This is a genomic window from Candidatus Tisiphia endosymbiont of Ptychoptera albimana (genome assembly GCF_964026605.1).
In the GTDB taxonomy this organism is placed as follows: domain Bacteria; phylum Pseudomonadota; class Alphaproteobacteria; order Rickettsiales; family Rickettsiaceae; genus Tisiphia.
In genome coordinates, this window is the sequence record NZ_OZ032164.1 from 375,858 (window position 1) to 491,200 (window position 115,343).

General features: G+C 33.4%; 106 protein-coding genes, 1 tRNA gene and 6 pseudogenes (2 of these 113 cut by a window edge). 77 read left to right on the plus strand and 36 right to left on the minus strand.

The window, feature by feature from the left end; all coding sequences use genetic code 11:
• Together AAGD36_RS01760 and AAGD36_RS06940 are read left to right on the plus strand one after the other, a co-directional pair.
• On the plus strand, positions 1-1,500 hold the 3' portion of the coding sequence (locus tag AAGD36_RS01760) for an AAA family ATPase (protein WP_341755682.1). Its footprint begins 351 nt before the window's first position; the window shows 1,500 of its 1,851 coding nt (coding positions 352-1,851); its start codon lies off the left edge, out of view; its stop codon occupies positions 1,498-1,500.
• A gap of 782 nt (positions 1,501-2,282) precedes the next feature.
• A pseudogene (locus AAGD36_RS06940) lies at positions 2,283-2,964 on the plus strand (MFS transporter).
• Positions 2,965-3,164: 200 nt separating this feature from the next.
• Here AAGD36_RS06940 and AAGD36_RS01775 read toward each other — a convergent pair.
• Positions 3,165-5,396: a tetratricopeptide repeat protein gene (locus AAGD36_RS01775; protein ID WP_341755685.1), complete on the minus strand. Its 2,232-nt coding sequence runs from the start codon at positions 5,394-5,396 to the stop codon at positions 3,165-3,167.
• A 525-nt stretch (positions 5,397-5,921) separates the two neighbouring features.
• On the opposite strand from AAGD36_RS01775, the gene AAGD36_RS01780 reads away from it, so the two are divergent.
• On the plus strand, positions 5,922-6,044 hold the full coding sequence (locus AAGD36_RS01780; protein ID WP_341755686.1) for a hypothetical protein: 123 nt from the start codon (positions 5,922-5,924) through the stop codon (positions 6,042-6,044).
• Here AAGD36_RS01780 and AAGD36_RS01785 read toward each other — a convergent pair.
• Entirely contained in the window at positions 6,025-6,201 is a 177-nt protein-coding gene (locus AAGD36_RS01785; RefSeq protein ID WP_341755687.1) for a hypothetical protein, read from the minus strand. The two genes, AAGD36_RS01780 and AAGD36_RS01785, sit on opposite strands and share 20 nt — an antisense overlap.
• A gap of 26 nt (positions 6,202-6,227) precedes the next feature.
• Here AAGD36_RS01785 and AAGD36_RS01790 point away from each other — a divergent pair, with 26 nt between their 5' ends.
• Positions 6,228-7,175: an Rpn family recombination-promoting nuclease/putative transposase gene (locus AAGD36_RS01790; RefSeq protein WP_341755688.1), complete on the plus strand. Its 948-nt coding sequence runs from the start codon at positions 6,228-6,230 to the stop codon at positions 7,173-7,175.
• Between the two features lie 954 nt (positions 7,176-8,129).
• Positions 8,130-12,911, plus strand: a complete 4,782-nt coding sequence (locus AAGD36_RS01800) for a PEP/pyruvate-binding domain-containing protein (RefSeq protein ID WP_341755689.1) — start codon at positions 8,130-8,132, stop codon at positions 12,909-12,911.
• A 307-nt stretch (positions 12,912-13,218) separates the two neighbouring features.
• On the opposite strand, the pseudogene AAGD36_RS01805 reads toward AAGD36_RS01800, so the two are convergent.
• Positions 13,219-13,428: pseudogene (locus AAGD36_RS01805) on the minus strand (transposase family protein); the annotation flags it as partial.
• A 25-nt stretch (positions 13,429-13,453) separates the two neighbouring features.
• On the opposite strand from AAGD36_RS01805, the pseudogene AAGD36_RS01810 reads away from it, so the two are divergent.
• Positions 13,454-13,638: pseudogene (locus AAGD36_RS01810) on the plus strand (DDE-type integrase/transposase/recombinase); the annotation flags it as partial.
• Between the two features lie 40 nt (positions 13,639-13,678).
• Here the strand turns inward: AAGD36_RS01810 and AAGD36_RS01815 are convergent.
• On the minus strand, positions 13,679-14,032 hold the full coding sequence (locus AAGD36_RS01815) for a hypothetical protein (protein WP_341755690.1): 354 nt from the start codon (positions 14,030-14,032) through the stop codon (positions 13,679-13,681).
• Positions 14,033-14,314: 282 nt separating this feature from the next.
• Between AAGD36_RS01815 and AAGD36_RS01820 the strand changes: the two genes are divergently transcribed.
• From AAGD36_RS01820 to AAGD36_RS01845, 6 genes are all read left to right on the plus strand, one after another.
• Positions 14,315-14,614, plus strand: coding sequence for a hypothetical protein (locus tag AAGD36_RS01820; RefSeq protein WP_341755691.1), 300 nt, complete (start codon positions 14,315-14,317; stop codon positions 14,612-14,614).
• 217 nt (positions 14,615-14,831) lie between these two features.
• Positions 14,832-15,077, plus strand: a complete 246-nt coding sequence (locus tag AAGD36_RS01825; protein ID WP_341755692.1) for a hypothetical protein — start codon at positions 14,832-14,834, stop codon at positions 15,075-15,077.
• Positions 15,078-15,120: 43 nt separating this feature from the next.
• Positions 15,121-15,876, plus strand: coding sequence for a LuxR C-terminal-related transcriptional regulator (locus AAGD36_RS01830; RefSeq protein ID WP_341755693.1), 756 nt, complete (start codon positions 15,121-15,123; stop codon positions 15,874-15,876).
• Positions 15,877-15,882: 6 nt separating this feature from the next.
• On the plus strand, positions 15,883-17,124 hold the full coding sequence (locus tag AAGD36_RS01835; protein WP_341755694.1) for an MFS transporter: 1,242 nt from the start codon (positions 15,883-15,885) through the stop codon (positions 17,122-17,124).
• A gap of 305 nt (positions 17,125-17,429) precedes the next feature.
• Complete coding sequence (locus AAGD36_RS01840) at positions 17,430-17,687, plus strand: IS4 family transposase (RefSeq protein ID WP_341755695.1); 258 nt, start codon at positions 17,430-17,432, stop codon at positions 17,685-17,687.
• 484 nt (positions 17,688-18,171) lie between these two features.
• The gene (locus tag AAGD36_RS01845; RefSeq protein WP_341755696.1) at positions 18,172-18,756 is read left to right on the plus strand and encodes a hypothetical protein; all 585 of its coding nucleotides are present in this window, start codon (positions 18,172-18,174) and stop codon (positions 18,754-18,756) included.
• Positions 18,757-19,076: 320 nt separating this feature from the next.
• On the opposite strand, the gene AAGD36_RS01855 is transcribed toward AAGD36_RS01845, so the two are convergent.
• The 4 genes from AAGD36_RS01855 to AAGD36_RS01870 form a co-directional block, all read right to left on the minus strand.
• Complete coding sequence (locus AAGD36_RS01855; RefSeq protein WP_341747759.1) at positions 19,077-19,223, minus strand: hypothetical protein; 147 nt, start codon at positions 19,221-19,223, stop codon at positions 19,077-19,079.
• Positions 19,224-19,404: 181 nt separating this feature from the next.
• Complete coding sequence (locus AAGD36_RS01860) at positions 19,405-19,611, minus strand: helix-turn-helix domain-containing protein (RefSeq protein WP_341755697.1); 207 nt, start codon at positions 19,609-19,611, stop codon at positions 19,405-19,407.
• Positions 19,583-19,735 (minus strand): recombinase family protein, encoded by a 153-nt coding sequence (locus AAGD36_RS01865; protein WP_341755698.1) that lies wholly within the window; start codon positions 19,733-19,735, stop codon positions 19,583-19,585. Before AAGD36_RS01865 ends, AAGD36_RS01860 begins: the two co-directional genes overlap by 29 nt.
• A gap of 5 nt (positions 19,736-19,740) precedes the next feature.
• Complete coding sequence (locus tag AAGD36_RS01870) at positions 19,741-20,115, minus strand: type II toxin-antitoxin system VapC family toxin (RefSeq protein ID WP_341755699.1); 375 nt, start codon at positions 20,113-20,115, stop codon at positions 19,741-19,743.
• 302 nt (positions 20,116-20,417) lie between these two features.
• Here AAGD36_RS01870 and AAGD36_RS01875 point away from each other — a divergent pair, with 302 nt between their 5' ends.
• The 4 genes from AAGD36_RS01875 (at position 20,418) to AAGD36_RS01890 (ending at position 24,555) form a co-directional block, all read left to right on the plus strand.
• Entirely contained in the window at positions 20,418-22,706 is a 2,289-nt protein-coding gene (locus AAGD36_RS01875) for an ankyrin repeat domain-containing protein (RefSeq protein WP_341755700.1), read from the plus strand.
• A gap of 310 nt (positions 22,707-23,016) precedes the next feature.
• Entirely contained in the window at positions 23,017-23,148 is a 132-nt protein-coding gene (locus AAGD36_RS01880) for a hypothetical protein (protein WP_341747766.1), read from the plus strand.
• Positions 23,149-23,294: 146 nt separating this feature from the next.
• Complete coding sequence (locus tag AAGD36_RS01885; RefSeq protein ID WP_341755701.1) at positions 23,295-23,645, plus strand: helix-turn-helix domain-containing protein; 351 nt, start codon at positions 23,295-23,297, stop codon at positions 23,643-23,645.
• A 310-nt stretch (positions 23,646-23,955) separates the two neighbouring features.
• Positions 23,956-24,555 carry a RelA/SpoT domain-containing protein gene (locus AAGD36_RS01890; protein WP_341755702.1) on the plus strand — a complete coding sequence of 200 codons (600 nt, stop codon included), beginning with the start codon at positions 23,956-23,958 and terminating at the stop codon, positions 24,553-24,555.
• A gap of 112 nt (positions 24,556-24,667) precedes the next feature.
• On the opposite strand, the gene AAGD36_RS01895 is transcribed toward AAGD36_RS01890, so the two are convergent.
• A complete protein-coding gene (locus tag AAGD36_RS01895; protein WP_341755703.1) occupies positions 24,668-26,080 on the minus strand; it encodes a phosphomannomutase/phosphoglucomutase in 1,413 nt (470 codons plus the stop codon).
• 57 nt (positions 26,081-26,137) lie between these two features.
• Here AAGD36_RS01895 and tsaB point away from each other — a divergent pair, with 57 nt between their 5' ends.
• Positions 26,138-26,962 (plus strand): tRNA (adenosine(37)-N6)-threonylcarbamoyltransferase complex dimerization subunit type 1 TsaB, encoded by an 825-nt coding sequence (gene tsaB / locus AAGD36_RS01900; protein WP_341755704.1) that lies wholly within the window; start codon positions 26,138-26,140, stop codon positions 26,960-26,962.
• Between the two features lie 216 nt (positions 26,963-27,178).
• On the opposite strand, the gene AAGD36_RS01905 is transcribed toward tsaB, so the two are convergent.
• From AAGD36_RS01905 to AAGD36_RS01915, 3 genes are read right to left on the minus strand one after another with little or no spacing between them, the layout of a single operon-like run.
• On the minus strand, positions 27,179-27,331 hold the full coding sequence (locus AAGD36_RS01905) for a hypothetical protein (RefSeq protein ID WP_341755705.1): 153 nt from the start codon (positions 27,329-27,331) through the stop codon (positions 27,179-27,181).
• Positions 27,300-28,619 carry a hypothetical protein gene (locus tag AAGD36_RS01910; RefSeq protein ID WP_341755706.1) on the minus strand — a complete coding sequence of 440 codons (1,320 nt, stop codon included), beginning with the start codon at positions 28,617-28,619 and terminating at the stop codon, positions 27,300-27,302. The genes AAGD36_RS01905 and AAGD36_RS01910 overlap by 32 nt, the downstream gene beginning before the upstream one ends.
• A 57-nt stretch (positions 28,620-28,676) precedes the next feature.
• Positions 28,677-30,350, minus strand: coding sequence for a ribonuclease J (locus AAGD36_RS01915; protein ID WP_341755707.1), 1,674 nt, complete (start codon positions 30,348-30,350; stop codon positions 28,677-28,679).
• 63 nt (positions 30,351-30,413) lie between these two features.
• Between AAGD36_RS01915 and AAGD36_RS01920 the strand changes: the two genes are divergently transcribed.
• From AAGD36_RS01920 to AAGD36_RS01945, 6 genes and pseudogenes are all read left to right on the plus strand, one after another.
• A complete protein-coding gene (locus AAGD36_RS01920) occupies positions 30,414-31,082 on the plus strand; it encodes a phosphatase PAP2 family protein (RefSeq protein WP_341755708.1) in 669 nt (222 codons plus the stop codon).
• Entirely contained in the window at positions 31,073-31,840 is a 768-nt protein-coding gene (locus AAGD36_RS01925; protein ID WP_341752280.1) for an NAD kinase, read from the plus strand. The genes AAGD36_RS01920 and AAGD36_RS01925 overlap by 10 nt, the downstream gene beginning before the upstream one ends.
• A gap of 593 nt (positions 31,841-32,433) precedes the next feature.
• On the plus strand, positions 32,434-32,604 hold the full coding sequence (locus tag AAGD36_RS01930; protein ID WP_341747583.1) for a hypothetical protein: 171 nt from the start codon (positions 32,434-32,436) through the stop codon (positions 32,602-32,604).
• Positions 32,594-32,887: pseudogene (locus AAGD36_RS01935) on the plus strand (DUF2335 domain-containing protein); the annotation flags it as partial. The gene AAGD36_RS01930 and the pseudogene AAGD36_RS01935, both read left to right, overlap by 11 nt.
• 187 nt (positions 32,888-33,074) lie before the next feature.
• On the plus strand, positions 33,075-34,934 hold the full coding sequence (locus AAGD36_RS01940) for a patatin-like phospholipase family protein (protein WP_341755709.1): 1,860 nt from the start codon (positions 33,075-33,077) through the stop codon (positions 34,932-34,934).
• Positions 34,935-35,085: 151 nt separating this feature from the next.
• A complete protein-coding gene (locus AAGD36_RS01945; protein ID WP_341755710.1) occupies positions 35,086-35,646 on the plus strand; it encodes a MepB family protein in 561 nt (186 codons plus the stop codon).
• A 271-nt stretch (positions 35,647-35,917) separates the two neighbouring features.
• Here the strand turns inward: AAGD36_RS01945 and AAGD36_RS01950 are convergent, their stop codons facing one another.
• Positions 35,918-37,060 carry a glycosyltransferase family 4 protein gene (locus AAGD36_RS01950; protein ID WP_341755711.1) on the minus strand — a complete coding sequence of 381 codons (1,143 nt, stop codon included), beginning with the start codon at positions 37,058-37,060 and terminating at the stop codon, positions 35,918-35,920.
• 89 nt (positions 37,061-37,149) lie between these two features.
• Here AAGD36_RS01950 and AAGD36_RS01955 point away from each other — a divergent pair, with 89 nt between their 5' ends.
• From AAGD36_RS01955 to AAGD36_RS01985, 7 genes are all read left to right on the plus strand, one after another.
• Entirely contained in the window at positions 37,150-38,064 is a 915-nt protein-coding gene (locus AAGD36_RS01955) for an NAD-dependent epimerase/dehydratase family protein (protein ID WP_341755712.1), read from the plus strand.
• The gene (locus AAGD36_RS01960; RefSeq protein ID WP_341755713.1) at positions 38,061-40,430 is read left to right on the plus strand and encodes a glycosyltransferase; all 2,370 of its coding nucleotides are present in this window, start codon (positions 38,061-38,063) and stop codon (positions 40,428-40,430) included. Before AAGD36_RS01955 ends, AAGD36_RS01960 begins: the two co-directional genes overlap by 4 nt.
• A gap of 100 nt (positions 40,431-40,530) precedes the next feature.
• Entirely contained in the window at positions 40,531-41,427 is an 897-nt protein-coding gene (locus AAGD36_RS01965; protein WP_341751905.1) for an Rpn family recombination-promoting nuclease/putative transposase, read from the plus strand.
• A 111-nt stretch (positions 41,428-41,538) separates the two neighbouring features.
• A complete protein-coding gene (locus tag AAGD36_RS01970; RefSeq protein WP_341755714.1) occupies positions 41,539-41,715 on the plus strand; it encodes a hypothetical protein in 177 nt (58 codons plus the stop codon).
• 9 nt (positions 41,716-41,724) lie between these two features.
• Entirely contained in the window at positions 41,725-43,698 is a 1,974-nt protein-coding gene (locus tag AAGD36_RS01975; protein ID WP_341755715.1) for a UvrD-helicase domain-containing protein, read from the plus strand.
• A gap of 155 nt (positions 43,699-43,853) precedes the next feature.
• Positions 43,854-45,668, plus strand: coding sequence for an aspartate--tRNA ligase (gene aspS / locus AAGD36_RS01980; RefSeq protein ID WP_341755716.1), 1,815 nt, complete (start codon positions 43,854-43,856; stop codon positions 45,666-45,668).
• A gap of 22 nt (positions 45,669-45,690) precedes the next feature.
• The gene (locus AAGD36_RS01985) at positions 45,691-46,965 is read left to right on the plus strand and encodes an MFS transporter (RefSeq protein WP_341755979.1); all 1,275 of its coding nucleotides are present in this window, start codon (positions 45,691-45,693) and stop codon (positions 46,963-46,965) included.
• A gap of 265 nt (positions 46,966-47,230) precedes the next feature.
• On the opposite strand, the gene AAGD36_RS01990 is transcribed toward AAGD36_RS01985, so the two are convergent.
• Positions 47,231-48,808: a lysine--tRNA ligase gene (locus AAGD36_RS01990; protein ID WP_341755717.1), complete on the minus strand. Its 1,578-nt coding sequence runs from the start codon at positions 48,806-48,808 to the stop codon at positions 47,231-47,233.
• Between the two features lie 288 nt (positions 48,809-49,096).
• Between AAGD36_RS01990 and AAGD36_RS01995 the strand changes: the two genes are divergently transcribed.
• Complete coding sequence (locus tag AAGD36_RS01995) at positions 49,097-49,621, plus strand: disulfide bond formation protein B (protein ID WP_341755718.1); 525 nt, start codon at positions 49,097-49,099, stop codon at positions 49,619-49,621.
• Between the two features lie 70 nt (positions 49,622-49,691).
• Here the strand turns inward: AAGD36_RS01995 and AAGD36_RS02000 are convergent, their stop codons facing one another.
• The 4 genes from AAGD36_RS02000 to AAGD36_RS02015 form a co-directional block, all read right to left on the minus strand.
• Positions 49,692-50,615, minus strand: a complete 924-nt coding sequence (locus AAGD36_RS02000; RefSeq protein WP_341755719.1) for a cell envelope integrity protein TolA — start codon at positions 50,613-50,615, stop codon at positions 49,692-49,694.
• On the minus strand, positions 50,605-51,039 hold the full coding sequence (tolR, locus tag AAGD36_RS02005; protein WP_341755720.1) for a protein TolR: 435 nt from the start codon (positions 51,037-51,039) through the stop codon (positions 50,605-50,607). Before tolR ends, AAGD36_RS02000 begins: the two co-directional genes overlap by 11 nt.
• A complete protein-coding gene (gene tolQ / locus AAGD36_RS02010) occupies positions 51,039-51,764 on the minus strand; it encodes a protein TolQ (RefSeq protein WP_341755721.1) in 726 nt (241 codons plus the stop codon). The genes tolR and tolQ overlap by 1 nt, the downstream gene beginning before the upstream one ends.
• A 150-nt stretch (positions 51,765-51,914) precedes the next feature.
• Positions 51,915-51,999, minus strand: a tRNA-Leu gene (locus AAGD36_RS02015).
• An 89-nt stretch (positions 52,000-52,088) separates the two neighbouring features.
• On the opposite strand from AAGD36_RS02015, the gene AAGD36_RS02020 reads away from it, so the two are divergent.
• The 3 genes from AAGD36_RS02020 (at position 52,089) to AAGD36_RS02030 (ending at position 54,973) form a co-directional block, all read left to right on the plus strand.
• Positions 52,089-52,283, plus strand: a complete 195-nt coding sequence (locus AAGD36_RS02020; RefSeq protein ID WP_341755722.1) for a hypothetical protein — start codon at positions 52,089-52,091, stop codon at positions 52,281-52,283.
• Between the two features lie 256 nt (positions 52,284-52,539).
• Positions 52,540-53,916 carry a hypothetical protein gene (locus tag AAGD36_RS02025; RefSeq protein WP_341755723.1) on the plus strand — a complete coding sequence of 459 codons (1,377 nt, stop codon included), beginning with the start codon at positions 52,540-52,542 and terminating at the stop codon, positions 53,914-53,916.
• A 322-nt stretch (positions 53,917-54,238) separates the two neighbouring features.
• Positions 54,239-54,973: a Bax inhibitor-1/YccA family protein gene (locus tag AAGD36_RS02030; protein WP_341755724.1), complete on the plus strand. Its 735-nt coding sequence runs from the start codon at positions 54,239-54,241 to the stop codon at positions 54,971-54,973.
• Positions 54,974-55,317: 344 nt separating this feature from the next.
• Here AAGD36_RS02030 and AAGD36_RS02035 read toward each other — a convergent pair whose 3' ends face one another.
• The 3 genes from AAGD36_RS02035 to ubiG are packed head-to-tail and all read right to left on the minus strand — an operon-like array spanning position 55,318 to position 58,077.
• Complete coding sequence (locus AAGD36_RS02035) at positions 55,318-55,914, minus strand: DUF6314 family protein (protein WP_341755725.1); 597 nt, start codon at positions 55,912-55,914, stop codon at positions 55,318-55,320.
• Positions 55,896-57,305, minus strand: a complete 1,410-nt coding sequence (gene gltX, locus AAGD36_RS02040; protein ID WP_341755980.1) for a glutamate--tRNA ligase — start codon at positions 57,303-57,305, stop codon at positions 55,896-55,898. The genes AAGD36_RS02035 and gltX overlap by 19 nt, the downstream gene beginning before the upstream one ends.
• A gap of 13 nt (positions 57,306-57,318) precedes the next feature.
• Positions 57,319-58,077 carry a bifunctional 2-polyprenyl-6-hydroxyphenol methylase/3-demethylubiquinol 3-O-methyltransferase UbiG gene (ubiG, locus tag AAGD36_RS02045; RefSeq protein WP_341755726.1) on the minus strand — a complete coding sequence of 253 codons (759 nt, stop codon included), beginning with the start codon at positions 58,075-58,077 and terminating at the stop codon, positions 57,319-57,321.
• 96 nt (positions 58,078-58,173) lie between these two features.
• On the opposite strand from ubiG, the gene AAGD36_RS02050 reads away from it, so the two are divergent.
• The gene (locus tag AAGD36_RS02050) at positions 58,174-58,959 is read left to right on the plus strand and encodes a metal ABC transporter permease (protein ID WP_341747497.1); all 786 of its coding nucleotides are present in this window, start codon (positions 58,174-58,176) and stop codon (positions 58,957-58,959) included.
• 256 nt (positions 58,960-59,215) lie between these two features.
• On the opposite strand, the gene mutM is transcribed toward AAGD36_RS02050, so the two are convergent.
• Complete coding sequence (mutM, locus tag AAGD36_RS02055; RefSeq protein WP_341755727.1) at positions 59,216-60,034, minus strand: bifunctional DNA-formamidopyrimidine glycosylase/DNA-(apurinic or apyrimidinic site) lyase; 819 nt, start codon at positions 60,032-60,034, stop codon at positions 59,216-59,218.
• 77 nt (positions 60,035-60,111) lie between these two features.
• On the opposite strand from mutM, the gene ubiE reads away from it, so the two are divergent.
• The 5 genes from ubiE to AAGD36_RS02080 all read left to right on the plus strand — a co-directional run bounded on the left by ubiE (position 60,112) and on the right by AAGD36_RS02080 (position 63,868).
• Positions 60,112-60,876, plus strand: coding sequence for a bifunctional demethylmenaquinone methyltransferase/2-methoxy-6-polyprenyl-1,4-benzoquinol methylase UbiE (gene ubiE, locus AAGD36_RS02060; protein ID WP_341755728.1), 765 nt, complete (start codon positions 60,112-60,114; stop codon positions 60,874-60,876).
• Between the two features lie 5 nt (positions 60,877-60,881).
• Positions 60,882-61,067 carry a hypothetical protein gene (locus tag AAGD36_RS02065; RefSeq protein ID WP_341755729.1) on the plus strand — a complete coding sequence of 62 codons (186 nt, stop codon included), beginning with the start codon at positions 60,882-60,884 and terminating at the stop codon, positions 61,065-61,067.
• A gap of 177 nt (positions 61,068-61,244) precedes the next feature.
• The gene (locus AAGD36_RS02070) at positions 61,245-62,351 is read left to right on the plus strand and encodes a hypothetical protein (RefSeq protein ID WP_341755730.1); all 1,107 of its coding nucleotides are present in this window, start codon (positions 61,245-61,247) and stop codon (positions 62,349-62,351) included.
• A gap of 39 nt (positions 62,352-62,390) precedes the next feature.
• Complete coding sequence (locus AAGD36_RS02075; RefSeq protein ID WP_341755731.1) at positions 62,391-63,050, plus strand: hypothetical protein; 660 nt, start codon at positions 62,391-62,393, stop codon at positions 63,048-63,050.
• An 86-nt stretch (positions 63,051-63,136) separates the two neighbouring features.
• Positions 63,137-63,868, plus strand: a complete 732-nt coding sequence (locus AAGD36_RS02080) for an HD domain-containing protein (protein WP_341755732.1) — start codon at positions 63,137-63,139, stop codon at positions 63,866-63,868.
• Here the strand turns inward: AAGD36_RS02080 and AAGD36_RS02085 are convergent.
• From AAGD36_RS02085 to AAGD36_RS02130, 10 genes and pseudogenes are all read right to left on the minus strand, one after another.
• Positions 63,789-65,114, minus strand: coding sequence for an MFS transporter (locus AAGD36_RS02085; RefSeq protein WP_341755733.1), 1,326 nt, complete (start codon positions 65,112-65,114; stop codon positions 63,789-63,791). The genes AAGD36_RS02080 and AAGD36_RS02085 overlap by 80 nt on opposite strands.
• 397 nt (positions 65,115-65,511) lie before the next feature.
• Positions 65,512-65,772, minus strand: coding sequence for a hypothetical protein (locus AAGD36_RS02090; RefSeq protein ID WP_341755734.1), 261 nt, complete (start codon positions 65,770-65,772; stop codon positions 65,512-65,514).
• Between the two features lie 306 nt (positions 65,773-66,078).
• Positions 66,079-66,357, minus strand: a pseudogene (locus AAGD36_RS02095) (transposase); the annotation flags it as partial.
• A 351-nt stretch (positions 66,358-66,708) separates the two neighbouring features.
• Complete coding sequence (locus AAGD36_RS02100) at positions 66,709-67,773, minus strand: beta-N-acetylglucosaminidase domain-containing protein (protein ID WP_341755735.1); 1,065 nt, start codon at positions 67,771-67,773, stop codon at positions 66,709-66,711.
• 255 nt (positions 67,774-68,028) lie between these two features.
• Positions 68,029-68,526, minus strand: coding sequence for an NADH-quinone oxidoreductase subunit NuoE (nuoE, locus tag AAGD36_RS02105; protein WP_341755736.1), 498 nt, complete (start codon positions 68,524-68,526; stop codon positions 68,029-68,031).
• Positions 68,523-69,698, minus strand: a complete 1,176-nt coding sequence (gene nuoD, locus AAGD36_RS02110) for an NADH dehydrogenase (quinone) subunit D (protein ID WP_341755737.1) — start codon at positions 69,696-69,698, stop codon at positions 68,523-68,525. Before nuoD ends, nuoE begins: the two co-directional genes overlap by 4 nt.
• Before the next feature lie 97 nt (positions 69,699-69,795).
• On the minus strand, positions 69,796-70,179 hold the full coding sequence (locus tag AAGD36_RS02115) for a hypothetical protein (protein WP_375331771.1): 384 nt from the start codon (positions 70,177-70,179) through the stop codon (positions 69,796-69,798).
• 11 nt (positions 70,180-70,190) lie between these two features.
• Entirely contained in the window at positions 70,191-70,787 is a 597-nt protein-coding gene (gene lspA, locus AAGD36_RS02120; protein ID WP_410521240.1) for a signal peptidase II, read from the minus strand.
• Positions 70,788-71,027: 240 nt separating this feature from the next.
• A complete protein-coding gene (locus AAGD36_RS02125; RefSeq protein WP_341755738.1) occupies positions 71,028-71,942 on the minus strand; it encodes a HEPN domain-containing protein in 915 nt (304 codons plus the stop codon).
• A 238-nt stretch (positions 71,943-72,180) separates the two neighbouring features.
• The gene (locus AAGD36_RS02130) at positions 72,181-74,523 is read right to left on the minus strand and encodes a WH2 domain-containing protein (RefSeq protein ID WP_341755739.1); all 2,343 of its coding nucleotides are present in this window, start codon (positions 74,521-74,523) and stop codon (positions 72,181-72,183) included.
• Positions 74,524-74,744: 221 nt separating this feature from the next.
• Here AAGD36_RS02130 and AAGD36_RS02135 point away from each other — a divergent pair, with 221 nt between their 5' ends.
• The 6 genes from AAGD36_RS02135 (at position 74,745) to AAGD36_RS02160 (ending at position 79,224) form a co-directional block, all read left to right on the plus strand.
• Positions 74,745-75,359 (plus strand): 50S ribosomal protein L25/general stress protein Ctc, encoded by a 615-nt coding sequence (locus tag AAGD36_RS02135; protein WP_341755740.1) that lies wholly within the window; start codon positions 74,745-74,747, stop codon positions 75,357-75,359.
• Between the two features lie 375 nt (positions 75,360-75,734).
• Entirely contained in the window at positions 75,735-76,316 is a 582-nt protein-coding gene (gene pth / locus AAGD36_RS02140) for an aminoacyl-tRNA hydrolase (RefSeq protein ID WP_341755741.1), read from the plus strand.
• 2 nt (positions 76,317-76,318) lie between these two features.
• Entirely contained in the window at positions 76,319-76,744 is a 426-nt protein-coding gene (locus AAGD36_RS02145; RefSeq protein ID WP_341755742.1) for a GNAT family N-acetyltransferase, read from the plus strand.
• Positions 76,741-77,838: a redox-regulated ATPase YchF gene (ychF, locus tag AAGD36_RS02150; RefSeq protein WP_341755743.1), complete on the plus strand. Its 1,098-nt coding sequence runs from the start codon at positions 76,741-76,743 to the stop codon at positions 77,836-77,838. The genes AAGD36_RS02145 and ychF overlap by 4 nt, the downstream gene beginning before the upstream one ends.
• 9 nt (positions 77,839-77,847) lie before the next feature.
• Positions 77,848-78,516 (plus strand): glutathione S-transferase family protein, encoded by a 669-nt coding sequence (locus tag AAGD36_RS02155; protein WP_341755744.1) that lies wholly within the window; start codon positions 77,848-77,850, stop codon positions 78,514-78,516.
• Positions 78,517-78,582: 66 nt separating this feature from the next.
• A complete protein-coding gene (locus AAGD36_RS02160) occupies positions 78,583-79,224 on the plus strand; it encodes a hypothetical protein (protein ID WP_341755745.1) in 642 nt (213 codons plus the stop codon).
• Between the two features lie 221 nt (positions 79,225-79,445).
• On the opposite strand, the gene AAGD36_RS02165 is transcribed toward AAGD36_RS02160, so the two are convergent.
• The gene (locus AAGD36_RS02165; RefSeq protein ID WP_341755746.1) at positions 79,446-80,276 is read right to left on the minus strand and encodes a uracil-DNA glycosylase family protein; all 831 of its coding nucleotides are present in this window, start codon (positions 80,274-80,276) and stop codon (positions 79,446-79,448) included.
• A gap of 30 nt (positions 80,277-80,306) precedes the next feature.
• On the opposite strand from AAGD36_RS02165, the gene AAGD36_RS02170 reads away from it, so the two are divergent.
• The 15 genes from AAGD36_RS02170 (at position 80,307) to fdxA (ending at position 94,461) form a co-directional block, all read left to right on the plus strand.
• The gene (locus tag AAGD36_RS02170; RefSeq protein ID WP_341755747.1) at positions 80,307-81,245 is read left to right on the plus strand and encodes an RluA family pseudouridine synthase; all 939 of its coding nucleotides are present in this window, start codon (positions 80,307-80,309) and stop codon (positions 81,243-81,245) included.
• Entirely contained in the window at positions 81,242-82,123 is an 882-nt protein-coding gene (gene prmC, locus AAGD36_RS02175; protein WP_341755748.1) for a peptide chain release factor N(5)-glutamine methyltransferase, read from the plus strand. Before AAGD36_RS02170 ends, prmC begins: the two co-directional genes overlap by 4 nt.
• 386 nt (positions 82,124-82,509) lie before the next feature.
• Positions 82,510-82,971, plus strand: coding sequence for a DNA polymerase III subunit chi (locus tag AAGD36_RS02185; RefSeq protein WP_341755749.1), 462 nt, complete (start codon positions 82,510-82,512; stop codon positions 82,969-82,971).
• 250 nt (positions 82,972-83,221) lie between these two features.
• Complete coding sequence (locus AAGD36_RS02190; protein WP_341755750.1) at positions 83,222-84,103, plus strand: glycine--tRNA ligase subunit alpha; 882 nt, start codon at positions 83,222-83,224, stop codon at positions 84,101-84,103.
• Positions 84,104-84,152: 49 nt separating this feature from the next.
• Complete coding sequence (gene glyS / locus AAGD36_RS02195; RefSeq protein WP_341755751.1) at positions 84,153-86,192, plus strand: glycine--tRNA ligase subunit beta; 2,040 nt, start codon at positions 84,153-84,155, stop codon at positions 86,190-86,192.
• Positions 86,189-87,139, plus strand: coding sequence for an L-threonylcarbamoyladenylate synthase (locus AAGD36_RS02200; protein WP_341755752.1), 951 nt, complete (start codon positions 86,189-86,191; stop codon positions 87,137-87,139). Before glyS ends, AAGD36_RS02200 begins: the two co-directional genes overlap by 4 nt.
• A gap of 361 nt (positions 87,140-87,500) precedes the next feature.
• A complete protein-coding gene (locus AAGD36_RS02205) occupies positions 87,501-88,427 on the plus strand; it encodes an Rpn family recombination-promoting nuclease/putative transposase (RefSeq protein WP_341755753.1) in 927 nt (308 codons plus the stop codon).
• A 147-nt stretch (positions 88,428-88,574) separates the two neighbouring features.
• Positions 88,575-89,486 (plus strand): signal recognition particle-docking protein FtsY, encoded by a 912-nt coding sequence (gene ftsY, locus AAGD36_RS02210; RefSeq protein ID WP_341755754.1) that lies wholly within the window; start codon positions 88,575-88,577, stop codon positions 89,484-89,486.
• A 64-nt stretch (positions 89,487-89,550) separates the two neighbouring features.
• The gene (locus AAGD36_RS02215) at positions 89,551-90,543 is read left to right on the plus strand and encodes a Fic family protein (RefSeq protein ID WP_341755755.1); all 993 of its coding nucleotides are present in this window, start codon (positions 89,551-89,553) and stop codon (positions 90,541-90,543) included.
• Positions 90,544-90,561: 18 nt separating this feature from the next.
• Positions 90,562-91,767, plus strand: a complete 1,206-nt coding sequence (locus AAGD36_RS02220; protein ID WP_341755756.1) for a CCA tRNA nucleotidyltransferase — start codon at positions 90,562-90,564, stop codon at positions 91,765-91,767.
• A gap of 215 nt (positions 91,768-91,982) precedes the next feature.
• The gene (locus AAGD36_RS02225; RefSeq protein WP_341755757.1) at positions 91,983-92,246 is read left to right on the plus strand and encodes a hypothetical protein; all 264 of its coding nucleotides are present in this window, start codon (positions 91,983-91,985) and stop codon (positions 92,244-92,246) included.
• Entirely contained in the window at positions 92,239-92,538 is a 300-nt protein-coding gene (locus AAGD36_RS02230) for a hypothetical protein (protein WP_341755758.1), read from the plus strand. The genes AAGD36_RS02225 and AAGD36_RS02230 overlap by 8 nt, the downstream gene beginning before the upstream one ends.
• 71 nt (positions 92,539-92,609) lie before the next feature.
• On the plus strand, positions 92,610-93,458 hold the full coding sequence (locus AAGD36_RS02235; RefSeq protein ID WP_341755759.1) for a metal ABC transporter solute-binding protein, Zn/Mn family: 849 nt from the start codon (positions 92,610-92,612) through the stop codon (positions 93,456-93,458).
• Positions 93,443-94,144: a heme ABC transporter permease gene (locus AAGD36_RS02240; protein WP_341755760.1), complete on the plus strand. Its 702-nt coding sequence runs from the start codon at positions 93,443-93,445 to the stop codon at positions 94,142-94,144. Before AAGD36_RS02235 ends, AAGD36_RS02240 begins: the two co-directional genes overlap by 16 nt.
• Positions 94,141-94,461: a ferredoxin FdxA gene (gene fdxA / locus AAGD36_RS02245; protein WP_341751859.1), complete on the plus strand. Its 321-nt coding sequence runs from the start codon at positions 94,141-94,143 to the stop codon at positions 94,459-94,461. Before AAGD36_RS02240 ends, fdxA begins: the two co-directional genes overlap by 4 nt.
• Position 94,462: 1 nt before the next feature.
• Here the strand turns inward: fdxA and obgE are convergent, their stop codons facing one another.
• From obgE to AAGD36_RS02260, 3 genes and pseudogenes are all read right to left on the minus strand, one after another.
• Positions 94,463-95,470 (minus strand): GTPase ObgE, encoded by a 1,008-nt coding sequence (obgE, locus tag AAGD36_RS02250; RefSeq protein ID WP_341755761.1) that lies wholly within the window; start codon positions 95,468-95,470, stop codon positions 94,463-94,465.
• A gap of 643 nt (positions 95,471-96,113) precedes the next feature.
• Positions 96,114-96,299, minus strand: a pseudogene (locus AAGD36_RS06945) (transposase); the annotation flags it as partial.
• A 399-nt stretch (positions 96,300-96,698) separates the two neighbouring features.
• Positions 96,699-96,833, minus strand: a complete 135-nt coding sequence (locus AAGD36_RS02260; RefSeq protein ID WP_341755762.1) for a DUF1828 domain-containing protein — start codon at positions 96,831-96,833, stop codon at positions 96,699-96,701.
• Between the two features lie 273 nt (positions 96,834-97,106).
• On the opposite strand from AAGD36_RS02260, the gene AAGD36_RS02265 reads away from it, so the two are divergent.
• The 16 genes from AAGD36_RS02265 to AAGD36_RS02340 all read left to right on the plus strand — a co-directional run.
• Positions 97,107-97,637, plus strand: coding sequence for a hypothetical protein (locus AAGD36_RS02265; RefSeq protein ID WP_341755763.1), 531 nt, complete (start codon positions 97,107-97,109; stop codon positions 97,635-97,637).
• Positions 97,624-99,165 carry a hypothetical protein gene (locus tag AAGD36_RS02270; protein ID WP_341755764.1) on the plus strand — a complete coding sequence of 514 codons (1,542 nt, stop codon included), beginning with the start codon at positions 97,624-97,626 and terminating at the stop codon, positions 99,163-99,165. Before AAGD36_RS02265 ends, AAGD36_RS02270 begins: the two co-directional genes overlap by 14 nt.
• A gap of 77 nt (positions 99,166-99,242) precedes the next feature.
• The gene (locus AAGD36_RS02275) at positions 99,243-100,769 is read left to right on the plus strand and encodes a hypothetical protein (RefSeq protein WP_341755765.1); all 1,527 of its coding nucleotides are present in this window, start codon (positions 99,243-99,245) and stop codon (positions 100,767-100,769) included.
• Complete coding sequence (locus tag AAGD36_RS02280; protein ID WP_341755766.1) at positions 100,762-102,342, plus strand: portal protein; 1,581 nt, start codon at positions 100,762-100,764, stop codon at positions 102,340-102,342. Before AAGD36_RS02275 ends, AAGD36_RS02280 begins: the two co-directional genes overlap by 8 nt.
• A gap of 1 nt (position 102,343) precedes the next feature.
• On the plus strand, positions 102,344-102,607 hold the full coding sequence (locus tag AAGD36_RS02285; protein WP_341755767.1) for a hypothetical protein: 264 nt from the start codon (positions 102,344-102,346) through the stop codon (positions 102,605-102,607).
• A gap of 67 nt (positions 102,608-102,674) precedes the next feature.
• Positions 102,675-103,610: an Rpn family recombination-promoting nuclease/putative transposase gene (locus tag AAGD36_RS02290; protein WP_341755768.1), complete on the plus strand. Its 936-nt coding sequence runs from the start codon at positions 102,675-102,677 to the stop codon at positions 103,608-103,610.
• Between the two features lie 4 nt (positions 103,611-103,614).
• Positions 103,615-104,406, plus strand: a complete 792-nt coding sequence (locus AAGD36_RS02295) for a hypothetical protein (RefSeq protein ID WP_341755769.1) — start codon at positions 103,615-103,617, stop codon at positions 104,404-104,406.
• 200 nt (positions 104,407-104,606) lie between these two features.
• Positions 104,607-106,013, plus strand: coding sequence for a phage capsid protein (locus AAGD36_RS02300; RefSeq protein ID WP_341755770.1), 1,407 nt, complete (start codon positions 104,607-104,609; stop codon positions 106,011-106,013).
• 30 nt (positions 106,014-106,043) lie between these two features.
• Entirely contained in the window at positions 106,044-106,604 is a 561-nt protein-coding gene (locus AAGD36_RS02305; RefSeq protein WP_341755771.1) for a hypothetical protein, read from the plus strand.
• 105 nt (positions 106,605-106,709) lie between these two features.
• Positions 106,710-110,312, plus strand: a complete 3,603-nt coding sequence (locus tag AAGD36_RS02310) for a hypothetical protein (protein ID WP_341755772.1) — start codon at positions 106,710-106,712, stop codon at positions 110,310-110,312.
• 85 nt (positions 110,313-110,397) lie between these two features.
• Positions 110,398-110,967 (plus strand): hypothetical protein, encoded by a 570-nt coding sequence (locus tag AAGD36_RS02315; protein ID WP_341755773.1) that lies wholly within the window; start codon positions 110,398-110,400, stop codon positions 110,965-110,967.
• A 16-nt stretch (positions 110,968-110,983) separates the two neighbouring features.
• Positions 110,984-113,107, plus strand: coding sequence for a hypothetical protein (locus AAGD36_RS02320; RefSeq protein ID WP_341755775.1), 2,124 nt, complete (start codon positions 110,984-110,986; stop codon positions 113,105-113,107).
• Positions 113,108-113,204: 97 nt separating this feature from the next.
• Entirely contained in the window at positions 113,205-113,483 is a 279-nt protein-coding gene (locus tag AAGD36_RS02325) for an antitoxin (protein WP_341755777.1), read from the plus strand.
• Positions 113,474-113,887 (plus strand): PIN domain-containing protein, encoded by a 414-nt coding sequence (locus tag AAGD36_RS02330; protein WP_341755778.1) that lies wholly within the window; start codon positions 113,474-113,476, stop codon positions 113,885-113,887. The genes AAGD36_RS02325 and AAGD36_RS02330 overlap by 10 nt, the downstream gene beginning before the upstream one ends.
• Positions 113,888-113,933: 46 nt before the next feature.
• On the plus strand, positions 113,934-114,773 hold the full coding sequence (locus tag AAGD36_RS02335; protein ID WP_341755779.1) for a hypothetical protein: 840 nt from the start codon (positions 113,934-113,936) through the stop codon (positions 114,771-114,773).
• 93 nt (positions 114,774-114,866) lie between these two features.
• Positions 114,867-115,343: the 5' portion of a hypothetical protein gene (locus tag AAGD36_RS02340; RefSeq protein WP_341755780.1), read on the plus strand. Its footprint extends 2,097 nt past the window's final position; the window shows 477 of its 2,574 coding nt (coding positions 1-477); its start codon is at positions 114,867-114,869; the stop codon falls past the right edge of the window.

A 115,343-nucleotide genomic window follows, 5' to 3' on the forward strand; every position in this document is an offset into this window, starting at 1 on the left:
AGAGAGTTAAAGTCCTTAAAAATTGCAGACATAGCAAGTAGCATGAAACGCCAAGGGCAATATCCGGTTATTTCTATAAGTTTTAAGGATGTTAAGGGTAGTAATTACCAAGACATTGAGAACGGGATAAAAGAACAGGTTATAAGATTGTTCTCTAACCATCGCTATTTAAAGCATTATATAGCAGAAGATGCAAATTTGTTAGATGATGTACAAAAGGAGAAGCTAAACCGATATTTCACAGGGAATCTTGATCAAGAAGACATAAAGACTAGTTTACGTTTTTTAAGCGAACTACTGTTTAAACATTTTAACCAAAAAGTCTACATATTGATCGATGAATATGATACTTCTATCAATAGTTCCTATATTAAATTTGGCAAAAAATCAGAAGAATTTGAACAAGTACTTGAACTATTTCGCGGGATGTTTGGCAGCAGCCTAAAAGGTAATAGTTGTGTAGAAAAAGGAGTAATAACTGGCATATTACGGGTTGCTAAAGCTAACTTGTTCTCAGACTTGAATAATGTTACTGAATATACTTTACTTGATGATGATTTCTCTAAGTTCTATGGCTTCACTCAAGCAGAGGTAGATGATTTGCTTACAAAAGTACCGCTCGACACTAATACTGAACAAATTAAGGATTGGTATAATGGTTATACATTTGGTGGAGAGGTAATTTACAATCCGTGGTCACTAATGCAATGTTTAGCACACAAAGGTAAGCTTGATCATTATTGGCTAGATAGTGGAGGAACGGGGCTAGTTGATAAGGCATTATTGTCAGATGAGATGCAGGAAGATTTACAGAACTTAGCTGCTGGAAAAAGTATTATATCACCTATTACTAAACAAATTAGTTTTGCTGACATCAATAAGCCAATAGGACTATTTAGTTTGTTATTATTTAGTGGATATTTAAACCCTACAGTTCAAAATTCAGAAGAAAATATATATGAATTGTCAGCACCAAATCGGGAAGTAAGGCACATATATAAGGCACGGATGCTCCAATGGGTTGCTAGCCAGTTAAAAATTGATAGCTCTAGATATTATTCGTTTATTAGTTTATTGCCAACAGGTAAAGTAGAGGAATTTAAAGAGCGTTTACAAGAATTGTTGCTAAATTCTACTAGTTTTCATCAAACAGGAGAGAAAAAGGCAGAATTATTTTATAGCGGCTTTATGCTTGGTTTAATTAATATGTTAGCACCTAGTTACATAATAGCAAGTGAACAGGAGTCAGGAAGTGGCAGAGCTGATGTGATCATGATCCCCAAAGCTGGTAAAGGAGATAAAGCAATTATTATTGAGTATAAGATCGCTAAAACTACAGAAGATTTAGTCTCAGTAGCTAAAATAGGATTGAACCAGATTATAGATAAACAATATGATGTAAAAATAAGGCAGTATCAATATGTTAAGCAAATACTCAAAATTTCTATAGCTTTTTGCGGTAAGAATGTGGAATTACAATACCAAGTTACAGAGCTTTAGTAATAGACTGTAAGTGTTTGAATAACTAATAATTTTACGTCTATCGTGGTTCTGAAATTGTCCACTACGCCCCGCCAATCCCTATCAGGGGTTCAGGATTTTCTTACTTTACTAAAAATTTCATATGTAATTCATATGTAACTTCTCAGACAAATTTCCTGAAATTTGACCTACAAAAAAATCTATTCGTAGAAAATACCAGTGTAATATAGTTCAGCTCTTTAAAGACTTTTTCCCATAACCCTTTTATATAGGATTAGCTATATTGCCATTGCTATTACCGCTATAAGCTGTAAGTTTTTGGGTAATAGCAATCACCAATAAAAAAACTGAATCTTTGAGTGCAGGCAAACTAGGTTTACCTAGTTTGCCCAAGTGCGGGTAGAGGGATTCTAAAAGCAAATGCTAAAACCTAACTTGTAACTACATAGTTTATTTTATTGGCAAGCTTTATATAGGCAGCAGAATGCTCCTTAAGTGGGTTGTTTAGGTAGGGTAGGTGGGTGAAGAAAAGAGAGGTAAAAAAAGAAAATGGTTTATCTAAAAAATAGCTATAGGTGGAAAATATTAATTGATTGTAAAATAAACGGACTGTATAAATTTAAGAAAAAGTAGCTATAATTTTATTGAACTGGTAGTAAGTTAAACGTATTACAAATTACTTTATTAAAAGTAATTTTTTTGTAATAATAACTGCAAGCGTGAAAATTGGTACTCCTAATTAACAAGTTGTTTCTGAATTTTACAAAGATTATTTTTATGCATTTATTACTATTTTAATTATGGAAATTTTAGTGGGGGCTGAGATAGATTTATTTGTTCCTAGTTTTCCAGAAATACAAACTATCTTTAATATTTCTACTTTTGAAGTAGAGTTATTACTTGGAGTAAACTTTATAGGACATTGTATTACTTCCTTGATTGTTGGAAATTTAGGAGATAGATTTGGTAGAAAAGCAATTATTATTATAGGTTTAATAATATTTGCGAGACCTAGGAGTACCTATTCAACAATTTGGTTTTTATCAAGGAGTTATGGCGGCAGTATGTTGCATTGGCAATTTTTCTAGTAGTTATTTTTTGAAAAGATTTGGACAAAAAAAATGTTTATTTTTTGGTGTTTTAATGCTTAGTGCATTTATTATTTCTGCTATAATTTTAGTGACGTACAAGATTAATGATCCATTAATAATAACTATAGTGATCCAATTAATTGCTATTGGAATAATATTCCCTTGTAATATTTTATGGCCTTTAATGTTAGAAACTATACCAAATGCTAAGGGTAGGATTACTGCTGTAGCAATGTCAGGAAGATTTATTGTTACTGCAATATGTGTACAATTGATTAGTTATTTTTATCATGGCACTTTTCTACCATTAGCAATTGTCATGGGTATTACTATAATTATTACGTTAATTACTTGTTATAAATTATTACAAGAATATAAAATACTTAATTAACCTGAATTGATAAAAAAACGACATAATAATTTATGACAAAAAATAATTTTATTCTGAGAGTAGCGATTCGATATTTTCAAGGTAAGAAAAATAAACATGTTATAAGAGGGTACTTAATTTTGTCTTAGACTCTTTCACCTATCAAGTTACCCTCTTATAACTACTTATAACATGTTTTTAAGATGTAAGAACCTTAATGTTTAATTGTTCTTGCTCCACAAATCCATGTTATATTGTTTGCAATATTCAAACATATCAACTGTGTTAGGATGGTGTATGCCAAATTCCTTAATTTGTGGCTTGCCAAAAAATTTATAATTATATAAATCTTTGCTTTTACAAGCGGCCTTTGATCCATGATTATACAAATCACTTACTTGGGCAATATTCTTGCTTTTGTCTTTATATAAGTAATGATATATGGTAAAAGCTTGCTTGTAAGATTCTATTGCTTGTTTAATATTATTTTGAGCAAACAAAATATCTCCTTGTACTACATAACTTTTTGCTAAATTTAAATCTTGCAAATAATGTGCTGTCTGAGTTTTTTTATATTCATTTGTTGAAAATATTGCCATAGCTTTATTAATGTGTTTAAATGCTTTATCTACTTTACCTAAGCCTAGCTCACTTTTTGCCATTTGTGTATAAATACGGCTAAACACATAGCTCCCTTTTTGTATAGATTTTTGAATGTCATATAATTGTCTAATTTGATCATAAGCTTCTTGATACCTACCAAGACAATTTAGTATTACTGCTTTACTTAAATAACTACTAGTAAAATATGCACTATTAGGAGATGTGCCATTTTTTATGCCAAGTTTAATAATTTTATTATAATAATCTAAAGCTTCATCGTATTTGCCGTGCAAAAAAGATAAATAGCCTTTTAAATTATACATAACCGATATATTCGATTCATTCACTCCTAGTTGATCCATTTGCTTTATATATTGTCCAGTAATTTCAGTATTGCCTAAAGATGCATGAGATCCTGCTATATTTGAAATAAGACTAAGTTTTGTGAAACTGTTGTCATCATTAATTTGATCTAAAACTTTTAATGCTCTAGTACTATATGAAATAGTTTCTTCATAATTTGTCAGTAAAGCATTATATACTGATATGATATGCAAGTACCTAGCATAACGCTCTTTTTGGTATTCAGACATTTTATGTAGCTTAAATTCTTTCTTTTGATCTTTATGCTCAAACCAATCGACCATTTGTTTTGCTTTATAGAAATTATGAGAATTTACATATATAGAAGATAATTTACTTCTCAAATCAAGCATTGAATATAAATCTATATGGTATTTTCTAGAATTATTTAAAAGAATAGTTAAATTCTCGACTATAGTATTTGCCGTCATCCAAGAATATTGGAAATGTATATTGTTTGATTTGGGAAGTTTAATAATAATATTTTCTAAATATATTTTATTACGTTTATCACCATTTAACTCCATTATTTTATTACTAATTATATCATGCATCTCAAAAACAGGGTTATCTTCGTTAGAGTCAATATTGCTAATTAACATGAATTTGGATAATTGATATATATCATCATTGAGAGTATCAGGATTATCAGTGATAGCAGTAAGTAATTGTTTTGAGAAACTTTGATTGTTCAGTAAGGCTATTTTGTTAAGTAACTGGACTGTACTAGGTTTTAGTTCCTTAATGACCATGTTAATATTGGTTGTTATTTTGTCAGTTGATTGGTAAATTTTCTTTTTATACTCCTCTTTATCTAATCCTTTGATTTTATTAAGTAATTGTACTCCTTGCACAATAAGTATTGGATACCCTTCAAAAGATTTGATTAAAAATTCCATGGTATAGTCATCTTTATTATCCAATAAATTACTAGCTAAAGCTATAATAGTCCTCTTATCAAATAAAGTCATCTCTATCGCATAAGGTAAAAGTTCTATATCTTGAGAGCAGAATATCACATTTCCATTATGTTCCCAATCAACAAAATCTTGCACTTTTGCATTTTCATTCACTTTTAGATTATCAAATATTAACAACCAATTATTAATAGAAGTTAAATATGATAATACCTCCTTCTTAGCTGAATCAGCATTCTCGGATATATGAGTCTGCCTAGTACTATTTAGCTGCTTAGCTAACTTAACAAATTGTTCGTTAAGATCAAGGTTGCAATCAAAAAACCAAATAAGGTCGTAATTATTTTTATTTTCATAACTATACATCCTAACTAGCTGAGTTTTACCTATTCCACTGATACCTACTATACTTGTTTGCTTATATTTACTTAAATTTTCCTTAAGAGTCTTAAGTTGTTGCACATGATTTACGAAATAACTAACAGGAGTAATCAAATTACTCACTTGTTCTTGAGCAAAAATATTACTATAAATAATTAGTAATATGAATAATGTTAAAAATTTTTTCATCCACTAAGCCTCTGTGTAATCTATTTTATTAATTTCCTTGTAGTATACTCTATTTTATAGAGCCACTAATAGATATAGTATAATTTTATAGCAAAAATTTTACTATTTTCTGCATAAATTAAGATATTTTTTATTCACATGGTTAAAGCAACAGGAGATAGAGGGTGTCTTAATACATCTATATTCAGGGAATGAAAGTAGGTGGTTTTTAGAAATATATCTAAAATTATCAATATCCGACGCTCATAAAGAATATGAAAATGTAATGAAGAAATTCCCAATTTAAAGTAAAGTAGGTGGCTGGTTGTTCATTTTCTGACACTCTGGCTAGTCCCAAGGGTATCTATTAATTTATAATATGATTGATACTATAAAAGATTCAATTTGCTGTATACTCCTTTCTAACAAAAGAGCAATTAAAATCAATTTATTGCAAGCTTTTTAGTGGAGAAGATGGTAAAATAATATTAGAGGATTTAGCTCAAATGAGTGGTATATATCGCAGCAATTTTGTTCGGCAAGAAAGTGAGTACACTGCCTTTCTATAAGGACATCGGGCGTTGTTCCTATATATGCTCGCAGGCTTCAGAAGATGAGGGAGTTAATAATATCGATGGTGCTAAAAATACTAATGAATCAGATAAATAATGGTGATATTTAGTAATAGACTTACTGCATAAGTCAATCTAGTTGGTGATTTTGTCGTCGAAACTCGCCTCCGCTCCTCACGTACGTCTGTGTACGCTGCGGTGCTCGGCTTCGTTTCTCCTAAAAATCCCTCAACTATCTTTGATTTATGCAGCAAGTCTAACAATTAAGAGGTTATGTTATATGTTTTTATCAAAGTTTCTTGATCCTAAAAATGATTTTTGTTTTCGTAAAATCTTTGGTACGGAAAAGAACAAGGATATACTTGTGCATTTTTTAAACGATGTTCTTAAGTGTGAAGGAAATGAGCAAATAATTGAGGTGACGTTTTTACCAACTATCCAAGACCCTGATATTGCAATTTACAGAAAGTCTATTGTTGATGTGTTATGTAAAGATCAACATGGTAATCAATTTATAGTAGAGATGCAGGTAAGCAAGCATCCAGGATTTGAAAAAAGAGCTCAGTTTTATGCTGCTAAAGCATATTCTCAGCAGAGAATTGAGGAAGATGAGAAGCACAAGAAATTGGCAGTATACGCCAAATTAAAAGGAGTAATATTTTTAGCTATAGCTGATTTTGTGATGTTTGAAGATAAAAAACATTGGAAATCAGAACATCGTCTTTTAGATACAGAGAGCTATGCCCATGATTTAAAAGATTTTTACTTTGTTTTTTTAGAGCTTGAAAAATTTAAGAAAACTATAGATGAGCTAAAGACTATTGAAGAGAAGTGGATGTATTTTTTTAAGCATGCAGGAGATAGTAAATTAACATTAACAGAAATAGAACATTTAATAGGTAAAGATGAAATTATTAGAAGAGCCTTTGAGGCAGTAGACCAAGCTAGCTGGTCAGAGGCAGAACTTAACACCTATGAGCAAATGACCAAAGCTCGTCTTGATAATCTAGCGGTAGAGCTGCAGAAAATTGAAGATGCTGAGGCTAAAGGTGAAGCTAAAGGTAAAGCTGAAGGCAAAGCTGAGGGTAAAATTGAAGAAAAAATAGATACAGCAAAAGAAATGTTAATTGATAATGAGCCAATAGAAAAAATAGTTAAATATACAAAACTAACCATTGAAAAAATAAAACAGTTAAAAAAAGAAATAGAAAAGTCAAAAGAAGAGTAAGTCGATAAGCAAAGAAGTAACTGCTAATAATTATGAAACTAGCCCTACTACCTCTAGTAATGACTGGCTAGCTAAATAACCTTGAGGAAATATAGTTGAGCCCATAGGATTGGGTGATAAAGAACATAACGATTGTAAGTTGTCATTATTCCTAGCCGCAGCGGGAATCCAGATACCTGCTTTCGCAGGTATGACACAAAGTTTGTATCACCTAATTCAATAGACCTCCTTCGAAACTCTACTTCTGCTGGTGATTTGGACAATGATGCGGTACTCGAATCCGTAACGAAATTAGAGTACGCTGCGGTTCGAGGTGAAGCGTCTCCTTCAAATCCCTCAGCACAAGCGAGTTTCGAAAGAGGTCTATTATTGTTATAGTTCGGGGCTAAATAGCTAAGTAAAACTTAATTAACTTTTCTATAACAAAATTTAATAGTTTTTTCCTTATGATGAATGTGATTTAGTTCTTGTTCAAGATGTAGTTTTTCTGCTTGTTGTTTTGCCTTGTTGCAATAATTCAAGGCTGTTAAAAAGCGTGCAATAATGACCCGTTAAATGGATTAATGACGTACTACTTTCCCCACTTCTTAGGTGGGTCATTTTTCAACGCTTATTGACACACCGCAACCCTTATATCTTTATATAATCCTTCTACACTTATAGTGAACTCAGGTTAAGTAATTGATTTTAGCACCTCTGATAATTGCCATTTCTTCTAACTAGTTATAGGATTTTGTCAAAACTTCAGATTTTAGAATGTTATTGGCATCGTAGAAAATAATACTTGCAATCCAAATTTAAGTTAGTATAATCCCGACTAGAAGCAAAATAACCGTTACAAACGGTTATTTATTTTGTAAATAAAATCTATAAGGTTGTCTATGGCAAATAATTAGTTAATTAATAAGATTTTTATAAGAACAACGTAATAAATTTATGAAACAGGCGTGATTTATGACTAAAACAACATTGAAAGATATCCAAAATAGTGAAGTTTCTTTAAGTAAAACAATCCCTCAATATCCTAATGAAGTGAAGAAAGCAGCTATTATCTATGGAAACAAAGCTGCTAACTTAATGTATTTAAAAGAGAAATTACTTCCAGAATTCTTAATACAAGCTAATAATAATGACAGTTTTGGTATAAAAATTCAAATACCAGAATTTCTGAAATTTTCACATGATACAATATTTAATTATTTGAAATCTCATAACGTAGATATTGAACAAAACTGGTCAAAGTTTGTTGAATTTTTTAACAAACAGTCTAACAAGGAGACTATAGACGATAACGCTAAACAAACTCTACAGGATATTAAGGACAGTATTAAACAATGTTTCTCTGAAAACACTATAAATTTGGATGGATTAAATAGTTTTATATCAGATTTAGGACCAAACTCTTATGTAATGTTCAGAAGTACAGGGCGCGAAGATTCAGAGGAATTTGCAAACCCAGGTGGAAACATAAGCTCTATATCTAGCTCTGTTTTTAGTGAAATAAATCAACCTATTGCTGATGTAATAGCAGGTTATTTTGATGAAAAATCTCTATCACAGCGGTTAAAAGCTGGTGATGATATTACAAAATTGCCATTTGTACCTTTATTAGCCCAATTGATGATTCATGAAGAAGATGAATCTATTGTTGTTTCGGGAGTAGCGTATAGTGGTCGTAGTACTACTACAATTAATGCAGCTTTTGGTCATGGAGAATATGTTGTAAATAGCAAAGGTCCTTCACACAGTTTTTATATTACTGAAAACAATATGGTCTATCCAACAAAGAGTCCTCAAGATTATCGATTACAAGCCAAAATTAACAATGGAAAACTGTCTTTAGACACAATAATTAATACTAATAATACAAAATATGCTGATAGTTTACCTGCGCCAGTTTCATTATATTTGTACAAATTTGTACAGTTTGTCAAAGAAGAATATAGTGGTATGGAAGTGGATGTAGAATTTGTTTATGATCCTAAAGATAACAAAATATCTATAGTGCAAGTACGATCAAAACCTGATGGAGATCGCACCCTACAACAGCCCTCAGCATTAAGTCCAGAATTTCTAATAGAAATTGCTGAAGATGGTGGTAAAATACTAAAGGGTAGCACAATCACACAGGATATCAATAATTGTCAATTAATTAAAGAAGCTAAAGAAATTTTAGTTTTCAACAATATAAATGAGGCTTTAGATGCATATCTTTCTTCAGCTAATGAGGTTAAGGCTGTTATTATACGAAATGACGCTTCACCTAATTCTCATGAAGCAGGAGAATTTGCTTTCAAGGGAATACCAGTAATTAGAATTAAGGATCTCGCTAAGGTTAAGGAGCTAGTACAAGAGTTGAATGTAGGGAAGCAACTAGTTATAGATCCACAGCATAACTCTATTGTTCAATTACCAAGAGCATATGAAACACTTACATACAAGCATCTACAAGAGGACAAGATTATAGTACCTGGTATCTTTTCTTCTACTTTATCACCTCATGTAAGCCCATATTCGCATAAGTTTAAGCATGTTGACACTACTAATGATGATGTTATTAACACTGATAATAATAAACTAGGTGATCTAGTGGTAATGTCAAACAGCTCCGATGAGAGCCTTGCACAACAAGCTTCAACTAACTTATTTCAATTATTGAAGACATTAATTTTTAAAAATAACACTACAAAAAGTGCTGGTACATACGCAGAAATTCTTGAAAAGCTAGACTGTTTAAGTAACCCAACATCAGCAAATATTAACGAGGTTCAAGAAATATTTAATAGTGCTTATAAATTGAAGAACAAAGGATTGATCTCTCAAGAATTGTTTATACAGATATCACTATCCAGTGCTGAATTAATTATGTCTATTAATACATATAATAGCACCAAGAATGCAGAAACATCAAATATAGAACAACAAGAACTTATAACAAACTATTTAAACATTCATCAAAAATTCCAAGGGCTAATTATCACAACATTAGGTGATAATGATGTATTATCTAGTTCTTTGCTACAAGACTTAACCACAACTCACCATCAACGAGAAACTGCAAAAATTCTAGAAAGTGCAGGATTAAATTTATCTACTAATCAAAAAGCTTATTTTAACGAAGTAACTAAATTAGCAGAATTTTTTATAACCGATAATGATAAGAAGAATTGGCTAAAATTTTGTATAGATTTGGCTAAAGATAAAGAAGTTTTTTTACAAGCTCTTGGAACACTGGTAAAAGAAATAACAATCCTAGATATTCCTGGAGCATGGTGTAATACTGAATTTGTTGATAGTTATAAGGTAGAGACAAATTCTAGAAAGCTTTTAAAAAATCTAGGGTCAAAGTTAGCTCATATTGTTGAAAACAATACTAACAGTATAGAAAAAATTAATAGTTTGATCCAAGAAATGAAAGAAAAAGTCGTTGATTTCCGCGATCCAAGTAAATTTGAAGCTACATATAAACACTTTGAGTCTACAAGCGGAGAGATTGAAGAGCTATTGCCAGGATATGAGGATTCTAAGGATTCTATAATGAATCTTATACTTGCAAAACAAATGAATGATTTTGTGAATGTTTTAGACCTGAGCATAAAATCTATGTCAACATCCTCAATATATCAGGACAAGAAGCAACAAGCATCTAATTTTAAGCAAATGCTACATGACATGTTTGAGGTGGCAAAAACTTACAAATTGATCGTCAATACTAATTCAGATGATTTGAAATTGATTATGATGCATATAAGAAAAATGTTGCAAGGTTCAAAAGAATTCAACTCATCAGATCTCTCTCCCTCAAAGGAATTTAATGTTAATATAGCTATGATTAGTAGTGGGCCAGAGCTACAAAATGTATTAAAGTTATGCACAACCTTAGTAGATGTTTTTACCTTAGTTCATCAAGTATTAATAGACTTAAGCAGTAAAGCAACAAAATGGCATGATAATATAGATTCTCCAAATCTACTGAAACATATACATGAAGAACTATTGTCTATAAGTGACTTTGGCTATACTACTAAATTATATTATTCTAATATAGTTGGAAAAGAATATATAAATAATTACAATATTGTCTTAGATAATCATTCTGCCTCAGTATCAGTGGTATACAATATCGATACTAAAGCTACTACATTAAAATTTACTATAACAGGGATGAATGCTTTCAAGCAACGTTGGGATGAAATAGCATTGTTTAGTGCATTCAGTCTAGATGTACTTTCAAAAATAAAAATACTACAGTACCCAGAATCAGACAATGAATCATCTAAGTTTGAAGTATCATTACAAGATCAGAATGAAGTACAGTATGTTACTAAAATAATCACTGGTATATTAGAACGTTCTTTTGAAGGACGTAATGGAGTCTCTACAGAACATAATGAAAAAAGTATATTAATACATTATTTAAAGGAGCACACCCCACTACAAGATTTAGAAAAAATTAAAGCTCAAGAATATAGTAAGATAGAAAAATTCCAAAAGGAATATATAAAAAACCTATGGTGTAATATTTACAAATCAGAATTAGCCTATTGGCTTGAAGAACAAGGGTTAGGTCTAATAAATTACTTAACTTACAATTCTAAACTACTAGACGACAATCTCACAAGCCGGTTAGGATATCTTATAAAATACAGTCCAAGAAAATTTACACCAATAATACAACAAGCAATTAAAGAAATTTTAATCAACAATAATATTGTTAAAGATTGGAGTGAAGAATATATATATAATATGTCTGAAGTTCCGCCTGAACAATTAGTAGAATATATTAAAGAACGTCCAAATTCAATATACAGTGCTACTGTTAAAAAAGATTTAAAAGACTATATAACAAATAATCTTGAAAAAACAAATAATCTTGTAGTTTTGTTATCATTATGCCAAATACCTCAAATAAATAACGATAAGCAACTTGCGGATCATCTTCAAACTCTACTATTTAAAACCCAAGAACACAATATAGATGATTTGGTAAAGTATGCTATTGATCATCCATATTCCATACAGAGTCGTTATTTTTGTAATACTTTAATTAAACATTTAAAGAATAACCGAGAAGATATTCCTAAATGTGCAGCAGTATTTAAGTGTAATAAAGGTTCATCATGCGAGCTTGATGAGTTCAATAAAATATATATAAGTTATTTATCGCAAAAAGAAAATGGTTTGTTGGATTATATCAAACTATATCCGAAAGATTTAGAAAGCTATAACTTACGCTACTTGATTTTGCAAGAACTAGACAATAATTCGGTAGAATTAAGTACAGTAAAAAGACACTTGGATAATAATGAAAATATAAATCATCTTTTCAAGGAAGAGGTAAATAGCAAGTATAATAAAAACCAATTTCAAGAATTAAAAAACAGCGGGTTAGGACCTGAAGAGATTTTAATTAAATACCCAAAATTGTTAGCAGAACCGTACATTAATCCAATAGATTTTTGCAAGTTGCGATCATTATTAGAACGATCGTCTCTTGATACTCAAAAACAGTTTACTAGTCAAATATCAGTATTAACAATATCAGTATTAACAAAATTATTTGTTAGAAAAGCAGAACTAGATTTTTTTACATGGCTTACCTCTACTTTTATACTAGAACTAGAGGAAAAAGCTATTATAGAGCAGCGTTCTGATATTAATCATGAGGACTCTTACAATAACCTGGTGTTACCTTTATCAGGCGAAGAAAGTTTTCCCCTCACAGAACCATGGTAATTTAAAAGTCACAATTAATAACTGAGAAACTATACAAGATTAAATGAAACCAATATTATTTTTGTATAGAATAAAGAGCTTAAATGCTACAATCAAAAGTTGTCAGGTTACGATTGCTAAAAAGTGTGCAATAATGACCCGGTAAATGGATTAATGTGCGTTGAAAAATGACCCATCTAGCGGGTAATTTCTAAATGAAGATTAATCCATTATTATCAATCTATACTCCTATTATTAATAATAGGAGTATACTGCAAGTAAACCCAAAATAAATGGAGAATATATAATAGACCTCTTTTAAAACTGGTTAACGTAGTTCAAAATTATAAATGTCAGAGATCAAATTAAATCTAAGACCGAATCTTTTACGTCTATTTCGATATTTGTCAGCAATAATTTTGAACCGTTTTAGCATACCAATAACGTTTTCATTCACAACTCTTTCTCCTGCTAACCTACGATTATTCTTTTTATCATTTTTAGTTAAAGGATTTTTCTTGCTTTTTTTCTTTGGTAATTCAGTTCGTAGAAGCAGAAGAGTATATCTGAATAATATAGCTGAACAAGAACACCGCTTTATCAAGAAACGAGCTAAGCCAATGCTTGGTTTAAAATTTTTCGTTCTGCTGTGGTTACTATCACTGATATAGAAAATATTCGTATGATTCAAAAAAGACAAATTACTGGAGCTAATAATAACCTCAGCATCCGTAATGGAAGTCAATAAAAAAATAATAACTTAACATAAATTTTCATTCCAAGAAGAATTATTTTTGTTCCCTGGTCTGTGGCGTAGTATTGCTAGAACTAGCAAATGCTTTACACTCGTCAAGTAGTGTTTTAAGATTGACATTTATGTCTTCTAACTGAAAGGTAGCATGTAATATATGATGTTCTTTCTTAACTGTACTATTAGCTAGCTCTGTGCTCTTTTGATATAGAGCTACTATTTCATCTTGTGCTTTGATGTAGACGTTAGAAAAATTATTGCAAATAACCTTGATGTCACTATAGGTTGATCTGATTTGATTAAGCCATTTGACCGAGAGTAGTATTAATAATATCTGTCCAATGATTAGGCTAAATACTCCAATGACCAAGGCTAATATTTGGTAATTCATGTTCTACTTCCTTTATTTGCTAATGTTATGTTTGTCTGCATAGCCTGTTGTAAGCCTAGATAAGCTCGGCTGATTGATTGCTGCTATAAATATTTATTTTAATCCTTTAGTAAATCCTATTTATTACTTTACTTAATATTCGAAAAAATATTATTATAACTTACTAACGTGTTAATTACCACAGTATTTTTTACGGTATTGATATAAGTTGATTTTTTACATATTATTTATGTATAAAGTTATTTATCCGATAATAAAAAAAATGGTTTTGAGATATAAATTATGGAATTTCAAGTACAGGATTTATTAGGAAAATGCTCTATGTCACATGCAACTGTTAGGAGTGTAATTAAAAAGTCATTCTTCTTTTTTGTTATAGTTTGGTTTGTATTTGCTTATAGTAGTGGGACATTAGCAGCAGGAAAGAATAATAATATAAAAGAATACGGGATTGTTATATTACTAGAAGAAAAATGTGTAAGAATAGCTGAAAAACTAAATCAGGATATTGCAAAAATATTAAGTCATTTAACTAATGTTAAAAATTATTGGCATGTTACCTTAATATCACGGAGCATATGAAACAAAAGATATACAACAAATATATAACAAAATTAAAGGACTAAAACTCCAACCTTTTACCTTAAATTTTAGTAAAATTTACTCTACTGCAGATAGGTGGATAGACTTAGGGGCAGAAAAAACTAAATATCTTCAGGAATTACACGCATCAATCGTTCATTTAGCTAGCCCTTTCCACAAGCATCCGTTAGCTTGCTCTAAAGATGTTTATAAAGATATGTCAAATGTTCAACGTGAACAAGTCGATAATTATGGCGTTAGTGGAGTTTTGGAGTTATATAATCCTCATATGACGTTGTTTTACCAATACCCACCAAGGCTTGAATTACAGGATACTGCAAAGAGAGTAGCAGTTTCTTTCAAAGAAAATATGGTATGTAAAGCCTCCAAGATTATTATAGGAGAACTAGGATATAATGGTAATATTGAAAAAATAGTTTATAGTGTAGAGGTGTCCAACTAAGTATCCAGCTAATTATAACAACAAAATATTCGTGTAACAAATTATGTTGAAGCCTGTCCAAGATAAAAGCTCAGTACAAAATACATCAATCATTTGTACTAAACAAAACGATTTAAAATCTGAATTTGCTTCTATAGTAAATGTACCTGGCTTTGTTATCGCTAAAGACATCAATTCTAAGTATTCCGTTATTAGTAAAGATTATGCTCTACTACTGGGTTGGAAGAGTCCAGACCACTGCGTTGATTTAACAGATTTTGACATACCTTGTGAAGCCGTAAAAGCAGCTGAGCAATTTATAACCCTTGATCAGAAAGTTATCGATACTACTAAAGCGATATTAAGCTTATATATTTGCAATTATTCATCTGGCTGGAAAACCTTAATGAGTCATAAGATCCCCATACAACAAGAAGATGGGAAAATCACTGGAATATTTGGTCAAGTTATGGACATATCTAACACTAATATGTTTAATTGGTATCTAGCATTAAATCAATTTGATAAAAAATTTATAAATTCGCAGGATAAACCTATAATTTATATTTTAAATCAGGAGCATTCTCCTCTTCCTTTAAGCAAAAAACAACAAGAATGTGTATTCTTATTGTTACGTGGTAAATCCATGAAAGAAATCGCCACTATATTAAACCTGTCAGTACGTACTGTGGAATCATACTTTGCGATAATCAAATTAAAGTTAGGGTGCAGTAATAAATCTCAACTTATAGAAAAAGCAATTAATAGTGGTTTCTTACATTACATTCCAAATAGTATTATTCCTGTGTCTACAAAATAGGTTTTTATGAAAAAAATTGTTTTGACCTGTATGATTGGCAATGCATTGGAATGGTATGATTTTATTTTATATGCTCAGTTTGCTTATATACTCAAACAAAAATTTTTGCCAGATAGCTCTATTAGTGAAATACTGACTTTTGCAATATTTGCAGCTGGGTTTGTGGTAAGACCTCTTGGAGGAATTATTTTTGGTAATATTGGTGACAAATTTGGGAGACGTATTTCCTTGGTTATAGGTATTTTGACAATGGTAGTTCCTACTACCATAATAGGATTACTACCCAGTTATAATTCAATTGGTTTAGTTGCTCCAATAATTTTAACTCTAGTACGATTAGTTCAGGGATTTTCATTAGGTGGGGAATTTAGTGGTTGCGTTATTTACCTTACAGAACATGCACCAGCAAATAACAGGGGTATAATTGGAAGTATTGTATATATTAGTCAATGCTTAGGGATGTTGTTAGGGATAATAATTGCTTATTTACTCAGTTCCTTGTTATCAAAAGAAGATTTATGGTCTTTTGGGTGGCGATTACCTTTTATTAGTAGTTTTTTTGTTGGTATGATAGGAATGTACATAAGAAATAGCATATCAGAAACCCCAATATATGCCAAGGTAAGAGATTGTGGACTAGTCTTACAATACCCTTTGCGAGAACTACTATTAAACTATAAGAAAAAACTTTGGTTAGCAATAGGTCTTTATATTAATGTTACAGCACCTTTCTATGCTGCAACTATTTTCATTCCAAACTACATGTTAACCCTTGGATATAGCCAAGCTGAATGCTCAACATTAGGAAGCTTAACTTTAGTTACCATGATCATTACTTTTCCTATTACTGCCTACATCTCAGATAAGATAGGACGCAAACCTGTAATTCTTTTCAGTTGCCTAGCACTTATAATACTCACCTACCCAATTTTTCTCATGATAAATACTAAATCTTATTATCTTGCAACTACAGCACAAATTTTATTTGCTGTAATAGTAGCATTTCATATGGGTGCAATACCAACGATTCTAGTAGAACTATTTCCAACTAGTGTTCGTTTTACAGGAGTAGCACTATCATGCAACATAAGTGCAGCAATATTTGGAGGGACAGTCCCTATGATTGGTGCTTGGATATATCAGGTTACAGGAGATAGATTAGCGATGTCTTATTATTTAACCTTCCTAGCTATTTTAGCTATTTTTATAATATTTTTTTACAAAGAAACATATAAAAATATAATATAAGTTTTAACGACACCGTCAAATTAACTGAAAAACGCCTAATTTTAACAAAATTTTCGGTCTGTAAGCAGCATAGTATCGTTTACAAAATACTCATTTTTTGTTAAACTCAAGTTAACTTGACGGTGGGTTCTGATACTGTATTAAGAGTCAAGGATTAAAATAGGATTAAAGATAGAATTATTTTTAATTACTCCAAAGACAATATGTAATAATTTACACATAATAGCAACAATAATAACCTTAGTAGGTTTACCCTTACTAGATAGCTTTTGGGTAAATTGTTTAAATATAGGGTTGTAATTTTTATGGGTCGGAGTGATGACAATAACAGAGCAAGTAAATGTTTTAGAGAACATGAGTGGCAAGCTATATATATGTATCACAAATTAGAAATACCAAAAATTGAACCTAGTATAAAAGAGGTAGTTTTATTAATTGCTAGACTTAGTGGATACAAATATACAAAACACTCTTCTCTTCCAGGTATAAAAACTATGTGGACAGCTTTGAAAATTTTTTATCCAATCACACAAATGTTTTATTTGATGTCAACTAAAACTTAGGGCTAATTGTTAGTGTTGGATGGTGCACCATCTGGCTACTAGGCAGTTGTAGCTGAGGATTTGTGAGTAATTTTGTAAAAAATTATCCATAAATTCTTAGCCAAACAAATATTTTATGTTAAACAACTATTAGTCATAATATATGATTATAAATCATATTATTGATAACAAGTTTTTAGCATACCCAAAGATAAAATATGAAATTACATAAAATTTGTTGTTTTATTGTTTTAACTCTTGTTACTGCACAAATTAATTCTGCAAATGTTTTAATTTGTGCTGGATGCCAATCCAAAAATATGTATAATATTTCATATAGTGGGAGTATTCATTATCTCTCCGGTTATTTTTTCTCAGTGGATATTAATGATTCTCAGTCACTTATTCAACATGATTTCTTCAATCTTTTCCACAAAATTGTGGAATACTATGAAGTTATTTATAATCAATAAACAAAAATCATTGTAATACAGGAACAGTTATTATGTTAAATAATATTAATTATCAATCTTCTAACCATGAACAAGCAATAAAAAAAAGTATATTAATCCATGGAGGGTTTAAAAAACTTACAGAAGCGGATTTTTATCCAGAACATGAAAAACGTACAGCAACACATGAATATATTAAAGTACGTGATAAAATAATAATAGAAGAAAATGCTCATTGTGTTATTTGTGGTACTAATAATGAAGTTTTATCTAATCTTGATACAAAACAAGATTCAAAACTAAATCCCTTTCAAGCTAGACAAATGGAATTGCATCATTTTCATATTGAATGGGCTTTGGCTAATGCAATAGATGTAAATAAATTTAATAATTTTTTTAGGTCTCATCTTGCTCGCTTACATCCAGAATCTCAACTGTATAAGGCATTTATGGATAGTGAAGCTATTTTAGCTTGGATAGATCATCATCAGGATAATATGATGCCATTATGTGATGTGCATCATCGTCATTTATATTATGGAATTCATGCTGTTTCGTATCCTGATTGGAATGCATCTAATTTATATACAGATGATTTTATCAATAGTATACATGAAGAAACAAATATGAAAAAGTAAGTTTTTATACAACCTACGATTGGCATCGTCATAGTTAACTAAATAAATCTTTAAAAAGCCTCTATCCTCAAATTTTAGGCGGCAAGAAGCCTGTGAGTAGGCTATCGGTGACGGTTGTATAGATTTTGTGGGAACTCATTCCCTTTTCATTAGACTTCTTTCGAAACTCTACTTCTGCTGGTGATTTGTACGCCGATGCGGTACTCGAATCCGTAACAGAATTAGAGTACGCTGCGGTTCGAGGTGAAGCGTCTCCTTCAAATCCCTCAGCACAAGCGAGTTTCGAAAGAGGTCTATTTTTGTAGTTGTCACTTTATCGTTTAAAGGAGTACCAATGCCGAATTGGTATAACTTGCCACATGAGATTTAGCTGATTCAATATGAGCTATAATATTATCAAGGAGTTTCTTTGACAACTTGCTTTCTAGTATAGTATTGTTTTTTATAATTTGATTTGTATCTATCATTGTGCGTCCTAGTATTTAGTTCTCATAATGATTGGAGGCGGAACTTTTGTTGTCAAAAAATAGTAAAAGTTAGAACTTTATAGGAAATATAATAGCATCAAAACGATAAAGTGACAACTACAATACAAGAATGAAAAGAGAACGAGTTTCTACAAAATCTATCCAACCATTACCGATAGCCCTATTGAGTATATTTTAATTCACGATATATTGTAAACCGCCCCATTTGTAATTGTTTTGCAGCGTTAGTAGGGGATATTCCGGTTTTAATTAATCTTAATGCTGCATCAAGTTTTTCTTTATCTAAGTTAGGACGCCCGGGAGTTTTACCTTTTAAACGTGCAGCATTGATTCCTTCCTTAGTGCGTTCTGAAATTAGTCGTCTCAAAATGGGCAATAGCACCGAATACATGGAATACAAGTTCTCCAGCAGCAGAAGAGGTATCAATCTTTTCTTCAAGAGACATCAAACCAATCTTATTTTTCTTAAGATACTCTACTGTTTCAAGCAATTCTTTTAAACTGCCATTATGAATTCAATATCAAGGTCAACTTTTTGCCATATCTTATCACAAGTAAGTATAGGGTAATTTTTAAACATTGCTAAAGCAATACACCCCCTATCTCCTAAGGATAGACCATACTGTTTTGTCTTTTTGATTATTTTTGCGGTTATTAATGCTTGTTCTTCGCAAAAATCTATAATTTTGATACCGGAAAGCTTTATCAGGTCTCTACAGTCGTCTTCTGTTAAATTTTGTACTTCAATACAGTACTTGTATACTTCCGCAATATTTACACTTGAGATTATTGCATATTTCATATGCTGCCTTATGGATTCATATCCAAGTTCTTTTGCAAATAGCATTATAAGAGCAGAAGAATCAAACACTATTTTTAACGACCATTTTTTAGGAGACCATTCAAAATCAGGGGCAAAGCTAAATTTTGCTAAAAATATGCCTAGCTTTTTATAAAAATATATTATAAAATGAACCTATAACACCTGAAACATATTTTATCGTATTTGATGTAACTGATAAATTGCTTTTATATGTCTGACAATACTAAGATTTACCAATTTAAAGTACATCTTAAAGATATAACGCCAATGATTTGGCGTAGTTTTCTAATTCAAATTTAGTTTTGCCCCTGATTTTGAATGGTCTCTAAGGAATGAGGATATAGAAAGATATGTATAAAAAATTGAAGCGTCTTATTAGTGGAGAAAAAAAACCATCTCTAAGAGAACAGTTGTTAAATGCAATTCAGGCAGAAGATAAAACACAATGTATAGAAATTGTTAGTAACAACGAACAAAATCTAGAAAATTTAGATTTGTCAAAATGTCAACTAGCTTTACTTAAGAATCTAACTGACAACCAAAATCAAGAGAGTCACATATTTTCTGATTTCAAACAATCATTTGTAGATAGATTATCTGTAGAGCATATACCATCAACATTTTCAAGACAGATAAGCACCCCTTCTAGAGGATCTGTTGTACCAAAGAAATTTGTTACCCAAAAAAGTGTACCTTCTAGTATTCCTATTGTAGATACATCACTGTCAGAGCTGGTAAGTATAAGCTCTAGAGCATCTTCTGTGCAAGAACCATCTTTAAATCATGACTTTATAGATTCTATAATATTGTATAAACTTATACAAAAGAATGATACTCATGCACTAAATGTATGTTTAGGACGTAATATTGATCATAATATTGTAAGGAGTATATTAGATACAACAATAAAGCAAGGTAATGTAGAAATAGTAGAATTATTATTAGGGTACTACATTGATGTTAATGCTAAAAATTCTTCAGGTAACACTCTATTACATGTAGCAACACAGAATAACCAAAAGTCAATAGTAAAGTTATTATTAAATATTGGTGCTGATGTTAACGCTAAAAGAACTTCTGGGGAGACTTCATTACATATAGCAGTAAAATCAAATAGTAATGAAATAGTAGAGTTATTATTAAATGGTGGTGCTGATGTTAATATTGCGTTCTTACACAATTCTCTCTTGTATACAGCAATATCTAATAATTTTACTGAGATAGTAAAATTATTATTAACAAAATTGCAAACAGTAACTAAAAAAGAATTATTTAAAGCAGTAAAAAATGATAATACTCAAATAGTACAATTGTTATTACCCAAGATTACTAATCTTGATGTTGATGCTATAGATTATAGTGGACGAACTGAATTACACATAGCATCATCTGATGGTAATGTTAACCTGGTTAAGTTTCTGTTACAACACCAAGCTAACCCTAATACTAAAGATCACAGGCAAAAAACACCGTTGGAATCAGCAATATATCATGGTCATTTAAATATAGTGAAGTTGTTGTTTGATTACAAAGCTCATGATGACCTCACACATTTATTAGTTACAGCAGTAGTGAATGATCACAATGAGATTGTAAAATTTTTGTTAGAAGAAAAAAATGCTAACCCAAGAAATGCAGAGTGCAACGCAACGCCCTTATTACATGTTATGATAACAAAGGGTAAGATTGATATTGTAAAGATGCTAATAAAACATGGTGATAATGTTAATGTTGCATATCATAATGAATATCCAATAGATGTTGCAATAAGAGAAGAACAATATCAAATACTGGAGTACTTGTTAGAACATAAGGATAAGATGGATGGATATTTTTATGCGGTTGACTTTTCTGCTCTCTTATTATCTAAGGCAATACATAATGACTGTCCTAAATTATTAGATATTTTATTGGAGAAACAGCACCAAGAGGTTAATTCTTTATGCAAATATGAAGGTGGTCCATTTAATTATTCCTCTTCTCTGATACATATAGCTGTGTACTATGGAAATTTAGTACAACATCTATTAAACAAAGGAGCTAATATTGATTTAGTAGACAAAAATGGCAATACTGCGTCACACATTGCAGTAATGAGAGATAATATTGAGATATTTAAGATTTTGCTAAACAAAGGAGCTAATATTGATATAAAAAACAATAATAATATATCTGTTCTAGATTTAGTTAATAGTAGTAACAATCAAAATTTTGTTGATTATAGACAAGCACTTGACGAACTATCTGCATGTGTTATTCCTATTATAGTTGATGAAACACTGTCATTAAATACTTCACATAGAAATATTTTGCAACAATATCAAGAGGTGAGAGAAAATTTATTATTTATACATTATATAAAACAAGGACTAAAAGCTAGTGAAATTGATAATACAAGTGATATTAATAATTTATTGGTAAAACTAAATAATCGTATTAGTGATTCTTATTTTCAGATTACTAAAGTAGTACAGACAAAATGTGTTTTTGAAGAAGGATTCGAGATGCCTACGGATGTACTAGTTAAGGTTTGTAGATATTTAAAATTAACTGATATAATTAAGGATACAAAGGCTGTTTGTACAAGTGATGTAAGTAACTTAGGAGCATGCTCAGACTTGATATTATTTGATTCGTGAAAATTGAAGTTATAAGCACCAAACAAACTGCTGTGCATTTGTAATAACATAAACTTTAAAAATTGGCAAAACCAAACTTCTATCTGTAGAAAATCTGGCATTAGAGGTTCTACTTTGTATGATACTTTAAATCGCTTAGATTTTTTAAATAGTAAATCCTAATAGTCTAGTTGTTTTATGGACATTTTAAGTCAAAAACCTTTGCTCATGCTTGCAAAGAAATTAACGCTAACTATGACATAGTTTAAGATTTGAAGAAATTAAAAAAGGGCGTAAAGTTGTTGCTATTAGGTTTTCTTTTAAACCAGTAGTGACTAATAAGATCACTAACCGGAAAACTGGTATTACTAGGAATATTTACAAAAAACCAACAAAACTTCAATCGGAAAAAAAGGAAAGAGAAATGGGATTATCAAAACTTTCTGATATTTTTGAAAGTTAGTTTTCTTTTGATAATATGAAATGTGTGATTTATAGACCTTGTTACAACAAAGATGTAAGATAAAATAGTATCTAATTATTAAAAAACTTGATTACTACAGCTTGTTATAATAGGAGTTAAGTTAGGGACTTACAAGGTCATTTGTAATGGATGCTAAGATTAAGTTGCGTTTGAGTTGGATTAAGTTATATAAACAGTTAGAGCATGCAGGAAAGGTATGCGAACATTATGGTATTTCACGCTTTACATTACGCAAGTGGTACAAACGCTATGAAGTATTAGGTAAAAATGGTTTGTGTGATATTAGTAGTAAGCCCAAAAACTTTCCTTTTCAAAAAAGAAGTGAAGTTGATGAAAATCTTATACTAGACCTCTTTCGAAACTCGCTTGTGCGCAAGGGTGTGAAGGAGACGCTTCACCTCGAACCACAGCGTATACTGCTCGTAAATGAAGAGTTGGTAGACGATAGTATAACTTCAAGAAGAGCTAGGCAGTAGCAAAGTCGAGCTGCTAGGCGTACATTAGTACGTGAGCAGCGGATATCTTTAGACACGACGACGCCAATTCTTGAAGTTCACCGAGTATACTCTAATTCCGTTACGGGTTCGAGTACCGCATCATTGTCCAAATCACCAGCAGAAGTAGAGTTTCGAAAGAAGTCTATTCTTAGTAGGTATAATTGCCTATATACTTATTCAATAAATAACTTTCTATCAATTGACAAGCTTATTTTTATTTGTTAGCATCAAAGACTCCATAACATTATTTTAGAAATAAATTCACGACAACTTAACTAGAATATCAAATATGCAATTTCAAGATACTAACGATTTACATAAAATAGCCGATATTATTAGTACTAAGCTAAGTGAACATGATATAGCAGCAACAACATATTATAGATTAAAAGACCCTTGTTCTGCCTTAAATAAGATGATACTAAAGACTAACGAATTAACGGATCTAGTTGCTTTTAGATTTATAGTTGATAAGCTAGAATATTGTTATAAAGTGTTAGATATTATCTGTGGCATCTATTCTGTTAAAACAACAGAGAAAAAGAATTATATTGATTATCCTAAAGATAATGGTTATCGTTCCTTGCATATTGTTACGAGTGTCGGCAACCCTAGACGTGATGTGGAAATGCAGGTACGAACCAATGAGATGCATGATATAGCAGAATTTGGTACAGCAAATCACAATGAATATAAAAAGATACAGGCAGCAAAGATAAGAGAGTTACTGCCTAGTGGCATGTTGAATGTGGCTGCTATTAATACTGGGCTAAATAAAGCGTACGACATCTTTACCAATTTTAATTGGACTATACAAGAACTTATTGATTATGAGCAAACAATTATAAACCTTTATCGTATTTATCAAGACAACTTGCGTAAAGTATGAAGTGCATAGTGTTATTGAGTAGCTAAAATATGTGGTTAACGCGAATTTTGGATAAGAGTTTGTCAATTCTTATCCAAAATTGGGGTATATAGCTAAAATATTTTCGGGTTAGCTATAGCTTCAAACCATGTTTGGCTAGTAAAGATGAAAGCTCTAGTTTTAGACTATTTAGTTTTTCCAAACTATCTGATTCATATTTAGCAATAATTTTAGCTTCAGTATTTGAAGCTCTTAGTAACCACCATGCATATCCTTGAGATTCATTGGGCATATTATGTGAGTCAACCCTTATACCATCAATATCGTTAAAAGTGATATTTCTACTGTTTAAATCCTCTTTTATTTGCTGAATAATATCAAATTTAAGGTTATCTGATACAGAAATCTTAATTTCAGGGGTACTATAACATTTAGGTAACTCATCTATCATATCGTCCAAAGTTTTTTTTGACCTTGATAGTAAATCAACAAACCGTAGGGCAGCATAAATTGCATCATCATATCCATAATATTTATCAGCAAAAAATATATGACCACTAGTTTCACCGCCAAGTAACGCCTTAGTTTTTTGCATCTTATCTTTGATAAAGGAATGACCTGTTTTCCACATTATCACATTTCCACCATAGGACTTAATTTGATTAAATATACTGCTACTTGATTTGATATCCATTATAATAGTTGCATTTGGATTTTGCTCAATTACATCTTTTGCCAATATACCAAGGATTTGGTCGCCTAAAATTATTCGTCCTTTCTTACTTACAATGCCTATACGATCTCCATCCCCATCGAATGCAATACCAATATCGCAATCCTCAGTCTTAACTATCTCTATTAGTTGTTCTAGATTCTTGGGAATAGTTGGATCTGGGTGGTGATTAGGAAAATTACCATCAATTTCTGAATTTATAACGATATTTTTGTTGGGTAATCTTAATGCTAATAAGTCAATAATATTTCCAGCCGCACCATTGGCAGAATCCCATGCGACTTTTATTTGAGGATATATAGTTATTCCTTGCAAAATCCTATCTAGATATTTATCGGTAACATTTAAATTGCGTATATTACTTAGTGCTAGAAAATTTTTTGGTATAATAAGATTGGTGGACCAATCTTGACTTAGAATATTATTCAGTAAATCTTGTATTTGTTGGTCAAAAAAAGACTTTCCTTGTGATAACAACTTAAAGCCATTATCATCTTTGTGGTTATGGGATCCTGTTATCATTATGCTAGCTTGTGGCTTAAATATTTTATCAGCAAAATATAAAACAGGGGAGGGTACAATACCTATTGAGGTAACCTTCCCCTTAGCTGAAATAATGCCATTAACCAACGCATGGTAAAGGGCAGGGGAGCTTAATCTACCATCACGTCCTATAAATATTTCATTTCCTTGCTTTGATATATGCATTTTGGTAAAACAAAAGCCAATTTTATAAGCAATAGTTGGATTAATATCTATTAGACTGCTGCCACGAATGTCGTACAATCTAAAAATTGTTCTATTTATTTCCATTGTCATTATAATTGAGTATACTTACAAAACTTGAAATCATAGCAGTATATATTATAAATGAAAATTTTAGCATTTGATACGGCAAATAATAGTGCATCTGTTGCAATCTCTGAAGATCAGGTTATTCTAGCCTATATTGAGGAATTAAGGTCTTCTATGCAAGCTGAAACTATCGTGCCAATGATTGAAGAAGCGCTGAAAATAGCAAAGCTTTCTTATCATGACCTAGATTATTTAGCCGTTACAAACGGTCCAGGTAGTTTTACAGGCATTAGAATAGGCTTATCAGTGGCAAAAGGCATTTTGCTAAGTACAGATATAATAGGCACTACTATATCTAATTTTGAGTTTTCCTGGTGGAGAGCCAGCAGGCAAGTAAAAAATTATAATAAAATTTTTATTTTTCTCAATGCATATAGAGGGCAATTATATAGCCAAGTTTTTGACCAAAATGAACAAGCTTCTATTCCTTCACTGATAAATTATGACCAAGCTGTGGAATTATTAAATACAGAAAATGCTGCTATTAATGTCTGTGCAGGTAGTGGGGTAGAGATGATATACGACAAGATTAGGGATATAAAAAATTTAACAATCTTACCTCGTTTTACTAGAGTTAAGGCACTGCATATATGTAAATATATAGCCGATAAAATAGACCTCTTGCGTAACTCTACTTCTGCTGGTAATTTGTGCGTCGATCCGGCACTCGAATCCTCACGTACATTTGAGTACGCTGCGGTTCAAGGTGAAGGGTCTCCTACAAATTCCCTAGCAGAAGCGAATTTCGCAAGAGGTCTAATAAGGAAGCACAATTTCTCTAACTCCATAGAGCCGTTATATATTAGACCAGCTGATGCGAAGATTAGACTTCTTACATAATAGACTTGCTGCATAAGTCAATCTAGTTGGTGATTTTGTCGTCGAAACTCGCCTCCGCTCCTCCTCACGTACGTCTGTGTATACTCAGGTAGAACTTCAAGAATTGGCGTTCCCGCGACCAAAGATCGAAGCTGCTCACGTACTAATGTACGCTACGCTGCTCGACTTTGCTACTGCCTAGCTCTTCTTGAAGTTATACTATCGTCTACCAACTCTTCATTTACGAGCAGTGTACGCGAAGGTAGCCGGCTTCGTTTCTCCTAAAAATCCCTCAACTATCTTTGATTTATGCAGCAAGTCTAATTTTACTGCTGCAAGAAGTCTATTAAAAATTTTCCTAACCTCTTCCTTTACCTTCTGTTTTTTCATTATGTGGTGGTAACGTTGGTGCTTTAGATGACATATAAGATTTTGCTTTTTGCCCGACAAATTTTGCTTCATTCTTCAATTGTTCAGCTAATGGTAGTTTGCTCTTGTCATCAGAATATCCATGCCATTTGTCTTTTAAATATTCACAAATTCTTTTAATAAAATTCTTCCTTGGCATTGTCGTATTCGATGATGCAGCTTGATCATTTACTAATTGCTTAGTAAATTTCTTTACTGTATATTTATTTGGATTATCGATAAACTTATTTAACTGTTCCGCAACTTCTTTAGCAATGTCATTAATAGATTGTGAGCTTAATTTTCCTGTTTTTTTATCTTTTTGAGTTGCGATTGCTTGATCAATTTGCTCTATCAACACCTCAGCTAAAGCCTCTGTAGCACCATTTGCTTTTTTAAATGTGCTTATTGTTTCCGGCTTCACTCTTTCATCTGATATGATTTCTGAAACTCTTTTTTTCATATCTGTTTTATATTGCTCTTCATTAAGAGGAACAGTTAATAATTCTTTCGATAAAGCCTTATTACTATCAATAATTGCTTGAGGGGATTTTTGCTCACAATTTGTTTGGATTGTTTGTATATCGCTAATAAATCGATCAGCAATCTTACCAGTGCCAGCTACATCAATTACTACTTGCGTTTTTGGTTCAAGATCTCCTACTTTTCCTAACGTAGCAGTAATATTTACAACCATATAATCTTGGCTATTAAATTCCGTACCCATCATCTTTCTAAGGTCACTCTGTGGCAAGAAAGCATCCATACTACAATCAAACATGATATTTTGTCCGCCGGTATATGATAGGTTATGATCTTTATCTATAGTGATCTTGGACATACTACCATTTCTTAGCCATTCATGCATAGGATCGTATCCATAGTTATTAAATGCTTTTAGTTGCAACTTAGATAATCCAACTATACCGCCAGCTATACCCCCTTGGTGATTTGCATATAAAATATATTTTGTTTGTGCTTGTGATAAATGATAATCTTTTGTTAATATATCATACATATCTTGATAAGTTACCTCATAGTCCTGACCTTTACCTAACTTACACTGATTTATTAAGTTTACTACTTTACCATCTTGGGTTTCAAGATAAAAGACACCACGCTCTATATCCTTGCTAACCTGCTTTTCACGAGATTGAGGATTTTCTTGACAATCTTTATCATATTTAGGATCAAAGGCCTCTGCTACATATTGTAAGTCTTTATCTATATTTTGTGCAGCATCATCAGATGTAAAACTATATGTTGTCATAATATAATATCTCCTTAGTTAACTTGCATTCAATAAACTAGATTAATAAACTAGTTTTCAATGAGCTTTTTCCACATTGACTATGATAATGGGTGATTTATTTATCTCATGTTTCAATGTCTTACGAATAGCCGACCTTACAGCATTCTCAATCTGTTCATTGAGAATGCTACCTTTTGATTTCCTCTGAATTTCTATCGTTTCAGTAATATCATCTTTAATCATATTAATTAGCTGTGCATCATCGTCAGAGTCAAGAAGACCCGGCATAGATAAAATAGGTCTGCAACTAAGGCTACCATTTTTATTTATTACCAAACTTGCCACTACTATACCAGAATCACGCATACGTCTACGAGTTCTAAAAATTGATGAGTCTGCTGGTAAAAGATAATTGCCGTCAACAGCCAAATAACCTGTTGTTACCTTGGATAAAATACGAGGATTATGAGGATCAAGTAATAATAAGCTACCATTTTCGACTTCAACAGCATGTTTTATACCATTTTTACGAGCTAATTTCGCGTGTTCATGTATATGTACCGGCTCACCATGCACTGGTACACAAATCTGAGGTCTAATTAGAGAGTACATGTGTTTGAGTTCATCAATTGATGGATGCCCAGAAACATGTACAAAGTGATCTCGTTCAGTTACCACTTCAATTCCTGACCTCACAAAAATATTAAACATACGGAAAATTTTCTTTTCATTGCCAGGAATAATTTTTGAAGAAAATATAATTGTATCTTTAGGAGCTAACTTTATACTATGGTGACTATTATTTGCCATTTTTGCAGTAGCTGCTAGAGGTTCACCTTGGCAACCAGTAGCAATAACTAAAAGTTCTTGCCTTTTAAATCTTGCTATATCTCGTTCATCGATCAAAGGGGCAATATCTTTCATATAACCACTTTCCTGTGCTGCAAGCAAAATTCTATGCAAACTTCTTCCCGATAGGACAACTTTTCTTTTTGCCATCTGACCTGCGTGAATTAGAGTCTCAAGACGAGCCAAATTTGAGGCAAAAGTTGTTACCACAACCATCTGAGAGCAACCTGCTATAATATCTACTAAACTTTTACGCACTTCTCCTTCTGAACCAGAAGTTCCTTCATTAAATACATTAGTTGAGTCACAGACTAAAGCTAGAACCCCTTCATCACCATAAGATTTTAGTAGAGCTTCATCAGCTTTCTTACCAAGTACCGGATCATTATCAAATTTCCAGTCTCCTGTATGGAGAATATTGCCAGCTTCTGTACGTATCATAATCGCCTGCATTTCTGGAGCTGAGTGGGTTAGCGGTATCATCTCTAGTTGGAATGGAGTAAGATTTATTTTTGCCGAAGGCTTTACTTCATGAATTTTTATAGTTTTAGCGAAATCATATTCTGCTAATCTAAGTTTTAGAAAATTTGCTGTAAAGGTAGTGGCATATATTGGACATTCTAGGCTACTCCACAAATATTGGATTGCTCCCAAATGGTCTTCATGTGCGTGAGTTAGAACTAAACTTACTATATCTTTTTTATAGCGTTCAATAAAGCTAATATCAGCAATTATCATGTCAACACCTGGTAAATAATCATCGGCAAAACCGCTACCGCAGTCAACCATCAACCATTTTCCTTGATAATGATATAGATTGACATTTATGCCTATTTCATTTGCACCACCAAGTGGTAAAAATAGTAAATCATTTTTATGGTTTTTAATGTTGAATGACATATTAACTTCTATATGATGTAGGATTTAAGTATACTTTTATAACTTATTTTTGGCTTTTAGTCTATGATTAATACTAATTTAGTTTATACTAGTATATTCACCTTTGGTATAGTTTTATTATTAACTATACTATTTCCTAATTTGGATATAGATTTCTCAAAATTATTCTACGACAGCAATAATGGATTTATCTATCGTAACAATAATATTGTACAATTATTATTTGAAGTTATTCCAATATTAACTACTATACTGACTATAGTAATATTATTATACCTACTTTACTTAATTGTTAAGCACAAAACTTTTAATAAGCTTATTATTTCAGGGGGTTTTTATATAATTTTATCTACAGCAATAGGTCCTGGACTACTAGTAAATTATATATTTAAAGAAAATTTTGGTAGGGCTCGTCCGCTGCAGATTAAAGAGTTTAATGGTACAAAAAATTTTACTAGAGCCTTCTCAATCTCTAATGAATGTTTACATAATTGCTCATTTTCATCAGGCCATGCAGCTATGGCGTATAGCTTAACTAGTTTTGCTTATGTTGCTCCTTTGATATTTTTCTCAAGAATTTATAGTATCACATTGATTTTTGGTACATTAGTTGGACTAAGTCGTATATTAATGGGAGGACATTTTTTAAGTGATGTACTGGCTTCATGTGTTGTTACACTAATAATTAATCATCTATTATATTTATGTTGGCAAAAACTAAAATTAATTTAAATAAAATTGCGATTGTTTATAATAGTGCTAAAAAATCATTAGAGCTAGTTAGACAGCTTGAACTAGTTTATAAGTTTTGTAAGGTAGAAGAAGCAGAAATAATTGTTGTAGTTGGAGGGGACGGAGAATTACTACATGCGATACACCGTTATATGCATCTTGATGTTTCTTTTTATGGAATTAATTCTGGTAACATTGGGTTTTTAATGAATCCAGTTATTGTTGAAAAGTTAATGGATAATTTACAAGAATCTATAATTTCTCATTTATACCCTTTAAAAATGCAAGCAGAAAGCATAGACAATAAAACCTACACTGCCCTAGCTATTAATGAAGTATCAATATTTCGTAAAACCAACCAAGCTGCTAAATTCAAGATCGAAATTGATCAAGTTGAGCGTATGAGTGAATTAGTAGCCGATGGGGCAATGGTTGCAACCCCAGCTGGCAGTAGTGCATACAATTTATCTGCTGGAGGTCCTATTTTGCCACTTGAGTCAAACGTATTATGCCTCACACCAATTTGTCCTTTCCGTCCAAGACGCTGGCATGGTGCGTTACTACCATTTTCTACTACTATAAAGTTTGAAATCTTAGAAAGTAATAAAAGACCAGTAAATGCAGCTGCAGATTTTCAAGAATTTGATAATATTAAGTCAGTATTAATTAAATCTGTAAAAAACAAGAAGATAAAGTTACTATTTGATAAAAAAAATAGCCTTGAAAATCGAATTATTAAAGAGCAATTTAATGAGTAATTCACCTTACGTATAACATAAAAGTTACAGGGAGAATAGCCTAGAGCTATTAGCGAGGAGTTACTTTGGTGACATCCCCCCCTAATGGCGATGATTACTTGAGCCTACTATATATAGTCAATTGATGAGAAGTTGGTGACGTCGTCACTCGTCGCTCGCCTATTACATATAGGCGTCGCTCCATCGCTCCTAGCACCAAATCCTCCTGAATTGACTATAATTTATTACATTGAACTGAGGTTAAAAAAATAATTTTTATCAAAACTAAAGATTATTTCTCCCATTTTTCTTAAAGCTTTGTTATAATCACTCTAGGTGCTGTGAACCTAGTATCATAATATCTTACATTTTTCTATAATCGTCATAGCAAGGCTCTTTAGATGCCGGGGCGATCTAGGTAAACAGCGAAGCTGTTTTTTTAGAGTAACGCTTCGCGTATCCTAGATTGCCGCGTTGCTGCTTTTTCGTGACTCCTCGCTAATAGACGCTCGGAAGGACTCTTAACAGTAGTGACATAAAAAATGTAGGATTGCTATGACCTAGTATACTTAAACTTGCATACTTGCTAATTTTATAATTTAATATGAGAATAAATGAATAAAGAATTTGTAAGACATTTCCTAATAGGCTTTTTTAGTGTATTTAAAATATCTCAAACGACAGTAAGAAAAAAGCCAGAGACAGATTTACTTGAATACTTTATTAGAGTAGAAAAAGATATTAATTCAACATTTCAAGAAATAAGAAAAGAATATGAAAGATAGTAAAAGTTTTTTTGCTAATAACAATAGGTTGAACAAAGGATATTTAAAAGTTAGTAATCCTAAGGAGTCGGATAATAGCTTCTATAGTAAGAAGTTTGCACATATTTTGCCACCTGTAGATTTAATCGCAGAATATGAAAATATTTATCCAGGAACATTGACAAAGCTAATTGCCATGGCAGAAAAAGAGCAAGTACATAGACATCAGATGGATATTAAAAGTATTGAGGTTTATGAAAGCGTAACAAAAAAAGGTAGAATAAGTAGCATTATATTCATGATAATGGTCTGTATTACTACTGTAGTTTTGGCTGTATTGGGACATTTTATAATTGCCAGTATTTTCACGGTTTCAGTATTGTTAGGCATAGGAACTGGAGTATTCTTGTCTTCTGCTAAATTTACTAAGCGGAAAGACTATACTAGAAGGTGAAATTATATAAGAATCTTATAATAATTGAGTAAAGATTATGAGTAAATTACAAAAAGAAATGCAAGAAAGGCAGCAAAGTCCTTTAGAATATGTGGTTTATAGTGGTGGTGGAGCTAAGGGGGGTGGATATTCTGGTGTTTTAGAGGCTTTGAATGACTCTGAAGTAATTAATAAGGTGAAAGAAGTTGCAGGATCATCGGCAGGGGCAATAGCTGCTGCAGTGACAGCATTTGGTATACCACCTAAAGAATATGAAGCTATTTCAAAAAATACAAACTTCAAAGATTTACTTGGGACTCAAGGATTTTCAATTGGTCCGGTGCCGCTTAATAAAGATGGCACTCCATTATACGAGCTTGTAGATAAGACTATAAGAAAAGTTGCTTATAATTTTTTAAAGGGCAAAAATTTTGTGGAACTTGCTACAGCGAGACATGAAAGGATTTCAGAAGAACTGAGAGAGTTAGACAAAAAAAGGCAAGATCTTTTAAATACGATTGAAACATTAAAGCAACAAGATGATAATAACAGTCAGCAGATTGCTGATATAAATGAAAATATTCAAGGTTTAGATTTTCAGGAACAAAATTTTAAAAAACAATCCATGAAAATTCAAGCTATAATAGAATCTAATGGTAAAGAATTCATTGAATTAACAGACAAATGTCAAAAGGGTGGTGAACTTCTTTTTAGAGATTTAGCTCTTTTAAGACTTCTTGATCCAGTGCAATTTAAAGGCTTATTAATTACTGCAGTAAGGCGAGATGATAGTACTTTGCAAATTTTTAGTGCTGAAAATACTCCTGATGTTCCAATTGCTAGAGCCTGCCATGCTTCCGCTTCTCTTCCTTTAGTTTTTCAACCTGTAGAAATTGATGGTGTCGAGTATGTCGATGGGGGGTATAGAGACAATACTCCTATGGACTATTTCCCCGAAAATGACAGTAAAGTCGATGTTACGGAAGAGTTGGATGGTTTTCAGAATGTTACCCGAGCAAAAAAGCAAGGTAGGGTTTTAGCTCTTGCCTTCGGTAGTGGTATGGATGATTCAGCAAATATTGCTATATATAGTGCTAAGAATTTTGAAGGTCCAAATGCCCTAGTGAAATTTTTAATTGATGTAGTATATAAAATGCTAGCTAAAGTTGGTGGAAATCTTATACACACAAAAACTAATGAAAAGACTTTTGATGATTTACGTGAAAATGCATTAGATACGGTTGCATTAAATACTGGACCTATATCTACTCTCAGCTTTGATGCTGCTAAGAAATATGCACCTTACTTACATACTAAAGCTTATCTTCAGACTTCGAAGTATTTAAAGAATCTTGGACTTGGTAAAGAGGTAAATAAAGCGTTTGAACAACAAGAATTTCTCCTAAGTGTTTATGAAGTTTATGATAATGAAAATTTGAATAAAACTTTTTTTAATAAGCTATTAGATCACATAGCCCCACCCCCACCGGAAGAAACTAAAAAAAAGAACTCTTGGCAAGATCGTGATGTTATGCGAAATCATCAAGAAAAAGCTGACACATTGTTATCTTTTTGTACGAAAGAACGCTGGGAGGGGAAAGATAACAAGGCTGTATTAAAAGAGTATGTACTAGTTGCAGCAACTGCACGCAGTAATGAACTTAGAAATGATACCAAGTCTATAGAATCACTGATTAAGACCTTAAATAATCCGACAACACCGAATAAAATTAAAAAAGATTTTATAGAATTATTAGCTATTGATCAAAAACAAGAGCCGAGATTTAATACAAGTAAAAGTCCAGCACAGAATATTACTGAATTTAAGTTTAAAAAAAGAGATTTTGATAATCTTCTAGGTAAAAATAAAAGTGAGGCATTTCGAATTAGTAGTGGAGGAAAGGGAGTAGGGCAGTAGGTTAGAGTGAGATGACCATAAATATGGAAATTAATTATGGGAATAATTATGCAAATTACCACGTCTATTATCGAAGAAGTAGCGAAGCACTACGAAGCAATCTATTTTTGGTTACTTAGCTATTCTCAACTTTTAACAAATCTATGGTACTATGGTGAATAATCTTATTTGTAATCCTACCAGCAAACCTTGGAGTACTAATGATTTAATCCACTCGGAACTTATTACATCGAGAGATCTAATATATAATCCATGTCAGTTTATATGTTCTGAACCAGTAATGGAAAGTGAAAGTATTGCATATGGAGTCTACATGTTCAAGTTAAATTCTATGAATGTTAGATTTCGTGTTGCTAAGATTACTCCTACAAAAATTGGTCAATTTGTAACACTATGGAAGAGAATTGGGAATGGATCAATTCAGCCATATGATATTGCAGATTCAATTGATCTTTTTATTGTAACAACGCGTAAAGGAGATAAATTTGGTCAATTTATATTTCCACAATCTGTTCTGTATAAATATAATATAGTCTCGCATAATAACCAAGGTGGTAAGAGAGCAATAAGGGTATATCCACCTTGGGACATTGTTATAAACAAGCAAGCTAAAAAAACTCAAGCATGGCAGCTAGAATATTTTTTAGAAATTCCAAGAAATAAACCAATTAACTACGCAAGAGCACAAATGCTTTATAATCAAGTTAAATAGTCATTACTAATTTTGGATCAAGGCAATAGATTGGCTTGCCTATGTCTAATCTCTTGATTGCTGCATTGCAGCTCCTCGCAATGATGGTGGTACTCTTACTGACAAAATATTTGTGGGTAATGCTAAGAAATAGGCTTTTCGTAGTGACGTAAGTTTGGTATATAGTTAAACCTATTGAATTAGGTGATATAAATAGAAAAAATATCATTAACCTTTAAGAAATTATTGTTATATTCTTGTCACCTAATATTACAGGTTTTACTATAAATACTTATTCGGGATAGTCGTAGAAATTAACCATCTTCTCGGATATTAATTGGCAATCATATTTTTCTAAAATATCTTGTCGAATTTTTTTACCCAGGTGTTTTCTAAGTATAGGCATAGTGATTAATAGCTCCATAGCTCTTGCTAAATCTTCTGTATTTTGCGGTTTAACTAATAATCCGTTTATTTGGTCTTGTATTAATTCTCTACCACCTGGGGCATCAGTAGTAATAATGGCTCTACCATATGCCCCAGCCTCTAAAAGACTACGACTTAGCCCTTCACGGTAGGAAGGTAATACTGCAATATGTGCTTTTTTCCATATTTCTTCTATATTTTTCTGATAACCAAGATATTTGATATATCCTAGATTTTGATAGTCTTCTAATATTGATTGTGCTATTGATTGCTTATTATCTTTATCAGGTTCACCAACTAACCAAAACTCAGCATCTATACCTTTTTGTTTTAATATTTTTGCAGCATATATAAATTCATATATACCTTTATCAATAATCATTCTAGCTACCAATGCCACCACTATTTTACTACCTAGTGGCTCTAGAAGAAAAGGAAACTTTTCAGTTTCTATACCAACGCTGCATTGTTTAACAATTAAATTTTTGGGTGCTATAGCTAATTTTACCAGTAAAGCTAAATCATCATCGTTTTGTACGACAAATAACATACTTCTATAATATCCTATTATGGATATTATTCTAACTATAATGCTTCTAACTAATCTTAGCAAAAAATTGCTACTTATAAAAATTAAACCCATACCAACAAAAGTGTTAATAACTTGCGGTAAACTCTTCTTTTTTGAGCATATATTGCACAAGAAAGCACTTATGCTTCCATAAAAAATTGGTTTTATAGTAAAATTATGCAATATATTTGGTTTCTCTTTATTTAATATGCTAATTAACTTGATTAATAATAGTAAATCAGTAAAAGGGTTGATACTTCCACGCTTTATTGAAATTGGGATTACTTGTAAACCATGCTGTTCTATCTTATCTTTGAATTCACTAATATTTGTTAACACTTTAACTTCATAGCCTTGCATTTTAGCAGTTAAAGCAATTGGTAGAAGATGGGCATAAAAGTGCCAATCTGTGTTTGTAAAAATGATAATTTTTTTCATTTGCTTTTCTTAATAATAATTCTATAAATATAGCTATAGAGCAAATACCCACTTAATTATATCATAAAAATTAATTGCACTAATAGCATATGTCAAATTATTTAGTTACTGGAGGGGCTGGTTTCATCGGCTCACATCTTGTTGACTTACTAGTAAAAGAAGGCAATCAGGTTGTAATATTAGATGATCTTTCAACAGGTAATTTCAATAATTCGTTTAATAAAAATGTTGAATTTGTTCAAGGGAATATCTTAGATCAAAATATTTTAGAAAAACTATTTAGAAATATTGATGGTTGCTTCCATCTTGCAGCGATAGCAAATGTACAGGAATCAATTGATAATTGGTATCACAATCATCAAGTGAATTTAACAGGAACTATTAATATATTTCTTCAGGCAAGTAAACAGAATATACCCGTTGTATATGCATCATCTGCTGCCGTTTATGGCACAGTAAGTGACTTTCCTTTACAAGAGAATGGTAAGGTAAACCCGCTTTCTCCTTATGCAGCGGATAAATTAGCCTGTGAGCTGCAAGCTAAGGTTTTTGGTGAGCTTAAATCTCTTAAAACCTGTGGTTTACGCCTTTTTAATGTTTATGGTAAAGGGCAACTTAGAGGTTCTGATTACTCTGGTGTAATATCAATATTTAAACAGAAAGTAGAAGAGGGTAAGGAGCTGGTTGTTTTTGGTGATGGTAATCAAAGTCGTGATTTTATACATGTTTCAGATGTTACCAATATGTGTGTTAGAGCCTTGTCTATTGCGAGTACCTCAGCCCCTATACTAAATGTTTGTACAGGACGTACCTACTCTATAAATGAACTTATTCAACTAATTAATAAGATTGCTATTGTCAAAGGGGTAAAATATCTACCGACTCAGACCGGGAGTATAAATATTTCTGTTGGCAGCACAGAATTGGCTCAGCAGCTTTTAAATTATATGCCAGTATATGAGTTAAAAACTGGATTATTAGAGTTATTTAGCATAAATTTATGAATTCAAAAGAAACCCTGATTTTAGTATCTGATGTTAGGGGATGGGCTTTTGATAACGTCGCTCAATATGTTCAATCTTTGCTAAGTGGTCAATATGATTGTCATATTATTTACAGTTGTGATTACAAAACATATAATGATTTTTTAATCAAATTAAATCAATATACTTCTGTTAAATTAATACATTTTCTCTATCGTGGCTATCTGACAGAATTACTAAGAAGCATAGCAGATAATTCTAGTAATAGTAAGGCTACAGGAGAAATATTAGTAAATACTACCATTACCACTAGCATACCTGATCATCTATTTATTGAAAGTGAAAGTGAAATATTAAAAAATTTACCAACTTTCCAATTTATTGATAACTACTACACTACTTCTAAAAGATTATATGATATTTATGCAAATATCATAGATTATCCAAAACCTTGGCAAGTAATTTATGATAATGTACTAATTCATGATGCGGAATCAAGTCATGATGAAGATCATGCAAGTTTAGTTGTAACATGGATTGGTAATAGTTCTTGGGGAAGTTGGTATAGTAGTACTCCTGATTATAAAGGTCTAAAAACAGTCATTATACCGGCACTAGAACAGATTGATAAAGATGGAATTCATATCAAAAGATGTATAGTGGATAAAAATGAGCGAATACGTTCTAAACAAGAGATTTGGGAGATTTTAAAAAAAACAGACATTTTGCTAATAGCATCTGTGCAAGAAGGAACACCGCTAACCATTATTGAAGCTATGGCATTTGGTTGTGCAATTATTACTACGGATGTAGGTATTGCTAGGGAGGTGTTACCTGAGGTGCAACATGAATTTATAATTAACCGGAATCATACAGGATTTATAAATGCAATAAAAAAATTAAATGTTGAAAGGGAACTATTAGCAAAGATTAAGCAACAAAACTGTCTGTCTTATCAAGAAATCTTTGCAAATAAAACTCAAATGCAAAACTTATGGTATTCATTTATAGAAGATTCAGTAAATAATCATACTAAAAAACAGATATTACAAACAAAACAACAAATTTTAAGAAATATAGAGCTTGTTAATAATAAAGATTCTTCCTTTGTAACGTATAGACTACTCTCAAGACTCCTTTCCTTACCCTTTCTTAAGAAAATAGCCCGATTTCTTCTAAAATATTCTTGGGTTAAGTTGCCTGTTAGACGAATAATTACTATATTCTATTCTTTTTTTTCAAAAAATGACTATGATAATCTTAAAAATTTTATAATCAAATATCAAGGACAGAAACAATATCGATGTCATTCCAGCAACGGCGGAAATCTAGATCCGCTGCCTCTAGGACAAAAAGATATGGATGATATTTATGTAATTTATCCTAGCATTTTTCCTGGAGTTGCTAATTCTACTAAAGGATTATTTAATAAAACCATTCCTTTTCCTATAGGAAAACTCAATGTTTTGATAAGTTATATCAACTCGTATTTACCTGACAAAATTATTACTCAAATAGCAAAATTACTTATAAAAACAGGTATTAAAAACTTAATTATATCTGGAGGGCTTGATGTTCATATTCAATTAGTAGAGAAGCTACATGAAGTGAAAGGGGATAATTGTTTAAATATCTACTATTTATGGCATGGTTCTCCTGCCCAATGGGTAGGTATTGGTCATTGCCAAACTTTTTATAAATGGTTGAATTTATATAAACAGCATAAAATTAAATCCATTATCACTCTGAAAAATGGTCTAGAACAATTTCTTATAGCCAATGGTGTACAATCTTATCTATTACAAAACTTCATACCATTGCTACTAGAAAAAAAGATAATTTCCCGAGAAACTGGTAAATTTACAATTGGTATATGGAGTACATCAAACATATGGATCAAAAATCTCTACCCTCAATTTGCGGCAATAAGTATGTTCAAAGATCGAGTTTGTTGTTATACTAATTTCTCTTTTGATAACAATAAATATGCTTCTTGGATGATGGAAGATGTAGAACTTAAAGTCTTTCCTGAGAATTTACCACATAAAGAATTAATAAAATTGATGGCAAATACTAATTTAACTTTATACATTACTAATTCGGAATGTTCCCCTATGATAGTTTTAGAAAGCCTAGGTTTAGGAGTACCTTGTTTAGTCGGTCCTACAGCGGATGTTTATGATGATGAATTTTTACGTGATATGTTAACGGTTAACCGTGTTGACTGTCCGTTAACTATATTTAATGCCATAGAAAAGGTTCAACAAAATATTGATATAATCTGTTCTAAGCTACCTGACTTCATTAAAAAATATAATGAAAAAGCTCTTGTTTTAAAAAACTCTTTGCTGACAGTTATAAAAGATAATCATAATACTACAGTGTAGATTTATCAGGGTAATTTAATAATGAAGCTAGTAGTACTATTGATTTTATGCTATATTAGCTTTAATAACTTCACACAGCCTAATAACATAAATAATGATTATGAATAATGATAAACCATTAATTTCCTTTGACTATGCTATTAAATACCTTCTGAAAGATAAAGGCGATTATTCTATAGTAGAAGGTTTTATCTCAGCTCTTCTTAAGACCAAGGGTTATAAAGACGTTAAAATAGTAGCCTTACTTGAGACCGAGAGTAACAAAGAAGATAGTAAAAGCAAAAGAAGTCTAGCTGATGTAATTGTAGAAGACGAAGATCACCATAAATACATTATTGAAATCGAGCGTAATGTTAAGGATTCTTTTATTCATAAGGCATGTTTTAATACCTCAAGACTTATAGTTGATACTCTTGCCCAAAGAGAAGATTATACTCAAATAATCAAGATATTTCATATATCGCTACTCTATTTTCCTATAGGAAATGGTAATGGAGTTATTTACCATGGTAAAACTATTATTCATGAGGTAGAAACTAATGAAAGATTAAATGTGCATATTAAGAATATGGAGACTTCTGAGGTTTTTGATGCTACTAACATCCTACCAGAATATTTTTATATATCAGTACCTTTATTTAATGATCGTTTAGAGAAAGAGATTGATGACTGGCTACATGTCATGAAATATGATGAAGTCCCACCAAACTATCATTCGCCTTATATGAGGCAAGTAGCAGACAAGCTGAGCATTCTCAAAATGACCAAAGAAGAGAGGGCAAATTACTCCTATTACCAAAAAAAGCTTTATAACGATAGAGATGAATTGCAAGCTGCTGAAGCTAGAGGAGAAGCTAGAGAAAAAATTGTTATAGCTAGAAATTTACTTAAAGCTGGATTATCAATTGATATCATCGCTGAGTCTACTGGTTTGAGTAGAGAGGAAATCCAAAAATTAACTCTTGTAGCTAATGAACCCACAACTGTTGAAAGTTAAAAAACCGTCTATTAGCGAAGTGCTATTGTAAGGTTTAAACGTCTATTAGCAGTTGTGTGGATAACACCGAAGCTGCTTAAGTTAACAAAACGCACACTTGGTAAATTAGACTTGCTGCATAAATCAAAGATAGTTGAGGGATTTTTAGGAGAAACGAAGCCGAGCACCGCAGCGTACACAGACGTACGTGAGGAGCGGAGGCGAGTTTCGACGACAAAATCACCAACTAGATTGACTTATGCAGCAAGTCTACTATCTGACTATAACTCCACTAATCTACAATTGTAGTACTAGATCATGACACAACAAAGTTTCCTAAACTCATTAAATCCTCAACAACTGCTAGCAGTGTCCCATGTACATGGTCCTATTCTTGTGCTTGCTGGAGCAGGGACTGGTAAAACTAAAGTGTTAACGACTAGAATAGCCAACATAATCCAGCAAGGGTTAACTCTACCTCAAAATATTCTAGCAGTTACTTTTACTAATAAAGCTGCTAGAGAAATGCAAGATCGAATCAACAAAATGATTGATTGTTATGGGCTAAATATAGGTACATTTCATTCTATAGCAGCAAGAATTTTGCGTCAGCAAGCAGAACATTTGAATTTTAGCTTGAATAGTAGGTTTACTATTATTAGCCCTGATGATCAACTTAAATTGGTTAAAGATATAGTTAAGCAGAAAAATATAGATACCAAAAAATATGTTCCCAAACTTTTACATATTATTATTTCGTGTTGGAAAGATCAGGGATTATTGCCGTATAAACTTTCTGAATCTGATATTAAGCTACCAATTCATAAAGTGGCTCAATTTGTCTATGACGAATATCAGCAAAATTTACTAGCATCTAATGTAGTAGATTTCGGGGATTTACTACTTTACAATAATGAATTGTTTATAAAAAACCCTATAATATTAAAGTATTATCAGGAACAATATAAATATATTCTGATTGATGAGTATCAAGACACTAACGCTGTTCAGTATCTTTGGGCGAGGATGTTGGCAAGTAGCTCAAAAAATATCTGCTGTGTTGGTGATGATGATCAATCTATATATAGTTGGCGGGGTGCAGAAGTCGGTAATATATTACGTTTTGAAAAGGATTTTCCAAATGCTACAATAATAAAATTAGAACAAAATTATAGATCTAGTTCAAAAATTTTATTAGCTGCATCAAGTGTAATTAACCATAATAAGAATCGTCACGGTAAAACATTATGGACTGATAAAAATGATGGAGAAAAAATTAAAATTATATCTTGTTGGAATGATAAAGAAGAAGCAAGATTCGTTGTATCTGAAATTAGCAAGTTAGTTACAGAGGGAAAGTATAATGCAGGATTAGTTGCGATATTAGTTAGAGCAGGTTTCCAAACTAGAGCATTTGAAGAAGTGTTTATTAGTAATGCATTACCATACAAAATTATAGGTGGTCTTAAGTTTTATGAACGAATGGAGATACGTGACTTACTTGCCTATATACGTATCACTTTAAATCATAGTGACAATCTTGCTCTTGAACGCATAATAAATGTTCCAAGGAGAGCAATTGGTAATACCACATTAAAACAAATAAAAGATTATGCGCTTGAACATAATATACCTATTATTGCTGCCATTCGTCAGATGTTACAAGCAGAAATTTTTAAAAATAAAGTCAAAGATAGTCTAAACAAATTTATTAGTAATATCGATAATTGGAGTTTACGATATAGAAATGACCCAGCTATTAATGTCACTAAGTCTTTACTAGAAGAATCAGGTTATCTTGAGATGCTACAAGAAGAAAAAACAGATGAAGCAACTGGCAGAATTGAAAATATTAATGAAATGCTTAGAGCAATCGCGGAATTCGATAATATTCAAGACTTTATAGAACATTCTAGTTTGGTAATGGAAAATGAGGAATTAGAATCAAATTTTGGTGGTTCTGTTAGCATTATGACACTCCATGCTGCTAAAGGTCTTGAATTTGATCTAGTTTTTCTACCAGGTTGGGAAGAGGGGGTATTTCCACATCAGCGATCACTAAGAGAGGGGGAAAAAGGTCTAGAAGAAGAGAGGAGAATCGCCTATGTGGGTATTACTAGAGCTAAGAAAGACCTGTATATTACTTATGCAGAAAGTCGTTTTATGTTTTATGAAATAATAAGATCCTCTCCTTCTAGGTTTCTTGGAGAAATACCAGGTAATGTTTGTATTAGAACTTCTTCAACCAAACAACTTAATTATTTAGGTACAAAACACAAAGTTTCTTTTTAATCTTTATAAAATTATTTCATAAATGGTATTAGTGTATTCAAATTTTATGATATATTGTTTACAAGTTTTAAGAGAAATTTAGCTTGCAAGGATGAAGAAGCTTATTGCTTAATGGAGATATTTTTATATAATCCTTTCATTTTAAGAGATATAGAATGCATAAATACAGGACGCATAATTGTAATGAATTGCGATTAAAGGATGCTGGGCAAAGGGTAAAATTATCCGGCTGGGTACATAGAAGAAGGGATCACGGTAATTTAGTCTTTATTGATCTTAGGGATCATTTTGGTATAAGCCAGTTGGTATTTACTGATCAAAATCCAAGTTTAATGGATGATGCTAGTCGGTTAAGGTATGAATCAGTTATAACTGTTGTAGGTAAAGTGATAGCAAGGAGTGATGAAACAATAAACGACTCGTTAATGACTGGTAAAATTGAAATATTGGCAAGTGAGTTTATAGTTGAGTCTAATGCTGAAAATTTACCATTGTTAGTCAATTCTGATCAACCTGCCCCTGAAGACACTAGACTAAAATATCGCTTCTTAGATCTTAGACGCGAGAAATTACATAATAACATTATGTTAAGATCGCAAGTTATTGCTCACGTGCGGCATCTGATGACGCAAAAAGGGTTTACGGAGTTTCAAACACCGATTCTAACGGCTAGTTCACCAGAAGGAGCTAGGGACTTCTTAGTTCCAAGCAGATTACATCCTGGTAAATTTTATGCATTACCACAAGCACCGCAGCAATTTAAACAATTGCTTATGGTGTCAGGATTTGATCGTTATTTTCAAATAGCCCCTTGTTTTAGAGATGAAGATGCTAGGGCTGATAGGTCACCAGGTGAGTTTTATCAGTTGGATGTAGAGATGTCTTTTGTTACGCAGGAAGAGGTATTTAATACCATTGAGCCGGTAATGTATGAGATATTCAGCAAATTTTCTGATAAAGAAGTATCAAATACACCTTTTGTACAAATTCCATATGAACAAGCAATGTTAAAATATGGTTCTGATAAGCCGGATCTTAGAAACCCACTGATCATTGCAGATGTTACAGAATTATTTAGAAATTCTAACTTTGCTATTTTTAAAGAAAATATAAAAAATGGCTCTGTTGTTAGAGCTGTGCCAGCTCCTAAAGCTTCTGCTTTACCTAGAAGCTTCTTTGACAAAATGGCAGAATTTGCAACTTCCGAGGGAGCAAGCGGGCTTGGTTATATCCAGTTTCTAGAAAATGGACAAGCTAAAGGACCTATTGTTAAATTTCTAACAGATGAGCAATTATTGAATTTAAAGTCTTTAGCGAATCTACAAAATGGTGATGCTGTCTTCTTCTCTAGTGATAAAGCTGATAAAGCATCTAAACTTGCTGGCAAGCTACGAACTAAATTAGGGGAAGAATTAGACTTACTTAAAAAAGATTGTTTTGAGTTTTGTTGGATAACAGATTTCCCATTTTATGAATTAAATGAGCAAACCAAGAAAATAGATTTTAGCCATAACCCATTTTCTATGCCACAAGGTGGCATGGAAGTGCTAGAATCAGCCAAAACAGTAGATGATTTACTAGCCATCAAAGCTTATCAATATGATATTGTTTGTAATGGTATCGAGTTATCTAGTGGTGCAATTAGGAATCATAAACCGGAAATAATGTATAAAGCTTTTGAGATTGCCGGATACTCCCCGGAAGTTGTTGATAAAAAGTTTGGTGGTATGATCAGGGCTTTTAAATTTGGAGCCCCTCCACATGGCGGGATAGCCCCTGGAATAGATAGGATGGTTATGTTATTAACTGATTCAACTAATGTTAGAGAGGTAATAGCTTTCCCACTAAATCAGCAAGCGGAAGATTTATTGATGAATGCTCCTGATTATATTGATGAAAAAGCTTTAAAAGAGCTTAATATTAACTTAGCACCTTCAGTTAGAAATAAATTGTTAACTGAAGGCTCTTAAACAGAGTACTAAAGAGCAGTATATAGTGAAAAAAAAAACAAGAAATAAAATTATCGGAGCATTTCTAGGTACAATAGTTGAATATTATGATTATGGTTTGTATGGTTTCTCTGCTGGTATTATGGTAGCAAAATTCTTTCCAAATACTGATTATCTAACTAATCTAATAAATGTTTTTGCTATTTATGCGATAGCATATTTATCAAAACCTATGGGATCACTGATTTTTGGTCGTATCGGAGACTTGTATGGGCGTAAAGCTGCATTAAGTATAACCATCATAGGTATTGGAATACCTACGATGGTTATAGGCTTCCTGCCAGAATACTCATCTATTGGTGTGTGGGGTGCAATAATTTTGGCTTTGTGTCGCTTTATGCAAGGTTTTTTTATAGGTGGAGAATATGATGGAGCGGCTATTTATGTTATAGAACATTTAGGAGAAAAATACCGATATACAGCTTCAGCAATAACTCGTTGTACTGGGGTTGTAGGTTTATTACTAGGGAATGGGGCAACCAATTTTTTTAATGCCCATATTTTTCCAGATTGGAGTTGGCGTATTCCTTTTTTCTTTAGTTTACCTTTAGCTTTAATCGTTTTATATTTTCGCCGAACATTTGATGAAACACCGGAATTTAAAAAGAATCAAGACAGTAAAACGAAGACGCAAAGCTTAGCTATTTTAATTAAGAAGCAGTGGCGAGTTATTTTGATGGCAGTGTTTCTTGCTGGTGGATTTGGTGCGACTTATCAAATATCCGTTATGTTTATGAAACAATATTTGCCTATGATCCTACCGCAAACTAGTTTCATTATCAGTACATTTTCAGTTTTAATAACCATATGTTTTGCTATTCCTATGCCTATTGCTGGCTTACTTGCAGACCGGCTTAGTCAAATGTTAGTATTTAAGTTTAGCTTATTTGGTACTATTGTATCTAGTCTATTATTTATTATATCCGTTAACTATCAGATGGTTAATCTAGCTTTGGGCTCTTGTTTAATGCTAGCATGTTTTGTTGCTCCTTTCAATGCTCTTTCTCATGGTATCATGACAAAAGCTTTTGCTGTCAATGATCGTTATCGTGCAGTAAGTCTTGGTCATAATATTGGGTCAATGTTGATGTCTGGTACAGCTAATTCTGTTTGTTTAATATTAATGAGATACCTAAATTTTCAATTATTGCCAATCATATATCTTATGTTCTTTGCGATATTAGCATATTTTATGGCAAAATGTTTTGAGAAAGATTATAAAAACAAAATTAAGTTGCAAACTGATATTAATTTATAAAATTATACTACTATAGTTGTAGTACTAGCGTCAAAACAATATCATCCTACAACTCTGTTGAAAGTTAGTAAATACAGCTTCTTTATACGTCTATTAGCGAGGAGAGGCGATGGAATCGCCAACGCGGCAATTTTGTTGTGAAGTAGGGACAAGTATTACTTCAAAAGATTGCTACGACGCCGCTTTTCGCGACTCCTCGCTAATAGACGTATCTTTTAATAATTCTAAAAAACTTGATTATCTAGTCTTACATCGACACTTAAGATTAAACTAGTTTCTGTTGAATTAAATTTATAGAATCGTTAATACCAAAAAGCTTAATAAAAGACCCAAGTCTTGGTCCTTCAGTTTGCCCAAGTAATATTTGATATAATTCTTTAAAATAATCCCGTAAATTACTATAGCCATGATTATTACCTATATCATAAATCCTCTCTTGAATTTGCTCGGAAGTAATATCTCCCGGCAAAACATTTAACATAGCGATAATTTCTTGTAAGATAATTTTTTGCTGATCATTAGGAACTAAATAGCACTTATTAGTTTTAATAAAGTCATTATAATAACGAGTGGCAAAATCTGTCAAATGATCAAGGTACGGGGCATTTTGTTTCGTTGCACTCGGGGCGTACTTACTGATAAATCCCCAAAGTACCGATTTATCTTCAGGATTGCAAACCGATGCAAGGTTTAGCAATAAGCTAAAACTAATGCCAAAAGTTTCGATATTAGGCACATTCCCGTGATGAATATGATGTACTGGATTGGCAAAACGCTTTACTTGATCTAGTTCTAAATGATATTTTTTATTGAAGGTAATATATTCATCAACATTTTTAGGTATCACATCAAAATGTAAACGTTTGGCTCTTGTTGGATTTTGGTACATAAATAACGACATACTTTCCATCGGTGCATATTGCAGCCATTGATCAACAGTAATGCCATTGCCTGTAGATTTAGAGATTTTCTCTCCGCTTTCATTAAGAAATAATTCATAAAAAAATTGTACTGGTGGAATCCCCTCTAAAATTCGACAAATCTCAGAATATAACCTAGCATTAGGCATATGCTCCTTACCATACATTTCATAATCCACTTGCAGGGCAGCCCACCGCATACCCAAATCAGGTTTCCATTGCAGCTTACAATATCCCTTTGTCACAGGAACTTCCACAAACTTCCCTTCATTGTCTTTATAGGTAATAGTAGCAGCTAAGCGATCAATTTTTGCAATAGGTACTTGTAATACAATACCGGTTTTTGGACAAATTGGCATAAAAGGTGAATAAGTTGCCTGTCGTTCTTCTCGAAAAGTTGGTAACATTAGAGCCATTATTTCGTCATATTTGTCTATGACTTTAAGCATCATCTGATCAAATAAACCGGATTTATAACATTCTGTACTACTAAAAAATTCATATTTGAAGCCAAATCTATCTAAAAATGAGCGAAGCTTAGCGTTCATATAATGTCCATAACTTTCACATTCGCCAAAAGGATCGGGAATAGATGTTAAAGGCTTGCCAATATGTGATGCCACCATATCAGGATTTGGGATATTATTTGGGACTTTACGCAAACCATCCATATCATCAGAAAAACAGATAATCTTAGTTGGGATATTTGATAGTTGTTTAAATGCTTCTTGCACCATTATAGATCTAGCAACTTCTGCAAATGTACCTATATGTGGTATCCCTGACGGTCCATAACCAGTTTCAAATAATACATAACCTTTAGCTGGAGTTTTTCCACCCAGTTGATCTAATATTTTTTTTGCTTCTAAAAAAGGCCAAGCGTTTGATTTAACGGCATCTTCTAAAATTTCTAATTCTGACATCTATAATATCCATTTCCATATAGTTTGATTTCGCATATTGAATATACTCGGTGAACTTCAAGAATTGGCGTCGTCGTGTCTAAAGATCTCCGCTGCTCACGTACTAATGTACGCTCCGCTGCTCGACTTTGACACTCCTAGCTCTTCTTGAAGTTGACCTTCGTCTACCAACTCTTCATTTACGAGCAGTATATAATATACGTAGTTTTCTGTAAATTTATAAATTTATCTCTTGAGTTTTTGGTAATATTCCTAGACAATAGCGACTTAAAAAAATAATATTTACTTATGCTAATTTCTTCTATTGTCCATTTTATTCGCAAAGATAGTTTTAGAGTTTTACATATAACCCTAATTTGTACATGCATCTTTGCCTTATCTTTGGCTTATTTTGTCGAATATATATTACATTTTTCACCTTGCCCTTTGTGTATTTATCAAAGATTCCCATATTTATTTATAATCAAGATTTCAGTTGTAGCGATTCTTATTAAGAAAATCAGCAAATATACTTTATTTTTTATCGTTCTAAATTTATTAGGTGCTTGCATATTAGCAGGCTATCATAGTGGAGTGGAAAGAGGGATATTTGAACCAAGTAGTCTTTGTTCAACTTTAATCCATATTCCAAAGCACTTATCCATTCAAGATATTAAAGAAATATTTTATAGCCAACCTATTGCAACTTGTACAAAACCGGCAGTTAAATTATTTGATATATCTATGACAGAATGGAATTTACTACTAAACCTATCTTTATTATTTGCCGTACTCTTTATTTGGTTTTATCCTAATCCCAAATCTAAAAATTAATACTAATATAGAGGAAATTTGACTAGCACTAAGTATAAATCTTGAAAAATATAATAATTATGCAAATATTTTACATACTTGGATCAAAAAGAAAATTAAATTCTTTCCAGCTATTGTAACGCTGAGGGTCTAGATTATTAATAGGACTTGCTTGCCATACTGCCCTCATTGCACTGTCAGATAGAGCGTCACAAGCTATTTTTGTTATATTTGGGCATATTGTTTCTTTGACTTTTACTTCTTTGACACTGCCATCTTGATTTAAAGCTATATACAAAGTTACCCGTAGCTGCTCAAGGTTTTGTATCCCAATAGGTTTACTCCATACTCTCTCTATTTGTTGTTTAATTAAAGATATTTCACTGATGGAAAGAGGCAATGTATCATCGTAAGGACCTTTTGATTCTTGGGTTTCTTTATTTTCTTTGGACCTAGCTTGTTTATTTGATTTTGCACTCGACCCTTCAGATGATTGTTCTAAATTTTTAAGCAAAGAATCTAAGTCACTTTTATTAGGAATTTTCTTTTTTTTCTCGAGTGGCTTCTTTGTTTCTACAGGTTTTTTTTCTTCTGCAGGCTTCTTCTTTTCTATAGGCTTTGTATCTATAGGTTTTTTATCTATAATCTTCTTTTCCTCGATAGGAAGCTTGTCTTCAATAGGTTTCTTTTCTTCTATAGGCTTTGTATCTACAGGTTTCTTTTCTTCTAGAAGTTTCTCTAGAGGCTTCTCTAAGGGTCTCTTCTCTTCTGTATCATCAGGTTTGCTTTGTTCTACTTTTTTTGCATCTTGATTTTCTATAGCTTTTTCAGGTTGTTTGGTTTTATTGGGTATATTAGATTTAGTATTAATTGGTAACATTTCAAAAACTATTACTTGTTCTTCAGGAGATTTTTTAAACAATGATGGAAGACCAAATAAGAAAAAATATATTATTAGTAAATGAAGTACTACGGAGCAAATAAAAGAAATAGAAAAAATATTATTATTTTTCATTATATTTAATATTTGAAACTAGTGCTACCTTAGAAAAGCCTGCTGCATGGATTTCAGATACAACGCTAACTACCTCGCCATATGGCACATTTTTGTCGCCTCTTACAAAAATTCTAATATCTTTTTTTTCTTTTGTAATATTAGTTAGCTTAGTAGCTAAATTTTGTCTCTCTATTTTAGATTCCAATAAATATAATTCTCCTTTATTGTTAATACTAATCACTAACGGTTCATCTTGCCCTGACAGGGGGCTAGAAGTTGTTTCTGGTAAATCAACATTAATACCGGACACTAGCATTGGAGAGGTTATCATAAAGATGATCAATAGCACTAACATGACGTCAACGAGTGGTGTAACGTTGATCTCACTGACTAAATTACGTCTAGATCTTTGATTGTTTGAATTTGGTAATTGTATAGCCATTACATTTTCCCTTCATCTATGGCTCTTGATAGTATAGAACTAAGCTCATTAATGAAATCATCAATTTTATTATTAATCTTAATTATTTGTGAAGAAAGGTAGTTATAAAAAATCACTGCCGGAATTGCTGCAAATAGACCTATTGCTGTTGCAAGTAGAGCTTCTGCAATGCCAGGAGCTACGATAGTAAGTGAGGTATTTTTTGATGCTGCAATAGATTGGAAACTATGCATAATCCCCCAAACAGTACCAAATAACCCTATAAATGGTGTGCTAGAAGCAACAGTTGCCAAAAAACCTAAATTCTGTTCTAATCTTTCAAGTTCACGATTCCTTATCAAGTACATAGATTGTATTATTCGCTCTTTATGGCTAATTTTAAGTACATCACTAAGGTTATTAGGATTTTGGCGTTTACATTCGTTCATAGCTGCTACAAAAACTGCAGCAAGAGGATTATTCATTGTTCTTTTAATAGTTTCATGTAACTGATCTAAAACTGCTCCAGACCAAAAAGTAGCTTCGAAAGTTGCAATTTTTTTTCTTATTTGAACTAAATGAACTATCTTATCTATAATTATTGTCCATGCCCAAATTGAAGCGATTACCAAAATTATCATTACAGATTTTCCTATAATATCAGCGGATGATATCATAGAGAAAACTGATGCACCACTTTGTGCTGTAATTTCTACAACGTCATTAATATTGTTATGTGTGCTCATTGGATGTAATTAACCTTCATTGCCTAAATAATTGTTTTTGTATATGATACTCAGCTAGACCTTCAAGAATTAAGGTCATCGTACCCTAAAAAGATCAAAGTTGTTCTGTTACTCATGTACGCACAGCTAGCTCTTCTTGAAGTTATACGATGGTACCTCTGACCGGACTTGAACCAGCACGCCTTTTGAGCTGTAGATTTTGAGTCTACCGTGTCTACCATTCCACCACAGAGGCATTAAATCCCTAAAAATTAGATCATATTTTTTAAAGTTTTGTAGACAAAATAGCAATATCTTTGTATCATGTAAATAACTAAATTAGACTTGCTGCATAAATCAAAGAAGCTTTCGGGATTTTTAGGAGAAACGAAGCCGGCTACCTTCGCGTACACAGACGTACGTGAGGAGCGGAGGCGAGTTTCGACGACAAAATCACCAACTAGATTGACTTATGCAGTAAGTCTATTGCCTTGGACTAAATTCCGTTACAAATTCGAGAACGGAAATAACGATCTATAAGACCATTAGATAGAAATGTTCATACAACCTAAATTATTCTTGTCATATTTGTTATCTTATCTTGACAAAGTGATAAAAAGCATAGTTAATTTTAATTAATTAAGGTTTCTTATGAAAAATATATCCAACCCAAAACCAGTTTCTGTTAGTTACAAGAACATAGACCTGAGAAATCCTAAAAAAAAAAGCAAAATTAATAACACAGCTAAGAAAAAAGAATGTCGATGCTCTTGATTTATCTAATAGTAAGGTTCAATTGGACAAAGAGATATTAGAGGCTATTATAGAAAATCCAATTTCCGAGCTTAATTTATCTAGTAACGATTTGGGAGATAACGGAGCTAAGGAAGTGGCAGGCATTATTCAGAATAGTACTAAGCTTAAGATTCTAAAGTTAAGTAATAACAAAATTGGAAGTGAGGGCATGGGAGCTTTGTCATCCGCTTTTGATCATAATGAAACTGTTACTGATCTTGATCTATCGAATAATTATCTAGGAGATGAAGGAGCTAAAGAAGTTGCAACACTTCTTACTAATAATTCTACTATTACTGATATAAATTTAGATCATAACGAAATTAGAATAGATGGCATGGTATATTTACCACAACCTCTTTTGAATCGAGACTCTACTAAAATTTCTTTAGCTTCTGCTGATATTCCAGAACAAGTTATTGCAGATTTTGCAAAAATGTTGCAACATAGTAACAACGTACACTCAATTAACTTCGTGGATAAAGAGCAAAATAATAAGAAAGCAGTGTATGCTCAAAAATTATTTGATACTATAATTAAAATTAAAGTTTCCAATGGTCTTGATAAAGAAAGTCAGAAAGAATTTAATAACCTAGTTTGGGAATGTATTGTCCCAGATCCCAAGTGGAAAGATCTTTTTAAGAACTTAGTGACAGACTCTAAGGAATCTTACTCATTTGACCTGCGTACTCCTGATACAGACGGAACGTTAATGATATACAAAATTGCTAATACTGATATAGTCAAATTTCTTGTCAATCATAAACCAGCAAATAAATCAGAAGTAGTGCAACAAGGCGAGCTACCTCCACCAAATGAGAAATGGTTCGACAGAACAGTAAGAGACGACGCTCTGCCATTAGAGAATGCTGCTGCTCCGAATGTAACAGAATCACTTTTGACATCAGTAGTAGGTAATGAAGACCTGGAAGGAGCGTATGCACGGCTTAATAATATTCTAGATGCGCCTAGTCCATTACAGAGAATGCAGGCAAGATATCTACGAGAGTATAATCTCGTAGACACACTTACTCCTAGTTCAGAAGAAGGGGTAGAAATGCATACAATAATTGGAGATCATCCTGACCCACTAGATATGACAATTTTAGGTAATGATAACTCACATCCTGACCCACTAGATATGACAATTCTTCATGGTCAAGATGTAACAACAGATAGATTATCGTCCGTTGCTCCTAAAAAAGTTACACTAGGATATAAAGATAACCAAAAAATGCAAGCAGAGTTAATAAAAGATCTGGGAAAAGCTATGTCTCCATATATGGCTTCCACATCTCAAAGTAATGCTACACCCAATGCACCCAATACACCAAATATAGGCAAAAAACATGAGCCATCTAGTGGTTTAAAAAGATAATTTAATAAAAACTCATAGGATCGATATCTACTTTTAATTTTATAAATCTTACATTTGACATAAAAGATGATATAGACAAGGGCTATCTAGCTGACTTGGAAGATAATTTATCTAAAAATAGAAGTGCTAATAATAGACTTACTGCATAAGTCTATTAATCTAGGAAACTAAATTATAAAATTTCTTCTCTAATCTTTTCTTTGCTTTTATAAACGTTTCATGATAATTTAAATAAATATTTCACGATTTTCTTCTTGAAAAGAAAAGGTATGAAGCTTATACTATTATAGTATAAATAATAACATGACTCATGGGGTTTCTTATGATTGATTACACAAAGACTTTTACTGCTACTCAGAAAACATATGATGTCGGACTGAGAGAATATATGCTTAAGGTCTATAATTATATGGCGTTAGCTCTTGTGCTAACTGGAATGATGGCTTTTGCTACTATATCATTTGAGCCATTAACTAGGCTTTTATTTCAAATTGAAGCAAATGGACAGTTCATGGGCTATACCGGCTTGGGGACATTGGTAATGATTTCCCCTGTGGGAATTGCTTTGTACTTCTTTATGGGATTTGGCAAAATGAGTTTAGATACTACTAAAGTATTGTTTTGGGTTTATGCTGCTTTAACTGGTATATCTTTGGCATCCCTCGGATTTATCTATACAGGAGAGTCAATTGCTCGAACTTTCTTTATTTGTGCATCTGTTTTTGGCGCAATGAGCCTTTATGGCTATACTACCAATAGGGATTTGACATCAATGGGTTCATTTCTTATCATGGGGTTATTTGGTCTTATCATTGTGTCACTAGTCAACATATTTTTACAAAGCTCAGCTATATATTTTGCAACATCTCTCATTGGGGTTGGTATATTTATGGGTATTATTGCATGGGATACTCAAAAAATTAAGTCTATGTATTTTATGTCTGGAGGTGGAGAGTTAGGGCAAAAAATGTCCATAATGGCCGCTTTTAATTTGTATTTAGACTTTATTAATTTGTTCTTAAATCTTCTAAGATTCTTTGGTAATAGAAGAAACTAGTATTACAGTTGTAGTTATACAGAGCTGTTATCTCCGTGAAAGCACAACAGTTGTGAGTTAAAAAAGTCTATTAGCGAAGTGCTGTTGTTAAATCGTCATTGCGAGGAGTCGCTGCAAGCGGCGACGTGGCAATCCAAAAATTGCAGTGGCAAAAAATAAAACAGCAAGCTGTTTATTTGGACTGCCACGCCACTTTGTGGCTCGCGATGATGGTATGGACTCCGCCCAAAACCCATCAATGGACTTCGTCCATATATGACGATTATAGAAAAATGTAGGGTGCTATACCTTTAAACTGCCCTAGGGTGACATTGAAGGTACGGTAATGTTACATTATATTGAGTTCAAGCTATTCTAGTAAAACTAGTTTTTATCGTATAATTTTTGTTAGGACCTAAAACTTTATAACTCAGTTCAAAAGAATTCTTATTTAAAAATGTGTAATTAGCTTGATAAATATCCAAGTTGCATTGATGTGTACCTTTAGCCTGAACTTTATCCTGAAAAGGAATATTAGAGATAAAATGTAATTGGTAAAATAAACCATTGTTATTTTCATTAACAAAATATTTAACAATTTTGTTTTGCTCTAGAGAGTATAGATACTCCTTAAAAGCTTTTACCCTATTGGTATTACCATAATATTCAACATCAAGCTCCTCTCTGTATAATATACGTGAATGAGCTGAGCTATGTCCTTTATCTTCTATAAAGTAAGCGATTCCTTTAGCTGTACCATAATTGCCTAAAATTCTCGTAATAGCATATGTTCCAACTAGGTTATGAAATATATACTCTTCTACTTTGAAGAATTGTTTCTTTGTAAATACTTGCTGGGAATTCACGTACTCACGTACTTCGTGTATAGCTAGTCCGCTCACCCCTTGTTTATTGTCCCCATTCATAGGATCATTTAAATCTATTAAATCATTTGAGTACATTTCAACCTAGCAATAGCATTTTCTTTACCAATTATGGCGATAATTTCAAAAATACTTGGGGAAGCAGTCATGCCTGTTATTAGAGATCTAATGGATTGCATGAGATCTGCAAGTTTAATATTATTATTCTTGGCTATTTCTTTAAATTTTATTTGAATTGAGTCTTTATCAGAATTTTGTAAATTCTTTAATTCCTCAATAACTTGCTCTAGCAAATTTTTATCACAATTCTTGATTATCTCTTTGGCTTCCTCAGAGTAGATAATAGGAACGTTAATCAAGTAAATCTTGGCTAGTTCAGCTAATTCGACTAAATTTGTGCTTCTTATTTTCAAGTTTGGCATTGCTTGCTTAATATATTCCGTTTCTTCCGTGGTGATTTTATAAGTTTTTTGCAAATTCTCACAAATCATTTTTGTTAATAGCTTAGCATCAAGCTGACGTAGATAATGAGCGTTTAAATTATCCATTTTGGCAAAATCAAGACGAGAAGGTGATTTGCCAAGGCCTTCAATGTTAAACCATTCTATAGCTTGTTGTCTTGAAATAATCTCATTATCTTTGTGACTCCATCCTAACCTTAGTAAATAATTACACAAGCTCTCGGGTAAATATCCCATATCTTGGTATGCTTTTATTCCAAGAGCTCCATGTCTTTTAGATAATTTTGCCCCGTCATCACCATGTATTAACGGTATATGTACCATATGTGGTACATGCCAACCAAAGGCTTGATAAAGTATGATTTGACGAGCAGCGTTAGTTAAATGGTCATCCCCCCTGATAATATGGGTAATCTGCATATCGTGGTCGTCCACTACTACCGCCAACATATAGGTGCTACTTCCATCGCTACGTAACAGCACCATATCATCTAGGTGGGAGTTTTCAATGGTAACATCCCCTTGTAAAGCATCATGGATAGTTGTATAGCCAGTTCTTGGAGCTTTCAGCCTAATCACTGCTTTTGTGGATTGATAACCTTTCGGAAAGTTACAAGGGTCAGCATCTCGCCAAGGACTTTGAAATAAAAAATGTTGTTTATTAGCTATAGCATTATCTCGCTGCCGATCTATTTCTTCTTGAGGTGTAAAACAATAATAAGCTTTTCCTTCATCTAGTAATTTCAGAGCTGCTTTTTTGTATAAATCATTTCTTTTAGACTGAAAAATCACTTCACCGTCCCAGTCTAAGCCAAGCCATTTCAAACCAGAAAATATAGCATTTACTGCATCTTCGGTTGATCTTGTTTTATCAGTATCCTCAATTCGAAGTAGAAATTTGCCATTATGGTGTTTGGCAAATAAATAATTAAACAATGCTGTCCTTGCCCCGCCAATATGCAAGAAGCCAGTAGGGGAGGGGGCGAATCTAGTAATTATAGTCATAATATTTCCTTGAAAGTTAATCTAGAGCGAGTTCTGCAAGAGGTCTAGTTAAATAAGCAAAATAATTTACCTCTATATCATCACTCAACTGCCAACTTCTATTGACGATATTATAGGTTAAGCCCTTAAGTTCTTTAAGTTCTATGTTATTTTTACTAAACATAGAATAAATTTCAGATGGTTTAAGAAATTTACTATGGTCATGGGTTTTTTTGGGTATCCAACTAAGCACGTATTCTGCCATCAAAATAGCTAACATATAAGCTTTTACAGTACGGTTAATTGTTGAAATTATAATCATGCCATTTGGTTTTACTAAATTAGCAAGGTTTTTTACAAAATCACTAGGATTGTCTATATGTTCCATAACTTCTAAACATAGTACCACATCATACTGTTTGCTATTTGAGTATACTAATTCCTCAGCAGTCGATTTAAGATATTGTATATTCAAATTTTCTTCTTCAGCATGCTTCATCGCAATATCTATATTACTTTGTAGTGCATCTATGCCAGTAATTGTGCCATTTAGTTTACAGAGAGCAGAGGTAATTAATCCCCCGCCACATCCTACGTCTAAAATATCTAATTTTGAAGGTAGTACTACATCATCATCTATATTATAATGATCTTTTATCTTATCTATTATGTAACCAAGACGAATAGGATTTATTTGATGAAGAATTTTAAACTCTCCATCTTCCTGCCACCACCCGCTAGAAATTTTACTAAACTTTTCTAGTTCTATTTGATTAATAGAAGATTTTGTAGACATATTTCTTTACTGGTTATAGAATCCATTCCTAATATACCATAGAAATCATGAAGCACTAAGTGCTATTCTCAAATTATCTAGCAAAAATCGTATAAAATGACTATAATAATATTAACTATAATTCTAATCAGTCTAATTTTTGCTCCTCTTGGTTGTATAAGCTTATGGAAAAAATATATTTATTTTGGTGATGGTCTTTCGCACGCGAGTTTACTGGCTGGAAGTATTAGTATCCTTGTCCATTTGCCTGTTGTTTATTCAGGACTAGTTGTTGCCGTTATATTTGCTATCTTGGTGTTTACGTTAAAACATAGGTCAGGTGGTAGTAGCGTGGTAATGTTAATATCAAGTTTTATGTTATCTTTAGCCTTAGTAGTAGGTTATATGTACCCACTACAGATTAAGATCACTAACCTATTATTTGGCGATATTTTATCTGCCTCTTTAAATGATATATTAACCTTATCAATTATACTTATATTCGTTATTTCTTTCGTTTGGTATTTCTATAGCCAAATTATTCTAATTGTCATTAATAGAGATATTGCACAAATTAAAGGGGTGAAAGTAAGAACGATTGAATTGGCATTTTTGTTACTGTTATCTTTATCAGTATTCTTGACTATTAAGATTGTTGGGGCATTACTCGTTACTAGTATTTTGCTGATTCCAGCCATGACTGCTAGGATGATTTCTAGTAATCCAGTACAAATGATTATCAATTCAGTTATCGTAGCTTTAATTGTAGACTTCCTTGGCTTAGTAGTGTCATTATATCTTGACATACCAATTACCCCAATAATTACGGTAATAAACACCATAGTTTATTGTTTATTCTATATAATTTCACGGGCAAATAAAACAGGATTTTTTAGATTATAGTCAATTGATGAGAATTTGGTGACGTCGTCTTCGATCGCTTCCCTATTATCTAGAGGCTTCGTTCCATCGTTCCTGCTATCCAATTCTCCTGAATTGATTATACTGCTCGTAAATGAAGAGTTGGCAGACGATAGTATAACTTCAAGAAGAGCTAGGAGTGTCAAAGTCGAGCAGCGGAGCGTACATGAGTAACGGAGCAGCTTCGATCTTTAGACACGACAACGCCAATTCTTGAAGTTCACCGAGTATATATCTCTTATTTTTGGCAAATAGAACAATAGAAACTAGTTCTGCCGGATTGTTTTATTTTCCTTATTATTCCCTCGCAGTTTAGACATTTTTGATTTTCTCGTGCATAGACCTGTAATTCTTGTTGGAAGTAACCAGGTTTACTATCACCGCTAACAAAATCTTTGAGAGTAGTACCTCCTGCTGATATTGCCTTTGTTAAAACATTTTTAATGGCTAATACCAAATTACTTACTTCCTTGTTTGACAAACTACTACCCAGTCTGCTTGGGTGTATTTTAGCAATAAAAAGGCTCTCAGAAGCATATATATTACCAACACCGACAATAATCCGATTATCCATTAATAAATTTTTTATCGGAACAAAGCGATTCAATAATTTTGTTTTTAGATACTCATCAGACATATCATTTGACAAAGGTTCTACACCTAAATTTAGTAAAAATTTTTCTTGGGCAAGGTTTGTTAGCATACTATAAATCATCCCGAAACGTCGTGGATCATTAAAAACTAATTTCTCGCAAGTTGTCAAAGATATAACTACGTGATCATGCGTTTGTAGCCTATAATCACTAGGTTGTAGGGTCAGCCTACCAGTCATGCCAAGATGTACAATAATGGAATAATAATTATCCAAATCTATTAGCAAATATTTTGCTCTACGTCTTAAAGCTACAATTCTTGCTGACTCTACATTTGACTCTAACTGATCGCTTAGTTTATAGCGTATATCATCTCGTTTCTTATCGAGTTTATTGATGGTAGCCCCTACTATTCGCTGTTCTAGACAACGTTTTAATGTTTCAACCTCAGGAAGTTCTGGCATTTTTACATTTTAACACTATTAATAATTCATTATATATCATAATATAACATATAAACAACTTAGCACTAAGTAGTAATATGAAAAATAATGATAACCTATCTGAGCAAGTAAATTTTGGCTTCTCAAAAGTGAGCTTTGATCAGAAAAGAGATTTAGTTAAAGATATCTTTTCTAGTGTTGCTAATAAATATGATGTAATGAATGACTTAATGAGTTTGGGAGTACATCGTTTGTGGAAAGATGAATTTGTTAGGCAAATTCCCAATTTAAAATCAAATATATTGGATGTGGCAAGTGGCACAGGTGATATAGCTTTTAGAATAATAAAGCGAGCATCGGCAAAAAATATATTAGTGCAGTTGACAATGTGTGATATAAATCATGATATGCTGGAGGTAGCACGTCACAAAGCTATTGATAGTAATATATTACAGGGATTAGAGTATGTCATCGCTGATGCAGAAAGCTTACCTTTTGCTGATAATAGTTTCGATTATTATACTATAGCATTTGGTATTAGGAATGTGGCAAAAATTGACAATGCCTTAAAAGAAGCATATCGAGTACTAAAACCTGGGGGTAAATTTTTATGTTTAGAATTTTCTAAAGTGGAATACGATTGTCTGAAGCAATTATACCAATTTTATTCGTTTAATATTATTCCTAAGATTGGTAAAATTATAGCAAACAACGAATCAGCTTATCAATATTTGGTGGAAAGTATTAATGTATTCCCAGAGCAGGAGAGTTTTGCAATTATGCTAAAAGATGTCGGCTTTACTGATGTTAGTTATAAGAATCTTACTTTAGGTGTTGCTGCTATTCATAGTGCTTATAAATAATAGACTTGCTGCATAAATCAAAGATAGTTGAGGGATTTTTAGGAGAAACGAAGCCGGCTACCTTCGCGTACACAGACGTACGTGAGGAGCGGAGGCGAGTTTCGACGACAAAATCACCAACTAGATTGACTTATGCAGTAAGTCTAATGAAGATGTTGCTAAAATATCAAGGGAGATCAGAGAGTTATTGACCATCATTCACATATACCATGCTAGTGAATTATTGGATATTGTTTTTATAGATAAAAAAATATTAGAAATTAATAATAATTACAATTTAAGAATGCTTGACTAATAATTTAGTATTAGTTTTAATAATAAAATAGTTAACCAAACCCTAATATGGTGAAATATAAGTGAAATATAAAATGACCAGTGATTTAGATAATGATGCTTCTAAGAGGAATTTCATTAAAAAAGAGTATGAAAAACTTGAGGGGAGGGTACGTAATGCTACTTCAAGGACGCAATTAGCTTTGATTATAGCTGATGCTGGTAGTTTAGCTTTAATGGCTAGTCAGCTAGGGATAGATATTGGAATACTAGAATTAATAGCAACTGCAGTAAGTAAAACTCTTGATTATGAAACAACTGAGCAAATCCAAGTTGTGGATTTCAATGAGGGCATAAGATTAGCAAAAGAACAAGAAAAAATTGATAGAGAGCATAAAGTTCAAGGCATTTATAAAGCTTTTGATTCTTTTTATGATGATTCTCTTAATAGACAAAGGAAAGATAATGAAAGTTTACACGAAATCTTTGAAGCTACAAAAGCAGGTCGGAAACTTACTGAGGAAGAAAAGCAGAAATTTAGTAAAACACCTGAACAAATAAAAGAAGAAAACGCTCGTAGTAAACACATGCGGCTAACTAAAAAGCTTGCTAAAATAGAACGAGAACATCACTCTAATGAAATAAAGAAAATTGAGGAATGTGAGGAGCAAGTTAAGCATTTATCAGAGGATCACCCGGAAAGAGTCTTGTTGGCTAATCAGAAAAAACATCATGAAGATTACTGTAATTTAGTTAATAAGAAAATAGATCAGTACAAAGCATACAAGCAAGGAATAAAACAACAGGCTTACAATATTTGTCTTAATAAAGAGTTAGCTGAGAACAATAGATGTAACGAAGATGCGGCACAATTTTGGGAGGAAGTATTTCATAAGGTATACGATGTTACTCCAGAGGAAATGGCTAAAAAGTTAACTCCAATGGAAAAACAGCCCCAAACTTTTATTACTTTGCCTCCTTCAAAAGCTAGAAGTACATTATCGTCAAAAATCCTAGCCATTCCAGCATCTCAACAAGAGTTAGATACAAAACAAATAATTTCTGATTATAAGTTAGAGAAACATATGGGAATATTAAGTGGTAAAGAAAATAAGGACACTCAATTACAAAGAACAAATTCTATAAATCTTAATAACCCAAAGGATAAAGATACTAGCAAAGGTAGAGGTGGAAGAGATTAGCAGAATTAAAGGATTTAAAGATAAATAATAGGTATTATTATGGCAAAATCAACATCACAAAATAAACTTACCTCTGAACATCATCACCGTTGGGGAGAGTACTATTATGGCTTAGCTGCTGATATGGAAGATCAGGATGCACCACAAAGCAAAATAGATGCAAGTTGGAAAATGGCTGCTATGGAATTTTGGTTTGCATTAACTTTAGGTAGTGAAAAAGCTCCTCTCTCCTTGTTTAAGTGTTTTAGACAAGGTGTTGGTGTAGAGAAAGATCCTTATATGAGAGATCTCATGTATGGTGCAGCACTACAGCTTACACCTCAAGACTGTGCTGATAAGGTTAAACCTGAAAATAAACCAATAATTGCTAAATCTATGCAACCTAAAATCGATGCACTAGTAAAATTAGTAAAAAAGACTCATTCTCAACTTCCTGCTGAGGGAGTGGATCTAAAGGTATTTAATGAGCAAATAACTAAATTCAATCACGCCATCAAACTACCATCAGGCAAGCCAATACAGAGTTGTTTTATTGAAAAAAGTGCTAAAGCTACTTCTAAAGAAAAAGATTTAAAGTCCAAAGCATTAGAATTAACAAAGAATCTGTCAAATCAGAATAAACCAACCACAACTACTATGAACCATGTACCTAGAAAGGCTAATAAATCTTCATCTAGAATTGGTTGTATTATATCATAAATCTTTATACAAAAAAATATTAAATGCTTTAAATAGTCGAAATTCTAGTTTATAATGACTTTAGCATTAAAATATTATGGTTTTCTATGGAAAAAATTAACTATTGGGATAATTCAAGATACCAGTATTGTGCATATGCTGAGAGGTTGCTTAATGAATTAATTTTGCTCAATGAAAAAGTAAAGCAACCAATAGATATGTATGAAGTCAAAAAAGGTATCTACTATGCTAAAAAATATCATGGCAGTCAAATTAGGCAGTCTGGTGAGCCTTATTACTCGCATCCGATTGAAGTGGCTTATATGCTTGCCCAGTACACAGCCCTAGAGCTTCCACAATATTTCAGAACAGACATGATTGTTACCGCATTACTACACGACACCATTGAAGATACAACACTTACCGAAAAGATGATTGCCTATATTTTTGGCAGTCAAGTGGCTAGTCAAGTGCAAGACTTGACTAGGGTTAAGCCTCATGGCAAGATTAGCTCGGCGGAAATGGTCGAAATGTTATATAAAGAAAAGAAACATGATGTGCTTTTAGTTAAGTTATTTGACAGATTACATAATATACGAACGGTTAGTGCTAAATCACCGGAGAAAGCTAAAAAGATTATAGAAGAGACCTTACGGTATTTCATAGTTCTAGCAGAATATTTAGGGTTACCTAGCGTATCAAAATTAATACACACATATACTACTATTAATGTATTGACAGATATTGATTTAAATGCAACTAATTTTTCTTATCAAGATAATTACCAGCCGCTTTCTCTAATCTACAAAAATGCATTACACCAAAACTATAACCTATAACCACAGGTATCATTATAATTAATAATCCTATATAGCCAAAAAACTCAACTAAATACACCAGTCCGAATGAAGTTATTATATACATTATAACACGTGATAAAGCATAAGAAAAAGATGGATAAGTAAAACGTCGGAAAATTGATATATGCCTATATGTTATTGGTACTGCTGGCACATAGTCACAGGCAAATAGCATTATACAACATTGAATAAAAAATATAGTATAATGACTAGATGTTTTTGTTATTAACATTGGGGTAAATAACATAACAATTATAAACAAGCATAGTTTAGCTTTGATGATTTTTGGTGGATAAACTTTATAACTTAAAAAAGTCAATACTAACATTCCTATTAATTGAATTATTGAAACAATAAAATTTTGATGAATGATTTGTTCTGAGCTGAATCCAAAATCTTGCTTAAGAATATTACCACAATAAACATAAGCAAAGTAAAAACATACTGGCCAAGCACAATCCATAAAAAACAAAGCTATTATGTTTTTCCTATCACTATTTTTTTCTACAATTCCTTTCCATATAGGATTAGATTTTAAGTCTTTTTTTGAGGCACCTAAAATATTTTCCACCCGTCTTTTTGCGTCAGCAAAATCAGTAGTTTCCTTTAAAGTTGTTCGGGCTATAACACCTATTATAGCTACCCCTGCTCCAAACCAAAATGCTATACGCCAGTTTAAATTATGTAACGTTGTAAAAGATGCAATAGCTAATGCAAATGTACCACCTAATATAGAAAAGACAGAGGTTAATGCTACTACTGGGTATTGGATAGGTGGTTTTGTTATTTCAGTTAAATATAATTGTGCACCTATAAATTCTCCCATAGATGATAAGCCTTGAAGAATTCGACATATTGTAACTAATATAGTAGCAATGAGTCCAACTTCAGCATAAGTTGGAAGAGTAGCCATCACAAAACAGGATAAAGCCATCATAAAAGTTGTAATAATAACAGTCGCCTTACGTCCAATATTATCTCCTATCCAGCCAAATAGCAAAGCTCCAAATGGTCTTAATAAATAAGTAGAACAAAAAGCAAAAGCAGAATAAATTGCTGCAGTATGAGGATCGGCTTTTGGAAAAAATAACTCATTTAACAGTACAGCCATATGAACATAAAGCATCAGATCAAAATATTCCAAAAAAGTCCCAATCGATAGCAATCCAACAGCTTCTTTTTGTTCTTTCGTTAGGCTTCTTTGTTCTTGCTGATATCCTATCATTTATTCACCTTAATATATTTATTAATACTAATAGATAGTGATAATTTGGTTAATTAATAGCAAGAAAAAATAATGCAGAAAATTGAAATAATAAGTCTTGGTTGTAACAATATCACGGTTCTATAAACAAATTAGAAGGGGGAAAAGAGATATTGGCTGTCAAAAGTGCATGACATGTTAGTAAATTATTAAAATAAAATACTAACATTGTTGTTATGTGGATCGAATGATTTAAAGAATTGGCTTCGTAAATACTTGCGAGGAATTTGCGTATTCATTATCTACACTTGGTTGTTCACCCATTGTTTATTGTCCCTATTTTTCAAATCTTCGAGTATATTTGCCCTTGAATTCGATATAAGAATTGAGATTATACTTATTATAGATATATCTACCGCTATAAATCTCGTTTATGTTTATCAATCTCTAGGATATCATCATTTTCTAGCCCTTGTTCTATTGCATGTTTTTCAAACATTGATTGCATCATACTAATATCTTGAAAATTTTCTAGATACTCTTCTAGTTTATCAAGCTCAGTCATACAACTATTCTTATCGCCCTGTTTAAGATGTAATTTGGCTGATTCTACTAGTTGCTGTAATGTACCTAAAACATCCAATTTCATTAGTTCCTTCAGAATCACCTTGCGTAGCATAAATACACCTCTTTAATTATATATCATATTTCTTATGCTATGCTAAGTAGTTTAGATGTCAATAATTTAATTTCTATTGTAATAAATAATTATCTTTAAAGAGTGAAAGTTTAAACCAGTAGTGATATTGTTCAAGAATTTATTATTTCAATTTTCGATATTAGACTTCTTTCGAAACTCTACTTCTGCTGGTGATTTGGACAATGATGCGGTACTTGAATCCGTAACGGAATTAGAGTACGCTGCGGTTCAAGGTGAAGCGTCTCCTTCAAATCCCTCAGCACAAGCGAGTTTCGAAAGAGGTATAATCATGGCATACTCGTTATCAGCATCTTCAGCTAACATTTCAAAAACCTTTTTCCACACACCTGTCTTGCTCCACCTTGAATGACGTAGGTGAATCACTCGAAAATCTCCAAAACGTTCAGGTAGGTCTCTCCAAGGTATGCCAGCCCTATATCGATACAAAACTGCTTCTACAAATAGGCGATTATCTTTGGCTGTACTACCTACAGACTCTTCCCTTCCAGGTAGGTTATTTTTAATCCGCTCCCATTGATCGTCACGTAGTGCATATCGACACATAGAGAAAATTTATCCTTAATTTTTTCTCTATTACACAACACATAAACACTCTTGTCAACTTAATTGATGACACACCCTAGACCAATTTATTAACGATCTTAATTTATATAGCTTGTTATTAGGGTTTAATTACTCGGTTAATTTATAACCGAAAAGTTATCCTTGTCTTTGTGATTTCTCTATATTTTCTATCGGCATAAATCAACTAATCCATAAGGTTTATGCCCTTATTATAGCATTTTCTTATGGATTCTCTATCTTTTTTTACTCACTAAACATATTAGATATTATATCTCTAGACTTCTGACGGCGAGACTAGCTTATTCCTGATTCATCAACAACCGTTAACGATCAAGGATGTTTCAGCAACTGAATAATTTCAGAGGTAAATTTCTGCTCTCGCTGCTCAGTGAATAATTCAAATAAATCAAGCATGCGTTCAATATTCACTGGCTCCGTTCTCTTTATTCCACGCCATAAAAAATATGGCAGATTTTGGTCTATTGCTTGAGCAAGCTTCGCTCCACACAATTCATTAAGTACTTGTAAATATGCTTGACGCGGATTATATTCTGGTGAAGAAAATAAACTTTTTGCTGTTGCCATTGGAATCATAGACATATACGCTTGCAACATAGGATTAAAGGCAATTCCAGAGACCCAAGAAGAAAGTTTTGCAGGTCTTGCTGTTAGAGCAAAAATACGTAAATAATCTATTAAATATACTGTGTCATTGACCGGATAATTATCCCACAATATTACTTTACGTTTGAATATATTAGAAATAGCATTAAGCTCATCCTCAGCGTATCCGCTACTGATAATATGCTCACCAGTCCAAAATATAGAAAATTTCTGATCTATTTTACTAAAGTCACTGAGATAGGTTGGAGGGGTTGGACCTAAAGCACGTTGTAAAATTTGGTCATTACTGTAGTAAGTCGGTACAGATATAAAGGATTTAGCGGTACTGATTGTTGCGATATATTCAGCAATTTTTACTTGTCCAACTGCCAGCCCTGGATAAATTGATGATTTATCGATATCATCAAAGAAAACTCCTAAGATAGTCGGATTAATGCTATTAATTTGGTCGATTTTTATTTTTAATTTTGCTTTTCCTGCATCGTCCAAGCTATTAAGACCAAAAGGACTTAAACCAATACCAAACTTAACCCCACGATTTTCAAAATTATCACGAAGATGTTTCAACTGTTGAATTTGTTGGTCAGTAAAGGGTGTAGCCCAATTGTCTCGTAATAATAGGTCTTTTTTGGGGGCATAGATAAAATATTTATGTCCATACTGAACACAAAAATCAGCATAATCGTTAAGTGCTTCATTGGACCAGATTGGTCCATAATAACCCATGATAATTCCGTATGAAAACCGGTCTGTTAAAAAATTATTTGTCATATAAACTCCTTTATGTTTTGTAAATATTAGACTTACTGCATAAGTCAATCTAGTTGGTGATTTTGTCGTCGGAAGTCGCCTCCGCTGCTCACGTACTAATGTACGCTCCGCTGCTCGACTTTGCTACTGCCTAGCTCTTCTTGAAGTTATACTATCGTCTACCAACTCTTCATTTACGAGCAGTGTACGCTGCGGTGTTCGGCTTCGTTTCTCCTAAAAATCCCTCAACTATCTTTGATTTATGCAGCAAGTCTATTAAGTAAGGCTATCAATTAACTTAGCCATTCTTTCTTCATCTAAGTCCTCAAAGAAATCATCATTAATTTGTACAACTGGTGCATTGACACAAGCTCCCAAACATTCAACTTCTGTAAGGCTAAATTTTTTATCACTTGTTAGTTCACCAAAGTTAATACCAAGTTTTTTTTTACAAATAGTTACAATTTTATCGCTACCCCTTAGCCAACAAGGAGTAGTCCCACAAATTTGTATATGATATCGTCCTACTGGCTTTAGATTAAACATGGTATAAAATGTTGCAACTTCATATGCTCGGATGAAAGGTAAATTTAGAAAATTTGCTACATACTCTATGCAGCCTCTTGGTAACCAACCATTCATTTGGCGTTGTGCAAGGTCAAGTAATGGCAGAATAGCACTCTTTTGTTTGTTTTCAGGATATTTCTTAATGATATTTTGGGCTTTTTTTAAGTTCTCATCATTAAAACTGAAATTTAGTGGTTCATCATTCATCGATCAATTTCTCCAAAAACAATATCAAGACTGGCAATAATAGTTACCACATCTGCCATCAAATGTCCTTTTGACATGAAATCTAGACCTTGGAGATGGGCAAACCCAGGGGCTTTAATCCGGCATCTATAAGGTCTGTTTGTTCCATCAGAGTATAAATACACACCAAACTCGCCTTTTGGTGCTTCAACAAATTTATATATTTCGCCTTTTGGCACATCATATCCTTCAGTGTAAAGTTTAAAATGATTAATCATGGCTTCCATTGATTCTTTCATTTTTTCTCTTGAGGGTGGTGCAATTCTAGGATCATCGGTTTTAATAGCACCCTTTGGCATTTTTTCAAGACATTGCTGTATAATTTTAAGCGATTGGTACATTTCTTCAATACGCACCAAATACCTATCATAACAATCACCATTTTTGCCAATTGGTATATCAAAGTCTAGCTCATCATATACATCATACGGATTGGTTTTTCTGATATCCCATGCAATGCCTGAGCCTCTAAGCATTGGACCAGAAAACCCCCAATCCATAGCTTCTTTTTGACTTACTACTCCGATATCTACTAAGCGTTGTTTCCAAATTCTATTGTCATTTAACAGAGTCTCGACGTCTTCTAGTTTTTTTGAGAATTGCTGAACAAAAATATTTATATCTTCTAGTATACCATTTGGTAAGTCCTGTGCAACCCCACCAGGTCTAAAATAATTTGCATGCATTCTAGAGCCGGAGACACGCTCATAAAATTCCATAATTTTTTCGCGTTCCTCAAATAACCATAATAAAGGGGTAGTAGCACCAACATCTAAGGCTTGTGTTGTTATATTCAGTATGTGATTCAGGATACGAGTAAGCTCAGAAAACATCACTCGAATAAATTTCGCTCGTCTTGGCACGTTGCAGCCAAGCAATCCTTCAACTGCTAAGGCAAAAGCGTGTTCTTGGCACATTGGCGATACGTAATCTAACCGATCAAAATATGGTATAGCTTGTAGGTATGTTTTATGCTCAATTAATTTTTCAGTACCACGATGCAGCAGTCCAATATGCGGGTCTGCTTTATTGATAACCTCACCATCCATTTCTAAAATTAATCTTAATACCCCATGGGTAGCTGGATGTTGTGGACCAAAATTTAACACAACACTTTTATTATTATCACTCACCTTGTTTTAGACTCCGGCAATTGTTGATTTTAATCGAGTATATATCAAAATTTTTGTCCACTAAGTGAAAAAATTATATAATATTAAAATAATAGCATTATTTTTCCATGTCATCTATTAAAGCTTGCTCTCCATCATTGAGATTTTTTGGAGAATGAATTTTGTGGCTCTTTGTATCTTTTTCTTCGATAGAAGGCAATTCATAGTGAGGGGGAACTTCTAAGGTTTTATTGCGTTGTACCCTATATTCATCAGGACCAGGTGTCACTATACCTATTGTTTCTTTTACTTTTTTATTGCAGGCAGACAGTGTTACTAAGGTAGTAAATAACAAAAAAATTATACGCATACTCTTCTGCTTTAAAGAATTGGTTTTTGCAAATACTTGCTGGGTATTCGCGTACTCACGTACCTTATTGTACTGTTTGCGTTCGCTTATCCCTTGTTTGTTTTCCCCATCCTCCAAATCATTTGAGTACATATCAATCCTCTTTATAAATTTATATTTTTCTTAAAATCAAGTTCACGAATCCTATCCGCTTCAGTTTGCAATCGAGCGTGATTATATTCAACATCTTGTTGTTGTTCAACAGTTTTCTTGGTCTTATAATAATCGTGCAATAAGAATATTGCACCTAATGAAATGAAACTATCTGCTAGATTAAATACCGGGAAACCAAAATCTTTATAGTGAAAATAAATAAAATCAAATACTGCCCCATGAACAAAACGGTCGATCAAATTACTAATAGCACCACCAATAAAAAAACTATAACCAACAAAGCTTGGCATTGTTTTACATTTTAATAAGATATACCACAAATATGCTATAAGGGCAGAGTTAACAACTATAAAAAGCATATTACTATACTGGTAATAATTTCGAAGTATTCCAAAACTAATTCCATAATTCCAAATATAAACCATATCTAAAAAGCTGGTTATTTCTAGCGTTAGACCAGCTTTACCTCTTAGATAACCTATAAGATACCATTTTACTAATTGATCTATAATTACTAATTTAACAATTATACGACTACTTTGGCGAATAATTAGTAATATTTTCTTAAATATTGATGGTATACGCATATTAGAATTTAATTTTTGATTATATACTCAGGTAGAACTTCAAGAATTGGCGTTGTCATGTCTAAAGATACCCGCTGCTCCGTTACTCATGTACGCTACGCCGCTCGACTTTGATACTCCTAGCTCTTCTTGAAGTTATACTATTGTCTACCCAACTCTTCATTTACGAACAGTATACTCTTCTGCTCCTACGAATTGTTTTTTGAACATATCATGGATTCGCATGCTCACCATTCATTTTCAAATCCAATTCTTCAAATCATTTGAGTATACTTCTATTTTATTAATCCTTTCTAGACATATCTTTTCAGTCACTATCTTTAATTCCTCTACGCGGTTAATAAGGTAAAGTAATTGTTCTTTACTAATGGTATAATCTTGATCATACCTTGCGTCAACATAAGCATTTCGCAGTAACATAAAGCACTCTTCTTGCTCAGGAGTCTCATGTGGAAATATCTTATAGAGATCGTAATGATGACTTCTAGCCCTATCGCCAAGTCCTAGTATATCATGTGACTTAGCCTTGTAACCAGTAAAAACTAACAGGATAGCATTATAAAAGCTCTCGGTAGCTTGGTGAAGCATAAAGGCTGCATTATTCAGTTGTTCTATATCCAAACACAAATGAGCAAGCAATAGAAAGTCCTTAGCTTTTCCAAACCAATATTTGTAATCTTTCTCAGCTATTGGTCTACGTTCCTTCCATGATAGTTCCTTAGCTTCAGATAGTATAAATTCATCACTATTATATAAAAGAATGCCCTCTTTCTTGATATCACTAAAGAAATACTGCCCTTTTTCCAGTTGCCTATTTACCAGTTTAATAGGTTCAAGTATCAGAGTAATTGGTGGTTTTTCATCTAATGAGAATTTTTTACCTAGCCTATTCTCTATCTTGTGTTGTAGGTTTATAGCTGGATAGCCGGCATATTCTCCGTTCTTTAAAATCAACAAAAGGTCAAAATCACTTTGATACTTATAATAACTAATATCCCCTACCTTCTCTATATCCTCTACCCAATCTCCTCTAGCATAAGAGCCAAATAAGATAATCATTGCTATTTTTGATTTGCCTACATATAGGATTTCTTTAATAATATTATCTAGCTTTTCTTTAATCACTAGTGAACGACTAGGTAAGGTAGTTTTCATAAAGCTATTTTTTTATCCTAGATCAACTATATACCAAATATTTAAATAATCAACAATGATTTAATCATAAATTAAAAAATAATTTAAAATTATAATCAATAGTTGTTATATGTGTCATAATCAGTAACAATAACATAAGAATTCAGGATAAGAATTAGTTAATTCTTATCCCAAATTCGCGGGAGTAGTATACAAGACATGAGGCAGCCTAGATGTTATCCCAAATTCGCATAAATTACTATACTTCCCTAGAACTAGGCTCTTTTTTGATACCAACTAGTTTGGGGGATGGAGTAGGAGGAAGGGTTTTGTATCCATCTTTTGGGGTCATGGGGAGATTTCCTCCAATAGCTTTTGCTGCTGACTGTAACTTTGGTGGGAATTGTCCTTTTGTCGTATCAACGTTAGCAACAGGGTTAGACGGTAACTCAGCCAATTCTCCTCTATCAAGATTTTCCTTAATCTTCTCTAGCTGCTGGATGATGTTTTTTTGTATTTCTTCTTTCTTGTCATCATAATCATCATCAAAATCACTAAACTCTTTCTGAATAAATTTAACTAACTCACCAACATTTTCAACACCAGCCTGTTTCTCAAGCTTCTTACGAGTAGCTGCATCGATCTTATTCTCTGTAATAAGTTTCACAAGATCAGCATGTTCAGGTTCCTCATCTTCATCATCACGAAATGCCTTAGATCTATCTATTATAGCCTGTCTAAGGCTATCTGCTATTGAGCCAGAAGGGCTAGTAGGTGGTGTTTTTGGTTTTTCCTCTAGTTTTCTCTCTAGTTCTTCTAGTGCTTTATTTCCCCCTAATACAGATAGTTTTTCTTCTCTAAGCTTTGCCTTCAGTACCATTTCAGTTAAGAATTTTGTTTCTCCTTCCCCTTGCTCTCTTACTGTTGCTTTGTCATGATCAGAACCTGACGGTGGAGATACTGGATGGGTTGTTGTGGGTGCTTTTTTAAGTTGTATCCCCTTCCTAATTTCATCCCATAATGCTCCCCTATCTTCTCCTTGTCCTTGCGGTGTTACTGCTGCTGCCTTCTGAGCTTGACCTGCCGTAGGTTCTGCAGGCGGTGGCGGAGGGGGCGGTGGAGGAGGTGCTGCCATAGCATTTCCTGCTGCTTGCTGAGTGGCACGTAAACCTTCTATCGGAGGAGGTGGAGGTGGTGGCGGAGGAGGTGGTACTGCCATAGCATTTCCCACTGCTTGTTGAACATCTTGGTTCTGCAACGGCACAGAATGTGTAGGAGGCGGTGGTGCTGGACGCAGTAGTGTATTTTGACCCGGTAACGGAGGAGCTGGAGGTATAGCAAATCCTGCTGCTTGCTGCACCTCTTGATTCTGCTCCGGTGGAGTAGATGGTGCTTTGCCTTTACCAGCTATATGTGCTTTCAGTTTAGTTCCCTCTCCATGCTGAATATTTTGTGAATCCTGCAATGATGTATGAGGAAGGGGTGAAGATGAAAGAGAGCTTGTTATAGTGTTTCCCGCTGCTTGATGAATAGTTGGGTTCGGCATCGACGTAGTACGCATAAGTGGAGGAGTTGGTGCTGGGCGTTTAGGTGTTATCCGTTCAGGCATTGATGATGACATGGCTTGAGATTGAGCCAAATCTTGGCTTGTAGACAATGGCTGTGAAGCGGTAACTGCAGATATAAAAGTGGTTTCAAGCTCATTTCTTAAAGCTTCTACTTTGTTTGACCTGAGGTTTAGTATATCTCTACCTTCAAGTTCTTTTAGTTTTTTCAGTAACTTATTTGTTCTAGCTACTGTTGAATCTTTTATGTTTTTACCAGTGATCTCTAATCCCTCATCAACCCTTTGTAATATTTTATTATTGAGAGGTATGTTTTCTTTTAAAATTTGTTCTGGAGTTTTTACGAAAACATGCTTAATCTTTGCAGTAATTTTTTTAAGACCATCTAGCCATGTTGAGGGTAATTCTTCCCGTAAGTCTGCTAATTCTTTCTTTATTGTAAGAAGTTCTTTAATATTATCATTAGCCTTTACCAACTTAACTAGGTCTTGTTGTACGTGTACCAGTCTTATTCTTTCTTGGTGTAGTGCCTTTGCTTCATCAGCATTATAAACTTGTGGTACAATTTGGCTAAATTTTTCATGAGATATACCCAAATTTACTAAGGATTCTCTTAATTCTTTTACCCGGTTTAGTTGTTTCTCTGATAGTTCTTTGGTTAGTATCTTATCAAATCCTGCTTGTAACTCCGTATCTATAATTTCCTGTAAAGATAAGTTTTTTTTACCTACATCTCTTAATATCTTGTCAACACCTTTGAGTACATTTCTGTTGTCTCTTCTCTTTTCTTCAGCAATTTCCTCATAATTTTTTATAAACAGATATTTTACTTGTGTAACAGTATGTACAAACCTTTTAAACCAAGGTAAAGAAGGGTATTCTTTCTTTAAATCTTCCACTTTCTGTTGTAGATGTCTACTATTTTCTAATTGTTCATTAGCCTTTAAAAGATTCCCTACAGAATTTATTGTATCCAGTAATTTACCTTTTTCCTGTGATAACACGCTTTCTATTTGTTGATCTTTATCTTTCGACATGTAAATACCTCCTTATTAACTCTAGTAAATAGTAGGGTAAGCAAAAAGATATCGTACCCGTTTTTAGTTAGGCAATGATATTTTTTTAGCATTGATTACAATTTTGAAATTACCCTGTGGCATTAATGTAAGCAGCTTTAAAGTTACTTGTCAAATTAATACTTGAATTTTTTAACATTTAGTACTATCATCTATGCTTTAAAAGCTCTTAGGAGAAAAAGATGAGTGAACTATTAGAACTTGCAGCAGAAATGCGGGAGAAATTTGGTACGGGAGTCGCAAGAGAACTACGTAGGAAAGGTATGGTTCCAGCCATAGTTTATGGAGCAGGTAAAGAAGCCTTAGCCGTTTCTATCGAAGAAAAAGAGATAACTAAGCATTATAGAAAACCCGGTTTTATCTCTACAGTTATTCAAATTAAAGTGGGTAGTAAAACGCATAAAGTGTTACCAAAGGCTGTAGAATTGCATCCTATCACTGACATAGTTAGGCATGTTGACTTTGTCCATTTAGAGGAAAAAACCCAAAGAATGGAAGTACCAATAGTCTATGAAGGTAAAGAAAGAGCTTTGGGAGTTAAAAGAGGTGGATTCTTCAATATAATAAAAAGAACTATAACTCTTTTATGTGATGTCAATAATATACCTAAAAATATTAATATTGATGTTACCAACATGCATATCGGTCAGTCTTTAAAAGCAAAAAGTATTAAACTACCTGAAGGAGTCCAGCTAGCTAGTAAAAATGATTTTATTATGGCTACTATAATTGGTCGTAAGGGTAGTAAGTCAGAAGATGAAGAAGCTGCAACTGAAGAAGTGAAGCCGGCAAAGTAGTTGTTTTTGAAGCTATAAGGTATACTCGATGAACTTCAAGAATTGGCGTCGTCGTGTCTAAAGATCTCCGCTGCTCACGTACTAATGTACGCTCCGCTGCTCGACTTTGACACTCCTAGCTCTTCTTGAAGTTGACCTTCGTCTACCAATTCTTCATTTACGAGCAGTATAACGAAAAACGATACCATCCTGAATTGACTATACTGCTTAAATTTAAGTCGGTGTTATCATATAGGATGAAGTCCATGCAACCCCTGTATCGATGTCATCCATGCTTCGTAGGTATGGCATCGGTGCAGGGACACCCTAGGCTATTTATAACCGATGTCTTACATGAAAATATAAGTGCAAATCGCTCTCTAATGATATTATAATATGCTTAAATCTGAAGACAAAGGATATATACTTGTTGTAGGCTTGGGCAATATAGGCAAAGGGTATCAAAATACTCGCCATAATGTTGGCTTCATGGCTGTTGATTATTTATCAGAATATTATAAAATTTCTTGGAATACAAAATCCAAATTTCAGGCTGAACTGACTCAAGGGGTAATAGACGGACATAAGTTACTATTAGCAAAGCCTCTAACTTATATGAACCTTTCTGGAAAGGCAGTACAAGCAATATGTTCTTACTATAATATCAAACCACTAAATATTTTCGTTTTACATGATGATATAGATTTAGAAACTGGTAGAATAAAATATAAATTGGCTGGTGGTAGTGGTGGACATAATGGTCTAAAATCATTGGATCAGTGTATAGGAAATGATTATCACCGTATCAGAATCGGGGTAGGAAGACCAGTAGCTAATGGTGATGTATCTGATTACGTCTTATCTGCTTTTTCTAAAGAAGAGTATAAAATTATTGTTAATTCCATTGAGGTAATAATTAATAATTTCCGTTTATTGCTTTCAGGTGAAATGGAAGAGTTTAAAAGAAACATCGTTTAAATATGAAACAACAATTAACTTGTGTCTATGCAGATGACATGGATGCACAATATTCAAAGATAATGCAGGATGGGTTAGATGAACTTGCTAAAAACAAGAAGGGTCTTGATGCTGTCCAATCTTTTTCCTTCTCGTGTTTTGATAATAATAAAAACTTTGTTGCTGGTATAAAAGGTGTACTTATGTATGGTTGTTTACACGTTGATACGTTATGGGTTTCTGAAGATTTTCGAGGTCAGAATTATGGTACTTTGCTAATGTCCAAGGCAGAAAATCTAGCACGAGAGCGTAATTGTAAATTTATGACTTTAAATACTGCTGATTGGCAGACCAAACCATTTTATGAAAAATTAGGTTTTAAATTAGAGTTTGTAAGAAGTGGCTATGATAAAGACTCGGAAGCATATTATTTAAGGAAAGATTTATGACACTAAGATGTGGTATTGTTGGTTTACCAAATGTAGGAAAATCAACTTTATTTAATGCTCTAACTTCTAGTATTGCAGCAGAAGCGGCTAATTATCCTTTCTGCACTATAGAACCAAATTCTGCTATAGTATCAGTACCGGATGATAGGCTAAATGAGTTGGCAGCTATTGCTAATTCTACTAAAATTATTCCTACTTATATAGAAGTTGTCGATATTGCCGGTTTGGTAAAAGGGGCAAGTAAAGGCGAAGGGCTTGGTAATAAGTTTTTATCTCACATACGAGAGGTTGATGCTATTTTGCACGTACTACGTTGTTTTGAAGATATAGATATTACTCATGTGCATAATAAGATCGATCCAATATATGATGCTGAGATAATAGAAACAGAATTAATTTTAGCAGATCTTGAATCGGTAGAAAAACGCTTAACAAATTCTGAGAAACGTTTGAAAACAGGCGATAAAGCTTTAAAAGAGCAAGTAGAATTATTAAAAGAGATTCAAGCAACTCTCGCAATAGGTAAACCAGTCCGTAGCATGATTGGGACTTATAGTAAAGAGGCTTTGGAACAATTACAATTATTAACTTCTAAGCCGGTTTTGTATGCTTGCAATGTACTGGAAGAAGATGCGGTTACTGGTAATAAATTTACGGAACTTGTAGCCAAAAAAGCTAAGGAAGAAGGTGCAAAACATGTTATTATTTCATCAAAAATTGAAGCGGATATTGCAATTTTAGAAAGTGACGAAGAGAAATCTGAATTCTTAAATAGTATGGGTCTTGTGGAAACGGGTCTAAGTAAAATTATCAAAGAAATGTATAATTTATTAGACCTAAGAAGCTTTTTTACTGTTGGTCCCAAAGAAACACATGGCTGGACTTTTCGTAACGGTACGCTAGCTCCTCAAGCAGCCGGTATTATTCATACTGATTTTGAGAAAGGTTTTATCCGGGCTGAGGTTATTAGTTATGAGGATTATATAAATTTTAATGGTGAAGTGAAAGCCAAAGAAATGGGTAAAATGCGTTTAGAGGGCAAGGAGTATAAAATGCAGGATGGGGATGTGGTGCATTTTAGATTTAATGTTTAAATAAGGGATATGAGAAAATTATACCATTATCCTATTTGTCCATTATCACGTCAAGTTCGGGTGTATTTAAAAGAGCTAGATGTGCAGTTTACTATGGTTAAGGAGGATTATTGGCTTCGAGATAAGGAATTTTTATCTTTAAATCAGGCGGGGACGACACCTGTCTTACAAGAGGCGTCCACTCTAATTATAGCAGGAATTTATCCCATCACTGAGTATTTACATGAAAAATATCCAAATTTTAATTTTATCGATGAAGATATTGATATTAAATGTGAAATTCGTAGGTTGCTCAGTTGGTTTAATGAAAAATTTTACCGCGAAGTAACAAAAATTATTATCGATGAAAAAATAGTAAGGTCCTTCTGCCAATTAGGTGGTCCTAGAACCGATTTTCTTAGGGCAGCAAAAAATAATCTATCACATCATTTAAGCTATATGTCAAATTTATTTGAAAAGCGTAGCTTTATTGCATCAAATTCTTTAAGTTGTGCAGATATAGCTGCTGCCTGTCATATATCGGTTCTAGATTATTTTGGCGAAATTAGTTGGGACAAATGGCTGTCTATTCGTCATTGGTATGCAATCATAAAATCTAGACCTAGCTTCCGCTCCTTATTACATGACCAAATACCAGGTTTCACTCCACCACCTTGTTATGCTGATTTAGATTTTTAGTGGTTGCGGTGCAGTTACTTTTATGATAGCTTCTAGGTGAATAGTATAATTAAAATAGAGGATATTATGAGTAAAAGTGACGATAATAATCCAAAAGTGGATTCTCTACCGTCTTATAAGGAAGCTGTAACTCAAAAACCAAAAGAAGCCCAAGAAGGTTTGTCTGCAGAAGAGCTAAAGAGTCATATAGGAGAAATGCCTAACACTTTTCTAGCTTTGAAACAACTAGAGGATGTACAAAAGAATCTTGAACAAGCCCGTGGGCTTTTTGCTGGTACTACTAGTAAGGCTCTTTCTGGGGTAGAGAAATTAGAATTTGAAAAAGCTGGAGAGGTTTTTGAGAAATTTATGAGTTCATTTGAAAAACTGAGGACATTTGCTGATAGTGTAGATCATAAAAAACCCCTAGACAGCTTGAATGATTCATTAACTCTTACCGGTCGCTTAAAAGATTTCGCCAAAGAGCAATTCAAGAAAGTTGAAGAAATATTTAAAGGATCAGCTAATGCAGTTAAAAATAATCCAATTTTAAATGCAGTAGGGAATGTGATAAAATCTGCATGTCATGCGGTTGGTACTATAGCTAAAGGTACTTTAAACAATGCGATAGCTACTGGAGAACTTGCCAAAAGTGTTGTTAATCTAGGTGTAGCAATAAAAGATAGCATTGTAGGAAAAGGAGTGAAACAAGCAACTAGGGGCGTTTAGTTTGACATAGTACCCTACATTTTTCTATAATCGTCATAGCAAGGCATCTTTAGATGCCTTGGCGATCTAGGTAAACAGCGAAGTTGTTTTTTTAGAGTAACGCTTCGCGTATCTTGGATTGTCGCGTCGCCGCTTTCAGCGGCTTCTCGCAATGACGCTCGGAAGACCCCTTAACAGTAGTGAAATAAAAATGTAGGGTACTATGGTAGTTTGACAACACCCTATATCCCACTTGTATTGATATATTCATGGATTTTTAGTAAATCATACCAAGTGGTTTTTTTCTGCATTGGTTGTCTAAGCAAATAGGCAGGATGGAAGATAGAAGTGGTTTGAATTGGTTTGCTAAGATACTGATTTGTGTATAAATAATATTCTTGTCTGATTTTACTTATACCAGCATTCTTACCAAGTAAGCTAGTTGCCGCAACATTTCCCACTAAAACAATTAGCTTTGGGTTTATTAAAGCAATATGTTTTTCAACAAAAGGTCGGCAAATATCTATTTCTTCTTGCGTTGGTTGGCGGTTGGCTGGTGGCCGCCAAAATACAGTGTTAGTAATATAAGCGTTATGTTCTCTTGAAATATTGATAGAGGCTAAGACATTATCAAGTAACTTACCACTTTCACCGCAAAATGGTATCCCTTGTGCATCTTCGCTACTACCCGGTGCTTCCCCAATAAACATTATAGAACTTTGTGGATTGCCATCAGCAAATACGGTTTTATTAGCTAATTTCTTTAAACCACAACCATCAAAATCCATTAGTAGTTTTTTTAATTCTTCTAAATTGCGAGCTGAGTCAGCTAAAGTTCTAGACAACGAAATGATGTCATCCTGTTTTTGTACAAGTTCTGGCTTCTTACCTACGTGGAAATGACCAGGACTGTTGGAGCTAGGTAGAGCTGGTGGAATACTAATCGGCTTAGCTTTAATATTAGAATTAATCTGTATTTTTTGCTGATTAATAGTTGATTCTGACAAATAATAATCTATACCAATTGTTTGCAACCATTTTAGTTGATTGATTTTTTTTGTTAAATGAGTCATTTTATTATTTTAAAAAATATTTCGTAGTAGATGGAAGAATATAACGTACCTAACAATCTAGATGGGTTTAGACTTGATAAGGCTTTGGTAAGCCTTATCAGTAAAACATCTAGAAGCCAAGTCCAGAAAAGTATAAATGACTTCCAAGTACAAGTTAATGGTTTGATTATTTCTGATTCTAACTTTAAGGTCAAGGAGAATGACCTTATTTCAGTATTTTTTAAAGCCCCTGATCCATTAACAATGCAGGAAGCTGATATTAAACTTGATATTTTTTATGAAGATGAAGATTTAATGGTGATCAATAAAGCAGCTGGTATGACAGTCCATCCTGGTAGTGGTAACCACCAGGATACTTTGGTAAATGCCTTATTACACCATGCAAAATCTTTATCTAGCATAGGAGGGTTAGAAAGACCTGGCATAGTTCATCGTTTGGATAAAGATACATCAGGACTGATGGTGGTAGCAAAGAATAATTTTGCCCATGTACATCTTGCAAAACAAATAGAAAGCCGTAATCTTATACGCAAATATAAAGCACTCGTTTGGGGTATTATCAATCCGCAAGAGGGAGTTATAAGAAATAATATTGGTAGAGACCGTATTACACGGCAAAAAATGACTATTCTAAAATTTGGTGGCAAAGAGGCGGTTACTCATTATAAAACAGAGGAAATATTTTTTGATGGTATTATAAGTATGGTAGAATGTCGACTTACTACTGGGCGAACTCATCAAATCAGAGTGCAGTTGAGTCATTTAAAACATTCGGTAGTAGGAGACCAAACTTATGGCAAGAATAGCAGGAAAGTTAGCTCTAATTTTAGCATAGTACCACAAAAATTAATGGATTTCAAGAGGCAAGCATTACATTCTTGGTATATAAGTTTTTCCCACCCGGTAAGTGATAAATTATTAGAATTTGAATCACCTTTGCCACAGGATATTGTAGAAATAATTGCATGAATATAAAAGAATCCTTAATTTATGCTGCTAGCAAGTTGCAAGCAGTGGGTATTAAATCAGCCAACTTAGAATCACGCATATTAATTCAACATGCTACTAATAAATCCATTGAATATTTATTAGCAAGGTCAGAAGAAGAATTGACACAACAAGAGCAAATTATTTTTGAGGATTTGGTTAATAGGCGTATATTACTAGAGCCAATAGCCTATATTGTAGGATATAAAGAATTTTATAGTTACCAGTTTATTATAAATGATAAAGTACTTATTCCTCGGCAAGATACTGAGATTATTGTAGATGCAATTTTAAAAAATGTTAAATTAAAGGGTATTGAAACAAATGCCGAGCTAACAATATTGGAGCTTGGTACTGGTAGTGGCTGTATTGCTGTAAGCTTATTATTGGAAATGCTAAATGATAATATCAATGTCAATGTAACCGCCACTGATATAAGTAACGAAGCTATTATTATTGCTCGTCAAAATGCCATAAAACATAAAGTTATTGATAGATTGAAAATAATTAATAGCAACTGGTTTGATAATCTAGAAAAGCAAGAATTTGATATCATCGTAAGTAATCCACCATATATTTCTTTTGATGATACTGTTTATATGTCTTCTGAGACCCTAAAATATGAACCCCACTTAGCCTTATTTGCTGAAGATAATGGATTAGCTTCATATTACATAATCGCTAAAGAAGCCAAGGGATTTTTAAAACAAAATGGTAAATTATTCTTAGAGATTGGTTTTAATCAATTGACAGCTGTTACAGAAATTTTTGTTAGTTATGGTTATACGGTTAAGCAAGTTTATAAGGATTTGGAAGGTAGAGATAGAGGGCTTCTAATAACCTCCCCCCATTCGGGATAAAAATTAGTTAATTCTTATCCCGTATTCGCCTATTATACCAATTCCCGAAATTAATTTCTTTTGGTAATTTATACGTGATACCGGTGCTCAAATCCTCACGCACGTCTTTGTAGGTTGCGGTTTTGTGCTCCGTATCTCCTTCAAATTCCTTAGAATAAATTAATTTCAGGAATTGGTATTACTATGCCTTAAAGCTTTTCGTGTTAGCTATACTGCTCGTAAATGAAGAGTTGGTAGACGAAGGTCAACTTCAAGAAGAGCTAGGAGTGTCAAAGTCGAGCAGCGGAGCGTACATTAGTACGTGAGCAGCGGAGATCTTTAGACACGACAACGCCAATTCTTGAAGTTCACCGAGTATATAAGTTTTAAATATTAAGAGAATAACCATGCAACAATTTAGTCTTTACCATACTGCTGAAGGATTACTATATAAGACAACCTGCCTTTTAGTAGAAAAATCTTATCATAGCAATTTAAGAATTGTCGTTTTAGCTCCAGATATTGAAGTCCAAGAGTCACTGAATAAGATGATATGGACTTATTCTAGAAAACAGTTTATTCCACATGGTAGTAAGCTTGATCCATTACCAGAAAAACAACCAGTCTATATTACTCATCAGTTAGAGAATCCTAATCAAGCTACGATTCTAATAATCATTGCCCCATTTGATATACAAGAAATTCTTAATAACAAACACTATATTGCTCACTTTCAGAGAATAGTTATAATATACGATGCCTTAGACAATTTAAGTTTAGTAATTAAAACAATAAATGAACTAACTATTGCAACCCCAATGATTGACTGTTATAAACAGAGTCCAATGGGAACATGGAGTAAGATTTAACCATTTCTATCAAGTGTGCAAGATATGTCATTGCGAGCGAACGTATGTGAGCGTGGCAATCCATGAAACTTGTCATATGGATTGCTTCGTCGACCTACTGTCTCCTCGCAATGACAGTTTAAGCCTTACTGTCTCCTCGCAATGACGATTTTTTAACTTTCAACAGTTGTGGGGTGACATCGAAGGTGCAGGAAGTTCCCTAATTACAAAATAGGGTGTGTTCCTCTAAAAAATAAACAAATTTACCAATATGCAAAAATTATCATTTCAACAAATTATCTTGACCTTGCAAAATTACTGGCAAGATTATGGCTGTGCAATTTTGCAGCCATATGACGCTCATGTTGGAGCTGGTACTTTTCACCCTGCTACTGTACTACGAACTCTTGGTAAAAAACCTTGGTTTGTAGCTTATGTTCAACCTTCTCGGCGTCCTCATGATAGTAGATACGCTTTGCATCCTAATAGAATGCAGCATTATTATCAATTTCAGGTTATACTAAAACCCTCTCCTGATGATATACAAGAGCTATATTTAAAGAGTCTTGAATGTCTTGGTATAGATTTACAAAAACATGATATTAGGTTTGTTGAAGATGATTGGGAGTCTCCTAGTCTCGGTGCTGCTGGGCTTGGTTGGGAAATATGGTGTGACGGTATGGAAGTATCACAATTTACTTATATGCAACAAATAGGTGGTATTGATTGTCGTCCAGTGGCTGGTGAGATTACCTATGGTTTAGAACGTCTGGCACTTTATATACAAGGAATCAATGAGGTAAGAAATCTTGACTGGAATGGTCAGGTTGGAGAAAAGGCTTTAACCTATGGTGAAGTAGATTTTGCCGCTGAAAAACAATTTTCGAAATTTAATTTAGAATTAGCTGACATAGCCATATTATCTCAGCATTTTATTGATAGTGAGAAACAATGTAATGAATTAATCGCTGCAGATTTACCTTTGCCAGCTTATGATTATTGTATTCAAGCTAGTCATCTTTTTAATCTGTTAAATGCCCGGGGGGTAATTAGTGTAACAGAGAGAGCATCTTACATACTCAGGATACGTAATTTGGCAAAAATGTGCTGTAATAAATGGTTAGAATTAACCTCAATTCGGGATAAGAATTGACAAATTCTTATCCCAAATTCGTGTAACTAGAAGATAAAGAAGAGTTAATATGAGTGAGTTATTATTAGAACTTTTTAGCGAAGAGATACCGGCTTTGATGCAGAAAAATGCAGCGGAAAGCTATAAGACCATATTTACGACAATCTTGCAGGAAAGCGAGCTAGTTGCTGATGTTCAGCTATATGTTGGATCTAGGAGAATTGCTGTACATATTACAAATTTACCAAAATCTATACCACCAAAAGAAATTACCATAAGAGGACCAAAAGTTTCGGCAACGCAGCAGGCTGTAGAAGGGTTTTGTCGAACAAATAATATTGAGCAAAATAAATTATCTACGCTATTAGTGCAAGGGCAATTATATTATATAATAGCAAAGAGTACCATAGAAACCGATATACGAGTATTATTGCAAGAGATAATTCCTAAAGCAATTAGTAAGTATATTTGGCCAAAATCTATGTATTGGGGGAATTATGATATAAGTTGGATTAGACCGCTTAGGAATATTTTATGTATATTTGATGGAGAAATACTAGCCATTAAATATGGACATTTGACGGCAAATAATATTACCTTTGGGCACAGATTTCTTAGTCCTGAACCGATTACTATAGACAGTTTTTCTGAATACCAGAATAAGCTGCGGGAGAGTAATGTCATTATTGACCAAGCAGAACGTAAGGAGATAATAAAAAGTCAGCTATCAAAAATAGCCAATTCACTTAATTTAGTTATCAAAGATGATGAGAAATTATTAGAAGAAGTAACAGGGCTAATAGAATTGCCAGTTGTTATGGCGGGTAAAATACCCGAGATATTTTTGCAGTTACCTAGTGAAGTACTAGTTAGCTCAATGCGTAGCCACCAAAAATATTTTAGCACTTTTGACCAAGTTGGTAATTTTGCCCCTTATTTTCTCTTTGTTAGTAATATGCGACATGATCAAAATGTTATAATAAGTGGTAACGAAAAAGTACTAGCTGCTAGACTCTCTGATGCATTATATTTTTATCAGCAGGATTTATCTAATAGTTTAGAATCAAAATTGCCAAAGCTTGAGCAGATAACTTTCCATGCAAAGCTTGGCAGTATCAAACAAAAAACAGAGAGAATAGATGATATTTGTAATTATTTAATGCCAGGAAATCAGGATTTACAACTAGCAGCTAAACTTTGTAAAAGTGACCTAACAACTGAAATGGTAGGAGAATTTCCTGAACTGCAAGGTATTATGGGATATTATTACGCCAAAGCCGAAGGGTTAAATGATCAGATTTCCTTGGCAATAAGAGATCATTATAAACCACAAGGACCATCATATAATTTGCCAATGGGAAATAGTGCTATATTGGCGATTGCTGATAAACTGGATAGTTTAGTAGGTTTGATATTAATAGGAGAAGAGCCAAATGGTTCAAGAGACCCTTACTCGCTCAGACGGCAAGCATTAGGTATTATTAGGATAATTTTAGCTAATAAATTAAATGTTGATATTAAGGAATTAGTTGCGTATGTAGTTCACTTATATCAAACTATGTTTGAAGACGTAAAGGGAGGAGGGGATGATAGTAGGCTAAATAAAACTAGTCAGATAATTCTAGAGTTCTTAGAAGAACGAGCCAAATATTATTTTAAAAATCACTATGACATATCGTTAATTAATGCGGTGCTTGATTTTGATATTGAAAGAGATTTAGTGATTAGTGAAATAAAGCTCGGTGCTTTACAAAAGTTTCTCACTGGAGTGGATGGTGAGAATTTATTAACTATTTACAAAAGAGCAAATAATATACTAGAAGGTAGTAATATAGAAGGAGAAGTTGATCAAAAGGCTTTTATTTCACAATATGAGCAACAATTATTTTTATCATTAGAAAACGTTTCTAAACAAATAGATCGCTATATTGCAGAAAAAGATTTTACTAAAACTCTTAGCCTACTACTAGAAATATTGAAACCTGTCAATGAGTTTTTTGATAATGTCATGGTCAAAGATCAAGATCGTAACATTGCCAATAATCGTTTATTGTTGCTCAGAATGGTTACCCAATTATTTGATAAATTAGCAAAATTTAGTTTCTTATGACTGATACATTAAAGCAGGCTGCCAAATTCATAAAACTTGGTAATGTAGTAGCTTTTCCAACAGAAACAGTATATGGACTTGGTGCAGATGCTAGTAACGAACAAGCTTGTCAAAAGATTTTTAAGATAAAAAAGCGTCCAAGTATAAATCCTCTGATTGTCCATGTGGCAACTATGAGGCAAGCTAAAACTATAGGGGAATTTAATGCAGATGCTCTTAAGTTAAGTAATATCTTTTGGCCAGGACCTTTATCTATTGTTGTACCATTAAAAAGTGGGGCAAATATAGCAGCATCAGTATTATCTGGGATGACAACGGTTGCCCTTCGTATACCATCACATAATATAGCTTTGGAGCTAATAAGAAAGTCAGGCACGGCAATAGCAGCCCCTAGTGCTAACCCATCAGGTTATATTAGTAGCACGACTTTACAGCATGTAAAAGAACATTTTGCAAATGACCAAGATATTTTTATTTTAGAGGATAATTTAAATGATTGTAAGTGTCAATATGGTATAGAATCAACCATAGTAGATAGTACTACTAATAACTTAACTATTTTGCGAGATGGTTTTATTACGCTGGAAGCGTTAGAGAAGGTAATTGGTAAGAAACTAGATAAAACATCCAGCTTGATGCAAATTAAAGCTCCGGGGATGATGAATAAACACTACTCGCCAAGAGTTAAAGTAAGATTGAATGCAGAGAGTTTAGAAGCTAATGAGGTAGGGCTTAATTTTGCCGATAGTAAGCTAGAGGGTAATTTTTCGCTTAATTTAAGTTTAACCGGAGACTTAACTATCGCTGCTAGCAACTTATTTGCCAGTCTTAGAATATTGGATAATTATGCAGAATTAAATGGATTAGCAATTGCCGTTGCCTCTATCCCAGAGGTTGGTATTGGCGTTGCAATCAATGATCGACTTAAAAGAGCGGCGGTAAAATGACATCTATATTTACTAAATTAAAGCAGGTATTAGTTAATAGTTCAAATAAAATATCTTCCCGACTTCCGCAATTTTTGAGAAAGCCCGAGGTTGGAAGGGGCATGGATATAAAGGTCATGTGTTACTAGGCACAACAAGCCGCGATGCTGCAAATGTAATAGATACAATGGTAATGAGCGAATGAAACTATCAATTAACTCATCCCCACCAAATTTACTAATAAAAGAGCAATTAAAATCAATTTATTGCAAGCTTTTTAGTAAAGAAGATGGTAAAATAAGCGTAGAAGATTCAGCTCAAATGGTCTAATGACTCAGATAAATAATGGTGATATTTAGTAACAATTAAGAGGTTATGTTATATGTTTTTATCAAAGTTTCTTGATCCTAAAAATGATTTTTGTTTTCGTAAAATCTTTGGTACGGAAAAGAACAAAGATATACTTGTACATTTTTTAAACGATGTTCTTAAGTGTAAAGAAAATGAGCAAATAATTGAGGTGACGTTTTTACCAACTATCCAAGACCCTGATATTGCTATTTACAGAAAGTCTATTGTTGATGTGTTATGTAAAGATCAACACGGTAATCAATTCATAGTAGAGATGCAGGTAAGCAAGCATCCAGGATTTGAAAAAAGAGCCCAATATTATGCAGCTAAAGCATATTCTCAGCAGAGACTTGAGGAAGATGAGAAACACAAGAAACTGGCAGTATACGCCAAATTAAAAGGAGTAATATTTTTAGCAATAGCGGATTTTGTGATGTTTAGCGATAGAAAACATTGGAAATCAGAACATCGTATTTTAGAGACAGAGACCTATGCTCATGATTTAAAAGATTTTTACTTTGTTTTTTTAGAGCTTGAGAAATTTAAAAAAACTATAGATGAGCTAAAAACTATTGAAGAGAAGTGGATGTATTTTTTTAAGCATGCAGGAGATAGTAAATTAACATTAACAGAAATAGAGCATTTAATAGGTAAGGATGAAATTATTAGAAGAGCCTTTGAGGCTGTAGACCAAGCTAGCTGGTCAGAGGCAGAACTTAACACCTATGAGCAAATGACCAAAGCTCGTCTTGATAATTTAGCGGTAGAACAGCAACAAATTGAAGATGCTGAAGCTAGAGGTGAAGCTAAAGGTAAAGCTGAAGGTAAAGCTGAGGGTAAAGCTGAAGAAAAAATAGATATAGCAAAAAAAATGTTGGATAAAAGAAAGCCAATGGATGAAATCATTGAATTTACCGGGTTAACTATTGAAGAAATAGAACAGTTGAAAGAAGAATAAGCAGATGAGCAAATAATGTTGTGCCTAAAAATCTGTAACCCTCATGTCCATGCCCCTTCCAACCTTTGACCTTATCAAAAACTGCGGAAGTCGGGAGGTTGGTATTGGCGTTGCAATCAATGATCGACTTAAAAGAGCGGCGGTAAAATGACATCTATGTTTACTAAATTAAAGCAGGTATTAGTTAATAGTTCAAATAAAATATCTTCGGGCATTGACCAGATATTTTATAAAAAAAAACTAGATGAGCAAACTTTAAATGAATTAGAGGAGTTGTTAATATCTGCAGATATCACAGCCTCTGTGGCAATAGAGCTGGTTGATAAACTAAGAGCTATCAAATTTGATAAAGAAGTAAGTGGTTTGGTAATCAAAGAACAGCTAGCTGACATTATCGGGCAATTATTGGTAAAAACTAGCAAGCCTTTTGAATTGTATGATAAAAAGCTTAATGTTATCCTAGTTTGCGGTGTTAATGGGTCAGGGAAAACTACGACAATAGGCAAGCTAGCCAGCATTTATCGTAGACAGGGGAAAAAAGTAGCAATTGCTGCTTGTGATACATTTAGGGCTGCTGCTGTTAGTCAATTATCTAGTTGGGCTGATAAAAGTGGTTCAATGTTTATTACTGGTGAAGAATCAGCTGAGCCTGCTAGTGTTGCTTATCTTGCTATGCAGTCTTCAATAAAAAATGATGTTGATATATTATTTATTGATACAGCTGGAAGGTTGCATAACAAGAAGAATTTGATGGAAGAACTTGCCAAAATTGTTAGGGTTATTAAGAAGATTGATGATACAGCTCCTCACCATAGTATATTAGTAATTGATGCGACCACTGGACAGAATGTATATAACCAAGTTGAACAATTTGCCGCTATTGCTAACATAACAAGTCTGATAGTCACTAAATTAGACGGTACGGCAAAAGCTGGTGTAGTGGTAGGAGTCGTACAAAAATTCGCCTTACCAATATGTTTTTTAGGGGTAGGGGAGAAGGCAGACGATCTAAAACCGTTTGATCCGGCTGAATTTGCTAATAGTTTAGTAGGGAATTAATTATTAAATATAGATGATAAAATAATTGTTGAAAAGCATTAAGTGATACTTTATATTTTACTATATGAAATATGACCTACTAGACAACAAAAAAAAGCAACTGGATAGAATCAGACCATTAACTCTAGAGTTGGTTAAAAACTTGGAGCAGTGGTTTAAGGTAGAGTTGACTTATACCAGTAATGCTATTGAGGGTAATACTCTCTCGCGTTTGGAAACTGCTGTGGTAATTGAAAAAGGCTTAACAGTTGGTGGAAAATCGTTAGTAGAACATCTTGAGGCAAGAAATCATGCACAAGCTTTGGACTTAATCCATGAAATACAGCAAAAGAAAATTTGTGAAATTACTGAAAACGATATTTTATCAATTCATGCTCTCATCCTAAAGGGTATCGATGATCATAATGCTGGATATTATAGGCAAGTAGCAGTACGTATTTCAGGTTCAAGGGTAATAATGCCAAATCCAGTAAAAGTACCAAACTTGATGGTAGATTTCATTGCATGGCTAAACTCATCTAAAGATATGCATCCTGTAGCACTTGCAGGAGAAGCACATTATCGACTAGTAACTATCCATCCTTTCTCAGACGGGAATGGTCGAACAGCACGATTATTGATGAATTTAATTCTAATAATGGCAGGCTATCCACCGGCTATTATTAGACTACAAGAGAGGTTACCTTATGTAACATCTCTAGAAACTGCACAACTTGGTGATTCAAAAGAAGCCTATGAAAAGATTATATTTAATGCAGTCAATCGTTCTCTTGATATTTATCTTAAAGCAGCAAACTCTGTAAACTCTTCAGATGTAGTATTATCAGAGAAATTATTAAGAATTGGTAAGCTTGCAAAAGCTGTCAGTGAAACTGTGTCAACAATTCGTTTTTGGACTAAGGAAGGCTTGCTTGAAATTGCTGATGTTACTAAATCACGCTATCAGCTTTACTCGCCTGAAATGATTGAACAATGTATAGAAATTCAACGATTAAAGAAACAAAAGCTAACACTGAATGAAATCAAGAATATGCTTGTAAATAATGACATAAAATAAAAATAAGGTATTTTTATAATGTACATTGTAAAAAAAGAATTATCTATCCAATCACGCTATTACAAAGAAATTTTGTCAATAATTAAACTAGGTGGCGGAGTAGCAAGGATTATCGGAGGAGCTGTTCGTGATGCTATTCTTGGTGTTGTTAACTACGACATTGATATAGCAACCAATTTATTACCAGAGCAAGTAACAGATATTTTATCAACAGCCAATATTAATGTTATCCCAACTGGTATAAAATATGGCACAGTTACGGCTTTATTAAATAATGAGAAATTTGAGATTACTACACTTAGAAAAGATATAAAATGTGATGGTCGGCACACAGAAGTTATTTTTACTGATGATTTTATGGAGGATGCTACTAGAAGAGATTTTACTATTAATGCACTAAGCTATTGTCCATTTGAGCATAAAATTTATGATTATTTTGGTGGAATAGATGATTTACGAGAATCTAAGGTAATATTTATCGGACAGCCATTTGAACGAATTGAAGAAGATTTTTTACGTATTTTACGATTCTTCCGTTTTTCCTGTTATTATGCAAGACAGTTAGATCGTAATGGGCTAGATGCCTGTATTAAATTGCGAGAAAATCTTAAATTATTATCAAAGGAACGGATAAAATGGGAGATGGACAAGTTGATTATCTCAGATAATAGTCCTAATATTTTGCAGCAAATGTTTGATAATGGCATATTGCAAATAATATTGCCAGTGAGTCAGTTTGATAAAAAATATTTGTCAGAAGCAATTAATTTTGGTTCTTTAGAGCCTTACACTAGGTATTCACTTTTATTCTACCATATAAAGAGCTTACCACTAAGTGATTTACTAAATTTAAAATTTTCTCGGCAAATCGCCCTCAAAATCATTACTATACTTAGATTTGTTAATAAAGAAATCAACGAATTTACATTACGAGAAATTTGGTGGGAAAATGATGATTATTTGCAGTATATAACTGTTCTAGTATCACTAGGCAAAGTAGATAGAACGGTGGCCAAGAAATTTCTAGATGCATACCAATCTAAATCCCGACCAATATTTCCAATAAATGGGCATGACTTACAGAAAATAAATATTCATGGTAAAGCTATTGGCACAGTGATAGATAAATTAAAGAAATCTTGGATTGCCAGTGATTTTACACTTAATAAACATCAATTACTTGAATTAGTTATTTCCGACAGTCTAGGAGGCTGTAGGAAATGACTAAAGTAATTCTATATTTGGCTCTTTTTGGCTGCTAATAAACAGGATTTTCTTGAAATAGGTACACTATTCCTACAAAAATCCTATTTATTCTCGCCGAAAAACAGCTCAAAATATAATTAATTAGTCATCTCCGACAGCCTCCTAGGCTCTATTGATAAAATAATATAATTATTGTATAGTAAATTCCTAAGGTACTAAATTAGGAAAATATTATGAATCAAAATCAACAAGTGAAAGTAATAGGTAGTAACGGTCAACTATCGCTTGGCAAAGTATTTGCAGGGCAAATGGTATTAATCGAACAATTAGATAATGGCACATGGATCATTAAGACAGGAAAATTTGTTCCAACCTCAGAAAAATGGTTATCTCAAGGAGATACTTTAACTAAACTAGATAAAGCATTATCGTGGGCAGAAAGAAATAAACCAAAAGATAACTTACAAGAAATTGTTGAGAAAATTGAACATGTCTAAAATAAAAATAGATATGAATAATCTAGAGTTTCAAAAAGATTTGTTTGCTCTTGAAAAAAATAATCAATTAGCATTAATTAAAGTGTTAAAAAAAATAAGTCATTTAACTTGGGATGAGTTATATAGGAATCAAGGTTTAAAATGGGAAGTAATCGTGTCCAAAATAACTAAAAATAAGCATCAGATTTACTCTTCTAGGTTTTCACAAAAATGTCGAGCATTGGCTCTAAGAGAAGGATCTTACTTACGTTTACTAACTTTACATACAGATCATGATAGTGCTTATAAATAATTCCCAAAGTAGACTTGGAAAAAATAAAACATCCAAGGCATTGAAAAATAATGGTGAAAATTAAGAAAAAAATGAAAATTAATATTAGTGCTAGCATTTTTATTGCTATAATTATGATATTACTTAGTCAGGTATCTTTTGCTAACGTAGGTAGGATAAAAATTGTTACTAGCATAACTCCACTAGCAAGCATTATAGCGATGTTAGTGAAAGAGCAAGCAGAAATTGTTGCTATTGCCAATAACAATGATTGCCCACATCACTATAATTTGAGACCTAGTGATCTTAAAAAAGTCAAAGATGCAGATATTGTATTTTATATAGATGAGCAATTTGATGGCTTTGCTGGCAAATTAATGAATGGTCATAGTAAAAATGTCATTAAAATTAGTAATTTTAATAGGCTAAAAATTATTAATAATGACTCATATAGTAATTGGCATATTTGGCTTGATTTAGATAATGTAAAAATACTATTGGAACAATTATCTCAGATATTAGTGGGACGATTTCCTGAGATTAGTTCAGCTGTTTACCAAAATTTTGAAGAGGCAAAAAAACAAATAGATGATCTTGCGAAAATCAAAAATGAAAAATTAGGACCTTTGACAGATGTGATCTTGCTTAGTGATAGTTTAGAATATTTTTTTGATAATAGCCAAAAAAGAGTTGCAAAATTATATAGCTCTGATCAAAAGAGTCTCAAATATATTAGTAATCTTGAGCATTTATTAGCTATGTCCCATAGTAAATGTTTATTGCTAAGTCTCGATCAAGATGTTGCTCTTTATAAAAATTTTAAAGTAGAAGTAGTGGCAATTGAAAGTGAGAATTGGCAAGTGACTAACATCAATAGTGATTTGTTTTATAATCAATATTTAAAAATAATTAATCAAATGTCTAAATGTTTAAATTACTAAACCCTTATTTTTTTAGTAAGTTAGTACGAACCATGCTACCATTATTGCTAGTTGCAATGTTGGTAACAATGGGGGTGGGGTTATATCAAGCTTTGATAGTCTCGCCACCAGATTACCAACAAGGTGATATGGTCAGGATTATGTATGTTCATGTACCAGCTTCTTGGATGGCACTAGGGATTTACACATTTATAGCTATTTGTAGTTTGTCTAACCTAGTATGGAAGACTAAAATGTCGTTCTTAATGGCAGTAGCCAGTAGCCCTATTGGTGCAGTTTTTTGCATGATTAGTATGGTGACGGGGGCATTATGGGGAAAGCCTATTTGGGGAACATGGTGGGTTTGGGATGCTAGACTTACCTCAATGTTCGTACTATTCTTGCTCTATTTAAGTTATATCGTGGTGGTAAATAGTGGTGATAGGATAAGCCGTACTGAAAAACCAGCTTCGGTGATTGCTCTGATTGGTTTTATCAATGTTCCTATAGTAAAATTTTCGGTAAATATTTGGTATAGTTTACACCAGCCAGCAAGTGTTTTAAGGCTGGGTAGTCCGACAATTGATAATTCTATGTTATTGCCCTTAGTGCTAATGTTGATCAGTGCTATACTATATTTTTTATTAGTATTGGGTTGGAGAACTTGCGTTTTAATCACCAAGTTCAAGGAGTATGACAATTTATGACTTATGTTGTTACCGATGAATGTGTAAAATGTAAATATACTGATTGTGTAGAAGTATGTCCTGTCGATTGCTTCTATGAAGGGGAGTTAATGTTGGTAATTAATCCTGATGAATGTATTGATTGTGGAGTGTGTGAGATTGAGTGTCCGGTTAAAGCTATTAAGCCAGAGTCAGAACAGCTGATTGACTGGATAGAGAGAGCGAAATTTTTCTCGAGCATTTGGCCGAATATTGCCGTTAGAAAACCAGCCCTACCGGATGCAGATAAATATCGGGATGAGAAAAATAAGTTTGAAAAATATATGGAAGGGAGCTAATTTATCCCAATTTGGGGTGATTTGTGTTTTTTACGTTTTCAAGAGCTTTTTTAATTACCCTATTTAATCCAGTTCTTGTATAGCTAGACACTACAAAAATTTCCTCACTAGTAATTTTTTGCAATTCTATAATTTTGTCTTTAATTTCTTCTTCTAACAAAACATCGCACTTATTCAAACAAATTATTTCGAGCTTATTTTTTAATAAGCTCGAATATGATTCAAGCTCGTTCCTAATAGTTCTATAATCAGCAATCAAATTATCACTTGTTGCTGATATCAAATGAATCAATAAATTACATCTCTCAATATGTTTTAGGAACTTATCACCGAGTCCATGTCCTAAGTGAGCCCCTTCTATTAAACCTGGGATATCAGCCATCACAAATTCTTCATCATCTACATAAACCACACCAAGATTAGGGCTTAGTGTGGTAAATGGATAATCAGCAATTTTAGGTTTTGCTGATGTCGTGGTTGCAAGAAAAGTCGACTTTCCTGCATTAGGTAAACCTATAAGACCAACATCTGAAAGTAGTTTGAGTTGTAAATTTACCCACATCTCTTCTCCAACAACACCTTCAGTCCTACGCCGTGGAGCTTGATTGGTAGATGACTTAAAATGGCTATTACCAAGCCCGCCTTTGCCTCCCTTAAGAATTTCAAAAGTTTGTTCATCAGAAGTGAAATCATATAGTAGAACATCGCCATGTTCTGAGAATATTTGTGTTCCTACTGGTACTTCTAAGAGTAAAGCAGGTTTAGACTTCCCACTACGGTTTGAGCCTTTACCATTCTCACCATTTTCTGCTTTAAAATGCAGTTTATACCTAAAATTTACTAAAGTATTAAGATGAGAATTGCACTTAAAAATAATGCTACCACCACGACCACCATCACCACCATCAGGTCCACCCATATCAATATATTTTTCTCGATGAAAACTAATCGCCCCATCACCACCATCACCGGCTTTTAAGTATATTTTAGCTTCATCGATAAAATTCATAATATATTATTGTAAGTTATAAACTTGATATTTATAGTCAATTGATGAAAATTTGGTGACTGATTACATTTTGGCATCAGTATACCATAATATTGCTGTCATGTAAAACACTCCTTTGTCTATATCCAATCAGGGCAGTTTAAAAATTCCAACTTTAAGTTAAAAATAATTTAATAACCTATGTCTATAATTGTTAAAATTTTCTCTAGTTTCAGTAATTTTGTTTGAAAATAGAGCTATTATAGAAAGAGTTGTTGTCCTCAATAATGACATTATTAACGGAGCTTCTCCAGTACTAATAGTTGACTTATCTTCTTCAAAAACCTTATCTTTTATCCAGTTTAAATTATTTTCGCATGACCAATGACTTCTGTTTTGCTTGATATGCCATTTAAATATCCAAATGGCATATCAATTATCTCGATTTTTCTTCTTTCTATTCTCCCATGCTGTAAATCTATATTCTCTGCAAAACTCTTAATTTCCTGACCTTCTGCCTGTATTTTTCAAATGTTTGTGTACTATGGTAATGTAAATTAGCTTCATTAGCTTTAAGAGTAAGCACAAATTATCCACCTTGTTCAACAATTTTTTCACATATAGCTTCATGAGTAAAGGATGCATCTGAGAGTTTGTCCGCAAACTAAGTAATAGAAATAAATATCCTACGAAGAAGTAATCGACTCATAGCCAAAAAAATTATATTTTCACTAGAATCAGTAAGAAAATCATATTCATTGGAGAGCCTTCTATTTCTATTTATCCAGGCAAAGTTTCTCTCAACAACCCATCGCCTTGGCTGTACTTTAAATCCAACTTCTCTTGTTGGCAATAGTTCTGATGGTGTACTTTCTGGTATCCAAAATTTGTACGCTGGTCGTTTAACAATTTCTAAATCTATGTTATACTTTTCCTAATGAGACCCTTTAAATCTTTAGACTGATACCCCATATCAGCTCACATTTGTTTAATAGTAAAGGAGGTATTAAATGTTAGATATAATAAGAAAGTGGTCGGAGCAGAGAGATTTGAACTCCCGACCCTTTGGTCCCAACCAAAAGACCTTACCATAAATTGATCGTTGATAGCTATTTTGGCAAGATTTTGTACGATTTTTGTCAGTTTTTTTCATTTTTTGGCAGAAATCGCTAGCTAAAATCAGTAGGGGGGTGTACGCGTCGAAAAATGGGGCATAGGGGGGCGTTTGCAAAAATTTTTTTTAAGGTAATTAATCATTCGTTATTAAAAAATTATTAACTGCTAGAATTGCTTGAATGAGATTATGTTTGGCTAAAGCAAAATTTTGCTGATTGGTTTTAACAAACATTTCATTATTATTTTTGTTGTTTTCTCTTCTAGCCACTGATGGTAACTTACTAAAAGATGTTCTATATTGCTAACCATACACAAATTTGAAGCCATGAGAATAATCTTTTTATAAAAAAATTATCAATAATATTCAACATATAAAAAAGTCTAGCAAAAAATTTAATAATAATAGAAAATAACTCATTGACAAACAACTATAAATAGAATAAAAATATAAAGCATCGCTGGAAAAAGAGATGGAAAAGTGGTATAATAAACGCAACTAGTAAGACTTAAGAAAATAAAAAGAATTTTCAAAGAGTGGCAAATGACTAAGAACTATGGGTTGTTCAATAAATATTTAGAGAAACTATCAAATGCTACCATAAGCAAATTTGGTTCGCGGGAAAACGTCATATTGTTCTTACAAGCTTTATGCGAAAGCGGAAACAGCCTTTCTGCTGCTAAAAATAGTGCTATTTTGCCTTTGCAGTTGCCCTTGATTATTCACCAAGATAAATATTTAAACAAATGTGTGAAATTAGCCTTGCAATATGCGGTTGATAAAGCAGAAGGGGTTTTGTATGACAGGGCTATTAACGGTTATGAAGAAATCACCTATAACAAGGATAATCAGGCAATTGCTACTAAGAAAAAATATTGCTCTAAGTCTTTGCTGGAATATCTTAAAGCTAATTCGGAGAAATATCAAATTAGAAAAAATGATGGTAGTAGCAATAGGAGAAGTGCTAATGCTGAGCAGAAAGCAAGAGATAAGGCAATGGCAAGGATGATTGATGTAAGTAACTTTGAAGTAGAGTCTTACGGAGCAGAGCGTAGCACTAGTGAAGAAAAGTAATATTAAGGCTGGGAGAAACATTAGCAAAACTGCTACTGCTGAAGCTAGCAAAAGTTGTATGCCCGATGAATTTCAAGGGATGGCTAGGTGTGCGAGTGGCGAGCGAACGGAGCGTAGTCAAACCTACGTGAGTACGCCAAGTCCCGATGCACAACAACGCCAACCCTTGAAAGTCGAAGGGAATAAAAGCTTTAAATTTCCGGTAGATTGGTCACCCTACCCATTTCAGCTACCTTTGTGGAGATATTTATACTCAGGTGGTAAGAAAGCTATAGCCATTTGGCATAGAAGAGCTGGCAAGGATATTATGGGTATTAATTGGATCACTGCTAGTGCCATTCGAGAAGTAGGCATTTACTGGTATGTCTATCCTACCTATAATCAAGCTAAAATGAGCATATGGGACGGTATGACATTATCGGGGCGTCCTTATATGTCATTTATTCCTAAAGGTATTATTGCTCGCAGTCAGCAGTATAAGCAACGGATATTATTTAAAAATGGTTCAGTGATTCAGTTTGTTGGTAGCGATCGTTATGCTACTATCAGGGGTAGTGGTATTAAGGGAGCAGTTATCTCGGAATATTCTTACCATGATCCACGAGCTATGAGCTGCGTTATAGAGCCGATGGTAATTCGTAATAATGGCTGGCTGCTTTATTTGTATACTCCTTCCGATAATCCAAAATTGACACATGGTGAAGAATTATACCGGAAACACCAAGATAATCCGGAAGTATTTTGCCAAATAAAAACTATTGAAGATACTACAGATAATGAGGGACAACCACTAGTCGATAAAAATAAGTTAGCTTCAGTTGATATGACTAACGAAGAGATTCAAAGAGAGTTTTATTGTGACTTTGCTGCCTATCGTTACAAGAGAGCTGACCAAGGTGGTACTTTTGTTGAACAATTACGGCTTGCTGAAAGTCAGGGACGTATTGGCTATGTGCCATTTGATGCACGCTATCAGGTTAATACTTACTGGGATATAGGAATTGTTGATTATACGGTGATTTGGTTTGTTCAAGAGAAACAAGACTATATTAATATTATCGATTTTTATATGAATAGGGGCAAAGATTTAGAGTTTTATCTTAATCATTTAAGAACTAGACCGTATCAATATGGACGTAACGTATTGCCCCATGATATGAGCCGAAGACAAATGCCAACCTTGGATACAAGATTACAACAAGCTAACGAAATAGCAGAGAAAGTAGGATTTTCACCCTTTGCTATTGGCAGGAAATATTTACGGGAAGAGATGATAACTAAAGCAAGAAATTTGCTAGGCACGTGCCGAATAAATGCCGAGAAATGTCAGCGTGGCATTAACGGACTTTACGAGTTTGATGCTACAAAAAGAGGAGTACACTCTAGTTCATCTAGAGCAACTGATATCACCGAAAGCTTTTGTTATATGGCGATGGATGTAAAAACTGGTAATGAGCAACAACAATCGCAATATAATATATTACAATATCGTAAAGTAATGAATGATTACAATGCGTTGGAAAGATGATGGAGCAGAAGAAGCAAGAATTGATGATGCAATAATAGATAATGGTAATTAATAAATAATTAAGGCAAAGTAATATTATGTGGCCAATATTAGGTTTACTAGGACTTGGTGCTTTAGCGGTTGGTGCATCTAGGAACAGGTACATTACTGGAGCTGATACATCAAGACAGAAGCGTCTCTATAATGAGTCACGAGATCGTTATAGTAGTTATGCGAGTGAAGCACAAAATACTATCAATAATTTGTCGCAGCAATTGCAACAAGCTCAACAGGGCTTACACTCTCTAGAGGAGCAACAGTATCAAGCTAGCATGAGAAGCTATGATATGCAACACCAACTAGATTATCATACTCGACAATATGAGAGTGGCTTAAAAAACATAGAATCACAAAGAGCTAGTTTGGTCACATCAGCTGATCAGCTAAAACAAGCTTTTGCAGCATTTACACAAAAAGCTCCTGCTCTTGATGCAAAGATAAGCGAGGTAGAGCAATTACCGGGTCAATTCCAAAACCTGTATGATCAAGTAGCCCAGCGAAGAGAAAGCTTGAAAGGTTTAACCGAAGAGGAAGCCGGTAGCCACATTTCTAAATATCAGCAAGATGTTGAATTGTTAAAAAAGCAACGTAGTGAAACAGAAAGTAAAATACGCCATTCGATGGATAGTATCACCAAAGAGCATCAACAGCTAACAAGGGAGAAAGCTAATCTTGAACATCAGCTTACTAACTATCAATCACAGCAAAATCGATTGTCGCAGGATACTAGTAACTTTGATAATGCTAGACAACAATTGCTCAGCATGATTGAACAATGCAAACAAGAACAGAATAGACAAGAGCAAATCACTGCTAACTATACAAGGCAGCGGTCGCATGCTGAAGGGTTGCAAAACCAGTTAAGAAGTTATGGGGAAGCTGCTCAAAGCCAGTTGGATAGCTATAGCAGGGATTTAGAGTGGCGAGCTGGTAAGTATCAAAAATCTGCAAGAGATACTGGGCTAGCACAAGGATTGGGGCTAACAGCTTTAACTTTTGGACTTGGGGCAGGCTTAGGAGCGATTGGTGTTAAGGGTTCAATACTTGCTGGGATAGGTTCGGGAATCAAAATGTTATCACCGCTTGTTGGTATTGGTCATTATATGAACAAATCCGATATTAGTCGTAAACTTGCTGGTTTTGACAGAATTAATCTTAACAACAATGATCCGAGTATAGGTGCTGATTTGTCGCGAATAGCAAGATACGGTCCATCAGGATTAGAAAAAAGAGCCATACCTGAGCTTGGTGGTCTAAAACAAGCTTTGGAACATTTTGGCATGCGGTCAGTGCCACGATTAAAAGATTTGCCGCCATTACACGAATCTCTTGGCAAGATCGTGTCGCTTAAGGATATTGAGGGGTTAACCCTTGGTTTGCCTAGTATGACGGCAGCTAGCGGTAAAAAGTATAACTATGAGGTGTTATATGATAACGAGTTTATTAAGAAACTCAAGAAAGTGTCAAAGAAGTTGGGCGAACCTTATTTAAACACAAACTCAACCATAAATCCAAACGCAACACGTAGCAATTACAACACAAATATGGTGACATCTTATGGCTGATAATGATTTAAACAAAAAAATTGAATATTTTGATAATCTCAAGAGCAAGCGGGAGAAATGGCATCATATATGGGATGAGTTGAAGAAATATGTTTGTCCACAAACGGAGAGTAATAAGGTAATATTTGACTCAACTTCTATTTGGTCAAGGGAGCAATTAGCATCAGGTTTACAGAGCTTGCTAGTTAATCCAGCAATGAATTGGTTTAACCTTACTATAGTTGCTGAAAATGACGAGCAACAGCAATATTTAACCACCGCTGAACGCAACATGCTAGCCCAAATGCTAGAAAAAACCCTAATGGATATATTTAATAATCCGGCTTCTAATTTTTATAGTCAGATTCATCAATTTTTCTTGAATTTATCAGCTTTTGGCACTGCGATATTCTATGTTGAAGAAGATTTAGAATTAGCACAAACTCTGTTCTTTCGTAATATTAATTTACAGGAATGTTATTTTGAAGAGAACAAGTTTGGTTTTGTTAATACAATGTACCGACTATTTAGCATGCCAATTAAAACCGCGTCAGCTAAATGGGCAGATTTTGCCCCTTTCAAGGAAAGGTTAGCCCGGAATCCTGATGAAATAGTAGAAATATTGCACATAGTTAGCCCGCAAGCTCAAAATCAGAAAAGTAGAGGCAGAAAATCGGCGGCAGCTAGTCCTTCAACATCTAGCACATCAACATTAGATTATAGCTCAGAATATATCTACTTAGCTGAACAAAAAATTATTAGTCAGTCAGGTTATTCTTACTTCCCATTTTTTGTGACGCGATGGGTAAAAGAAGAAGGTGAAGTATATGGCTATGCTCCGGCTCATCATGTGCTACCTGATATTAAATTACTCAATAGTTTAAGACAAATTACCCTAAAAGTGGCTCAAAAACAACTAGACCCACCATTATTAGTGCCAAAAGATGGATATTACTTACCGCTATATACTACGCCGGGCAGTGTTAATTTTTACCGTAATGGTATGGCAGATAAAATAATGCCCCTAACTGGTATGGAGAATATCCTACCGACTGAAATCGAGCAGAATCAATGCCGCGATGCTATATTTAAGGTATTCTATGTTGATATTTTTAGAATGCAGAAAGAAAACAAAGAAATGACTGCCACTGAGGTACAAATTAGAACAGAAGAACAATACCGTTTAATGTCCCCGATGGTTGGAAGAATTGAGAGCGAGTTGTTAAATCCGTTAATCATGGCAATATATCAAACATTGATTAAATATAACAGAGTACCAATCTTAGAGGGAGCAAATAGCCCGCCTGAGATAAAGCTTGAATATGTGTCACCATTATCAAGGGTACAGAAAACATCAGCAATAGCCAGCGTTGAACAAGTATTAGGTTTTTTCCAAAGAAGTGGTATAAGTAACTTTTTTCCTGAGATTTATGATAATATTAACTGGGATGAGTGTTTTAAACTATTTTTTGAACTACGAGAAGCCCCAAACTCAATCCTCAAGAGTGAACAAGAAGTACTACAGCTTAGACAACAACGTAAGATGATGCAAATGCAACAATTACAACAGCAACAACAGATACAAGGACAATAAAATGAAACTATCATCATCCCCATCAAATTTACGAACAAAAGAACAATTAAAATCAATTTATTGCAAGCTTTTTAGTGGAGAAGATGGTAAAATAATATTAGAGGATTTAGCTCAAATGAGTGGCATATATCGCAGCAATTTTGTTCGGCAAGAAAGTGAGTACACTGCCTTTTTGGAAGGACATCGGGCGTTGTTCCTATATATATGCTCGCAGGTTTCAGAAGATGATGGAGTTAATAATATCGATGGTGCTAAAATAGAGTAGTAGTGTACAATAGTAAAAAAATAGTTTTTAAACAGACAAATGTGGTTTTTTATAATGAGGATAACTTATGAGCAGTAAACCGCTGATATCGTTGGACTATGCAATTAAATATTTACTCAAGAACAAAGGTGACTATGAGATAGTTGAAGGGTTTATATCGGCGATACTTAGAGATGTCGGCGGCTATTCAGCAGTAAAAATCATTGCCTTACTTGAGAGTGAAAGTAATAAAGAAAGTGAAGACCTAAAAAAAAGCATTGCTGACGTTGTTGTTGAAGACCAACAAGGTCATAAATATATTGTTGAGATAGATCGCACTTATACTAGCTTGTTTCTTCATAAAGCTTGCTTTAATACTAGCCGGTTGATTGTTGATAGTATTTATGCGAGTCAAGATTATGCTAGCATCAAAAAAGTATTTCATATCAACTTAATATATTTTGCTTATGCAGGTATGAAATCGCCTTTATATCACGGTAAGACTATTTTTAGAGAAATTGATCGAGAACATCCTATAGACCTGCATCTTGCTGATACAGAGGGTAAGGTAGTGGATATTCATAATGTATTTCCAGAATATTTTGTTATTTCCGTACCACTTTTTGACGATATTATAAAAAAGGAAATGGATGAATGGTTATATTTTGCTAAACATAATGAGGTTAGAGATGATTTTAAATCACCTTATATGAAGAAAGTAGCTGAACGACTTAGCATCCTAAAAATGACTACAAAAGAACGTATAGCTTATAATAGATATGTCAATGAATCCCTAAAACAACGTGATTATATAGTTTCAGCTGAGCAAAAAGGTAGGGAAGAAGGTAGGGAAGAAGGTAGGGAAGAAGGTATTGAAAAAGGTGAAGAAAAAAATGCTATAGCTACAGCAAAAGAAATGTTAATTAATAATGAGCCAATAGAAAAAATAGCTAAATATACAAAACTAACTATTGAAAAAATAGAACAGTTAAAAAAAGAAATAGAAGAGTTAAAAGAAGAGTAAGCCGATGAGCAAAGAAGGAACTGCTAATAACTATGAAATTAACCCTACTTCCTCTGCTAGCGATTGGCTAGCTAACATGCCTGAGGACATCCGCAAAGCTGAGTCACTGGGTAAATTCAAGGATGTCTCATCTTTAGCTCATAGCTATTTGGAAGCAGAGAAAAGCTTGAATCAGCGAGTTGCTGTGCCAAAAGATGACAGCTCTGATGAAGAGTGGCATAAATTTTATTGTCGACTTGGATTGCCTGAAGATAAGCGATATACTGATAAACGTTCCAAGGAAGATGAAGAATATCTAGCTCGCTATGAAGACATGTTTTACCAAAGCGGATTATCTAAAAGGCAAGGTGAGAAGCTGCTTAATTCTCTGTATGGTTTTTCGCAGGATTTACAAAAACAGCAAAAAAATGCTATCGAGCAAACACGTCACTCTCACATTGGTTGGTTGAAAAACACTTATGGTGAAGGTTTTGACAGTAAGATGACAGTGATGCAGGCAGCCTTGTCTAAGTTTGGTACTAAAGAACTGGCTGAATTAATTGAAGATTCCAATTACTCGCCAGCCTTAGTAGATTTGTTAGTTAGGGTTGGTGAAACCTTAAAATCCGACTCGTTAGTAACTGGTAAAGAGCTACCTACAATTAATAGCCGGGAAGCTGCATTATCAGAGATAGAAAAACTTGATTCTGACCCTGAGTTTATGGTAAAATTAAGGACTAAAGAGCATACGGGACATGATCAAGCTGTTAAACGTATGCAACAACTATACAAAATTGCTTATGATAAAGAACGATAAAAAATAACGTAACCAACCAATCATTAAAGTCATGATGTGACAACTCATTTTAAGGCTGCGACTTCGCAATAACCTATCATAAAAGAGCCACTAATAGCATATATATCCGAAAGGTCGTCAACTGCATGGCAGACAACGACTACATTCTAGTATAAATGATATCGCACTTTAAATATTGATAGATTATTTGAGGAGGAAAAATGGAACAAATAACAGATGGTCTTAAAGAACAATTTGCTAAAAATATCAGCCTAGTTATTCAACAAGAAGGTTCTAAATTACGAAAATGCGTTACTAATGGTACGCAAGACACTGAGGTAATTAGCTTTGAATCAATGACTACCCATGAGGTGGAGAGTAGAACTAGACACCTAATTGACCCTGATAATCATTTGCATGGGCATTATGCTGATGATGGAGACCGTGACAGGTTAGAACAAATAGAATTTAAAATACCAACTATTTCAAGACGCTTTTTGACTGCTTCTGCCTATCATTGGAATGCTACCATGGATAGGAATGATAAGCTAAACCTATTAACCGACCCCACCTCACATTTTCCTAAAATGGCAGGCTGGGCAATGGGTAGACAACAAGATCGGGTAATTATTAGTGCTTTTGCCAGTCCAGTCAGAGCAGGACGGACAGGTAATAATGTTATTAACTTTGACGTCGCTAATAATGTTGTACCAGTAGGGCTAAGGGTCACTGATGTTAATTTAAGCTTAAATGCTCAAGCTGCAATTGCTGCCAACAGAGCTATTATTGACTCGAAAAGAGCCGGACTAACTGTCGACAAACTAATAAAAGCTCATCATATTTTAAAAAAACGTTCTTTTGGTATGTATGATAAATTATATTTACTATGTTCAAGCAATCAAATCTCAGACTTATTACGCGATCCACAAATTACCAATTATGACTATAATAACGTTAGAGCTTTAGTAAGTGGTGAAGTTAATAGCTTCTTAGGCTTTACTTTTATTACTAGTGAGATGTTGGGTGGTATATTTGATAATACTGGGGATGCTAATCGTTCTAGATATGCTGTAAAGGATTGCTATGCCTTTAATGAAGGAGCTATAAGATTTAACACGGTCAGTGGTTCTAACAAGAAGGGCATTGAAGAGCTGGTACAATACCACTATGCCAAAGTCTTATATTACAGTGAAGCCTTTGGGGCGAGCCGTGATAATGAACAAGCAGTAGTAGTGATTAAATGTTTAGAGAATTATGATCGTAGCAGCCATCAAGGTGCATTGTGGAAAGAAATAGAGGCTATGAATCACAAGAGAGGGGTGCATAGCATAACAATGCCGTGGCAGATGTTTGGCACTCAATGTCGTAACATTGATAATACAGAGGATATTAATGAAAATGATTTAGCAGTAATTGCCAACGACAATTTAGCTACTAGAGTACGAGGGATGGTCATGAGGAGAGCAGCGACCAGTACTATTGGTGGTGGGGCTGCTGCTGTTTCTAGTGTTGATATTGGTATTGGTGGTGTTGGCATTGCTGGCGTTGATGTTGGTATTGGTGATGATATTGTTGAGGATGATAACTTTAGTGGTGGTATTGTTGAGAGTGAGCATGATGATGAGTAACTTAAAAATTTATTCATTAGTGTAACTACCGTGAAATATGAGATTATCAAGAAGGCAGTAGTATTACTTGGGTCAAATGTTGGTATTAGTAGCATTGGTGGTGGTAGAGTATCAAAAACTGAGGAATTGTGTGAGGAGTTTGTTAATCCTGCCATTGAAGATACTGTGCTAATGGTTAAATGGTCATTTGCCTTACGGAGAGTCGATAATATCGAAGGTAATAGACAAAACTTCACTGAAATACCGGGCATTAATGATTGTATTAAATGTGCGGTAATAGTGCCATCTAATCTACAATTTTATACGGAAGCAGGTAAGATTTACTTCAAAGGTGGTAAACTTACCTCGCTTTTTTACTACAGCAGAAAGATTGTTGATAATTTACTAAATAACGATACGGCTATTTGGCAACAAGTACCTGCTAGCTTTAAGTTATTAGCGGCTTTATCGTTAGCCTCACAAGTATCATTTGCTATGTATTCCGATAGTATATTTGCTGATGGGTTAAAGAAACAATATTTAATCAAATTAGAAGAAACAAGAAGGATTTACGCGGTTGATTATAATCTGATTAATTCCGGCGAAGTATGAAAAAAAATTTTTCACATTACGCGTAAAAATAGCAAATAATTTGTTGACATATAACCTTAGGTAGAGTGCTTTTATTAAAGTAACTACTAATAATTAAAAAATATTATGCAACAAGAACAATTTGTTTACTCGCAAAAAAATAACTTCTCAGGTGGTGAGCTAACCCCAACTATTGAGGGAAGAACAGAGCTGGCTTTGTATCAGAACGGCGTTAAGAAGCTGATCAACTTCATGTTGTTACCCTCAGGGGGCATTATGCGAAGACATGGTACGCAGTTTGTTCATTTGTTCAGTGACAATGTACCAAGAAAAATGGCAGCTGTGATGTTCTCAAGGAAATTATCCTACTTGCTGGTTTTTGAATCGCATCAGCTAGAAACTCGTTGCTTATTCTTTGTTGGTGGTGAATTGTTGTTAACTAGTAAAGTTATACAGGATGAAGGGCAAAATTTTCATTTTCGTCCTAAGGATTTTTCTTATGTAGTGTTTCAAGGAATTGCTTATATTTCATTTGGTGATAAGAGACCAATTTTTAAATTCTCCATTGATCCGCAAATTGTCGAGCAATTTTACCAACATATTGAAACGGAGGCAAGAAAGAGACAGGTAGAATATGGTGAAAGAGCTGAGATAGCGTCCAGTAGCAGCTATGAGCTAGCCAGCAATTTCCCTAACAAAGATAAGATGTTTATCATTGAACCACTAAAATGCCAAGTTAACTATTTTTCGACAGGACGAAGTGACCAAAGAGAACGCTTAATACAAAAACCTTTTAATGAAGTAATCTACGGAGCAGAGGTAGACAAAATTAATGATGAGCTAAAAGCTATTCACCAACGAGCAGCTAACCTATCAACTGGGCAAAGCGATATCTACCAAGCCACATCGGAGAAATTATATTGTACTTCAGTGGTTACTTTTGAAAACCGATTATGGTGCTTTGGGGTTAATAAAAATATTCATTCAATTTGGGCAAGCTATAAAGGAGATTTTAGTGATTTTAGGATGGCATATAGAACTTTACTAGAGGCTCGTAATCCTTTAACCGCTTTTTCAGCTACTTTCTCTTCCGCGACTTTTGATAATGTCCTATGGTCAGTGCCTTTTGCCGATGAATTATTATTAGGTACTAGTGATGGCATTTATTTAGTCAAAGAAGGAGATCGAGCTAAGGGAGAGTTTGTTAAAATCCATAAAGAGATTGAGTTACCGATATCACCACTGAAACCAGTAGTAATCGGTAAGACTATCTTTTTTGTTGAAGGTAATGGTTGTAAAATCAATAGTTTGTATTATTCACAAGAAAAAGGCGGTTTTCAGATATCAGACATCACTGCCTATGCTGAGCATATATTTGCTGGTGGTATTAGGCAAATTGTCGGCTGTAATAGTCCATTTTCGATGATAGTGGCAGTGCTAAAAAATGGCTCTTTTGCTAGTTTTATCTATTCGCATGATTTAAAAATTATGGGCTGGTCACAACATTGGCTGGGTGGCAACGGTCAAGTATTAGGCGTCACGCCAATCTATGCGGAAAGTGCCGACATGTTATATTTGCATGTTCGGAGAAGTGATGATACTGGGACAAGCAGCAAGGAATATCTAGAAGTGCTGCAAACTCGTTATTTTTCTGCTAAGCATTTTGTTACTGATAAAGCAGTTTATGCTGATTGTCATGTAAACATTCAACAGCCCGGAGAGAATGCCGCCTACCGAACAATCATACAAGCATTAAAGGACGATAGTGCTTATGAGTTTAGAGGTGATATAACCAAGCTAGAGCATATTGTACAAGCTCAAGCAGAAACTATTTTGAGACTTAAGCTCGATAATGTTGGTGATTGTTTTAAATACAAAAATAGGCTAGTTGCTAATTATGATGAACATAGAGCTGAGATAGAGAATTTTTTACAAAAATATTATCAAAATTATTTGCCTAAGATTATGAATATTTTGGCGGTATCTTTTGCCTATCATCGAATATTCTCGCGTATTTATGCAGAGTTAGACAATCTGTTTTTAAATAATCCTGAAAGCTTTGTGACAATCGAACAATTATTATATGATGGTGAGCGACTTGGTGGTGATATTATTAAAGCCGCAGAGCTACTAAACGAAATAGATGTGCCGGATATTTTAAGAGATGGTGGTTTGATGGAATATCTGCCTAATAGTGCTTTTTCTTTTTGTCCAACTATTTGCCTGCAAATAAAAAAGTTAAATACTGAGTTAATCAGGTTTATTGCTGGTACGGTGCAAGATATTATGGCAACTGCTAAGCAAAATATTGATCTGCAATTTGAAATAAGTAGAGAGATACAAGAAATGCGACTAGCGGTTAGTCACCTCAATAAGAAAATATTGCTATATTATGCCGAGCAGGATAGTGATAAAAAATCCGGACTGCTAGTTAATTTAGAAAAGTTTTTTGCCAAAACTGCAGTAGATTTTTACCCAGAATTGCTATATATCGCTCATCCGGAACTGACTCAATATATATTTGGTGAGCAAACCAAACAATTAATTGACCAGCAAATTATTGAATTTAACCAACATACTAGTAAGCAACAAATAAATGATAAATTATCAACTATTACTAATCAATTAATCGATAAATTACAACAAATACATAATGATAACAAGATTTATGAGCTGACCAATTCAAAAAGACGAGAAGAAATAGTTGATTGTCTAAGAAATATCATACTCGATAAACCATTAAGTAAAGATGTTAGGGAATATATTCTGTCTGATAGTTTTAGTCAAACTATCGATGGGATTGTAGATGAAGTAACAAACAGAATTGCCCCGATAATGGAAAGAGATCGTAAGTCTTCATTATCGTCCTCTAGAGCATCAGTATATAGCGAAGCAGATTATACTGACCCATTAGCGAGTAGAATATTTGAGCAAATGCAAGAACTCAAAGAAGGGCTAGCTTATTTGCAGCGTAACATTATTGAATATTGTCAGTTAATTATGCCGAGCTTTCATCCGGCTTTACTAAAAGATATTCTTGAAGATGAGAAGAGCATAAAATTAGAGAAATATTTACTATTATCAAAAAGATATTTTCCAGTTTTTAAAAAACTATTTCCTGATATTGGTGGTTATGAATTAAGTAGTATAGCCCGTAACTGCTTGCCATCATTTCAGCAAATAAATATTGCCACTATATTGCCAATTTTTCAGAAAATTGTTGTATCTATTATTGGTGACGAAGAATTACATGATTTACGAATTATCGATAATGAGCTGATTAAGCTAAAACATCCAGTAAGACATTTATCGGTAGGCTTTCCTTATTCTTCGATATTACAGACTTTTCCCCTAATATTCCCGGATGAAGTAGAACACGCTCCGAAAAAAGATGCGGAACTTGGATTGAAGGTCTTTAACAGCAAAGGTGGTTATATTGAAGAACAGCTAGATAATGGGCAAATAGATCGGCAACATATTAATACTCGGTATTTAGATAATGATGCATTGGTTAGATTTGTTAATGACAAAAAATATTTAACCACAACCACCACCAAGGAAGTTTGTGACATACTTTCCACCCCTTACCAGTCAGGTTGGGTAAATTTCACCATGCGGGGAGCAATCAAAACTGATATCGATGTAACTTTTAAGGTAGATAAGCCCTACCCAGTTAGTATATTAAAAATCTATGCTAAGGCAAAAATCTTGCCAAATTATAAGGGGTAAAAATTATAAAATAAAAGATAAAATAACTTAGTGATAGCATAATTAATGATAGAATGATTTAGTAAGTAATAAAAAAGAAATAACTATGTTTGATTTTCTAAACTTTTTCTCGAGTGGTGCGAATGTATTTGCTACGGGAACGTCTTTGCTTAACACTTACGCTCAACTAAGAAGTAATAGAGAAAAAACCAAACAATCATTATATGAACAGCAGCATTTATTGAGACAACAACAGGAGCATCTTAAGTTTGATCGTCAACAATTATTTGAGCGAACCGCTGAATATGGAGCGATATCGAGTTATCACGTTGATATGTTAAGGCAAGAGCAATTATATAATCGTCAGCAGCTGGGCTATAATATCCTCAAAACTGGCATTGGTATCAGCAACACTGATTCAGCTGGTTTGTTGCTACGACATATGGCTTATATGGATGAGATGAAGGCAAGAAGTGTTGAGGCGGAGTATTTTCATCAAAGACCGAGATCAAACTTAAACACTCTACTAATTGACTTAAACAAGCAGGCAATTAACCGCAATATTGGCTCGATTAACTCAGCCACACCTTGGCAGGCATTAGGTACGGTGTTAAAAGGTGTATCGGATATTGGCGAGATAGCACGATTGAGTACTGGAGAAGAAAAAAGAAAGTAACCGTGGAAGTATAAAAATGAAATGGCAAGCTATTGCAGCAGTAACTAATCAGATTAACGAAGAGGCTAAAGGCTATTTGGCACGTAAGCTAGAGAAAGATGCTAGTGTAGAAATGCCACATTTATGGTCAGATTTCCTTAGCGATACCACCAAGCATTTACACCAGTCACAAAGTAATATTGAAGTAGCCAACAATAGTAAAACTGGTGGTCTGACATGTTTAACGCAATTTGATGAGATGCACCCGGATTTTCTTGAGAATAACAAACCATGTCTTGATTACTTTTTAAGTAAATATGACCAACGAACCAATGATTATTTGCAGCGTAGCAATAATCCATTAACCAAGCGTTTGTTGCAAGCTAAGATTAATGATTATAGGATATCGTTATCTCAGCAAATAAGCCATACGGAAGCCAAACTGATTGATGGCAAACGTCATCATCTAGCAATTGAAGCCATTGAAAAACTAAAAAACGCTACCTATGACAATCCACAGCTTTACACTAATCATTTACAAGATATTAGTATTGCCCTTAGCTCTTTATCTCTACCACCATTAGAACAAGACAACATGTTTTTGCGTGCTAAGCAAGATTTAGCTTATGCAGCAGGTCTTGCTACTTTGAGACAATCACCGCATTCTATATTGAACCCCAATATGATGTTTGACTGGAAGCAAGATTTATCGCTAGAGCAGAGAATTAAGCTAGAGGGACAAGCCAATAATCTACTGCACCATCAACAACTAATGCAACAACAGCAATTGAATTTGTTAATAAAATCTCATTTTGATAGTATTTTAGAAAAAGGACAAGGCATTGATGGTATTGACAATCTAGTACAAAAAAGTTTTGATCCTAATGATCCTAGATTGCTGCAGTTCAAAGCTCAAGAAACTTTGTACAAAGAAGCCTTTATTATCAGACAGCAATTAAAGCGTGGCGAATTAGACCAATATCAACAAATATTACAACAAATTGCTCCTCAGTCAGGAGATATTGACTATCATCAAAAAGAGCAAATATATCATATTTTGCAGCAAGAATGTGATCGACAAATTAAATTAGCTAAAACAGACCCGGCTAAATATGTTGAACAATTATATGTTGAAGATATAGATAAGGACATGCCTTTATTTCAACGTTATCAGCTTAGAAAACAATTACAACAGCAAAAAGGCATAGCTAGTTACAATCAGAAATATTTAATGCAAGCTGAGAAAAATGATTATTTACGAAGATTACAATCCAATGACCCGAATAAACTAAAAGAAACTTTAGATACTATTAGTAATATTCAAAATAGTCAAAGTTTCCCATATCAAGATCAGGGCGAGTCAATTGGCACTGAGATTATCGATGAAATTTTACTTGATGAGAAAAAGAATGATGGACGTAGATTATCTACTTTAAGCCATTTGTATATAGACAGCTATTTACATAAAAGAGAGGATTTAGCCAATTCTCTGTTGCAAGCTATTAGCCTGCAAGGTCAATTATTTGGTGAGTTTGCTGATAAGGATAAACTAGCTATTAAGCAGGAAATCGGGCAAAATCCAATCCTCAAGGATTTTGTTCAGCACATGTTATTTGATAAAGCAGAAAATACGGCGGAAGTTAATCTAATAGAAGATGGCATATATCATTTAGCACGTTTTTATCAACACCAAAAACATATTGATCCAAAAGCAGCTACCAAATTGGCAATCAATGAGTTAGTTAGCAAATCTTATATCAAGCCACTAGTTAATTTGCACCTACCAGCTAGCTTAGTAGATCAAGGGGAAGTAGTTAAGCTAGATGAGACTTACGTAAATTATCATCTCAATAAATTACGGCGTGATATAATTAAGGGTGATATTGCTTATGATATCACTAGCTCATTTGGTCAAGGTTACAGCGACCCACAAATACAACAAGCTTTTGTTAGAAGAATCAAGGAAGTATTAAGTGATGGGCAATTTAGGATAACAGAAGATAAGAAGGCAGTATATTTTGTCTATTTTGACGAACAAGGCACTCATCCTTTGTTTTCTTCGCCTAGCACTATATTTACCGTGCCTTTAATACAATTAAACGATCCTATTTCTACGATGGATAGATTGTTTAACCCATGGTTTGAAACAAGCACCAAATAAAATGCTATGCATTATGTAAAAATGGCATAGATATACTTTTGTATAAAATCATAATATATGATATTATGTATTGTATAATCATTAAATGAGGGTAAAAATGCCAAAAGTAATTACGGTGACAGAGATGGTACGTTCATTTTCAGATATTGTTGGTCAAGTACAATATAGAGGAGAAACTTTTAATATTAAGAAAGGGAGGAATATAGTAGCAAGAATTATGCCAGTTAAAGCAAGTAATACAATAGCGATAAAAGACTTAAATGAATTTTTTCGTAATGGTCCTCATCTTGATAAAGATGATATAGATGAATTTGAGAAGGATATTAATGCAGTTAAATCATTGAAGTTACAGGATTGGGGAAATAAATGGGATTAATAATTGATAGTTCGGTAATTATAGCAGTAGAAAAAGGAAAAATAGATTTTACTAAATTGGTTCAATATGAGCAATCTTATATTAGTCCTATTACTGTTACAGAATTGTTAACAGGAGTTAGTAGATCAAATACTGAGGAACGTCGAATGAAAAGATCAGTATTTGTCGAGCATATAATAAACTCAATTAGCGTGTTGCCTTTTGGAGTTGAAGAAGCAAGGATATATAATCATATCCTATATAATTTATTTATAGAAAATATTACAATAGGTATTCATGATATGTTAATTGCTGCATCAGCTATAGTTCATGGATATCCAATATTAACTTTGAATGGACGAGATTTTAATAGAATAAAAGGATTAGAAGTAGTGACACTTGATACCAAACGATCAAGTTCATAATGGAAGAAACAAGCAAATTTACTCTTGTTTCCTAGAAGGGGGTTAGATGGGCAGTAAGACACTATTTATTAAATCGAGGGGAGACAGTTTTGGTCTTAATAATCTTGGTGCAGCAAGCTTGGATGTATGGAATGCTGCATTAAACCTTGGTTTTACTGATTCTAGCATATATTTAAGGGACAAGCTAAAATATATGCTATCACCTGAGATGCAGGATATAGCCGAATATGTTGATACGCCTACTATCTCTGAAGAAGAATTTAAGCAAAAATATGCAGATACCGGCTTGCAATATGAACCATATATGACAACTGATATGGTGGAGTATTTGGTTAGCAAAAAGCAACAAAGAGAAATTGACCAATATATAATGGCTAGAGGTAAAGGCGGCTTTCAGGAAGAAGTGGGGAAATTTGCTGCTGAGTTGTTAGGCAGTAATCTTAACCCAGTTAATATTGCAGCCAGCTTTGTACCTATTGGCGGTCAAGCGAAGTGGGTAGCAGCTAGCTTAAAATATGGAGCGTTAAAAACTGGTTTGTTTAAAGGTTTTGTTGGTGGAGTAGCTGGGCAAACAGCAATAGAGCCTTTTATGCACCGTGAACGTAGCTTAGAGCAAGTTGATTATGGTTTAAGTGATAGTGTTCATAATATTCTAGCTAGCGGGGCATTTGGAGCTGGACTTACGGCAGTCTCGTATAGCCTTGGTTATGGCTTTAAAAAACTAAAAGATCATTATTATTCACCATCAGGGCTATTGTCTCAAGATGTTGCCACTAATAATCCAGCAATTAATCAACAATTTAAAAATCTTGTAAATAAATTACAGGATAAAACTCATCCAACAACTAATAACCACCATAGTTCATTATCATTCGATATCAAGTAAGCTCAAGCCATTAAAGATAGTATTTAGCAAGAAGGTATCGCTAAATTTCTAGAATTTTTTGAGCAAGAACAGCATATAGCAAAGTTTGAGGAAATGCTACACCAACTATTTGCCACTGGTGGTGATGAAACAAAAATACCTAATATATTTTTACAACAGTTAAATGAACAAAAAAATAAGTTATGGCGAATCTATGATAACTATAGCAGTAACCTTGAGTTTATGGAGATTCAACAGCGACTACAAGATATGGATACTGGTATTTGGCATAGATTAGAATCAATGCAACAACAACTTAAAGCTTACGATCTAGATACAACAGACTTGTATATTGCCGCTAGACAATTAGAGGACGGTAAGCTGATTGATTTGGATGATCCAAATAACGCTAAATCTCTCTTTGAGGGACAACATCAATCCGTAATTTATCAGACAGAATCAGAGAAAATAGAGAAAACTAAACAAGCTCAGCAAGACAAACAAACTAAACATTTACTAGATGAGTTAGTAGAAGCCAAGAATTACATTGATCGTTTCCCTCTTGCTCCATCAGAAGGTTTTAAAGATTAC

What these genes read in the sequence shown, in the direction of transcription:
- AAGD36_RS01775 (WP_341755685.1), bottom strand. Translation starts at nt 5,396, where the DNA reads ATGAAAAAATTTTTAACATTATTCATATTACTAATTATTTATAGTAAT.
- AAGD36_RS01790 (WP_341755688.1), top strand. Translation starts at nt 6,228, where the DNA reads ATGTTTTTATCAAAGTTTCTTGATCCTAAAAATGATTTTTGTTTTCGT.
- AAGD36_RS01800 (WP_341755689.1), top strand. Translation starts at nt 8,130, where the DNA reads ATGACTAAAACAACATTGAAAGATATCCAAAATAGTGAAGTTTCTTTA.
- AAGD36_RS01815 (WP_341755690.1), bottom strand. Translation starts at nt 14,032, where the DNA reads ATGAATTACCAAATATTAGCCTTGGTCATTGGAGTATTTAGCCTAATC.
- AAGD36_RS01820 (WP_341755691.1), top strand. Translation starts at nt 14,315, where the DNA reads ATGGAATTTCAAGTACAGGATTTATTAGGAAAATGCTCTATGTCACAT.
- AAGD36_RS01825 (WP_341755692.1), top strand. Translation starts at nt 14,832, where the DNA reads ATGTCAAATGTTCAACGTGAACAAGTCGATAATTATGGCGTTAGTGGA.
- AAGD36_RS01830 (WP_341755693.1), top strand. Translation starts at nt 15,121, where the DNA reads ATGTTGAAGCCTGTCCAAGATAAAAGCTCAGTACAAAATACATCAATC.
- AAGD36_RS01835 (WP_341755694.1), top strand. Translation starts at nt 15,883, where the DNA reads ATGAAAAAAATTGTTTTGACCTGTATGATTGGCAATGCATTGGAATGG.
- AAGD36_RS01840 (WP_341755695.1), top strand. Translation starts at nt 17,430, where the DNA reads ATGGGTCGGAGTGATGACAATAACAGAGCAAGTAAATGTTTTAGAGAA.
- AAGD36_RS01845 (WP_341755696.1), top strand. Translation starts at nt 18,172, where the DNA reads ATGTTAAATAATATTAATTATCAATCTTCTAACCATGAACAAGCAATA.
- AAGD36_RS01855 (WP_341747759.1), bottom strand. Translation starts at nt 19,223, where the DNA reads ATGATAGATACAAATCAAATTATAAAAAACAATACTATACTAGAAAGC.
- AAGD36_RS01875 (WP_341755700.1), top strand. Translation starts at nt 20,418, where the DNA reads ATGTATAAAAAATTGAAGCGTCTTATTAGTGGAGAAAAAAAACCATCT.
- AAGD36_RS01885 (WP_341755701.1), top strand. Translation starts at nt 23,295, where the DNA reads ATGGATGCTAAGATTAAGTTGCGTTTGAGTTGGATTAAGTTATATAAA.
- AAGD36_RS01890 (WP_341755702.1), top strand. Translation starts at nt 23,956, where the DNA reads ATGCAATTTCAAGATACTAACGATTTACATAAAATAGCCGATATTATT.
- AAGD36_RS01895 (WP_341755703.1), bottom strand. Translation starts at nt 26,080, where the DNA reads ATGGAAATAAATAGAACAATTTTTAGATTGTACGACATTCGTGGCAGC.
- tsaB (WP_341755704.1), top strand. Translation starts at nt 26,138, where the DNA reads ATGAAAATTTTAGCATTTGATACGGCAAATAATAGTGCATCTGTTGCA.
- AAGD36_RS01905 (WP_341755705.1), bottom strand. Translation starts at nt 27,331, where the DNA reads ATGAAAAAACAGAAGGTAAAGGAAGAGGTTAGGAAAATTTTTAATAGA.
- AAGD36_RS01910 (WP_341755706.1), bottom strand. Translation starts at nt 28,619, where the DNA reads ATGACAACATATAGTTTTACATCTGATGATGCTGCACAAAATATAGAT.
- AAGD36_RS01915 (WP_341755707.1), bottom strand. Translation starts at nt 30,350, where the DNA reads ATGTCATTCAACATTAAAAACCATAAAAATGATTTACTATTTTTACCA.
- AAGD36_RS01920 (WP_341755708.1), top strand. Translation starts at nt 30,414, where the DNA reads ATGATTAATACTAATTTAGTTTATACTAGTATATTCACCTTTGGTATA.
- AAGD36_RS01930 (WP_341747583.1), top strand. Translation starts at nt 32,434, where the DNA reads ATGAATAAAGAATTTGTAAGACATTTCCTAATAGGCTTTTTTAGTGTA.
- AAGD36_RS01940 (WP_341755709.1), top strand. Translation starts at nt 33,075, where the DNA reads ATGAGTAAATTACAAAAAGAAATGCAAGAAAGGCAGCAAAGTCCTTTA.
- AAGD36_RS01945 (WP_341755710.1), top strand. Translation starts at nt 35,086, where the DNA reads ATGGTGAATAATCTTATTTGTAATCCTACCAGCAAACCTTGGAGTACT.
- AAGD36_RS01950 (WP_341755711.1), bottom strand. Translation starts at nt 37,060, where the DNA reads ATGAAAAAAATTATCATTTTTACAAACACAGATTGGCACTTTTATGCC.
- AAGD36_RS01955 (WP_341755712.1), top strand. Translation starts at nt 37,150, where the DNA reads ATGTCAAATTATTTAGTTACTGGAGGGGCTGGTTTCATCGGCTCACAT.
- AAGD36_RS01960 (WP_341755713.1), top strand. Translation starts at nt 38,061, where the DNA reads ATGAATTCAAAAGAAACCCTGATTTTAGTATCTGATGTTAGGGGATGG.
- AAGD36_RS01965 (WP_341751905.1), top strand. Translation starts at nt 40,531, where the DNA reads ATGAATAATGATAAACCATTAATTTCCTTTGACTATGCTATTAAATAC.
- AAGD36_RS01975 (WP_341755715.1), top strand. Translation starts at nt 41,725, where the DNA reads ATGACACAACAAAGTTTCCTAAACTCATTAAATCCTCAACAACTGCTA.
- aspS (WP_341755716.1), top strand. Translation starts at nt 43,854, where the DNA reads ATGCATAAATACAGGACGCATAATTGTAATGAATTGCGATTAAAGGAT.
- AAGD36_RS01990 (WP_341755717.1), bottom strand. Translation starts at nt 48,808, where the DNA reads ATGTCAGAATTAGAAATTTTAGAAGATGCCGTTAAATCAAACGCTTGG.
- AAGD36_RS01995 (WP_341755718.1), top strand. Translation starts at nt 49,097, where the DNA reads ATGCTAATTTCTTCTATTGTCCATTTTATTCGCAAAGATAGTTTTAGA.
- AAGD36_RS02000 (WP_341755719.1), bottom strand. Translation starts at nt 50,615, where the DNA reads ATGAAAAATAATAATATTTTTTCTATTTCTTTTATTTGCTCCGTAGTA.
- tolR (WP_341755720.1), bottom strand. Translation starts at nt 51,039, where the DNA reads ATGGCTATACAATTACCAAATTCAAACAATCAAAGATCTAGACGTAAT.
- tolQ (WP_341755721.1), bottom strand. Translation starts at nt 51,764, where the DNA reads ATGAGCACACATAACAATATTAATGACGTTGTAGAAATTACAGCACAA.
- AAGD36_RS02030 (WP_341755724.1), top strand. Translation starts at nt 54,239, where the DNA reads ATGATTGATTACACAAAGACTTTTACTGCTACTCAGAAAACATATGAT.
- AAGD36_RS02035 (WP_341755725.1), bottom strand. Translation starts at nt 55,914, where the DNA reads ATGTACTCAAATGATTTAATAGATTTAAATGATCCTATGAATGGGGAC.
- ubiG (WP_341755726.1), bottom strand. Translation starts at nt 58,077, where the DNA reads ATGTCTACAAAATCTTCTATTAATCAAATAGAACTAGAAAAGTTTAGT.
- AAGD36_RS02050 (WP_341747497.1), top strand. Translation starts at nt 58,174, where the DNA reads ATGACTATAATAATATTAACTATAATTCTAATCAGTCTAATTTTTGCT.
- mutM (WP_341755727.1), bottom strand. Translation starts at nt 60,034, where the DNA reads ATGCCAGAACTTCCTGAGGTTGAAACATTAAAACGTTGTCTAGAACAG.
- ubiE (WP_341755728.1), top strand. Translation starts at nt 60,112, where the DNA reads ATGAAAAATAATGATAACCTATCTGAGCAAGTAAATTTTGGCTTCTCA.
- AAGD36_RS02070 (WP_341755730.1), top strand. Translation starts at nt 61,245, where the DNA reads ATGACCAGTGATTTAGATAATGATGCTTCTAAGAGGAATTTCATTAAA.
- AAGD36_RS02075 (WP_341755731.1), top strand. Translation starts at nt 62,391, where the DNA reads ATGGCAAAATCAACATCACAAAATAAACTTACCTCTGAACATCATCAC.
- AAGD36_RS02080 (WP_341755732.1), top strand. Translation starts at nt 63,137, where the DNA reads ATGGAAAAAATTAACTATTGGGATAATTCAAGATACCAGTATTGTGCA.
- AAGD36_RS02085 (WP_341755733.1), bottom strand. Translation starts at nt 65,114, where the DNA reads ATGATAGGATATCAGCAAGAACAAAGAAGCCTAACGAAAGAACAAAAA.
- AAGD36_RS02090 (WP_341755734.1), bottom strand. Translation starts at nt 65,772, where the DNA reads ATGCTACGCAAGGTGATTCTGAAGGAACTAATGAAATTGGATGTTTTA.
- AAGD36_RS02100 (WP_341755735.1), bottom strand. Translation starts at nt 67,773, where the DNA reads ATGACAAATAATTTTTTAACAGACCGGTTTTCATACGGAATTATCATG.
- nuoE (WP_341755736.1), bottom strand. Translation starts at nt 68,526, where the DNA reads ATGAATGATGAACCACTAAATTTCAGTTTTAATGATGAGAACTTAAAA.
- AAGD36_RS02115 (WP_375331771.1), bottom strand. Translation starts at nt 70,179, where the DNA reads ATGTACTCAAATGATTTGGAGGATGGGGAAAACAAACAAGGGATAAGC.
- lspA (WP_410521240.1), bottom strand. Translation starts at nt 70,787, where the DNA reads ATGCGTATACCATCAATATTTAAGAAAATATTACTAATTATTCGCCAA.
- AAGD36_RS02125 (WP_341755738.1), bottom strand. Translation starts at nt 71,942, where the DNA reads ATGAAAACTACCTTACCTAGTCGTTCACTAGTGATTAAAGAAAAGCTA.
- AAGD36_RS02130 (WP_341755739.1), bottom strand. Translation starts at nt 74,523, where the DNA reads ATGTCGAAAGATAAAGATCAACAAATAGAAAGCGTGTTATCACAGGAA.
- AAGD36_RS02135 (WP_341755740.1), top strand. Translation starts at nt 74,745, where the DNA reads ATGAGTGAACTATTAGAACTTGCAGCAGAAATGCGGGAGAAATTTGGT.
- pth (WP_341755741.1), top strand. Translation starts at nt 75,735, where the DNA reads ATGCTTAAATCTGAAGACAAAGGATATATACTTGTTGTAGGCTTGGGC.
- AAGD36_RS02145 (WP_341755742.1), top strand. Translation starts at nt 76,319, where the DNA reads ATGAAACAACAATTAACTTGTGTCTATGCAGATGACATGGATGCACAA.
- ychF (WP_341755743.1), top strand. Translation starts at nt 76,741, where the DNA reads ATGACACTAAGATGTGGTATTGTTGGTTTACCAAATGTAGGAAAATCA.
- AAGD36_RS02155 (WP_341755744.1), top strand. Translation starts at nt 77,848, where the DNA reads ATGAGAAAATTATACCATTATCCTATTTGTCCATTATCACGTCAAGTT.
- AAGD36_RS02160 (WP_341755745.1), top strand. Translation starts at nt 78,583, where the DNA reads ATGAGTAAAAGTGACGATAATAATCCAAAAGTGGATTCTCTACCGTCT.
- AAGD36_RS02165 (WP_341755746.1), bottom strand. Translation starts at nt 80,276, where the DNA reads ATGACTCATTTAACAAAAAAAATCAATCAACTAAAATGGTTGCAAACA.
- AAGD36_RS02170 (WP_341755747.1), top strand. Translation starts at nt 80,307, where the DNA reads ATGGAAGAATATAACGTACCTAACAATCTAGATGGGTTTAGACTTGAT.
- prmC (WP_341755748.1), top strand. Translation starts at nt 81,242, where the DNA reads ATGAATATAAAAGAATCCTTAATTTATGCTGCTAGCAAGTTGCAAGCA.
- AAGD36_RS02185 (WP_341755749.1), top strand. Translation starts at nt 82,510, where the DNA reads ATGCAACAATTTAGTCTTTACCATACTGCTGAAGGATTACTATATAAG.
- AAGD36_RS02190 (WP_341755750.1), top strand. Translation starts at nt 83,222, where the DNA reads ATGCAAAAATTATCATTTCAACAAATTATCTTGACCTTGCAAAATTAC.
- glyS (WP_341755751.1), top strand. Translation starts at nt 84,153, where the DNA reads ATGAGTGAGTTATTATTAGAACTTTTTAGCGAAGAGATACCGGCTTTG.
- AAGD36_RS02200 (WP_341755752.1), top strand. Translation starts at nt 86,189, where the DNA reads ATGACTGATACATTAAAGCAGGCTGCCAAATTCATAAAACTTGGTAAT.
- AAGD36_RS02205 (WP_341755753.1), top strand. Translation starts at nt 87,501, where the DNA reads ATGTTTTTATCAAAGTTTCTTGATCCTAAAAATGATTTTTGTTTTCGT.
- ftsY (WP_341755754.1), top strand. Translation starts at nt 88,575, where the DNA reads ATGACATCTATGTTTACTAAATTAAAGCAGGTATTAGTTAATAGTTCA.
- AAGD36_RS02215 (WP_341755755.1), top strand. Translation starts at nt 89,551, where the DNA reads ATGAAATATGACCTACTAGACAACAAAAAAAAGCAACTGGATAGAATC.
- AAGD36_RS02220 (WP_341755756.1), top strand. Translation starts at nt 90,562, where the DNA reads ATGTACATTGTAAAAAAAGAATTATCTATCCAATCACGCTATTACAAA.
- AAGD36_RS02225 (WP_341755757.1), top strand. Translation starts at nt 91,983, where the DNA reads ATGAATCAAAATCAACAAGTGAAAGTAATAGGTAGTAACGGTCAACTA.
- AAGD36_RS02230 (WP_341755758.1), top strand. Translation starts at nt 92,239, where the DNA reads ATGTCTAAAATAAAAATAGATATGAATAATCTAGAGTTTCAAAAAGAT.
- AAGD36_RS02235 (WP_341755759.1), top strand. Translation starts at nt 92,610, where the DNA reads ATGAAAATTAATATTAGTGCTAGCATTTTTATTGCTATAATTATGATA.
- AAGD36_RS02240 (WP_341755760.1), top strand. Translation starts at nt 93,443, where the DNA reads ATGTTTAAATTACTAAACCCTTATTTTTTTAGTAAGTTAGTACGAACC.
- fdxA (WP_341751859.1), top strand. Translation starts at nt 94,141, where the DNA reads ATGACTTATGTTGTTACCGATGAATGTGTAAAATGTAAATATACTGAT.
- obgE (WP_341755761.1), bottom strand. Translation starts at nt 95,470, where the DNA reads ATGAATTTTATCGATGAAGCTAAAATATACTTAAAAGCCGGTGATGGT.
- AAGD36_RS02265 (WP_341755763.1), top strand. Translation starts at nt 97,107, where the DNA reads ATGACTAAGAACTATGGGTTGTTCAATAAATATTTAGAGAAACTATCA.
- AAGD36_RS02275 (WP_341755765.1), top strand. Translation starts at nt 99,243, where the DNA reads ATGTGGCCAATATTAGGTTTACTAGGACTTGGTGCTTTAGCGGTTGGT.
- AAGD36_RS02280 (WP_341755766.1), top strand. Translation starts at nt 100,762, where the DNA reads ATGGCTGATAATGATTTAAACAAAAAAATTGAATATTTTGATAATCTC.
- AAGD36_RS02285 (WP_341755767.1), top strand. Translation starts at nt 102,344, where the DNA reads ATGAAACTATCATCATCCCCATCAAATTTACGAACAAAAGAACAATTA.
- AAGD36_RS02290 (WP_341755768.1), top strand. Translation starts at nt 102,675, where the DNA reads ATGAGCAGTAAACCGCTGATATCGTTGGACTATGCAATTAAATATTTA.
- AAGD36_RS02295 (WP_341755769.1), top strand. Translation starts at nt 103,615, where the DNA reads ATGAGCAAAGAAGGAACTGCTAATAACTATGAAATTAACCCTACTTCC.
- AAGD36_RS02300 (WP_341755770.1), top strand. Translation starts at nt 104,607, where the DNA reads ATGGAACAAATAACAGATGGTCTTAAAGAACAATTTGCTAAAAATATC.
- AAGD36_RS02310 (WP_341755772.1), top strand. Translation starts at nt 106,710, where the DNA reads ATGCAACAAGAACAATTTGTTTACTCGCAAAAAAATAACTTCTCAGGT.
- AAGD36_RS02315 (WP_341755773.1), top strand. Translation starts at nt 110,398, where the DNA reads ATGTTTGATTTTCTAAACTTTTTCTCGAGTGGTGCGAATGTATTTGCT.
- AAGD36_RS02320 (WP_341755775.1), top strand. Translation starts at nt 110,984, where the DNA reads ATGAAATGGCAAGCTATTGCAGCAGTAACTAATCAGATTAACGAAGAG.
- AAGD36_RS02325 (WP_341755777.1), top strand. Translation starts at nt 113,205, where the DNA reads ATGCCAAAAGTAATTACGGTGACAGAGATGGTACGTTCATTTTCAGAT.
- AAGD36_RS02330 (WP_341755778.1), top strand. Translation starts at nt 113,474, where the DNA reads ATGGGATTAATAATTGATAGTTCGGTAATTATAGCAGTAGAAAAAGGA.
- AAGD36_RS02335 (WP_341755779.1), top strand. Translation starts at nt 113,934, where the DNA reads ATGGGCAGTAAGACACTATTTATTAAATCGAGGGGAGACAGTTTTGGT.